97 protein-coding genes and 3 pseudogenes (2 of these 100 cut by a window edge) are annotated in these 115,343 nt (G+C 52.9%); 60 read left to right on the top strand and 40 right to left on the bottom strand.

Features of this window, described 5'->3' with window-relative positions; translation table 11 throughout:
• The 3 genes from ABKW30_RS05290 to ABKW30_RS05280 all read right to left on the bottom strand — a co-directional run.
• Positions 1–970 carry the 5' portion of an S-(hydroxymethyl)glutathione dehydrogenase/class III alcohol dehydrogenase gene (locus tag ABKW30_RS05290; protein ID WP_348597176.1) on the bottom strand. The gene continues 143 nt to the left of window position 1, outside the view, so only the first 970 of its 1,113 coding nucleotides appear in the window; its start codon is at positions 968–970; its stop codon lies beyond the left edge, outside the window.
• Positions 971–1,150: 180 nt separating this feature from the next.
• Complete coding sequence (locus ABKW30_RS05285; protein ID WP_348597174.1) at positions 1,151–1,606, bottom strand: hypothetical protein; 456 nt, start codon at positions 1,604–1,606, stop codon at positions 1,151–1,153.
• Between the two features lie 43 nt (positions 1,607–1,649).
• Positions 1,650–3,374 carry a hypothetical protein gene (locus ABKW30_RS05280; RefSeq protein WP_348597172.1) on the bottom strand — a complete coding sequence of 575 codons (1,725 nt, stop codon included), beginning with the start codon at positions 3,372–3,374 and terminating at the stop codon, positions 1,650–1,652.
• 172 nt (positions 3,375–3,546) lie between these two features.
• Here ABKW30_RS05280 and ABKW30_RS05275 point away from each other — a divergent pair, with 172 nt between their 5' ends.
• From ABKW30_RS05275 to ABKW30_RS05260, 4 genes are all read left to right on the top strand, one after another.
• Entirely contained in the window at positions 3,547–3,924 is a 378-nt protein-coding gene (locus ABKW30_RS05275) for a hypothetical protein (protein ID WP_348597170.1), read from the top strand.
• 382 nt (positions 3,925–4,306) lie between these two features.
• Positions 4,307–6,754 (top strand): ATP-dependent helicase HrpB, encoded by a 2,448-nt coding sequence (gene hrpB / locus ABKW30_RS05270; protein ID WP_348597168.1) that lies wholly within the window; start codon positions 4,307–4,309, stop codon positions 6,752–6,754.
• A gap of 226 nt (positions 6,755–6,980) precedes the next feature.
• Positions 6,981–8,282: an ActS/PrrB/RegB family redox-sensitive histidine kinase gene (locus ABKW30_RS05265; protein ID WP_348597166.1), complete on the top strand. Its 1,302-nt coding sequence runs from the start codon at positions 6,981–6,983 to the stop codon at positions 8,280–8,282.
• Between the two features lie 139 nt (positions 8,283–8,421).
• Positions 8,422–8,985, top strand: coding sequence for an ActR/PrrA/RegA family redox response regulator transcription factor (locus tag ABKW30_RS05260; protein ID WP_348597164.1), 564 nt, complete (start codon positions 8,422–8,424; stop codon positions 8,983–8,985).
• Between the two features lie 3 nt (positions 8,986–8,988).
• Here the strand turns inward: ABKW30_RS05260 and ABKW30_RS05255 are convergent, their stop codons facing one another.
• Both ABKW30_RS05255 and ABKW30_RS05250 read right to left on the bottom strand, forming a co-directional pair.
• Positions 8,989–11,538 carry an autotransporter domain-containing protein gene (locus ABKW30_RS05255; RefSeq protein WP_348597162.1) on the bottom strand — a complete coding sequence of 850 codons (2,550 nt, stop codon included), beginning with the start codon at positions 11,536–11,538 and terminating at the stop codon, positions 8,989–8,991.
• A gap of 120 nt (positions 11,539–11,658) precedes the next feature.
• Positions 11,659–12,153, bottom strand: coding sequence for an MmcB family DNA repair protein (locus ABKW30_RS05250; RefSeq protein WP_348597160.1), 495 nt, complete (start codon positions 12,151–12,153; stop codon positions 11,659–11,661).
• A 174-nt stretch (positions 12,154–12,327) separates the two neighbouring features.
• Here ABKW30_RS05250 and ABKW30_RS05245 point away from each other — a divergent pair, with 174 nt between their 5' ends.
• The 7 genes from ABKW30_RS05245 (at position 12,328) to pip (ending at position 21,134) form a co-directional block, all read left to right on the top strand.
• Positions 12,328–12,945 (top strand): L,D-transpeptidase, encoded by a 618-nt coding sequence (locus ABKW30_RS05245; protein ID WP_348597159.1) that lies wholly within the window; start codon positions 12,328–12,330, stop codon positions 12,943–12,945.
• Positions 12,946–13,047: 102 nt separating this feature from the next.
• Positions 13,048–14,013 carry a glycosyltransferase family 2 protein gene (locus ABKW30_RS05240; protein ID WP_348597629.1) on the top strand — a complete coding sequence of 322 codons (966 nt, stop codon included), beginning with the start codon at positions 13,048–13,050 and terminating at the stop codon, positions 14,011–14,013.
• On the top strand, positions 14,003–15,604 hold the full coding sequence (locus ABKW30_RS05235) for a hypothetical protein (protein ID WP_348597157.1): 1,602 nt from the start codon (positions 14,003–14,005) through the stop codon (positions 15,602–15,604). Before ABKW30_RS05240 ends, ABKW30_RS05235 begins: the two co-directional genes overlap by 11 nt.
• Entirely contained in the window at positions 15,597–16,544 is a 948-nt protein-coding gene (locus ABKW30_RS05230; RefSeq protein WP_348597155.1) for a lysylphosphatidylglycerol synthase transmembrane domain-containing protein, read from the top strand. The genes ABKW30_RS05235 and ABKW30_RS05230 overlap by 8 nt, the downstream gene beginning before the upstream one ends.
• Positions 16,545–16,546: 2 nt before the next feature.
• A complete protein-coding gene (locus ABKW30_RS05225) occupies positions 16,547–18,265 on the top strand; it encodes a hypothetical protein (RefSeq protein ID WP_348597153.1) in 1,719 nt (572 codons plus the stop codon).
• Between the two features lie 147 nt (positions 18,266–18,412).
• Positions 18,413–20,041, top strand: a complete 1,629-nt coding sequence (locus ABKW30_RS05220; RefSeq protein WP_348597151.1) for an alpha-D-glucose phosphate-specific phosphoglucomutase — start codon at positions 18,413–18,415, stop codon at positions 20,039–20,041.
• Positions 20,042–20,180: 139 nt separating this feature from the next.
• The gene (pip, locus tag ABKW30_RS05215) at positions 20,181–21,134 is read left to right on the top strand and encodes a prolyl aminopeptidase (RefSeq protein ID WP_348597149.1); all 954 of its coding nucleotides are present in this window, start codon (positions 20,181–20,183) and stop codon (positions 21,132–21,134) included.
• Positions 21,135–21,204: 70 nt separating this feature from the next.
• On the opposite strand, the pseudogene ABKW30_RS05210 reads toward pip, so the two are convergent.
• Positions 21,205–22,488: pseudogene (locus tag ABKW30_RS05210) on the bottom strand (glycoside hydrolase domain-containing protein); the annotation flags it as partial.
• Positions 22,489–22,556: 68 nt separating this feature from the next.
• Between ABKW30_RS05210 and ABKW30_RS05205 the strand changes: the two are divergent.
• From ABKW30_RS05205 to ABKW30_RS05195, 3 genes are all read left to right on the top strand, one after another.
• Positions 22,557–23,054, top strand: coding sequence for a hypothetical protein (locus ABKW30_RS05205; RefSeq protein WP_348597148.1), 498 nt, complete (start codon positions 22,557–22,559; stop codon positions 23,052–23,054).
• Positions 23,055–23,244: 190 nt separating this feature from the next.
• Complete coding sequence (locus tag ABKW30_RS05200; RefSeq protein ID WP_348597146.1) at positions 23,245–25,218, top strand: hypothetical protein; 1,974 nt, start codon at positions 23,245–23,247, stop codon at positions 25,216–25,218.
• Between the two features lie 11 nt (positions 25,219–25,229).
• Positions 25,230–25,601, top strand: a complete 372-nt coding sequence (locus tag ABKW30_RS05195) for a hypothetical protein (protein ID WP_348597144.1) — start codon at positions 25,230–25,232, stop codon at positions 25,599–25,601.
• A gap of 98 nt (positions 25,602–25,699) precedes the next feature.
• On the opposite strand, the gene ABKW30_RS05190 is transcribed toward ABKW30_RS05195, so the two are convergent.
• Positions 25,700–26,938, bottom strand: coding sequence for an Mrp/NBP35 family ATP-binding protein (locus ABKW30_RS05190; protein ID WP_348597142.1), 1,239 nt, complete (start codon positions 26,936–26,938; stop codon positions 25,700–25,702).
• Positions 26,939–27,065: 127 nt separating this feature from the next.
• Here ABKW30_RS05190 and ABKW30_RS05185 point away from each other — a divergent pair, with 127 nt between their 5' ends.
• From ABKW30_RS05185 to ABKW30_RS05175, 3 genes are all read left to right on the top strand, one after another.
• A complete protein-coding gene (locus tag ABKW30_RS05185) occupies positions 27,066–27,737 on the top strand; it encodes a DUF930 domain-containing protein (RefSeq protein WP_348597141.1) in 672 nt (223 codons plus the stop codon).
• A gap of 204 nt (positions 27,738–27,941) precedes the next feature.
• Positions 27,942–28,211 (top strand): hypothetical protein, encoded by a 270-nt coding sequence (locus ABKW30_RS05180; RefSeq protein ID WP_348597140.1) that lies wholly within the window; start codon positions 27,942–27,944, stop codon positions 28,209–28,211.
• Positions 28,204–28,755 carry a hypothetical protein gene (locus tag ABKW30_RS05175; protein WP_348597138.1) on the top strand — a complete coding sequence of 184 codons (552 nt, stop codon included), beginning with the start codon at positions 28,204–28,206 and terminating at the stop codon, positions 28,753–28,755. The genes ABKW30_RS05180 and ABKW30_RS05175 overlap by 8 nt, the downstream gene beginning before the upstream one ends.
• Positions 28,756–28,810: 55 nt before the next feature.
• Here ABKW30_RS05175 and ABKW30_RS05170 read toward each other — a convergent pair whose 3' ends face one another.
• Complete coding sequence (locus ABKW30_RS05170) at positions 28,811–29,269, bottom strand: cupin domain-containing protein (protein WP_348597136.1); 459 nt, start codon at positions 29,267–29,269, stop codon at positions 28,811–28,813.
• A 205-nt stretch (positions 29,270–29,474) separates the two neighbouring features.
• On the opposite strand from ABKW30_RS05170, the gene ABKW30_RS05165 reads away from it, so the two are divergent.
• Together ABKW30_RS05165 and ABKW30_RS05160 are read left to right on the top strand one after the other, a co-directional pair.
• Entirely contained in the window at positions 29,475–30,692 is a 1,218-nt protein-coding gene (locus ABKW30_RS05165; protein ID WP_348597134.1) for an efflux RND transporter periplasmic adaptor subunit, read from the top strand.
• Entirely contained in the window at positions 30,689–32,641 is a 1,953-nt protein-coding gene (locus tag ABKW30_RS05160) for a MacB family efflux pump subunit (protein WP_348597132.1), read from the top strand. Before ABKW30_RS05165 ends, ABKW30_RS05160 begins: the two co-directional genes overlap by 4 nt.
• A gap of 54 nt (positions 32,642–32,695) precedes the next feature.
• Here the strand turns inward: ABKW30_RS05160 and ABKW30_RS05155 are convergent, their stop codons facing one another.
• Both ABKW30_RS05155 and ABKW30_RS05150 read right to left on the bottom strand, forming a co-directional pair.
• Positions 32,696–33,619 (bottom strand): DMT family transporter, encoded by a 924-nt coding sequence (locus ABKW30_RS05155; RefSeq protein WP_348597130.1) that lies wholly within the window; start codon positions 33,617–33,619, stop codon positions 32,696–32,698.
• A gap of 76 nt (positions 33,620–33,695) precedes the next feature.
• Positions 33,696–34,805 (bottom strand): aromatic ring-hydroxylating dioxygenase subunit alpha, encoded by a 1,110-nt coding sequence (locus ABKW30_RS05150; protein WP_348597128.1) that lies wholly within the window; start codon positions 34,803–34,805, stop codon positions 33,696–33,698.
• A gap of 77 nt (positions 34,806–34,882) precedes the next feature.
• Between ABKW30_RS05150 and ABKW30_RS05145 the strand changes: the two genes are divergently transcribed.
• The 12 genes from ABKW30_RS05145 to ABKW30_RS05090 all read left to right on the top strand — a co-directional run bounded on the left by ABKW30_RS05145 (position 34,883) and on the right by ABKW30_RS05090 (position 52,757).
• Positions 34,883–35,410: a MarR family transcriptional regulator gene (locus tag ABKW30_RS05145; protein ID WP_348597126.1), complete on the top strand. Its 528-nt coding sequence runs from the start codon at positions 34,883–34,885 to the stop codon at positions 35,408–35,410.
• Positions 35,411–35,740: 330 nt separating this feature from the next.
• Entirely contained in the window at positions 35,741–36,124 is a 384-nt protein-coding gene (locus ABKW30_RS05140) for a hypothetical protein (protein WP_348597124.1), read from the top strand.
• Between the two features lie 83 nt (positions 36,125–36,207).
• Positions 36,208–37,572 (top strand): PepSY domain-containing protein, encoded by a 1,365-nt coding sequence (locus ABKW30_RS05135; protein WP_348597123.1) that lies wholly within the window; start codon positions 36,208–36,210, stop codon positions 37,570–37,572.
• Positions 37,573–37,594: 22 nt separating this feature from the next.
• Positions 37,595–38,125 (top strand): copper chaperone PCu(A)C, encoded by a 531-nt coding sequence (locus ABKW30_RS05130; protein ID WP_348597121.1) that lies wholly within the window; start codon positions 37,595–37,597, stop codon positions 38,123–38,125.
• Positions 38,125–38,715 carry an SCO family protein gene (locus ABKW30_RS05125; RefSeq protein ID WP_348597119.1) on the top strand — a complete coding sequence of 197 codons (591 nt, stop codon included), beginning with the start codon at positions 38,125–38,127 and terminating at the stop codon, positions 38,713–38,715. Before ABKW30_RS05130 ends, ABKW30_RS05125 begins: the two co-directional genes overlap by 1 nt.
• A 410-nt stretch (positions 38,716–39,125) precedes the next feature.
• Positions 39,126–39,632 carry a hypothetical protein gene (locus ABKW30_RS05120; RefSeq protein WP_348597117.1) on the top strand — a complete coding sequence of 169 codons (507 nt, stop codon included), beginning with the start codon at positions 39,126–39,128 and terminating at the stop codon, positions 39,630–39,632.
• A gap of 15 nt (positions 39,633–39,647) precedes the next feature.
• Positions 39,648–39,824 carry a hypothetical protein gene (locus tag ABKW30_RS05115; protein ID WP_348597115.1) on the top strand — a complete coding sequence of 59 codons (177 nt, stop codon included), beginning with the start codon at positions 39,648–39,650 and terminating at the stop codon, positions 39,822–39,824.
• A 211-nt stretch (positions 39,825–40,035) separates the two neighbouring features.
• Positions 40,036–41,067 carry a sulfate ABC transporter substrate-binding protein gene (locus ABKW30_RS05110; protein ID WP_348597113.1) on the top strand — a complete coding sequence of 344 codons (1,032 nt, stop codon included), beginning with the start codon at positions 40,036–40,038 and terminating at the stop codon, positions 41,065–41,067.
• A gap of 60 nt (positions 41,068–41,127) precedes the next feature.
• Positions 41,128–41,970, top strand: a complete 843-nt coding sequence (gene cysT, locus ABKW30_RS05105) for a sulfate ABC transporter permease subunit CysT (RefSeq protein WP_348597111.1) — start codon at positions 41,128–41,130, stop codon at positions 41,968–41,970.
• A complete protein-coding gene (cysW, locus tag ABKW30_RS05100) occupies positions 41,960–42,841 on the top strand; it encodes a sulfate ABC transporter permease subunit CysW (protein ID WP_348597109.1) in 882 nt (293 codons plus the stop codon). The genes cysT and cysW overlap by 11 nt, the downstream gene beginning before the upstream one ends.
• A gap of 11 nt (positions 42,842–42,852) precedes the next feature.
• The gene (locus tag ABKW30_RS05095) at positions 42,853–43,893 is read left to right on the top strand and encodes a sulfate/molybdate ABC transporter ATP-binding protein (protein WP_348597107.1); all 1,041 of its coding nucleotides are present in this window, start codon (positions 42,853–42,855) and stop codon (positions 43,891–43,893) included.
• Between the two features lie 275 nt (positions 43,894–44,168).
• Entirely contained in the window at positions 44,169–52,757 is an 8,589-nt protein-coding gene (locus tag ABKW30_RS05090) for a glucoamylase family protein (RefSeq protein WP_348597106.1), read from the top strand.
• A gap of 133 nt (positions 52,758–52,890) precedes the next feature.
• Here the strand turns inward: ABKW30_RS05090 and ABKW30_RS05085 are convergent, their stop codons facing one another.
• Positions 52,891–53,346 (bottom strand): DUF1801 domain-containing protein, encoded by a 456-nt coding sequence (locus ABKW30_RS05085; protein WP_348597105.1) that lies wholly within the window; start codon positions 53,344–53,346, stop codon positions 52,891–52,893.
• Positions 53,347–53,538: 192 nt separating this feature from the next.
• Here ABKW30_RS05085 and ABKW30_RS05080 point away from each other — a divergent pair, with 192 nt between their 5' ends.
• On the top strand, positions 53,539–53,970 hold the full coding sequence (locus ABKW30_RS05080) for a Fur family transcriptional regulator (protein ID WP_348597627.1): 432 nt from the start codon (positions 53,539–53,541) through the stop codon (positions 53,968–53,970).
• 49 nt (positions 53,971–54,019) lie between these two features.
• Here the strand turns inward: ABKW30_RS05080 and ptsN are convergent, their stop codons facing one another.
• The 6 genes and pseudogenes from ptsN to lptC all read right to left on the bottom strand — a co-directional run bounded on the left by ptsN (position 54,020) and on the right by lptC (position 59,420).
• Positions 54,020–54,484 (bottom strand): PTS IIA-like nitrogen regulatory protein PtsN, encoded by a 465-nt coding sequence (gene ptsN, locus ABKW30_RS05075; RefSeq protein ID WP_008127044.1) that lies wholly within the window; start codon positions 54,482–54,484, stop codon positions 54,020–54,022.
• Positions 54,485–54,566: 82 nt separating this feature from the next.
• Positions 54,567–55,157 (bottom strand): ribosome-associated translation inhibitor RaiA, encoded by a 591-nt coding sequence (gene raiA / locus ABKW30_RS05070; protein ID WP_348597103.1) that lies wholly within the window; start codon positions 55,155–55,157, stop codon positions 54,567–54,569.
• Between the two features lie 200 nt (positions 55,158–55,357).
• Complete coding sequence (gene rpoN, locus ABKW30_RS05065) at positions 55,358–56,998, bottom strand: RNA polymerase factor sigma-54 (protein WP_348597101.1); 1,641 nt, start codon at positions 56,996–56,998, stop codon at positions 55,358–55,360.
• 167 nt (positions 56,999–57,165) lie between these two features.
• Positions 57,166–57,894, bottom strand: a pseudogene (lptB, locus tag ABKW30_RS05060) (LPS export ABC transporter ATP-binding protein); the annotation flags it as partial.
• Positions 57,895–58,012: 118 nt separating this feature from the next.
• Positions 58,013–58,627 carry an LptA/OstA family protein gene (locus ABKW30_RS05055; protein ID WP_348597099.1) on the bottom strand — a complete coding sequence of 205 codons (615 nt, stop codon included), beginning with the start codon at positions 58,625–58,627 and terminating at the stop codon, positions 58,013–58,015.
• 55 nt (positions 58,628–58,682) lie between these two features.
• The gene (gene lptC, locus ABKW30_RS05050; protein ID WP_348597097.1) at positions 58,683–59,420 is read right to left on the bottom strand and encodes an LPS export ABC transporter periplasmic protein LptC; all 738 of its coding nucleotides are present in this window, start codon (positions 59,418–59,420) and stop codon (positions 58,683–58,685) included.
• A gap of 250 nt (positions 59,421–59,670) precedes the next feature.
• Here lptC and sppA point away from each other — a divergent pair, with 250 nt between their 5' ends.
• From sppA to ABKW30_RS04975, 15 genes are all read left to right on the top strand, one after another.
• The gene (sppA, locus tag ABKW30_RS05045) at positions 59,671–60,657 is read left to right on the top strand and encodes a signal peptide peptidase SppA (RefSeq protein ID WP_348597095.1); all 987 of its coding nucleotides are present in this window, start codon (positions 59,671–59,673) and stop codon (positions 60,655–60,657) included.
• A 79-nt stretch (positions 60,658–60,736) separates the two neighbouring features.
• Positions 60,737–61,021 carry an integration host factor subunit beta gene (locus ABKW30_RS05040; protein ID WP_008127032.1) on the top strand — a complete coding sequence of 95 codons (285 nt, stop codon included), beginning with the start codon at positions 60,737–60,739 and terminating at the stop codon, positions 61,019–61,021.
• Between the two features lie 37 nt (positions 61,022–61,058).
• Positions 61,059–61,391 carry a LapA family protein gene (locus ABKW30_RS05035; protein WP_348597093.1) on the top strand — a complete coding sequence of 111 codons (333 nt, stop codon included), beginning with the start codon at positions 61,059–61,061 and terminating at the stop codon, positions 61,389–61,391.
• A 25-nt stretch (positions 61,392–61,416) separates the two neighbouring features.
• Positions 61,417–62,382 (top strand): ornithine cyclodeaminase family protein, encoded by a 966-nt coding sequence (locus tag ABKW30_RS05030; protein ID WP_348597091.1) that lies wholly within the window; start codon positions 61,417–61,419, stop codon positions 62,380–62,382.
• A 33-nt stretch (positions 62,383–62,415) separates the two neighbouring features.
• A complete protein-coding gene (locus ABKW30_RS05025; protein WP_348597089.1) occupies positions 62,416–63,519 on the top strand; it encodes a class I SAM-dependent rRNA methyltransferase in 1,104 nt (367 codons plus the stop codon).
• Positions 63,519–64,388: an RNA methyltransferase gene (locus ABKW30_RS05020; protein WP_348597087.1), complete on the top strand. Its 870-nt coding sequence runs from the start codon at positions 63,519–63,521 to the stop codon at positions 64,386–64,388. The genes ABKW30_RS05025 and ABKW30_RS05020 overlap by 1 nt, the downstream gene beginning before the upstream one ends.
• A 13-nt stretch (positions 64,389–64,401) precedes the next feature.
• On the top strand, positions 64,402–64,899 hold the full coding sequence (gene lspA, locus ABKW30_RS05015) for a signal peptidase II (RefSeq protein ID WP_348597085.1): 498 nt from the start codon (positions 64,402–64,404) through the stop codon (positions 64,897–64,899).
• A 164-nt stretch (positions 64,900–65,063) separates the two neighbouring features.
• On the top strand, positions 65,064–65,903 hold the full coding sequence (locus ABKW30_RS05010) for a GNAT family N-acetyltransferase (RefSeq protein ID WP_348597083.1): 840 nt from the start codon (positions 65,064–65,066) through the stop codon (positions 65,901–65,903).
• A gap of 129 nt (positions 65,904–66,032) precedes the next feature.
• Positions 66,033–68,732 carry a DNA mismatch repair protein MutS gene (mutS, locus tag ABKW30_RS05005; protein ID WP_348597625.1) on the top strand — a complete coding sequence of 900 codons (2,700 nt, stop codon included), beginning with the start codon at positions 66,033–66,035 and terminating at the stop codon, positions 68,730–68,732.
• 90 nt (positions 68,733–68,822) lie between these two features.
• Positions 68,823–71,636, top strand: coding sequence for a [protein-PII] uridylyltransferase (locus ABKW30_RS05000; RefSeq protein ID WP_348597081.1), 2,814 nt, complete (start codon positions 68,823–68,825; stop codon positions 71,634–71,636).
• A 1-nt stretch (position 71,637) separates the two neighbouring features.
• A complete protein-coding gene (gene murJ, locus ABKW30_RS04995) occupies positions 71,638–73,236 on the top strand; it encodes a murein biosynthesis integral membrane protein MurJ (protein ID WP_348597079.1) in 1,599 nt (532 codons plus the stop codon).
• The gene (locus ABKW30_RS04990; RefSeq protein WP_348597077.1) at positions 73,233–73,619 is read left to right on the top strand and encodes a VOC family protein; all 387 of its coding nucleotides are present in this window, start codon (positions 73,233–73,235) and stop codon (positions 73,617–73,619) included. Before murJ ends, ABKW30_RS04990 begins: the two co-directional genes overlap by 4 nt.
• Before the next feature lie 87 nt (positions 73,620–73,706).
• Entirely contained in the window at positions 73,707–74,786 is a 1,080-nt protein-coding gene (gene trpS, locus ABKW30_RS04985) for a tryptophan--tRNA ligase (protein WP_348597075.1), read from the top strand.
• Positions 74,787–74,828: 42 nt separating this feature from the next.
• On the top strand, positions 74,829–75,317 hold the full coding sequence (locus ABKW30_RS04980; protein WP_348597074.1) for a universal stress protein: 489 nt from the start codon (positions 74,829–74,831) through the stop codon (positions 75,315–75,317).
• 100 nt (positions 75,318–75,417) lie between these two features.
• Entirely contained in the window at positions 75,418–75,996 is a 579-nt protein-coding gene (locus tag ABKW30_RS04975) for a NifU family protein (protein ID WP_348597072.1), read from the top strand.
• Positions 75,997–76,046: 50 nt separating this feature from the next.
• Here ABKW30_RS04975 and ABKW30_RS04970 read toward each other — a convergent pair whose 3' ends face one another.
• The 3 genes from ABKW30_RS04970 to xylF form a co-directional block, all read right to left on the bottom strand.
• Positions 76,047–76,826, bottom strand: coding sequence for an ATP-binding cassette domain-containing protein (locus ABKW30_RS04970; protein ID WP_348597070.1), 780 nt, complete (start codon positions 76,824–76,826; stop codon positions 76,047–76,049).
• A 14-nt stretch (positions 76,827–76,840) separates the two neighbouring features.
• Positions 76,841–78,148 carry a sugar ABC transporter permease gene (locus ABKW30_RS04965; protein ID WP_348597068.1) on the bottom strand — a complete coding sequence of 436 codons (1,308 nt, stop codon included), beginning with the start codon at positions 78,146–78,148 and terminating at the stop codon, positions 76,841–76,843.
• Positions 78,149–78,230: 82 nt separating this feature from the next.
• Complete coding sequence (xylF, locus tag ABKW30_RS04960; protein ID WP_348597067.1) at positions 78,231–79,274, bottom strand: D-xylose ABC transporter substrate-binding protein; 1,044 nt, start codon at positions 79,272–79,274, stop codon at positions 78,231–78,233.
• 208 nt (positions 79,275–79,482) lie between these two features.
• Between xylF and ABKW30_RS04955 the strand changes: the two genes are divergently transcribed.
• From ABKW30_RS04955 to xylA, 3 genes are read left to right on the top strand one after another with little or no spacing between them, the layout of a single operon-like run.
• Positions 79,483–80,724, top strand: coding sequence for an ROK family transcriptional regulator (locus tag ABKW30_RS04955; RefSeq protein ID WP_348597066.1), 1,242 nt, complete (start codon positions 79,483–79,485; stop codon positions 80,722–80,724).
• 15 nt (positions 80,725–80,739) lie between these two features.
• A complete protein-coding gene (gene xylB / locus ABKW30_RS04950; protein ID WP_348597064.1) occupies positions 80,740–82,194 on the top strand; it encodes a xylulokinase in 1,455 nt (484 codons plus the stop codon).
• Positions 82,191–83,501, top strand: a complete 1,311-nt coding sequence (gene xylA / locus ABKW30_RS04945) for a xylose isomerase (protein ID WP_348597063.1) — start codon at positions 82,191–82,193, stop codon at positions 83,499–83,501. The genes xylB and xylA overlap by 4 nt, the downstream gene beginning before the upstream one ends.
• A gap of 64 nt (positions 83,502–83,565) precedes the next feature.
• On the opposite strand, the gene ABKW30_RS04940 is transcribed toward xylA, so the two are convergent.
• On the bottom strand, positions 83,566–84,315 hold the full coding sequence (locus ABKW30_RS04940; protein ID WP_348597061.1) for an SDR family oxidoreductase: 750 nt from the start codon (positions 84,313–84,315) through the stop codon (positions 83,566–83,568).
• 123 nt (positions 84,316–84,438) lie between these two features.
• On the opposite strand from ABKW30_RS04940, the gene glpK reads away from it, so the two are divergent.
• Complete coding sequence (glpK, locus tag ABKW30_RS04935) at positions 84,439–85,929, top strand: glycerol kinase GlpK (RefSeq protein ID WP_348597059.1); 1,491 nt, start codon at positions 84,439–84,441, stop codon at positions 85,927–85,929.
• Between the two features lie 12 nt (positions 85,930–85,941).
• Here the strand turns inward: glpK and ABKW30_RS04930 are convergent, their stop codons facing one another.
• Positions 85,942–88,113 (bottom strand): transglycosylase domain-containing protein, encoded by a 2,172-nt coding sequence (locus ABKW30_RS04930; RefSeq protein WP_348597057.1) that lies wholly within the window; start codon positions 88,111–88,113, stop codon positions 85,942–85,944.
• 170 nt (positions 88,114–88,283) lie between these two features.
• On the opposite strand from ABKW30_RS04930, the gene ABKW30_RS04925 reads away from it, so the two are divergent.
• On the top strand, positions 88,284–88,697 hold the full coding sequence (locus ABKW30_RS04925) for a DUF2177 family protein (RefSeq protein WP_348597055.1): 414 nt from the start codon (positions 88,284–88,286) through the stop codon (positions 88,695–88,697).
• On the opposite strand, the gene ABKW30_RS04920 is transcribed toward ABKW30_RS04925, so the two are convergent.
• The 4 genes from ABKW30_RS04920 to ABKW30_RS04905 are packed head-to-tail and all read right to left on the bottom strand — an operon-like array spanning position 88,691 to position 91,540.
• Positions 88,691–89,485: a DUF1295 domain-containing protein gene (locus ABKW30_RS04920; protein ID WP_348597054.1), complete on the bottom strand. Its 795-nt coding sequence runs from the start codon at positions 89,483–89,485 to the stop codon at positions 88,691–88,693. The two genes, ABKW30_RS04925 and ABKW30_RS04920, sit on opposite strands and share 7 nt — an antisense overlap.
• Positions 89,478–90,341 (bottom strand): alpha/beta hydrolase, encoded by an 864-nt coding sequence (locus tag ABKW30_RS04915; protein WP_348597052.1) that lies wholly within the window; start codon positions 90,339–90,341, stop codon positions 89,478–89,480. The genes ABKW30_RS04920 and ABKW30_RS04915 overlap by 8 nt, the downstream gene beginning before the upstream one ends.
• A gap of 2 nt (positions 90,342–90,343) precedes the next feature.
• The gene (locus ABKW30_RS04910; RefSeq protein WP_348597051.1) at positions 90,344–90,991 is read right to left on the bottom strand and encodes a ChrR family anti-sigma-E factor; all 648 of its coding nucleotides are present in this window, start codon (positions 90,989–90,991) and stop codon (positions 90,344–90,346) included.
• A gap of 3 nt (positions 90,992–90,994) precedes the next feature.
• A complete protein-coding gene (locus ABKW30_RS04905; protein WP_348597049.1) occupies positions 90,995–91,540 on the bottom strand; it encodes a sigma-70 family RNA polymerase sigma factor in 546 nt (181 codons plus the stop codon).
• A gap of 274 nt (positions 91,541–91,814) precedes the next feature.
• Here ABKW30_RS04905 and ABKW30_RS04900 point away from each other — a divergent pair, with 274 nt between their 5' ends.
• The 5 genes from ABKW30_RS04900 to ABKW30_RS04880 all read left to right on the top strand — a co-directional run bounded on the left by ABKW30_RS04900 (position 91,815) and on the right by ABKW30_RS04880 (position 97,604).
• Positions 91,815–93,143: an NAD(P)/FAD-dependent oxidoreductase gene (locus tag ABKW30_RS04900; RefSeq protein ID WP_348597047.1), complete on the top strand. Its 1,329-nt coding sequence runs from the start codon at positions 91,815–91,817 to the stop codon at positions 93,141–93,143.
• On the top strand, positions 93,071–93,991 hold the full coding sequence (locus ABKW30_RS04895; protein WP_348597045.1) for a DUF1365 family protein: 921 nt from the start codon (positions 93,071–93,073) through the stop codon (positions 93,989–93,991). The genes ABKW30_RS04900 and ABKW30_RS04895 overlap by 73 nt, the downstream gene beginning before the upstream one ends.
• 103 nt (positions 93,992–94,094) lie before the next feature.
• Positions 94,095–94,775 (top strand): hypothetical protein, encoded by a 681-nt coding sequence (locus ABKW30_RS04890; RefSeq protein WP_348597043.1) that lies wholly within the window; start codon positions 94,095–94,097, stop codon positions 94,773–94,775.
• A gap of 90 nt (positions 94,776–94,865) precedes the next feature.
• On the top strand, positions 94,866–95,978 hold the full coding sequence (locus ABKW30_RS04885; protein WP_348597042.1) for a glycosyltransferase: 1,113 nt from the start codon (positions 94,866–94,868) through the stop codon (positions 95,976–95,978).
• A 519-nt stretch (positions 95,979–96,497) separates the two neighbouring features.
• Positions 96,498–97,604: an acyltransferase family protein gene (locus tag ABKW30_RS04880; RefSeq protein ID WP_348597041.1), complete on the top strand. Its 1,107-nt coding sequence runs from the start codon at positions 96,498–96,500 to the stop codon at positions 97,602–97,604.
• 5 nt (positions 97,605–97,609) lie between these two features.
• On the opposite strand, the gene ABKW30_RS04875 is transcribed toward ABKW30_RS04880, so the two are convergent.
• Together ABKW30_RS04875 and ABKW30_RS04870 are read right to left on the bottom strand one after the other, a co-directional pair.
• Positions 97,610–98,227: a ribonuclease D gene (locus ABKW30_RS04875; protein ID WP_348597039.1), complete on the bottom strand. Its 618-nt coding sequence runs from the start codon at positions 98,225–98,227 to the stop codon at positions 97,610–97,612.
• A 12-nt stretch (positions 98,228–98,239) separates the two neighbouring features.
• Complete coding sequence (locus ABKW30_RS04870) at positions 98,240–99,628, bottom strand: M20/M25/M40 family metallo-hydrolase (protein ID WP_348597037.1); 1,389 nt, start codon at positions 99,626–99,628, stop codon at positions 98,240–98,242.
• Positions 99,629–100,043: 415 nt separating this feature from the next.
• Between ABKW30_RS04870 and polA the strand changes: the two genes are divergently transcribed.
• Positions 100,044–102,992 (top strand): DNA polymerase I, encoded by a 2,949-nt coding sequence (gene polA / locus ABKW30_RS04865; RefSeq protein ID WP_348597035.1) that lies wholly within the window; start codon positions 100,044–100,046, stop codon positions 102,990–102,992.
• Positions 102,993–103,005: 13 nt separating this feature from the next.
• On the opposite strand, the gene ABKW30_RS04860 is transcribed toward polA, so the two are convergent.
• From ABKW30_RS04860 to ABKW30_RS04810, 11 genes and pseudogenes are all read right to left on the bottom strand, one after another.
• Positions 103,006–104,586, bottom strand: a complete 1,581-nt coding sequence (locus tag ABKW30_RS04860) for an FGGY-family carbohydrate kinase (RefSeq protein WP_348597033.1) — start codon at positions 104,584–104,586, stop codon at positions 103,006–103,008.
• Positions 104,586–105,272 (bottom strand): HAD family hydrolase, encoded by a 687-nt coding sequence (locus ABKW30_RS04855; protein WP_348597031.1) that lies wholly within the window; start codon positions 105,270–105,272, stop codon positions 104,586–104,588. Before ABKW30_RS04855 ends, ABKW30_RS04860 begins: the two co-directional genes overlap by 1 nt.
• Positions 105,272–106,750 (bottom strand): mannitol dehydrogenase family protein, encoded by a 1,479-nt coding sequence (locus ABKW30_RS04850; protein WP_348597029.1) that lies wholly within the window; start codon positions 106,748–106,750, stop codon positions 105,272–105,274. Before ABKW30_RS04850 ends, ABKW30_RS04855 begins: the two co-directional genes overlap by 1 nt.
• Before the next feature lie 62 nt (positions 106,751–106,812).
• Positions 106,813–107,589 carry an L-iditol 2-dehydrogenase gene (locus tag ABKW30_RS04845; protein WP_348597027.1) on the bottom strand — a complete coding sequence of 259 codons (777 nt, stop codon included), beginning with the start codon at positions 107,587–107,589 and terminating at the stop codon, positions 106,813–106,815.
• Between the two features lie 29 nt (positions 107,590–107,618).
• Positions 107,619–108,617, bottom strand: a complete 999-nt coding sequence (locus tag ABKW30_RS04840; protein ID WP_348597025.1) for an ABC transporter ATP-binding protein — start codon at positions 108,615–108,617, stop codon at positions 107,619–107,621.
• A 42-nt stretch (positions 108,618–108,659) separates the two neighbouring features.
• Complete coding sequence (locus ABKW30_RS04835; protein WP_348597024.1) at positions 108,660–109,490, bottom strand: carbohydrate ABC transporter permease; 831 nt, start codon at positions 109,488–109,490, stop codon at positions 108,660–108,662.
• A 4-nt stretch (positions 109,491–109,494) separates the two neighbouring features.
• A complete protein-coding gene (locus ABKW30_RS04830; protein ID WP_348597022.1) occupies positions 109,495–110,367 on the bottom strand; it encodes a sugar ABC transporter permease in 873 nt (290 codons plus the stop codon).
• A 100-nt stretch (positions 110,368–110,467) separates the two neighbouring features.
• The gene (locus tag ABKW30_RS04825) at positions 110,468–111,733 is read right to left on the bottom strand and encodes a sugar ABC transporter substrate-binding protein (RefSeq protein WP_348597624.1); all 1,266 of its coding nucleotides are present in this window, start codon (positions 111,731–111,733) and stop codon (positions 110,468–110,470) included.
• Positions 111,734–111,886: 153 nt separating this feature from the next.
• The gene (locus ABKW30_RS04820) at positions 111,887–112,843 is read right to left on the bottom strand and encodes a sugar-binding transcriptional regulator (RefSeq protein WP_348597020.1); all 957 of its coding nucleotides are present in this window, start codon (positions 112,841–112,843) and stop codon (positions 111,887–111,889) included.
• Positions 112,844–112,980: 137 nt separating this feature from the next.
• Positions 112,981–113,268 (bottom strand): annotated as a pseudogene (locus ABKW30_RS04815) (SelT/SelW/SelH family protein); the annotation flags it as partial.
• On the bottom strand, positions 113,265–113,717 hold the full coding sequence (locus ABKW30_RS04810; protein WP_348597019.1) for a hypothetical protein: 453 nt from the start codon (positions 113,715–113,717) through the stop codon (positions 113,265–113,267). The gene ABKW30_RS04810 and the pseudogene ABKW30_RS04815, both read right to left, overlap by 4 nt.
• Positions 113,718–114,427: 710 nt before the next feature.
• Here ABKW30_RS04810 and ABKW30_RS04805 point away from each other — a divergent pair.
• Positions 114,428–114,907, top strand: a complete 480-nt coding sequence (locus tag ABKW30_RS04805) for a hypothetical protein (protein ID WP_348597017.1) — start codon at positions 114,428–114,430, stop codon at positions 114,905–114,907.
• 20 nt (positions 114,908–114,927) lie between these two features.
• On the opposite strand, the gene ABKW30_RS04800 is transcribed toward ABKW30_RS04805, so the two are convergent.
• On the bottom strand, positions 114,928–115,212 hold the full coding sequence (locus ABKW30_RS04800) for a hypothetical protein (RefSeq protein ID WP_348597016.1): 285 nt from the start codon (positions 115,210–115,212) through the stop codon (positions 114,928–114,930).
• A gap of 84 nt (positions 115,213–115,296) precedes the next feature.
• Here ABKW30_RS04800 and ABKW30_RS04795 point away from each other — a divergent pair, with 84 nt between their 5' ends.
• Positions 115,297–115,343 carry the 5' portion of a helix-turn-helix transcriptional regulator gene (locus tag ABKW30_RS04795; RefSeq protein WP_348597015.1) on the top strand. The gene runs 289 nt beyond the window's last position, so the window shows 47 of its 336 coding nt (coding positions 1–47); it begins with the start codon at positions 115,297–115,299; its stop codon lies off the right edge, out of view.

Raw genomic sequence — 115,343 nt, 5'->3', positions numbered from 1 at the left:
CGTCGGTACGCCCGCGCGCGCCGCCAAATGCCGTGCCGCGCCAGTTACGCCCGGTGACAAGCTGGAACGGCCGTGTCGAAATTTCCTTGCCTGCTTCCGCGACGCCGATAACGATGCTTGTACCCCAGCCGCGATGGCAGCATTCAAGCGCCTGCCGCATGACATTGGTGTTTCCGGTTGCGTCGAAGGAGAAATCAGCGCCACCATCGGTCAAATCCTGAATGGCGGAAACCACCTTGTCATTGCCTACTTCGGTCGGATTGATGAAATGGGTCATGCCAAACTGCTTCGCCATTGCCACTTTGCCGGGGTTGATATCAACGCCGATGATCTTGTCCGCACCGACCATGCGCGCGCCCTGAATGACATTGAGGCCGATGCCGCCGAGGCCGAACACCACGACATTGGCACCGGGCCAGACTTTACCCGTATAGATCACCGCTCCGATGCCTGTCGTGACGCCGCAGCCGATATAGCAGATTTTGTCAAAGGGAGCGTCCTCACGCACTTTCGCCAAGGCGATTTCCGGCAGGACCGTAAAATTCGAAAAGGTCGAGCATCCCATGTAATGGAAGACTTCACCGCCATCGCAGGAGAAACGGCTCGTCCCGTCCGGCATGACGCCTTGCCCCTGTGTAGCGCGGATGGAAGTGCACAGGTTCGAACGTTGCGACAGGCAGGTTTTACACTGGCGGCACTCCGGCGTGTAGAGCGGAATGACATGATCGCCAACCTTCAGCGATGTTACACCGGCACCGATTTCACGGACAATGCCGGCACCCTCGTGCCCGAGGATAGCCGGAAACTTGCCCTCGGAATCGAGTCCGGAAAGCGTATAGGCGTCCGTGTGGCAGACACCCGTTGCCATGATCTCGACGAGAACTTCGCCGGGCTTGGGTCCACCGATCTCGATTGTTTCGATGGTCAATGGCTTGTTGGCTTCCCATGCGACGGCGGCGCGCGATTTCATAAATGTGTCTCCCAATGCGTCTTTTAGTGATTTGCTAATTGGCACTATCAGGATCGCAGGTGGGATCGTCAATCAAATCGGCGACATTTCCTATTCGAAATGCCGCCGATTATTATCAAATGACGCCAAGGTTAACGTCTCTGCTAACGGCTACTCTTCAAAGGCGTGTTATAATTTTCATTATTCAATAATCTGGATCGGTCCGTGCGGCACAAATACCTTATCCGATTTTTCTGAGGGTGATTGTTGTATGGGTGACCGCGCCTCCATAAACGACGCCACATCATCCAGCCGAACAAAGCCGTCACGATCTTTGTCGATCTGCTCGAAATTATCGGAAATAAAACCCCACCCGGCGGCCTTTGCTTGCTTGGCCGTCAGCAAGTTATTTGAAGGCCCCGCAGCCGCCTTGAACGTTGCTGCAACCTCCTGGTTGACTGCCTCCTGCACATTCTCAGGGGTCAATTTCGGGCGTACCATTCCTGGAGGGTCACTCGGAGGTCTACCCAAAAGTTCTCCACCTTTAATATCGAGTGCATTGGCGCTACTTGTGGCAGTAGTTGCCGCAGTCTCTGCTTTTGCCGGTGCCATTACAGTCATAGCTCCCGCCAGAACAATAAATATTGAATATTTCATATACCTTTTTCCCGCTTGGAAATGTTCGTTTACTAGAGCGAGTTCACTGCGTCATGATTGCAGATGACAATGGCGTCGTGTAAAATTTATCCAACTCTTGTTTCATTGGAGCGCGCGCTTCCTCTGACTCATACGTCATGTGGCCACCCTCATAATTTTTAACCGGGATTCGATTGTCAAGTTTCATGTTGATCAAATCAAGCTCAGTTTGATGAAACGGCGTCACCAGATCGTAATAACCATGGAGTACCAAAATTTTAGCGGACGGTGCATATCCCAGCGTCTCTACGATATCGGGAAGGCTGCTTTTGGCGTAAACTGAAGATGAGTCTCTATATTTCCAAACTTTTCCTATTTCATCGAAATTATTCGGTTTATATGGTGTATTGCTCTGAAAATCAAAAACGTCGGTTAGAACAGTATTCAAACTTTTCTGGAAGCTTTCATCCTCATAAAAAGTTATATCATAAGCACCTTTAGGTATGCTCAGGCGAGCATCATAGGGATTCATGCTTTCCCCAGGCAGCAGTTTTTCCTTAAAATCATATACGTTAATATCAAACTCTCGCGCCCAGTCTAAATTGATACCGGTTATACTTGTCATATCAGCGAGAAACTGGGACCCTTCGAGAGTACTTATAAACGCTGCCCAAGCACCGGAAGGCACCTTAGTGCCAGCTTCCAGATGTTCTGTAACAAGTTTCATCGTTTGATACGGATTTATCATGAACTTATCAACGAAGGCCTTACGCTCGGCGTCAACAGCACCTACCCCTATAAGATTTGGCGTTTTTAGTATGAGATCAGCGAGTTTCGTTCCATAAGATAAAGTATTGGCCGTCGCGGACCAGCCTGCTCGGAACTGCCAATCTAGCTCAGTCCGATTATATTTTAAAAAGTGCGCGTACTGGTGTTTTGCTTCAATATAAGCTGCTTTTACGAAAGAATACGCCTGAGTGTATTTTGCCTGATGTGCGGGAAGGTACTTGTCTCTCGTAAATGCACGCATTGTCTCAACAAATTCTGCAACCGATGCTCCACCACGCAGTGTTCCCTTTTTATAGTAGTCCGCCGTCATACCGTAACTTGGCATAAAGCCCGCACAGCTGAGGAATCTATTCATTTCGCAGTTTGAATTGTAGTCCAGGATTGGCGAATTGAGCACCATTCCCGAATAAGCAATTGCTTTTTCTCCGGATGGATCTGGGGCATAACTGCTCGTTCCAGCTTTCAGCATTAATTTGGCAACAACCGGCGTTCTAATGCCACCATAAGATTCACCATAAAGATATTTTGGCGAGCTTTGACGCTGATTTACATTGATATAACGGGTGATGAAATCCCGAAGAAGGGCGGCATCTTCATCCATTCCCCAAAAATCGATATTCTTATGGGGCTTGATCGCCTGTGACAGACCCGTACCCACCGGATCAACAAAAACGAGATCGGAGTGATCGAGCAGCACTTCTTCATTATCGATCAGAGGAAAATTATCCGGCTTCTTCACCTTGGCTTCTGCTGGCATAATGGGCATGCCTGTTTTGACACGCTTTGGTGCCCAAGACCCCATGTGCAGGAAAATGGACGACGAACCGGGGCCCCCGTTCCAGAAAAACGTAACAGGGCGGTCTTTTCGTGGCAGATCGTCACGCGTGTAAGCCATATAAAACACGGCAGCCTGGTCTGCATTTGGCGTGCCCTCGGGTAGTTTTGCAATAAGGTGGCCGGCCGTCGCTGTGTAATTGACCTCTTTACCATCAATCATCATTTTGTGATGCTTTACGGAGGGAATCTCATCAACGCTCGCACGGTCCAACGCGTCGTTTGGCCCGAAACTATATGCATTGGAGTCTGTGAGAGACTTTTCTGGTGCTGCTACCGATTTATAATTTGGCACTACTGGAACAGCCACTACTGGCATAGCTGTGACAGGTGGCTCAGTGCCTTCAACTGGCGGCGTAACTGCCACCACGGCAGGTGGCGTCAAGGTTCCTTCAACGGGGGGCGCCACGACTACAGGTATAGTAGGTGTGGTGGTCGTTCCCGTGCCTTCGGCTGGTGGGACAATCGCCACGACTGGCGGTGTCACCGTTCCGGCAACGGGAGGATTTGTGATGGCTGGTTCTAAGCCTTCAACAGGCGGAACGACTGTAGCTACTTCAGGCGGCGCCAAGGTCCCGTCAACGGGGGGCGCCACAACCACGATGGGTGGTATCAATGTTCCCTCGGCGGGAGGCGCAACGACGACTGGTGTCGCGGGCGTTCCCGCTACGTCAATCGGCGGTGGAGCGAATGTACTTTCCGATGTACTTTCGTGACCGTCATTACACGCTGCCAGGAAAACCAGCGCTGAAAGTGAGAAAATCCTGTAATTCATTTTTTGAAATTACCCCTCGTTATAATTCGAGGGAGCATTTCCAACAGGTCACATGGCGTCAATTATTCGAAAGTCTAAGATGACATATATTTGTTTCCCGGCGAATTTTTTGAATAAATTTTCTATTTGATTTCAATTAGATAGGACAATACCGATCAAACGACATCCGTCTAAGGTATAAGGCAGAGCAGCAGGGAAAACATGCCACGCCGCCGTCGTTTTTCGAGTTACCCAACAGTAAACAGCGCTTTATCGGCAAACACTGGACTTCTTCTGGCAAACCCTGTCAAAACGCGCTGACCAAAAACCATGCGGATTGAGCTGTGAACACCCTCCCCACCCTTCCCGTAACCGAAATTTTCCCGGCGCTCGACAATGCGCTGGTGGCAGGCAATTCTGCCGTGCTGGTTGCTCCGCCGGGTGCTGGCAAAACCACACTGATCCCTCTGCATCTACTCAATGCGCCTTGGCGCGGCGATGGCATTATAATTCTGCTGGAACCTCGCAGGCTTGCAGCTCGCGCCGCCGCCAGCCGCATGGCGAGCCTCTTGGGCGAAGAGGTAGGCGCAACGGTCGGCTATCGTATGCGCCTTGAAAACAAGGTCTCCGCCAAGACCCGCATTCTCGTCGTCACCGAAGGCGTTTTCGCCCGGATGATCCTGGATGATCCCGACCTGAAGAATGTTGCCGCTGTTCTCTTCGATGAGTTTCACGAGCGCAGCCTCGATGCGGATTTCGGCCTTGCGCTGGCGCTGGATGTTCAGGCCGCCTTGCGCCCCGACCTCAAGTTGCTCGTCATGTCGGCAACGCTGGATGGCGCACGTGTGGCAAAGCTGCTTGGCGATGCGCCTGTATTGGAAAGTAAAGGCCGCTCTTTCCCCATCGATATCCGCTACCGCGAGCGCAAGCCCGACGAGCGTATCGAAGACGCCATGGCCAAGGCCATCCGTGATACGCTTGCCGATGAGACCGGGAGCATTCTTGCTTTTCTCCCCGGCCAGCGTGAAATAGAACGCACGGCGGAAGCGCTGCATGGCCGTATTCCTGCCGACACGCTTGTCGTGCCGCTCTATGGCGCTCTTGAAGGGCGCTATCAGGACGCGGCAATCAAGCCTGCGCCCCAAGGTAAGCGTAAAGTAGTGCTCGCCACTTCTATTGCTGAAACATCAATTACCATTGATGGAGTGCGCGTTGTCATCGATAGCGGACTTGCCCGCTTGCCCAAATTCGAGCCCGCGACCGGGCTCACGCGACTGGAAACTGTTCGCGCTGCCCGCGCTGCTGTCGACCAGCGTGCAGGACGCGCAGGACGGACAGAACCCGGCATTGCCGTGCGGCTTTGGCGGGCGGAACAGACTGCCGCGCTCGACGCCTTTGCTCCGCCGGAAATTCTCGAAGCCGACCTGACCGGCCTTGTGCTGGATTGCGCCGCATGGGGCGTTTCCGACCCTTCCAGCCTTGCATTTCTGGATGCTCCACCAGCGCCCGCCGTCAAAGAGGCCAAGACCTTGTTGGAGACTCTCGGGGCGCTGGACGGGGATCATCGCGTCACGCCAATGGGCAATGAAATGCGGGTACTGGCGCTCCCTGCACGCCTCGCCCATATGGTGCTGACTGCACGCGAACGCGGGCAAGCAATGCGCGCTGCGGAACTCGCTGTTCTTCTCACCGAGCGCGGACTTGGCGGCAATGATACTGATCTTGATGTGCGGCTTTCGCGCTTTCAGCGTGAGCGTGGAGATCGCGCCATGCGTGCCCGCGGGTTGGCAAAACGTCTGGCCGGAAATGGGCGTGCCTCCGCCGAGCCTGACAGCGTCGGACGTTTACTCCTCGGCGCTTATCCGGACCGGATCGCCAAATCACGCGGCAATGGCCAATTCACGCTCGCCAATGGGCGCGGCGGCGAGGTCGATCCTGCCACCTCGTTGGCAAAATCGCCATGGCTTGTTGTTGCCGACCTTTCGGGGCGTGCAGGACGCGCCCGCATTCTCGCCGCTGCGGAGGTGAGCGAGGCGGAAATCCGCGAGGCCATGGCTGATCGTATCGTCAGCGGGCGGCAGGTCACTTACGATGCTTCGCGAAACGCGCTTCAGGCACGCGATGCCACGCGGATCGGCGCAATCGCATTGTCGGAAAAGACCATGCCCGCCCCCACAGGCGAGGAGGCTGACATTGGCGTTATCGCCGCCGTGCGGGCGCATGGGCTGGATATCCTGCCTTGGTCGAAAGAGGCTGCAACGCTACGCCGCCGCCTCGCATGGCTGCATAAGGGGTTGGGCGCGCCATGGCCTTCGATGGACGAGAGTGCACTGCTTGAGTCCCTCGACGATTGGCTGAAGCCTTTCCTCAAGGGCAGCGCACAGCTTAACCAGATACCGGCGCATGTGCTGATCGATGGGCTGCGCTCGGCTGTCCCCTATGATCTGCAACGCAAGATCGAGACGCTTGCGCCAACGCATTTCGAAGTCCCCACCGGATCGAATATCCCTATTCGCTATGATGAGGGTGAGCCTGTTCTTGCCGTGCGGGTACAGGAGCTTTTCGGATTGGCGACCCATCCGGCCATCGCCAATGGCACGATCCCTCTCCTGCTCGAGCTACTTTCTCCGGCGCATCGTCCCATTCAGATAACCCGCGATCTTCCCGGTTTCTGGAAAGGCTCTTGGGCGGATGTTCGCAGCGATATGCGCGGCCGCTATCCCCGGCACGTCTGGCCGGAAAATCCCGCTAATGCAGCCCCGACCGCACGGGCCAAGCCACGGGGAACGTGAGTGCTCCTTAATCAGGTTTGCACAAAAGTAATGCGTGGTTCGACGGGGCTCACCATGAGGAAAGTGATCTGGTTGCATAGATGATACCGACTGTGGTGGACTTGGCTCCCTGCGATCATTCAACCTTCCTCATGGTGAGCCCCGTCGAACCACGCATTACTTGATTGCAACGTGTGTTCCAAACTCTGCAATTCCATTTCCGCCGCGTTTCATCTAAAGCAGCCTCATGGTTCAGGATTTCGGTATACGCTCATCATATCTGTCGCGCCGGCTGCGGTTGACGACACTCATTCGCCTGCGTTGGCTTGCTGTAGCTGGCCAGAGCATTGCGGTTCTTTTCGTCGCGCTCTACCTGAAATTCCCCTTCCCCATCAGCGTCTGTTTTGCGCTGATTGCCTGTTCGGCATGGCTCAACCTGCTGATGTCATTCCGCTATCCGATCAACCACCGGCTTCAACCGCGTGCGGCGATCACGGTCCTTGCCTTCGACATACTGCAAGTCGCGGGCCTGCTTTATATGACCGGCGGTTTGCAGAACCCGTTTGCCGTTCTGATGATTGTTCCAGTCATCATTTCCGCAACCTCCCTGCCCGCATGGTCCACCATCGTCCTCGGGCTTCTGGTTACGATCTGCGCCACTGTGCTCGGCTATGTCTACCTGCCATTACCCTGGCATCCCGGCGAGAGCATGCATCTGCCCTTCGTGCTTATCGCGGGTGTCTGGTGCTCCGTCGTTTCCGCTCTTGCCTTCACGGCCGTCTATGCTTATCGCGTTGCGGAGGAAGCACGTCTGCTGGCCGATGCGTTGACTGCGACCGAGCTTATCCTGCAACGGGAGCAACATCTGTCGGCGCTGGACGGCCTTGCCGCTGCGGCTGCCCATGAGCTTGGCACGCCACTGGCCACCATCGCCCTTGTTGCCAAGGAGATGGAGCGCAGCCTGAAAAAAGATGACCGTTTTGCTGATGATGTCGAACTCCTGCGCTCACAGACCGAGCGTTGCCGCGAAATTCTAAAGCGCCTGACAAGCCTTTCCTCAACCAGTGAAGAGCATATGTCGCGCCTCAAGATTTCCTCGCTGATCGAGGAAGTCATCGAACCGAACCGGAATTTCGGCATCGGCATTGAAGTGATCAAACTGCGCGGCGAAGGCATTGAGCCGTTCATCCGTCGCAATCCCGGCATTATTTACGGCCTCGGAAATCTGGTCGAAAATGCCGTTGATTTTGCCACACAGACGATTCAAGTCAGTTGGGGCTGGAATGACAAGACAGTCGAGATCATTGTCAGCGATGACGGCAAGGGGTTTGCGCCTGAAATTCTCGACCGTATTGGCGAGCCCTATACCACAGGGCGCGACCGCGAAGTGAATGAGCATGGCGGCGGTCTGGGGCTTGGCCTTTTCATCGCCAAGACGCTGCTTGAGCGTTCAGGAGCGACAATCACTTTCCGCAATCGCAATGATCCGGGCCAGGGTGCGGAGGTCGTCGTGATATGGCCGCTAAGCGAATTGACGACCAGCGGTTAGATCTGACGACTGGCTAAGTCTTGTCAGAATGCGGCGTGTTTCCAAAGCCTGTTAAACAATTCTTGTTCTAGCCTTTGACTTTTTGTTCATTGCGAACCATTAACATCAATAACTATTACAAAATGAGCAGGAAACCCTGATGGACAACACGGATCAGGACGATATTGCCGCCATTGGCAACGATCCGACACTACTTCTTGTTGATGATGACAAGCCCTTTTTGCAGCGTCTGGCACGCGCCATGGAAACACGCGGCTTCACTGTAGCGATTGCCGATTCTGTGGAAGCAGGTCTCGCCAGCGTCAAAAGCCATGCCCCGGCATATGCGGTGGTGGATATGCGACTTGGCGATGGTAACGGACTGGATATTATCGAAGCCATTCGCGCCCGCCGTGAAGATACCCGTACGGTAATCCTCACCGGCTACGGCAATATCGCCACAGCGGTGAACGCGGTCAAACTTGGCGCCATTGATTATCTATCCAAACCGGCTGACGCGGACGAAGTATTCGCAGCCTTGACGCGTCGTTCCGGCGAGAAGGTGGCCCCGCCGGAAAACCCGATGTCGGCAGATCGCGTACGCTGGGAACATATCCAGCGCGTCTACGAAATGTGCGATCGCAATGTTTCTGAAACTGCCCGCCGTCTCAATATGCATCGTCGTACCCTGCAACGTATTCTTGCCAAGCGCGCGCCGCGCTGAGTCTCAAAACCTGACGTTGAGATCGGCCTTGATGGCGTTGTCGTGTGACTGGCTGGAGAATTGCCCGGTATAGCTGAGGCCGATGGTTGTGGCCCTGCCGATGCCGATATCAAAGCCGGCCTCGATGATGGCCGCATCTTTTGCAATGCCGGCACCCTCAACCGTAAAGCCTGCGCTGCTGTTCAGGGCAAGGCTTGCCTCAGGTGTCACATCGCCAAAGCCATGGGTCCAGCCAAGCATGCCGCGTGCCGTCAGTGTGGTGCTTTCGCTCAAGGTGAACTGATGCGATGCACGAAGGCCAAGCGTCGTGATCGTCAGGTCGGTGCTTGAACCTTCCCCGCTCAGGTTGCTGACAGCGCCATCCTCGCTGAAGCTGTTTGTCCTGACGTGCACATGGCGTGCTGCGGCAAAGGGTTCGAGCGTGGCATAGGGGGTTACGATCTCATAACCGAGTTCACCGAACACCTGCACCGTCTGTGCATCATAGGAAGCCTCATGCTCGTTGTTGAGACTACCGAAGCGTGCTGTTCTTTTCGTATCGATCTCATGCTGACCGAGATTGACGCCAAGGCGAAGACCGAGTGCATCGAGCTTGGTGCCGCCATAGACACCGACCTGATAGCTGTCGACCGATGCCTTGCCATATCCTGTCTGCAGCGAGGTGCTGCCATATCCGGCAAGCAGGCCAAAGCGCCAATCATCGGCAACAATGCCGTCAAAGCCGGTGACAAGACCGCCGGTATTGCGGCTGTAGCCGGAAGCATTGCCGTTCCCGTCTGCATGTGCCCATGAGCCATAGGCTTCACCCCAGAGGGCTATCGAAGGATTGACTTCAATTGTTGTATTCGCCTGCGCCTTACCGGTTACACCGCCAAAGGCATTGCGCACCCGCGATGTTGCCGCATCGGCGATGAAGTGGCTATCGGCCGCCAGAACATCGGACAGGCTGGCATGAACCTCACCTGACAGCGCATCGAAATCGAGAGTTCTGTCGCTGGTGGAAACTGTTACCTCCGCAAGCAGATCTTCGTTTGCCGCCCCTAATGATTGGATACCTCGCCAAACACTTTTCTGGTTATGAGTCTTTACGCCCACTGCCAGGAAATCCGGCGACAGAAATGCTTCAATCCGTGCCGCCAGCAGTTCTGCTTCGCGCCCGGCCTGCTGCTTTTCCAATTCTACGATCTTTGCGGTTTTCACCTCCGGAGTGAAATCAAAACCAAGGACCACCTTGTTCTTGTCGGAATAATCAAGATTAGGAGTGATGTAGTTGTAACGGGGCCAGACGCCTTCGAACTGACCTGTTACGCCCGCACCGGTGGTTAGAATATCGAAGCTCTTCAGGAACAGGCTCTTGGTGTCATCCTCCGACAAAAGCGCAACATTGCCTGCAAGATGGATATTGACCACACCGCCAAGCAGCGTTGCCTTATCTGCCACCGCCAGCCTGTCAGCGCTGGCATAATCATTGGCGATCTCGATATCGATGACGCTGCCCTGTTCGAACGTGGCATTCCCATTCACGTTGAGCGTACCAACCAAATTGCCTGGCGAGACCACCCCGCCGCTTTTGGCAAGCAGGTTGCCGATAGTGCCAGTGCCGTTCAGCAAGCCATTGACGGTGACGAGAGCGTGCACGGCACCGTCAGCTTGAAACGCGCCATGCCGGTTGATCAAAACAGGTGATGCTATGGAAGGAATTTCGCCCGTGCCGTCCTGCCCGGCTTTTTGCCCGTCCAGCACCAGCAGCCCGGCATCGATGCGGGTTTCGCCCGTATAGGTGCCGATGCCCTGCAATATCAGCGTGCCTAAACCCGTTTTAGTCAGAGCACCTTGGTACGCCATTGGATCAGCCAATTGAACGGTGAGGGAGTTGAAGCGTTCAACTTGTGCTTGAATACCATTCAATACTTCGGCAATGCGTTCGGCGACAATTATCTCCTTGATCGCATTTGGCAGCTCCCCGGCGTTTCTCTCAAAGGCTTCAAATCTTGACAATCCATCGCGGCTTGAAGCCCAAGCGGGATAGTCTTCCGAATACAGGAGCAGAATTCTGAATGCCAGCGGGTCGTCGACAACTGCATTTATTAAAGCGGGCTCGATATCGTCGACATCGACTGCGGTGTCGCTCATCGTCAGCAGCGTCGCGAATAGGTCTCGTGCACGGTCAAATTTTTCCGTGTTGAATTCTGCATCAACGCTATTTCTAAACAGACTGCGCATGGCAGCTGTCTCTGTGCCCTCGCGCCCATCCTTCCAGTCATATGCCTCGCGCATGGCGTCCCAATCAGCCACCTCCTTCATATGGTCCAGCCTGGTTCGTTTGATACCTTCATCGGAGATGTTGTTCGACCATATATCCGTGACTCCTGCGTCCACATCTGCCGTAACCCGGCCCATGAGCTGCGCCGGTCCGGCAACTGATATCCGGTCATCCGCAGGAGCAGTCCCGCCGGTTGCAGTCAGAATAAGTATTGAGAGGCTGCCTATTTTTGAATAATGCGCGCGATGGTTCTGTGCGGGACTGACCGCCGCCTTGAAATGAAATAGCATGAATAATTCTCAACATTTTTAAAGTTGTAGATATTAGCTATTCATAACCATAGGTTGTGCTCTGGTGCCGTCAATTCGCCTTTAGACGCAGCGAAAATCACCAAACTGCGGGCTTGATGCCTATTCCATGTCCGTTTCGGGCAGATCGATACCAGAGAGTTCGGCAAGAGTCATACGCGCGGCGCTCACACGCGCGAAACGCAATGTCATCGCCTTGCGCGTTGCCGGTGCAAGCTTGTGCTCCGGTGCATCGCGGATAATTTCAGCGCCATACCCGTCCGAAAGAATAAAACCGCAATCCTCGGGAAAAATATCGGCCGGAACGCCTGGATGGGTGGCAAAGTACAGCCGGTCGCAATAATCGCGATAGGTCGGCCACTTCCGATCGACCCTCCAGTCTTCGATGGATGACTTTATCTCGACGATCCAGATTTCCCCGCTGCGGGACAGAGCCACAAGATCAGCGCGCCTGCCAGAAGCAAGCGATAGTTCCGGCATCACTGCCAGTCCCATTTCCAGAAAAAGCCGCTGCACGCCGCGGCGCACCAGCATGGCGTTCTCCGATTGCCGTCCATCGATGAGTGGGCTGGTCTGGCCAAGACTGACTATGGGCATGATGGTGATTCTATCGGCAATTTTGCAACCATGTGTTGGAAAATACACCTCTAGGTAGGTGAAAACCATGGTTAATGGAAAACTAAGCTTTACGGTTAATGAAGCTTTAACAATAATGATACTAAAGAGGCAATAATAAGTACCACACAGATTCGTACAACTATCGGGGTGATCATGCGATTTAAAACTATCGTTCTGGCGGTTGGCCTTATCGGCGCAACTGCTCTGGCTGGCTGTTCCACGATTGGGTTTAATTACTCAACAGCCTCTTACAGCTCGGTTACGGATGCAGGCTACGTTCTTCCCGCCATTCCCCGCGCAAAAATCCCTCCACAATTTCTCCGTCAGGAAGTCCGTTATGACGGCGGCGAAGTTCCCGGCACAATCATCGTGGATACACAGGCAAAGTTCCTGTACTTCGTCCTCGGCGGCGGTAAAGCAATGCGTTATGGGATCGGCGTCGGCAAGGAAGGCTTCGAATGGAATGGTGCGGCACGCATAGCGCTGAAACGCGAATGGCCACGCTGGACACCGCCAAGAGAGATGATCAAGCGCCGGCCAGAACTCGCTGAATTCCGCGACGGCATGAACCCCGGCCTGACCAATCCGCTGGGTGCCCGCGCGCTCTACCTCTTCAACAAGGGGGGCGATACAGGCTACCGCCTGCATGGTACTCCTGAATGGTGGTCAATCGGCAAAGCCATGTCTTCCGGCTGCATCCGCCTGATGAACCAGGACATCATTGATCTCTACAATCGCGCCGAGGTTGGTGCCAAGGTCGTTGTTCGATAGTACAATCCGACACAAAGCGGGACTTGCAACCGACGATGGAAAAAGGCTACTCACGAGTGGCCTTTTTCATGTTGGATGTGGAGACTTTCTGTCTTGAAGCTTATGATTCAAATTCCGTGTTTCAACGAGGAGGGAACCCTCGCTGAAACCCTTGCCTGTCTCCCGCGCAAGGTTGAAGGCTTCGACACCGTGGAATGGCTCGTTATCAATGATGGCAGCAAGGACAGGACCGTGGAAGTCGCCAAGGAATGCGGTGTCGATCACATCGTCGACTTTCCGGTCAATCGCGGCCTCGCAAAAGCATTCGTGGCAGGGATAAACCGTGCACTTGAAGAAGGCGCGGATGTTATCGTCAACACGGATGCCGATAACCAGTATAATGCTGACGATATTCCCCTTCTCGTTGCACCGATCCTTGAACGGCGTGCCCAGCTTGTGGTTGGCAGTCGGCCCATCCGCAGCATCGAACATTTCTCGCCGATCAAGAAGCTTCTCCAGCGCCTTGGCAGTTGGGTTGTGCGTTTTACCTCCGGCGCCAGTGTCGTCGATGCGCCCAGTGGTTTTCGCGCCATCTCCCGCGAAGCCTCAATGCGGTTGAACATTTTCGACAGCTATACCTATACCCTTGAATCAATCATCCAGGCGGGACGATCAGGCGTCAGGGTCGTATCCGTACCCATCCGCGTGAATGGCGAAACGCGTCCTTCCCGCCTTGTTCGCAGCATACCGCGCTATGTGATGCGCTCCAGCCTTTCGATTATCCGGTCGATGTTTGTCTACCGTCCGGGCCAGACATTCCTGATGCTTGGCCTTGTCCCCTTGGCCATTGGCCTTTTCTTCAGTGCCCGCTGGTTGGTGTTCTTTTTCCAGGATTCTACCCGCACTCATGTGCCGAGCCTGATTTTTGCAGCCGTCATGCTCATTGCCGCTCTTCTCTGCTGGCTCTGTGCGCTGCTCGGCGAGATCAACGGCATAAATCGTAAACTGCTTGAAGATATCCAGTACCAGATGCGCCGGGAGCGTCTGGGTGATGGCAGTGATGAACAGGCGGAAACCTATGCAGGCTGAATTGCGCTCGGCCATTTCGCGGCTTGTCCTCACCGACATTCCGAAGCTGCTGACCTTACTTGACCGCACGCCGGTCAGCCCCACTTATGGCTGTTTCGATCGCGCCTACTGGCACTATCGCATGATCGATTTTCCCTGCGGCATGAGCCAGGAATTCGTCCTACCGCTGGCGCTTGTCTGGTCAACACCGGACCTTCCGGGAAATGTTTATTATCAGGACCCGCTGATCCGCGAGTTTGTCATTGCGGGTATCCGCTATGCGGCACGCTCGGCCCATCCCGATGGGTCCTGCGACGATTACTATCCTTTCGAGCGCGCTGCCGGAGCAGCAGCCTTTTCGCTTTTCGCCATTCTTGAATCCTTGAATATTCTGGACCTGTCCGGCGATGCGGAAATTGATACCTTCGTGCAGAAGCGCGCAAACTGGCTGGCTACGCATACGGAAAGTGGCCGCCTGTCAAATCATGAGGCACTCATCATTTCCTGCCTTGAGCGTGCACGGGTCCGCTATCCCGATCAGAAATTCGATGCACAGATCGACATGCGCCTGAAAAGGCTTCTGTCATGGCAGAGCAGCGAAGGCTGGTTCGATGAGTATGGTGGAGCTGACCTCGGCTATTTGTCGCTGACTATCGGGCTCCTGTCTGATCTCGACCGGCGGAGACCAGACCTGCAATTGCGAAAGCCCCTGACGGCGGCAATCGGTTTCTTTGCCAATTTCGTTCATCCGGATGGCACTGTCGGCGGCGAATATGCCAATCGGGGAACACTGAATTTCTTCCCCTTCGGCTTTGAGATCGCCGGCGCGTGGCATAAGGATGCCCTGCGCATCAACAACCTTGCGCTCAAGCCTATCATCGAAGCCAAAACTCCATGCTATTCGGATGATCGCATTCTTGCGCATCATCTTTGGGGTTGGCTCTTTACCCTGCGTGAGTTTCAGGAAAAGCGGCCATCCAGCCCCTTGACCCTTCCAGAAAGTGTATCGTTTCCCGGCTGCGGCCTCTTGGTCGAGCGGCAGCGGGGAGATGTGCTGGTTGCCTCGCTTCTCAAGGGCGGTGTCTACAAGTTCTTCTCAGGTGACAAGCTTGTTGCCAGTGACACCGGTGTAACGCTGCGCACGCAAAGCGGGCGTGTAGCCGTGACCCATCTGGGCGGTTCATCCGTCGAGCGCTCTGGCGATGAAATCACCATTTCAGGACAAATGGGCTGGGCGAAGAGTACACGCCTTACGCCGGTCAAGAATGTCATCCTGCGCTGCCTGATGATCAGTCTGGGCAGGTTCTTCCCGGATTTGGTCCGCCGTCTCTTGCAGAAAATACTGGTGACCGGCAAATCACCCGCGCCCTACAATTATAGACGGCAGTTTGTAAAGACCGCCGGGGGCTGGGTGGTCCACGACCAGATCACGGCTGACAAGGACTGGAAGGATGTGGTGCTGGTCGGCATTTCCAGTCACCAGACGTCGACTACCACGGTCATGGCACGGGTTTATCAGCAGAGCCAGCAAGCAGCCTTTATAGAAATCGCCATACCCGGCGACGGGCAGAACGCAAGTTTCGAACGCAAGCTGGAGAGCGTTCATGCGTAAGCTGATCGGTCTTGGCGTAAGCGCGATCATCCTCGGCCTTCTCTATGCTTCGCTGGATGCGGACGGGCTGGCCCGGGCCATTCGCGCTGCCGATACCAACTGGCTTATTGCAGGACTTCTGTTTGTCATTCCGTTGACGTTGCTCACCGCATGGCGGTTTTCCGCTCTTGTCGATAATCGTATCTCATTTCTTGAGTCGAACCGGCTCATACTCGCCGCAAGCACGCTGAACCTTTTCCTGCCTTCCAAGCTTGGCGATCTTGCCAAGGGCCATGTCATGTCCAGACGTCACGGGATGGATACCGGACTGTCCTATGCCACCGTTGTTCTGGAAAAAGCCCTCGATATGATGTCCCTGCTGGTATGGGGCGTATTCGGGCTGATCGTGGTCGGGCTTGACCGCCCAGCGATGCTCTGGTTTCTGCTGCCTGTTGCGGGACTTTGCACAGTGCTGCTGCTTGTCATCCTTCCCTTGCGCATTTTGCCTTTCATTCTTGAAATCTTCGGCAAGGTCATGCCGGGAAAAGTGCGCAGGCTCATTGAAAAGACTGCTACGAGCTGGCAGCTGGTTTCCGAAACTTTCTGGCAACGTCCCGCTCATGCCATCGGTGTCATTGTACTTTCGGTGATCATCTGGGGTGCGCATCTGTTACAGTTCTGGCTGTTTTCACAGGCCTTGCATGGAAATGTCCCCATTCTTGAAAATGCTGCCTTCGCCACCCTTGCAATTCTCGTCGGCCTTCTGCCCTTCACCTTCGCCGGTGTCGGCACGCGCGATGCTGCGATCATCTTTTTCTACGCACCCTATCTCTCCCCGGAATCGGCAGCGCTTCTCGGTATCCTCGCCACATTGCGTTACGTGATTCCCGCTATTGCCGGCGCGCCTTTTGTCGGCGATTTCATCGGGCTCGTGCGCGGCGGCAAGAAGACGACGATATAACCATGTTGAGCATTATGGATTTTGTAAAAGCCAAGCTTGAGCGGCGCGACGAAGACAGCTTCTGGATGCCGGTCACGGTCTTGCTCGGTGTTATTGCCGGCATCGCGCTGCTTATCAAGGCAACCCAGAATCCTCACGGTATTCCGGATGATGCACGGATGTTCCTGTCCTGGATGGGTCGCATTGAAAATCCCGATATCCTCAAAGGTGACCTTATCGCCGATTACTGGTCATCGGTCAGCCCCTGGCTTTATGATGCACTTTACCGGCTTGGCTGGACGGCAGGTATCAAGCCGCTGACTTTTGTGCTGTTTTTTCCGCCTTTCCTGTACCCTCCAATGGCATTCTTTGCCTATCGCCTGCTGCGTTCTTTCGGTGTCGAACCAATTATCACCTTCGTCGTTGTCGCAGTCCTGGTGCACCTTCTCGCGCGGGGCGATCTGGTTCCCAGTGGAACACCGCGCGCGCTTTGGCCACTTCTGACGTTGATGGTGCTTGATGGCCTGTCGCGCCGAATGATCTGGCAAACCGCCATCGGGCAGCTGTTGCTGACGGGCTCCTATCCCCAGATGGCGCTTGTCACATCCGGCATCATTGGCCTCTCGGCAATCACGCCATGGCAAAATCCATGGATGGATCTGAGCAAGCGGCGTATTGCAATCATTCTCGTGGCGGCCGCCGCAACGATTGCCGGCATTTTGCCATTCACTCTTGGGACTAATGAGTTTGCCCCTATCATGAACCTCGCGGAGGCTCGCGATATTCCGACATTTCGGGCGACGGGGCGCGGGGCGGTTTTTTCCCCTGACGGCTCGATTGAGTATTTCTGCTCGCAAAGAACCGGAATTTTCTCCGATCGGTGCGATGGTATAAGCGATCCCAAGATAATCTGGCTGATATTCTGGTATTTCTCCGGTCCACTTTTACTCTTTTTGGGATTGTTCAAAACCAGCCGCCCGGACATGCCGCGTTCAGCCTTGCCTGCCTATCTTGTCATAGTTTCTCTTGGCCTCGCTACTGTTGCTACTGTGATGATGTTCAAGCTGCACATTCCGAGCCGTTACACCTCGTTCTTTCTGATCTTGCCGTATTTTGGGACTTTGCCGCTTTTACTTGCATGGATACGCAACGTCACCTTACCTATCGTCATGCGTAATTGGCCACGCTGGCGGGGGGCCATGACCGTTAGTTTTTTCGGTCTGCTTGCCGGAGCCATAGGTCTGGCTGCCGATGTGAAGCTCCAGATTCGCTACCCGGCAAACCCCTCTCTTATTGCCGCTATTTCCGCCCTGCCGGAAAAAGCGGTGGTCGGTGGTTTCGTCAGGGACCTCGACTTTTCTCCGGTTCTCACCAATCGTTCGACATTGTTCAGCCGTGAACTCACCATTGCCTATCAACGCGGGTACTTCATGCCCACTCTTGAGCGCATGCAGGCTGTTCGCGATATTGTTTTGACGAACGATCCAAAACTGTTGAGCGATCGCATAAGGACCTTGAAACTCGACCACCTCATTATCGAGGAGGATACCCTTGCCAATCAGCGGGTTCCTGCATCCTTTCGCGGTTTCTTCAGCGCCGATCTCACCACCATTGAAGCATCTGCGAAAGCGTCAGGCCCATCGCTCGTAACGCAACTGGCACCACGTTGTACCAGCGGCACGTACGGGCCTGTCCACATGCTCGATACCGCATGTATTCTCCGCCAGATCACACCAAACTGATCGTTTCACGCATTCATCGTTATGCATGATGAAGCTTTATTTCCGCTGCCTGACTTTTGTCGTGTTGACCTGATCGTCTGACGCCTCATAGATTGCGTAAGTCGATCTTGGACGACACCGGATACAGGCTGAAACTGGAAAGTGAATATGTTCAAAACCGTTGCCACCACACCATTCGATGATCAGAAGCCCGGCACATCAGGGCTTCGCAAGAAGGTCCCAGTGTTCCAGCAGCCGAACTATGCGGAGAACTTCATCCAGTCCGTTTTTGATTCCCTTGAAGGATATGAGGGCAAGACACTGGTGATCGGCGGCGACGGCCGTTACTACAATCGGGAAGTTATCCAGATTGCATTGAAGATGGCCGCTGCCAATGGCTTCGGCCGCGTTCTTGTCGGTCAGGGCGGTATCCTTTCCACCCCGGCAGCCTCGCATCTCATTCGCAGGAACAAAGCCTTCGGCGGCCTCATTCTCTCGGCCAGTCATAATCCCGGCGGCCCCAACGAAGATTTCGGTATCAAATACAACATCGGCAATGGCGGCCCAGCGCCCGAGAAGATCACCGAAGCCATTTTCGCAATTTCCAGGACGATCACGGAATACAAGATCGCAGAAAGCGCTGATATCGATATCGACGCGATAGGCACGCAAAAGCTCGGCGACATGGACGTCGAAATCGTTGATTCCGTTGCTGATTACGCGGCCCTGATGGAAACATTGTTCGACTTCGACGCTATCCGCGCTTTGATCAAGTCGGGTTTCACGCTGCGCTTTGATTCCATGCATGCCGTGACGGGGCCTTACGGCAAGGAAATTCTCGAAAAGCGCCTCGGCGCGCCGGAAGGCACCTGCCTCAATTTCGTGCCGTTGACGGACTTTGGCGGACATCATCCCGATCCCAATCTCGTTTATGCCAAAGAACTCTATGATCTCCTCATGTCGGCGGACGGACCGGATTTCGGTGCTGCATCCGATGGTGATGGTGACCGCAATCTGATCATCGGAAAGGGTATTTTCATCACCCCATCCGACTCGCTTGCCATGCTTGCTGCCAATGCTCACCTTGCACCGGGCTACAAGGCTGGCCTTAAAGGCATCGCGCGCTCCATGCCGACCAGCGGAGCCGCTGATCGCGTGGCGGAAAAGCTTAAAATCGGCATGTATGAGACGCCGACCGGCTGGAAATTCTTCGGCAATCTGCTTGATGCAGATATGGCGACGATCTGCGGTGAGGAAAGCTCTGGCACGGGCTCAAACCATGTACGCGAGAAGGACGGGCTTTGGGCTGTTCTGCTCTGGCTCAATATTCTTGCCGCGCGCCGCATCAGCGTACAGGAAATTGCTTCCGAACATTGGGCGGCTTATGGCCGCAATTATTATTCACGCCATGACTATGAAGGTGTCGATACGGACAGCGCAAACAAGGTAATCGATGCTTTAAGGGCCAAGCTTTCCAGCCTCCCCGGCACTTCCGTTCAGGGTTTGAAAATCTCCGCTGCCGATGATTTTGCCTATCACGATCCTGTCGATAAATCCGTCAGCGAGCATCAGGGCATCCGCGTCCTTTTCGAAGGTGGTTCCCGCGTTGTCTTCCGCCTGTCCGGAACCGGGACATCAGGTGCCACGATCCGCGTTTACATTGAACGCTATGAGCCTGATCCATCACGGCATGATCTGGAAACGCAGGCAGCGCTTGCCGATCTGATCATTGCTGCCGAAGAGCTTTCCGGCATCAAGACACAGACAGGACGCAAGGAACCAAGCGTCATTACGTAACTCCAGCTTGCAAGCCGGTAGCAAGTCTACCCTCCTCCCGACAGTGAACATCCTGCTGCGCAATCACGTATCGCAGGATGTTTCTGATCATCGAAACAAGCTTTCCCGGCCATTATATTCAAAGCATCAAGAGGCATTGATGACACAACTGCGCACGCTTTATCCGCCTATAGAACCCTACGAAACCGGTATGCTCGATGTGGGTGACGGACATTCCATCTATTACGAACGCTCTGGCAAAAAGGGTGGCAAACCTGCGGTGTTTCTGCATGGCGGACCCGGAAGTGGCGTATCCCCCGATCACCGCCGCCTTTTCAATCCGGATGTTTATGACGTTACGCTGTTCGATCAGCGCGGCTGCGGTCGGTCGGTCCCGCACGCTGATCTCAACGCGAATACGACATGGCATCTTGTCGAAGATATCGAGCGCTTGCGAAAGCTTGCCGGGGCAGAGAAATGGATGGTGTTCGGAGGTTCGTGGGGTTCGACACTTAGCCTCGCTTATGCGGAAAAGCATCCGGAACGTGTCAGTGAACTGATCTTGCGCGGCATCTATACAGTCACCAAAGCAGAGATAAACTGGTACTATCAATTCGGAGTTTCCGAGATGTTTCCGGACAAATGGGAACTGTTTCAGAAACCAATTCCGGAGGAAGAGCGCGGTGATATGGTTGCGGCCTATCACAAGCGATTGACTGGTGATGATCCTGTCGCTCAACTTGAAGCGGCGAAGGCTTGGACGATATGGGAAGGCGAAACGATTACGCTTCTTCCCAATCCTGACTACTCAGCCCACTTCCGCGATGGCCATTACGCGCTGGCCTTTGCCCGATTGGAAAACCATTACTTTATGAATGGGTCATGGCTGGAAGAAGGGCAGCTTTTACGGAACGCCAACAAGCTTCATGGCATTCCGGGTGTGATCGTCCAAGGTCGCTATGATATGCCTTGCCCTGTCAAATATGCCTATGCACTCCACAAGGCTTGGCCCGATGCGGAGTTCCATCTGATCGAAGGAGCCGGCCATGCCTATCTGGAGCCGGGTATTCTTGATCGGCTGATCCGCGCAACGGACCAATTTGCCGGGCTTTAGTGGCCTAAACCAGAAGTAGAAAACCCGGCGATTTGGCCGGGTTTTCTTATCATTTGCTGCCTATGGAATATTACGGAGTTTCACCCAGCAACTCGAACTCAGCCAGATTAACAGGTGTCGCTCCATCAAATTCAAGCCGGTATCGCTTGTATGCTTTTGTCGTGTTGAGCGCGAAGGGACGTGTTTGCTGGCCCCAGAGGAAAGTCTCATCCTTGCGCTGGTCGAGCACTTCCCACGTTGTACCATCATCATTGGATGCCTTGACCGTCCAGCTTTTCGGGCTGTTCAGATTCGTAGCGCCAGAGGTCAGAGTGTACATTTTGGCCAAGCTGACAGGCTTGGTATCCAACACCCATAGATCAATCCAGCCGTTGGCTGAGCCACTGTTCCAGACACCCGTACCGGAATGCCTATCGAAGAGAACACCAAACTGAGCAGTATTGCTGAAAGCACCATCATAATTGTTTGTATGAACCAAGGAGACCAATGGCTTTGGCTTTGCATCACCCTTGGTAATTGATGTCGGAACGTCATCTACGCCACTCCCCCATTGCGATGGATTGGGGCCCATGACGAAATCAAGGGTGCCACCCTCGGCGATTTCCGAATGAAGGATGTAGTTGCGAAGCACCGGCGTTCCGTTCAATTTGACACTTTGCACGTAACGATTGGCGGAACTAACGCCGGGTGCACGAATAGTCAGTGTTTTCTCGCCGTTCTTTATCGTCTTCAAACGAACTGTCATTCGGGGGAAGTTGGGCGCGCCGATTGCATATTCCGGTCGTCCCATACTCACAGGATAAACGCCCATCGCGCTCAAGATATACCATGAAGACATTTCGCCATTGTCTTCATCGCCGATATAGCCAGTGCCATCTGAGACGCCATTAGCGTCAAACCCGGTGAAGTACAGCTTGTCCATGACGTCACGAAGGTATTTCTGTCCGGTCGCAGGCGAGCCTGCATAATTATACATATAGATGGAGTGATGCACAGTCTGGTTCGAATGCTGATACTCACCAACACCGGCGAGCCTGTTCACTTCATATGCCTCTTTGATTTCGTGAATTACCTCCCAATAATCCCCTCTCTCGAGACGAGGTTGCGTAGTGAAAAACGCGTCAAGTTTGGCTTTCAGCTTGTCGCGACCGCCATAGAGATTGGCCAAGCCCTGCCCGTCTTGCGGCGCAAGGAATGCGTACGACCAGGCATTGCCCTCTTCGTAGCCATATCCCCAATTGTGTGGCTGAGCACTGGTTGAGCCGTTATCCCATGCTCCGTCTTTATTTTTCCCGCGGAACCAGCCTCCGGCCCACGCACCACTCCCAACTGGGTCGAACAAGTTCGTGTAGTTGAGCGAACGGGCGCGAGGGTTCCATTGAAAAAGCTGTCCGCAGAAGCGGCCTTGAGTGGACCATTCTCATGCCGGTCGAGCTGATGTCGAACATGTTTGGCTGGGCTCACTCCATCAAGACGGAAAATGTCGTACGCGGCCCCTCCGGCGATATGGCGAAAACCATGATCCACGAAAGTGATGTTGCATCAGCCGCGGCGCAAATTCTCATGCATGGCGGGCATCGTGAAGAGGTATGTCGTTTGTCTGGACCGGAGGCGCTGACAGCCCGTCAGAAGCTGCGAAAACTGAACCGCGTTCTGGGCAGGAATATCCGCTATCTGGAAGTCGGCGAGCAGCATACGCGCGAGATGATGCAACGGCTCGGCATGCGAAGCGATGTCATTGAGTATGTCATTGAATGGGACAAAAACCCGCCTTCCGAGGCGCGTGAACCCAACCATGTCTTTGAAAATATCGTGCGGCGCAAGCCATCAACTCTCATGGATTGGCTTGATGAAAACAGTCATGCATTCGAAGCTTCGAATATTACGCTGGACGATATCCAACTCGCCGCTTCGGCCTGACCGTCAGGAAACGCGGCGCTGCTCCTGCGCAGGCCAAGCCATTGCTGCATGGCGGCGGCAATAATGGCCGGATATTTTGATAGTTGAAGCCAAAAAATATGCATATTTATTGGCCGATTAAACTTTAGGCGAATTGTCAAGAGTTGGCTTTCTGCTCAGATGGATGCGTTTCCAACCAGGAATTTCATCCATGAATTATCGTTATTTATTACTTTTCGCCGCACTGGCTATTGCTGCGTGTGACGGTTCTGATTCATCCGTGTCATTGAATGAGAATTCGACAAGCAGCTTTCCAAGTGTCGTGGAGACGCAAACCCCACCCAAAGTATCTCCACCCTTACAACCCAACAAAATCGACCAATTAACTGATGCGCAAAAGAAAGATCTGGTGCTTGAAGCTGCCGCCTTGGTGCGCGCGGGCAATCGCGAAAAAGCAATAGGCGATCTAAAGGCTGCTGGCCTGGTCAAATCGGGAGAGAAAGATACAGAATTGCGGCAAACAGAACGCCTGTTCGCTGATGCCAACCTTCTGGAAGAAGCCTACATACTCTTCGCGCCTGATGACTACGTTCTGAATGATACGACGACCTATGATGGCCTGCCAGATGCGTCTCTACCGGTGGCGGTAGATGAGAGACCTTCCGTCAAGCGCCATTCCATGACGCTCAATGGTAAAAAACTCTGGTACACGGCATCTTCGGGCCATCTCACTGCCTTTGACAAGAACCCTGAGAAAGAGGGCCCTGAAGTCTCCGTCTTCTATACATCCTATACACGTGATGATCTGCCGAAAGAAAACCGGCCTGTTACCTTCTTTTTCAATGGTGGCCCCGGCGCTTCCTCAATCTATCTTCACCTGGCATCCTTTGCCCCAAAAAGGGTTTTTACCGACGGCCCCAACGTACCCGCAGAATGGGCAAATGGCAGGCCACAGAGTTTTCCGGTAATCGAAGATAAGGAATCACTGATTGATAAATCCGATCTGGTTTTTGTCGATCCAATTCCTGGCACAGGTTTTTCACAGGCAATTGCACCAAATACCAACAAGTCTTTTTGGGGTGTGTCTGAAGACATCAAGATATCCCGCGATTTCATCACCCGTTATGTCAATGTGAACAATCGCCAGACCTCACCTAAATATCTTTACGGCGAATCCTACGGCGGAGGCATACGTGTGCCAAAACTCGCCCATGCCATGGTCAAAGCCGGGACAAGTGGCTTTGAGAAAACCTCTTCAAACAACAAACCGGTTGTACTAACGGGCGTTGTTTTCCATTCGCCAGCGTTCAATTACGATGATGACGCATCAGCCGATTATCTCCCAACCTTTGCAATGGTGGCCGATCATCTAAAGAAGACCACAGTACGCGGCGGAAAATCGCTTGATGAGTTTGCAGAACTGCTGCGGGACTTCACCGCCAACACGTATGTCCCATCATTATCGCCAAACTGGTGGGAACCACCAACATCAGACATCTCTGCTTATACGGGTGCTTCCGTCGATGATTATCCATCCGTAAATTGGTACCTCCCTGCACTGACAGACATCCTGAAGCCGGGTTATGCGTTCAATGCTTATGATGCCAGAATGCACGTGAAGAAGCCTTTGGACAAAAATGGCAAGCCAACGGACATGAGCTATGATTTCGACTTCTTCGAAGAAGACGCCCTGCACAATGTAATTACGACCTATCTTCCGGATGAGGCGAATTACAAACCGAAATCAAGTTATCTTAATGCGTCCTGGCAAACCACTGATCCCGGTGTCGATCGTGGACCTAAACTGGCATTCGAGCTTTGGAAGACAAGCGAAGAGAAAAATGGCCTTCCAGATATTGTTGCCGCATTGGGTTATGATCCGTCCCTCAAGCTTATAACTGTTCATGGCTATTATGATGCCGTCACGACATTCTACCAGTCGGAACGGCAGCTTAAGGGGGTTGTTTTCGATAAGGGAACCAATAAAACCCTCCTTGATCGCGTTCCGGTCAAAAACTTCGCCGGTGGACATATGATCTACTATTCTGAGGAAGCCCGCGTGCCGCTGAAACAGACACTTGATCAGTTTTATGATGCACCACCCTATGGAACACCCGCTTCCATTACCGCTCCGATGTCCTCGACATTGGCAAGCCGTGCCCTTCCAATTGCAGCCACTCGCTGAAAGGTACCGTCATGAAACACATAAAAATCCCCGCGCTGCTACTTATCCTTGCCGCGATGACCGGAACAGGACTTGCAGGTGATCGCATGGATATACGTAAACGCGCTCCGGGCGAAAAGCCCGTGCAAGAGACCACCGCCACAGTGCAAAAGACAGTCGATGCGGAATTGCGGGCGACGTTCGATGCTGCCAGCGGTGGTGTAAACCAGCTTACTGCCAAACAGGCTATCGACGCCGATTGGGGGTTTATCGCCGACCATTTTGGAGAGATTGATCAGGACCGTGATGGGCATGTGTCATTTGCCGAAGTCCAAGACTTTCTCGATGCCCGCTCACCGATTACCGCAGTAAGGCAAAGGGCAAAACTGCAAATCGTGCAGTAAATTCGGGTCTTACCACACAGGAGGCAGTATGCCGTTTCATATCCTCCCGCTCATATTCTGGACGGGGGGATATTTGCTTAAATCCCGCTTGCAAATCGTCAGTCAAACACGATAGCCGGGGCAGTACGGCCACCCTTTGGGGCTTTTAACTGATCCCAGACCTTGGCTGCGATCTCGCGGTAAACCTTGGTCTGCGGGCCGTCCGGATTGCTGATGACCACCGGCGTTCCGGCATCCGACATCTCACGAATTTCCATGACCAGCGGCACTTCGCCAAGGAAGGGCACGCCAAGGCGCTCCGCCTCTTTGCGAGCACCGCCATGCCCGAAAATGTCGTAACGCGCACCCGTGTCAGGCGCGATGAAGTAACTCATGTTTTCGACAATGCCGAGCAGCGGCACATCCACCTTCTTGAACATGTTGAGCCCCTTGCGCGCATCGATCAACGCCAGATCCTGAGGCGTCGAAACAATCACCGCACCGGCAAGCGGCACCTGCTGCGCCATGGTCAACTGCGCATCGCCGGTGCCGGGTGGCATATCGACGACCAGCACATCGAGATCGCCCCACTGCACCTCACGCAGCATCTGCGTCAGCGCCGACATGACCATTGGGCCGCGCCAGATCATCGGGGTTTCCTCGTCCACGAGAAAGCCAATCGACATCACTTTCAGCCCGTAACCTTCCATGGGTTTCAAAACACGGCCTGAAACGACTTCCGGCTTGCCGGAGATGTGCAGCAGACGCGGCATGGAAGGCCCGTAAATATCCGCATCCAGAATACCGACACGCTGTCCATTGGCCTGCAAAGCCAAAGCCAGATTGACCGCAGTCGTCGACTTGCCAACGCCGCCCTTGCCTGATGCAACGGCAATGATGGCACCAACACCGGGCACCCCGGATTTGACTGGAGCAGCAGCATGGCTGTGGCCTGCATGACCATGACCCGCGCCGGTCGGGGCCTGAGCGGGCACCCGTTGCGGTGGCACAGCGCCAGCCGGTGCCGGGCGTTGCGCCGTTCTTGCCGGTGGGGCAGGTCTTGGTGCTGGTGCCGGTCTTGGCGCATCGTCGCTCGTCGGTCCACCACGCTTTTCTGCTGTCAGTGCAACCACGGCACCCTTCACATCCGGCATGGCCTTCACGACGCGTTCGGCGGCTGCACGAAGCGGCTCCAGCTCTTGCGCTCGCTCGGCAGGTACAGTGATCGAGAAAAACACCTTATTGTCGGCTATGAAAATATCTGAGACCAAGCCCAGTTCGACAATATTGCTGTTGAAATCCGGACCGGTCACTGTCTTCAACCGTTCCAGGACTTCGGTCTTCGTCACGTCTGCCATTGCAATTCCATCCCTGTCGTTCTTATCATCCCAGATAATGCAGTTAGACCGAAACTCCAATGGACATTTGTACGCGCCCACCCGTGCAGCAACAATTGCCGCTAGCATAACGGTTGAACCTTAGACTATGGAAGACGCGGCTCCACAGAGTTCACGCATGTTCTGGTGGAGCATCCTGGCCGCATTTTTTCTGCACGTCGCGCTATGCCTGCTCTTTGCCCGCATGACTACCGAACGCCTGCCGGAGCTGCCGGAAACATCAGTTCCGATCGAGCTTGTCGCCGCACCGCCGCAACAAAGTCCCGCCGCCCCTTCTGAAGTGTCCGCACCGCCGGAGCCGAAACCTGTTGCACCTGTTTCACCCGCGCCGCAAGCCTCTTTGCCCCAGTCTGAGGCGGCACCTATGCACCACGCCGAAAAACTTTTCTCGCAGCAGGTGTTGGCAGACCCGCGCAGCCGCAAGGCGCGTGAAAGTCTCCGGCATCTCGTATCCGAAGAGCGCATTATTCAACTTTGCAATATTGAAGCGATGGAACAGGTCCATCGTTCAGACCCGGCCTCGCGCCCCGAAACCCTTGTGGCCTACGCCATGGCCGAACCCCGATTTTCCGGCGTTTCTTTGCTGGTTACAGGCGGTGCATTCAGAAGCAGAAGGCGCTGGTATAATATCCAGTACAAATGCGAAGTGAGCGCAAACGCCGCTGACATTGTTTCCTTTGAATTTCTTGCAGGTGACGAAATCCCGCTGGCTGAGTGGGAGGAACATAACCTGACAGTCAGCGACGAGCCAGCCGACTAAAGTCAACGTTCAATTCCCCGGTTGTAAAACATCGTACTTCGTCACATTAGAGCAATTTCGATTCGGCACGTAGAGAGCCCTGTACCACTATAGTTCGACAGACATTTCGATACCGGTCGTCTAAATCAAATCCGAACCTGAAAAATTCAATCATGTACACACTTTAAAGTTGTCAGTTGACAACTTTATTAATGGAGATTAAGTTTGTCACGCGATCGGCATCCCAAAAAAGAGGTCGAAAATGTTCTGCGCGAGTTGGAAGCTTTAGGCTGGTCAGTCGAAACACGAGGCGGCGGCCATGCTTGGGGGCTTCTAAAATGTCCAGCGAATAGTGACGATTGCCGCTGTGGAAAGTTTTGTCAGATGACTATCAACTCAACGCCCCAGAATCCCGGAAACCACGCGGCGAAGCTGAAACAGAAGGCACTGGGCTGCGTTAAGAAAAATGAAAAGCAGCAGGATCAAAATGACTGAACAATTTGAGTTCGAACTAGTTTTTGAACTTCCCAACGGGAAACATGACCCATATGAGCTGTCTGATGCCATTTTTGGCGCAGGTTTTGAAGATGCCGTCATCGGGACTGGTAATCCACGACTGTTGGGTATCGAGTTGGAAGCCGACGGCGATGATGCTGAAAGTGTGATTCTCAATGCAGCCCGAACAATAATTAAATCCCTTCCCACAGGAACGCAGCTTCGTGAGATACGTCCCGATCTTGTTAGTCTCGCCGATGTTGCCGAAAAACTGAACATCCGGAGACAGGCCCTGCAAAAGCGGGATGAGATGCCTTTACCAAGCATAGGGGGAATGTATCGTATTGACGAAGTTGCGGATGTTCTCATGAAGGCGTCGCAACCAGCGGATGGAAAACGGAAACCCCGATTTGACTTTCTTGCTGCAAAGAAATGGTTTCTGGCTGGCAAGGCTGCCAGGAAGCTCAATGCACTGCTGACTATTCAGGAAATTGACCCTTTTTCCGTTGAGCTTGTGCGCATTGAAAAGCGGGTTGTTTTATAACCAAGCCCCCGCTCATCCATCAGCGTCGAACGGAACGAATGTGCTGCGCTGCCCATCACTTTGAATAAGGCGTCCCGTCCTTGTGTACGAACTTACCATCCGCATTGGAACTCATCATGTCGATGTCGGAACAAGTGGTCATATCGAGCGGATTACGCGTTCCGACCTCAAGATAGACCGCCGTAACAGACGAACGATTTATCATGTGATGGCCATTGCCGGTTCCTTTGGGAAAGGTCGCACAATCACCAGCCCGCAAAATTGTTTCGCCGTCATCTTCGATCAGCGTCAGCTCGCCTTCAAGCAGATAAACCAACTCATCTTCGTGGCTATGCCAATGGCGTTGGCTGGACCAGCCTCCGGGCGGGAGCGTCATCAGATTAACCCCGTAATCACTCAGCCCGCCCGCATCGCCCAAACGTTTCCGCGTCCGCGAGGCACATGGTGCATCAAAAGGTGGCGGATAGCCTGAACCCTTACGTGCAGGCACCGCGGCAATATCTATCTTCGGCATATACGTCCTCCCGCATCGCCTGTGACTAAAGTAGAGCTGGATTAAAAACAGTTCGTAACCTACACGCAATGTCTATGAGTGATGTATGCCGGGCGATGAGTGAAACCAGTCTCCGTGCGACATCCCAGATGTGAAAAAGCCATAATGTGGCGCTCTAGCCCATCCTTCTATCGAACGCACCCGTATAGCCTGTCAGGTCAGAATCATGTCTCAAGTCCGTTCCCGCTTCCGTAGCCGCGCTCTGAAATTGGCAATCTTTGTCGTCATTGCGATTCTTGTCATCTGGCTGCTGGTTGCGAAAGTGTTTTCCTCCGGCAAGGCACCTGAGCAGAGCGTATTTACTGCGCCGGTCGCTCTTGGTTCCATTGAGGAAACCGTACTTGCAACAGGGACCCTTGAGCCTGTCCAGATGGTCAATGTCGGCGCGCAGGTTTCAGGTCAGGTCAAAACGCTTTTTGTCGAATCCGGGCAGCCGGTGAAGGCTGGCGACCGCATTGCAGAAATAGATTCCGTGCCGCAGGAAAACGCATTGCGCGTGGCAAAGGCGGAGCTGGCGAACAGTCAGGCGTTACGCAAGGTCAAGCAGGTCCAGCTCAAAAAGGCGCAGGCTGCCTATGAACGCCAGACCACCCTGCTGGAACAAAAAGCTGCCTCGCAAATGGCTTTCGACACTGCGGAATCCGACTATTTTGCGCTACAGGCGGAGATTGCCTCGCTTGGCGCGCAGATCGAACAGGCTGAGGTCAATGTCGAAACCGCAACATCGAATCTTGGCTACACCCGTATCGTTTCGCCTATTGATGGCACTGTCATCGCTGTCGTAACCAAACAGGGCCAGACACTCAATTCGTCGCAAACAACCCCGACCGTAGTGATCGTTGCCAAGCTGGATACGATGAACGTGAAGGTCAAGATTTCCGAAGCTGATGTCTGGCGTACCAAGCCCGGTCAAAAGGTCTGGTTCACCATTATGGGTGATGCGCAAACCAAGTATGACGCCGAGTTGGAGCGCATTGATTTCGCGCCGCCATCGATCACCACCGATGCCAAATCCAGTGTCGAAACAGATAGCAGCAAGGGCGCTGCAATCTATTATGACGGATTGCTGACCGTCCCCAATCCGGAATCACGCCTTCGGACGAAAATGACGGCGCAAGTGCATATCATCATCGGTTCGATCAAGGATAAGCCCATCATTCCATGGTCGGCCCTTTCCGCAAGAGAGCCGGATGGCCGCTACAAGGTGACGGTAAAGCTGGCCGATGGAAAAACCGAACAGAAGTTTGTCAAAGTCGGCTTGACCGACATGATAAAGGCGGAAATTCTTGAGGGTCTCAAAGTCGGCGATGAGGTTGTCATCGAAGGCGGCGCTGCAACTCCGGACGCAACGCAGGCAGCCAATAGCGGGGCACCTGCGTCATGAGTCCAGCCCTCCTCGAAGTCAAACAATTATCGCGTATCTTCGCAGCAGGCAGCGAGGAAGTCGTCGCGCTCAACAATGTTGACGTGTCTATAGCAGCCGGAGAATTTGTGGCGATTGTCGGGGCAAGCGGTTCCGGCAAATCGACCCTCATGAACATTCTTGGCTGTCTGGATCAACCGACCAAGGGCAGTTACACAATGGCCGGGCGCGAGACCTCCGGCCTGACGAAGGATGAACTTGCAGAATTGCGGCGCGAGCATTTCGGCTTCATCTTCCAGCGTTATCACCTCATGCCCGATCTTGGTGCCATCGCCAATGTGGAAATTCCCGCGGTCTATTCCGGGGCACCAAAGGGCCAGCGCCGCGACAGGGCTATTGCCATTCTTGAGCGCCTTGGTCTTGGTGATCGCATGGACCACCGCCCCAACCAGCTTTCGGGCGGACAGCAGCAGCGTGTTTCGATTGCGCGAGCACTGATGAATGGCGGCGAAATCATCCTGGCTGACGAACCTACCGGCGCACTGGACAGCAAGAGCGGCGAGAATGTCCTCGACATCCTGAAAGAGCTTCATGCTGCCGGTCATACGATCATCATAGTGACCCACGATATGGATGTCGCCGGTCATGCAGACAGGATTATCGAAATCAAGGACGGCGCCATCGTTGCCGATCAGCGCAAACCCGATAAACCACTCTCTTCATCGGCGAAGCTTACCCAATCTACTGCACCTGTCGGATGGCTGGGCGGCTTCATGCGCCGCCTCATGGAAGCCCTGCCCATGGCGCTGCGTTCCATGATTGCGCATCGTACGCGTACTGCGCTGACCATGCTCGGTATCATCGTCGGCATTGCGGCCGTTGTTGCGGTTGTCGGCCTTGGTGAGGGCGGGCAGCGCATGGTGCTGCAAGAGATCAACGGACTTGGAGCCAGCACAATCAGCATTTTTCCCGGCAAGGATTGGGGCGATGAGAATGCTGCCAAGATCAAGAGCCTTGTGATTGCCGATGCGGAAGCTTTGGCATCGCAACCCTATGTAGACAGCGTAACGCCATCCGTCTCGGCGACCGGCAAAGCCCAATTCGGCAATATTTCCGTCGACGCGACGGTCAACGGCGTGGGGGATAACTATTTCCGTGTTGTCCAGCGCAAGATCGTGCAGGGCGGGTTCTTCGATGCGCGCAGTCAGGCAATGGGCCTGCAACAGGCGGTCATTGATGACAATACAAAACAGGCGCTGTTCAAGAATGTTGCAAACCCCATCGGGCAGGTCATCGTTGTCGCCGAAGTGCCGGTCGTCATTATCGGGGTTGCAGCCAAAACCACCGGCGGCATGGGCGGGGATAAACGGCTGCAAATCTACGTGCCCTATACCAGCCTCTTCACCCGGATAAGCGGGGCGGGAAGCCTCAACGAAATCACTCTGCGCGTGTCGGATAATGTGGATACCCAAGCTGCCGAGAAAGCTATCGTCGCGCTTCTGGAGCGCCGTCATGGCACCAAGGATTTCTTCATCTTCAACAGCGACCAGATGCGCAAGACCATCCAGAACACGACGCAGATTCTTTCACTGCTCATGTCGTCCATTGCCGCAATCGCACTTGTCGTTGGCGGTATCGGCGTGATGAACATCATGCTGGTTTCAGTAACCGAGCGTACCAAGGAGATTGGCCTGCGCATGGCGGTCGGTGCACGCCAGATCGATATCATGCTGCAATTTTTGATTGAGGCGTCAGCTGTCACAGTTACGGGCGCAGTTGTCGGCGTTGGTCTTGCATTGGGATTGGGTGCCATTTTTGCGCCGGTTGGAAGTCAGTTCCCGATGATCATCTCGGTCAACGCCATCATGGTCGCCTGCATCACCGCTGTCATTGTCGGATTGACCTTCGGATTCCTGCCTGCCCGAAAAGCCGCGAGGCTAAATCCAATTGATGCCTTGGCACGGGATTAGAGGACGGCAGCGATGAATCGTAGCTTCCGTTTATCGTTGTTAATGAACGCTACGTCATGTCTCCGTTCGCCCTATCACGACTGCCCCTAGAATTAGGGCTGCGCCAGCAAACATGATCACATGCGGTTGTTCTCCTAACCAAAAATACGCACCGATCAGACCAAATACTGGAGTTAATGTGAGGTACAATCCCGCCGCGCCCGCGCTTAGGACACGAAGGCCAAGAAGGTATAACCAAAAAGGTATGGCGTACTGCACAATGCCGGAAAATCCAGCATATACCACCGTGGGCACCGAAATATCGTGCCAAAATGATGGTACAAGACCTATTGAAAGAGCCATCCAGTAGACGCCAATAGCAAGTATCAGACCAACAGTTTGTTGAGCCGCCGCGATCGTAGCGGATGGGAAATTAGAACTGAAACGAGCGGACAACACCACGTATCCCGCAGCAAACATCGTGGCAATGACAATAAAAAAGTCACCTAATATCTGATTATCTGCCACTTCCGGGATGCGCTCCTGAGAAACAATCAAAAGGCCAACAAAAGCCATGGCAATGCAGCCCATTAAACGGCGGCTGGGCCGCTGTTTAAACATCAACCACCCCAAAAGTAGAATAAAAATGGGCTCGGCCGAACTGATGACGGCAGAGTGACCAGCTGTCGTCCAAGATAAACCAATGAGACCAACGGTGTATGCTAAACCCGGCTCTAGAATGCCTGTTAACGATGCCCGCAAAAGCGGTTTGCCAAAGTATTGCGATGGTCGTTCTGGAATTATCATTAAAAGCAGAAAACTTACGCTGGCCGTTAATTGTATTACCAGAAGTGCGGGAGGCGATATCTGGTTCAGAACGTCGCGGCTCATTACAGTCGCTATCCCCCAACAAGCAGCCGAACCGACCATGGCAAGTACAGCTATCGCGCGTGTAGGTTTCTTGGATATCTTCAGAACAGACACTTCGAGTGCGGTCATTTTATTAGTTCCATTATTTACGGAAAAAATTGCCGCCCCACTGCCGAGGCGGCAGAGAGTCATCGTGATTATGAAATTACTTTTTGAGTCCTGCGCCATCTAAAGTTCGCTGGATGAGCTGATTAAAATGCGCAAGTGGGCCTTCTGAGATGTACTGTCTAACGCCATCAATCACGAAAACTCCATTTCGAATGGCATTAGATTTCATCCCTTTATGAGCTGAAACAATCAGATCATTATCTTCTTTTTCGAGAACGTTTCCCTCCCAGTCCATCAACGCTTCAGCTTCTTCATCGACTTTCCCGTCAATGAAAAAGTAATCACAATAACCAATGGACCGCTCGGAAGATAAGGGGAGCATATGGAATACCAAAAGGTTCTGCTGACCAGGAAAAATGTTGAACGTGGTATTCGGCCACAACCACCAGCCGGAAAACTTCCTCTGCGAACCCTCATTGAGCGTATAGGCATAGGCTTTATTGTCTGGGCGTCCGGCTGGTGCCCAAGTGGAAAGGTAGTACTCCGATTGCTGAAACTGGTAATCTTTGATGCACATGAGATCAGACAGAGCCTCATGGGTCGGAGTACAGTGGTAGCACTCAAGGTAATTCTCGACCATAATTTTCCAATTACCATCCACTTCCGCAACAAATCTTTTGGCAAAACGCAATTGATCCAAGGCAGGCAAACGCTCCCCAAGCTCGCCGAAAAACTTTCCGTAACATTGTTCGAAATCGTCTGCGCCGGGATTCAAGCGAACAAAAACAAATCCGTTTGTTACCCTTGTTTCGATGCCGACTAGCTGCTGATTGCACTCGGGCAAATCTGCAACATGTGGCACGCCAGGTGCACCTCTTAGTCGTCCGTCAAAATGATAAGTCCAAGCGTGGTATGGGCATGTGAAATGTGTGGCCGTGCCGCTCCCTTGGACAAGAATATGGCCCCGGTGAACACATACATTATAGAATGCGCGTATGACATCATCCGCACCGCACGAGATTAGTATAGGTTTGTCGGCGATATTGAACGTTTCATAGCTTCCCTTGTCGGGCAACTGAGAAGCATGTAGCACATAAATCCATTGCTGATTAAAAATCGCATTCAGTTCGTCTGCATACCTTGAACTACAGTGGTAATCGCTGGCTGATAGCGTTGGTACATATTGTGTCTGATTTATTTCGTTCATATGACACCCCTGTCACTTAAAATGGCTATATGATAATATCTTTAATTAAATGTATTCAGAACACACATATATGAGCAATGATGAATTCACAACTGATTAATTTACTTGGGGCCTTATCCTTGGCTCTGGCTGATGCCCAACTTCAAGCGGTGCAGACGTCAAGCGGGATTGGAACTGCTGGTTGCGCAACTCTGGTTGCTTTGGGGCACCACCCCAATCTCACCATTCGAGAAATTGCGACAATCGCCGGTTTGAGTCATTCCGTTATGGTTAGAACAGTAGAAGCGCTTGTTAACGCCGGACTTGTTATCAAGACACCTGGAAAGGATAGACGTGAGGTAACTTCCCGTCTTACACCCGAAGGCAAGCGCTTACGTGACAAGCTCATTGATGCCAGAGAAGTAGTGCTCAAGAACGCGCTTGAGAATCTCTCGCCGCCGGATCAAAAAGTTTTGCACCGCCTTGTATCTGAAATGTTAGAAAATATGACGCTAGATCGCAATCAATCTGACCATCTTTGCAGACTATGCGATGAAACTGGTTGTGGGTTAAATTGCCCCGTTGAAATGAAAGTACTCCAGATAGAAATAGGGAACCAAAGATAACCCATTTTCAATTCCAAGAAAAAAATTGCCGATCTTTTGATGCGGGTCACGCGGGTCTTTGTCGAGACGATAAAAATCATCGAGGAAATGAAATCTGCGAAACGCGATTGAAGCTTGAGACAAAGTTTGCGCGATATAAAACCATATTCGTCAATATCAGTGTTACTTTGCAGAAAAATGGCGGAGCGTCAGAGAAAAATCATCGATTTTTGCAGCAAATTCGCAATTCTAGGGTGAAGTTTGGTTGTGTCCAGTTGCATTCCTCTTTGCCGCATGGCTTTTCGTGAAAAGTCCGGTTATGAAAACGGCGGACGATCTAACGAGGCGATAATGCGCAAGGTTTGGAACGATTGGCGGATGGCGGTGCGCATGCTTTGCGCATTGGCGCTCGTATTCGTCGCCTTTGCCCATCAGCCTGTTTCTGCCGCCCCTGCCCAGCCAGACCTCTCCGCTTACACGCTGCCTGATGGCTCTCTGCCTGTGCTTTGCCTGACTGATACTGGTGGCGCCAAGGATCATCATAGCTCCGCCTGGCATGGCAATGGTTGCGAGGCTTGCCGCCTTGCATCATCGGTAATTTTGCCCGTACCGCCTATGACGGCTGGTCAAAAAGTAGAATCATTACAATCACTTGCCATTAAGCGGGAAGCAGCGCTCATCGCGCGGCATGCTTATCCGCCGTCAGCCCCGCCGCAAGCTCCACCGCTCGTCTGACACCAACTGCGCCCTTTGGCGCGTGAGTATGGCCCTGCCTGTGCAGGTCCGTTTCCGTTGGCCGTCAGACGATTGGAAAAACTATGGCCGTGACTGCCGGGGCTGGCAAAAAGCCTAACAATATCAGTGTATCTCTCTACCGCGCCGTCTGGCGTTGGCATTTCTTTGCGGGCCTTCTGGTCATTCCGTTCATGATCAATCTGGCCGTTACCGGCGGGCTTTATCTGTTCAAGGACGAGATAGACGATACCGTCTTCGCTTATCGTAATATCGTGGAACCCAGAGGCGAAACTCTGGCGCCAACCCTGTTGGCGGAGAATGCCAGAACAGCCGTGCCTGGCTCGAAAGTCGTGCGTTACCGGGTGCCTTCCGACCCCTCGCACTCGGTTCGCGTCACTGTTGGAACTTCCGCCGAGAAAACACTTGTCTTTGTCAATCCGTATAGCGGGGCTGTGCTTGGCACCGTTCCGGAGGAGAATGAGTTTAATCTGGTTGTAAGGCGTATCCACGGCCTGAAGTATTTTGGTATTGTTTTCAACAAGATGGTGGAAGCTGTCGGTGGACTGGCACTCATTCTTGTCGTCACCGGTTTCTACCTATGGTGGCCGCGCAAGCAGACAGGCGGCGTCGTCAGCATACGTGGAACGCCTTCGAAACGGGTGTTCTGGCGCGATCTCCACGCCGTTACCGGCGCATCTGCCGGAGCTCTGATCTTCTTCCTTGCCATATCCGGAATGCCTTGGTCCGGCTACTGGGGTGGGCAGCTGAATTCCACGCTCTCCAGCTCGGGAATGGGTTATCCAACCAAGCTTTGGGATGATGTTCCGGTTTCGACAATACCGACAAAGAATGTTGTCGATCATGCCGGCTGGACCGTGGAAAACGCACCTCTTCCCACGTCCACGCCGAATGTATCGGGCAAGAGCGTAAGCCTTGATGAAATCGTTGCTTCTGCCAATGAAGCGGGTGTTACTCCCGGCTTCGAAGTCTCCTTGCCAACTGGCAAACGGGGCGTTTACACCGCCGCTATTTTCCCGGATGACATAACGAAACAGCGAACGATCCACTATGATCGATATACGGGCAAGCCATTGATTGACATCAGTTTTTCGCAGTACGGCATTGGCGGAAAAGTCATAGAGTTTGGTGTCGGCGTCCATATGGGTCAGTACTGGGGGCTCGCTAATCAGATCCTCATGCTGCTGACCTGTCTTGCCATCGTGCTGACTTCGGTAACGGCCGTCGTCATGTGGTGGAAACGCCGCCCGTCAGGCCGGTTGGGTGTTCCGCCTATGCCATCGCAAACCAGTGTCTTTATCACGCTGACCCTGGTGATCCTTGGCTTCGGAATTGTCTTTCCGCTTACCGGATTGGCCATTCTGGCAATGCTTGCCATCGATCAGTTGGTCACCCGCATCCCTTCTCCCCTGAAACGCGTATTCTCATAAACATTCGAACTGGAGATATACCATGAAAATCCTATTCCGAATTACTGCGCTGGTGTTCTTCGCCGCATCACTTTCTTTTGCTGCACAGGCCCATGATCATTCCAAAATGGGCCAAGGCGATCCCGCAGCCATGTCTGAAGAGATGATGGAGCCAGTAGAAGCTGGCGATCTGACCCTCAGCGATGCCTTCACGCGGGCAACCCTGCCCGGCGCTAAAGTTGGCGGTGGATATCTCAAGATTGCAAATTCCGCCAGCGAGCCAGACCGTCTTATCGGCGGCACCACAGCGGCGGCAGAGCGCGTTGAAGTTCACGAAATGAAAATGGACGGCAATGTGATGCAGATGCGCCAATTGAAGGATGGACTGGAAATACCGGCTGGCGGTTCGGCAGAATTAACCCCGGGCGGGCTTCATCTCATGCTCATGAATATCACCAAGCCATTCAAAGAAGGCGATATGATCCCCGTCACGCTTGAATTTGCCAAGGCAGGTAAGGTCGAGGTCCAGTTCATGGTTGGCGCGGCAAATGCCGCAGGGATGGAGCATAACTGATGAACATACGTTTGCTTCGCTATGGTCTATGGGCCGGCATCGCTGCCCTGTCGATCTTTCTGGTTCTCACTTATATCAGCGGACGCCAGACCACTGCACCGAGGGCCGTAGAACTTGGTACATCATTCAATCTCATTGATCAGAATGGAAATCCCATTACGGAAGCGGCGTTCAAAGGTCATCCGACAGCACTGTTTTTCGGCTTCACACATTGTCCTGAGGTATGCCCGACAACTTTGTTCGAGATGGCTGACTGGCTGAATAAACTTGGCGATGAAGGCAGGGATTTGCGCGTATTCTTCGTCTCGGTCGATCCGGAACGTGATACTCCGGAGGTCATGAAAGGCTATACCGCCGCCTTTACCGATCGCATCACGGGCATTACCGGCAAGCCGGAAGAGATCGACAAACTGGTCAAGAGCTGGCGTATTTATGCGAAGAAGGTGCCTACCGAAAACGGCGACTATACAATGGATCACACGGCATCGGTCATGTTGCTTGACCGTGATTCACGATTGAAGAGCACGATTGATTACAAAGAAAACTCAGACGTTGCCCTGAAAAAGCTCAAGCTGCTGATCGCTGGCTGATTCCCGCCAAAACTGTCCCCTTCGCGTAAATTTGGGAGGGGGGCGGTTTTGCTCGAATCGACACTTTCAGAACATTTGTATACTAAAAAACTCATAATTTCCTAGAATTATTCTAAGCTATTGATATTTTTGGACGTTTTAAACAATTAGTGTTTGACATCTGATTTTTCAGCAGCCTTTATGCACTCGTACAATGAGTACATCCCTTTGATGTCTGGGCCTTGAACCCGTTCGATTGGAGGACCTTATGATTGGTCTTTTTCTGCCACGCCAACGCGTGGTTTCTTTGCTGAAACTTCAGCGCTCGTCTTCTGCCTTGGGTCCCAACAGACCTTTACGGTTATTATCTCATGCGTTCCGCAGTGGCTCGCTCGCTCTTACCCGCAATATTCAGCAGGATGGGGGTCGCGATGTTTCCGCGTCTGTCTGAGAGCCAGAACCATACGGGGTGCTATTTTGATCGGGCTCCTGAGAAACTGGTGCTTGAAGGGTATCGCCGCTGGACTGCCGGATTTGAAACTGGCTCTGTCGTTGCCTGGGAAATGGCATACGGTCTCTATAGCGAGATTCTGGGCGACCGTAATGGCAATCGCGCCCTCTCGGAATTGTCCTATTTCATCCGCACATTGCGTCATTGCGCCCTGTGCCCTCTGAAGACATTTCCCTTTGGTTCCCACCATGTCTGCCGTGAAGAATGCATGACATTGGGGCTAATTGCCGGCCTTCAAAATTGCGACATGGTTGCGGCACGAACATGCCTCAATGCAATGGCATGTCCTTCCCGTCACGAGGAAGTCGAGAACGCTGCAATCGCATTCGCCGAAACGCTCGTAGAACTGGATCAGGTACTTTTGCCCATTCCAAAGTTTGCGATCGACGACATTATTTCCCGCCCTGTGCGTGCGAAATATCATTAAGAAAGGGGAGAGATCATGATCATCAGTTCACGCCGGGAGCGCCAGTTGTCCATCGTAGCGACAGCGCTGTTGACTGCGGCTATCTTCGTTATGCCGATAAAAACACCCAAGGTAGAAACAACACGCGTCGAATTGACAGGCTTTGTCAAAATTGCTGACGCGACACCTGTTAAGCTGACGGTTCGCAAGTAATTGCTTAATGACAGACGAGCCAGGTCTGAACAGAGGCTTGGCTTGCTTTTTTCGCGGCAGAATTAAGTTCTCTAGCGCGATAGTCGACTATTTCTATGGACTATAGGTATCCGGTAGAATTTTCTAATTTTGTCATATAAAAGGAATTCTTTCTAACGCCCCATTTTTGGGCGCTCTGCTACGCTTCAGTTTCAATCACACGGAGGCAGGCATGAAAAATTCCCGATTAACGATAGCCTTCGCAACGGCTCTGCTTATGGCAACAGTTGCGTCCCAGCCAATGTCTGCAGCCTTTGCGGACACAACGCTTTTGAACGTTTCCTACGATCCCACCCGCGAACTCTATAAGGATTTCAATGCGGCTTTCGCCGCGAAGTGGAAAGCTGATACCGGCGAAACGGTGACGATACAAACATCCCATGGTGGCTCTGGCAAGCAGGCCCGTGCGGTCATTGATGGCCTTGATGCAGACGTGGTAACGCTTGCGCTTGAAAGTGATATTTCAGCCATTGTCGACGCGACGAAGAAAATTAATCCAGACTGGCGTACCAAATATCCGCATAATTCCGCACCTTATACGTCGACTATTGTCTTTCTGGTCCGGAAGGGAAATCCCAAAGGGATTAAAGACTGGGGCGACCTGATCAAAGATGATGTCGAGGTGATTACGCCAAATCCGAAGACTTCAGGTGGCGCCCGCTGGAATTATCTTGCGGCCTGGGCATGGGCGAATGGTGAATTCGGGGGTGATGAAGCCAAGGTCAAGGAGTATATCACGACGCTTTTCCAGCACGTTCCCGTGCTTGATACCGGTGCTCGTGGTTCCACAACGACTTTCGCGCAGCGTGAACTCGGTGATGTGCTCCTTGCATGGGAAAATGAAGCCTATCTCTCGCTTGACGAATTTGGCGCTGACAAGTTTGACATCGTTGTGCCGCCTCAATCCATCCTCGCTGAGCCGCCCGTTGCTATCGTCGACGCGAATGTCGATGCCAAAGGGACAAGAAAAGCGGCGGAAGCCTATCTACAGTATCTTTATTCTGAAGAAGGCCAAACCCTTGCTGCAAAGCATTTCTATCGCCCGAGCGAGCCGAAACTTGTGCCGGCAGACCTTCTGAAAAAACTGCCGGAGTTGAAACTGGTAACGATCGATGATCCAATCTTCGGTGGCTGGGCCAAAGCACAGCCCTACCACTTCGGAGATGGCGGAACATTTGACCAGATTTACAAGCCGAAACAGTAACAACATGAAATCCAACCTCGCAGAAGCGGGTTGGCAGCCAAATCGGGATGGAGTTGCCCTATGACTCCATCCCGATTCAAGAGGCCAAGTATCATTCCGGGTTTCGGAATGACACTTGGCTTCACGCTTGCCTACCTTGCACTTATTGTTCTCATTCCTTTAGCGGGTCTGGTATGGCGCTCAGCTACATTGGGCTGGGGCGGCTTCTTCAGCGTTGCCATTGATCCGCGTACCATCAATGCGCTCAAGATCAGCTTTGGCACTTCGCTTGTTGCTGCGCTGGTCAACGTCGTTTTTGGCGTCATCGTTGCCTGGGTTTTGGTCCGTTATCGCTTCCCCGGACGCCGCATCATCGATGCCATTGTAGATCTTCCGTTTGCCTTGCCGACCGCCGTGGCGGGTATCGCTTTGACCGCGCTTTATGCCAAAAACGGATGGATCGGAAAATGGCTTGATCCTCTCGGCATCAAAGTCGCATTTACCCCACTGGGTATTATCATTGCACTGATTTTCATTGGCCTTCCATTCGTTGTTCGGACGGTACAGCCGGTGATGGAAGAAATCCGCAAAGAGGTGGAAGAGGCCGCTGCAACCCTGGGCGCAACCCGGTTTCAGACCATAACCCGCGTGCTTTTACCGGGCTTGCAACCAGCTATTCTCACAGGCTTCGCACTGGCCTTCGCCCGAGCTGTCGGCGAGTATGGCTCTGTCATCTTCATCGCAGGCAACTTGCCCTATGTGTCGGAGATTGCGCCATTGCTGATCGTCATCCGGCTTGAAGAGTTTGACTATGCGGGTGCTACAGCCATTGCAACGATCATGCTTTCCATATCCTTTTTAATGCTGCTGGTAATCAACCTTATTCAGGCGTGGAGCCGGAGGAGGTATGGCTATGGCACATGATCAACCTGCAACCAATGAAACTGCCAAGGCATGGCATCCGGCAACTACGGAGAGTCGTACGGCGCGGTTCGTTTTTATCGCTATTGCACTAGCCTTTCTTGGCCTCTTCCTGCTGCTGCCACTTGTCGCGGTTTTCATCGAAGCATTCCGAAAAGGCCCGGAAGCTTATTTTGCAGCCTTTTCTGAGCCCGACGCGCTTGCAGCAATACGTTTGACCTTTCTGGTTGCTGCAATCGCAGTGCCTTTGAATGTTGTCTTCGGGGTTGTTGCCGCTTGGGCGATCGCCAAGTTTGAGTTCAAGGGAAAGGCATTCCTGACGACCCTTATCGATCTGCCTTTCTCCGTGTCGCCGGTCATTTCCGGTCTGGTCTATGTTCTGCTCTTCTCATCGCAAAGTGCGCTTGGACCGTGGCTGAAGTCGCACGGAATAGAAATCCTCTTTGCTGTGCCAGGCATCGTGCTTGCAACTGTGTTTGTCACCTTTCCGTTTGTGGCACGGGAGTTGATCCCTCTCATGCAGGATCAGGGGACGACAGATGAAGAAGCTGCCCTTTCCCTTGGCGCAAATGGTTGGCAGACCTTCTGGCATGTCACCCTGCCCAATATCAAATGGGGCTTGCTCTACGGCGTTCTTTTATGCAACGCCCGGGCAATGGGAGAATTCGGCGCAGTTTCCGTCGTATCGGGCCACATTCGCGGCCTGACAAATACGATGCCGCTGCATGTCGAAATTCTTTACAACGAATATAATTTTGTCGCTGCTTTCGCGGTGGCTTCGCTACTTGCGCTGCTCGCGTTGGTAACGCTCGTTCTCAAGACTCTGCTGGAGTTGCGGTATGGAGCGGAACTTCGCGCTGCCGGCGGACACTAAGGGGAATATTTATGGAAGTTCGCGTAAGTGGTGTGCGTAAGGAGTTTGACCGGTTCCCGGCGCTGCACGACGTATCATTGGATATCAATTCAGGTGAGCTTATCGCGCTTCTCGGTCCATCAGGATCGGGTAAGACGACGCTCCTTCGCTTGATTGCAGGGCTTGAAACCCCGACAGATGGCAAAGTTTTCTTCGGCGATGAGGATGCTTCCCTGAAATCGGTGCAGGAACGTAATGTCGGATTTGTTTTCCAGCATTATGCTCTGTTCCGTCATATGACTGTGATCGACAATGTCGGTTTTGGCTTGAAGGTACGCCCGGGGGCCAATCGTCCGACCAAGGAAGAAATCCGCAGGCGTTCATCCGAACTATTGGATTTCGTCCAACTTTCCGGCCTTGAAAAACGCTATCCCGCGCAGCTCTCCGGTGGCCAACGGCAGCGTGTCGCTCTGGCCCGTGCCATGGCCATCGAGCCACGCGTACTGCTTCTGGACGAACCCTTCGGTGCGCTTGACGCCAAGGTTCGCAAGGAACTGCGCCGCTGGCTGCGTGAGATTCACGATAAGACCAAGCACACGACGGTTTTCGTGACACATGATCAGGACGAAGCTCTCGAGCTTGCAGACCGTGTTGTTGTGATGAGCCAAGGCAAAATCGAACAGGTCGGCACGCCTGATGAAGTCTATGACCGGCCAAACTCACCGTTTGTCTATAGTTTCATCGGCGAGTCGAGTTCGCTGGAAGTTATCGTGAAAGGAGGCACACCTTATCTTGGTGATGAGGCACTGAACCTCCAAAGTGATCAAGCCGATGGAAATGGTGTTCTGTATTTCCGCCCGCATGATGTAACGCTGGCCGAAAATGCACAATCAAGCATCAGTGGAACGGTGATAGCCAGCCGCCGTGTGGGCGCAACACGCCGCGTCGAGCTTGAAATTGGTGGTACGGAAAGCCGTGTAGAGATCGAAATATCCGCCGATCATCCTGCGAAAGTCGGCTCTCCCTTGGCGTTTTTGCCAAAACATTGGCGTGTATTTGGAAAAGCCGATTAAAAGGTCGTAGCAAAAGCCGGGATTTTCGAATTCCGGCTTTTTTGTCCGGTAAACAGTTTGAAACCTTCGGCTATTTCAGAGTCATTTTATTTATAATTCCCCGCTATCCCAGCGACCGCACATAATTCCTTATGGCAATCTGACTCATTTTCATCAAAACTGATCGGTAACAATCAAAGTGGTGATAGCGTCATTGCTCTGAACCGATTAGATCGTAAAATGCCGTCTTATATTGCAATCCCGAAGATTTTTTTCTTCCAACCGAAACGAAGCAAATGCCCTCATTAAGCTTTTTTCCAGCGTTCGCATCTCAGAAGAAAACCGTCGGCCAGATTTTTTCTGTCCAGCCGAACCCTATCCGGGCACACTATAAGTCGATTGATGATATCCGGGATCTCGGCGCAAGCGTAGCAAAGGGCGAAAATGTCCGGCTGCCCGATTATGAGCCAATGGTTTTCGAGCAGAGAACCATTGAGAATGCGCGGTTGATATTACATTCCTACCGGTCTTCCGATGCCGCCGCTCGCAAAGGCGAAACAATTACTCCCGCAGCGCAATGGCTGCTCGACAACTACTATCTGGTTGACCAGAATATCCAGCAGGTTGAGCGTGATCTGCCCAAAAAATTCATTCGCCAGCTGCCCTCGCTTGTCAGTCAGCAGGAAATACCACGCGTTATGGCTCTCGCATGGCTTTACGTTGCCCATACGGATAGCCAGTTCTCGCTGAACAGCCTCAGCGCCATTGTTGAAGGTTTTCAAACGGTAGAGCCGCTGTATATCGGTGAATTGTGGGCGCTTCCCTCCGCCGTGCGCTTCATCCTTATCGAAAATGCGCGGCGTCTGTCGTTGCGTGTCGAACGTGCCCGGCGTATGCGCGCCTATGCGAACAGTGTTGCCGATGAGATCACGCTGAACGCTGATAAGGACACCCTGCCCCAACTTCTGGAACAATATACGACCGCTGCACGCGACAGCACCTTCGCAACGCATCTGCTCTATCGTCTGCGTGGTGGAGCAATGCATTCCGGTGCCGCAGTTGCATGGCTGGAAGAGGTACTGGAAAACAACGGCAGCGATGCCGAAGACGCAATTATTCAGGAACATACACGCCAATCCACCGGCGGCGTGACAATGGGAAATCTCATTCGCAGTTTGAAGGCGATTGATGACGTAGACTGGATCACTTGGTTTGAAACAGTCAGTGGCGTTGACGCGGTTCTGCGTGAGAACTCTAACTTCGATGCCCTCGACTTCCATTCTCGCAATGCCTATCGCGTGGCCATTGAGAAGATCGCGCGCCGTTCGGGCAAGAGCGAAAACGACATCACTCAAGTCGCGCTCGAACTCGCACACAAGAGCGCTGAACAGACCGGCGGCGAAGGCGGTGTTCCCGAACAGCGTAAACGCGATGTCGGCTACTATCTGGCAGGCGATGGCCGTCCTGAACTGGAAGCAAACTGTGGCTACACGCCAACCGTCATGCTGCGCTGGGTACGGTTTTATCGAAACCTTGGCCTAGCCGGCTTGTGGGCTCCTGCCTCCATTTTCTCGATCGCCATATTGCTCGTGGTTCACTATTGGCTGACCCGTGCCGGCCTGTCTGGAGATCTGGTTCTGCTGTTTACGATACTCGCCGTTTTTCCGACTATGGAAACGGCAAATGGCTTTGTGAACTGGATCATTCCAATGTTCATGCCGCCAACGCGGCTGATCGGGTTTGAATACAAGAACGGTCTTCCTCCAGAAGCGAAAACACTCGTGGCAGTGCCCACATTGATCACTTCGCGGGATTCCGTCGATGAACACATCCGTAATCTCGAGGTCCACTATCTGACCAACCCGCGCGGCGAAGTTTATTTTGCGCTGCTGACGGACTGGGCCGACAGCAAGGTCGAACAGACCAATGACGATCTCGACATACTTGATTACGCCCGGGAAAAGATCACCGCCCTCAACGATCATTACACGCAGAGCAACCCCCGCTTTTTTCTGCTCCATCGCAAACGCCTCTTCAACGCCCAGGAAAACCGTTGGATGGGTTGGGAGCGCAAGCGCGGTAAGTTGCATGAGCTAAACCTTCTCCTGCGCGGCGACAAGGACACGACCTACTTCCCCTCAAATGAGGAACTACCGACAGACATCAAATTCGTGATGACGCTGGACTCGGATACGCGCCTCACTCCTGACTCGGTAAACCGCCTTGCCGGCAAGCTCATACATCCGCTAAACCGCCCGATTTACAGCGAGAAGGCTGGCCGTATCGTAAGCGGCTATGCAATTCTCCAACCGCGTGTAACGCCATCGTTGACCACGGGTGATGACGCTTCGTTCCTGCAGCGCGTCTTCTCCGTCAATCGCGGTATCGACCCATATGTTTTTGCGGTTTCTGATGTTTATCAGGACGTTGTCGGCGAAGGCACATTCACCGGCAAGGGCCTGTACGACATTGATTTCTTCGAGCTTGCGCTTGATGGCAAGATTGCTGAAAACACAATTCTGAGCCACGATCTGCTGGAAGGCGGTTATGCTCGCGCAGCGTTGGTCAGCGATGTGGAAGTCGTCGAAGATTACCCCACCGGCTACAATGTCGATATCTCGCGTCACCACCGCTGGACGCGTGGCGATTGGCAGTTGCTGCCTTATCTTTTCAGCACAAAGCCGGGAATTACATCGGTCACACGCTGGAAAATGGTCGATAACCTGCGCCGTTCGCTAACGCCGGTTTTCTGGATTTTGGCCTCTATCGCTGCATGGACCTTGTTGCCTCCGGGCATTGCGGCCTTGTGGCAGTTCTTCATGATCTTCAGCATGTTCATCGTACCGACGATGATCCTGTTCACGAACCTTGTGCCGACGGACATGAACCTTTCATTGAAAGGCCATTTCCAAGCCATTCTGACAGACATATTTGCAGGTGCCGCAGATATCGCTTTGCGCATCACCTTTATCGCCAACATGGCTTGTCTCATGGTCGATGCGATTGCGCGGACTTTGTACCGGCTGTTTGTCTCGCGCAAAAACCTTCTCGAGTGGCGCGCGGCTGCACAGGCCAAGACAAGTTCTCCGGATACGTTGCAATACTACACACGGCTGATGTGGCCTGCAGTTATCGTTGCTCTGGTCGCAATTATTTTGCCACTCGCAGGCCATAGCCGCGCCTGGATGCTGGCGGTACCCTTTGCAGCAATATGGTTTTTCTCACCGGTTATCGCCTGGCTCGTAAGCCGATCGGCCAAGCCCTTGGACGACCTGATCGTCCGTTCGTCCGACAAGGGTGAATTGCGCCGCTTCGCACGCCGTACCTGGCATTATTACGATGCTTTCGTAACCAAGGAACAGAACTTCATTCCTCCGGACAATTTCCAGGAGGACCCTCATCCGGTTATCGCGACACGCACATCGCCAACCAATATCGGCATGTATCTGCTCTCGACTGTTGCTGCCAGAGATTTCGGTTGGATCAGCTTCAACGAGACGTTGACGCGCATTGGTGACACCATCGATACGCTCGAAAAGATGGAAAAGTATCGGGGGCACCTTTATAATTGGTACGAAACAACGACCCTTCGTCCATTGCTGCCGCTTTATGTCTCTGCTGTAGACAGTGGTAATCTTGCGGGTCATCTTGTGGCTTTGTCTTCGGCTCTCGAAAAGTGGGCTGAAGCACCATCGGTCTATCTTCAGAGCGAACTCGACGGAATTCTCGATGTCAGTGATATCCTCGAGGAAACAATAGCTGAAATTCCAGATGACCGCCGTGTTCTGCGGCCATTGCGTCGGCGCCTCGAGGAACGTGTGGCAAACTTCCGCCGGGCGATTACAACAATCAAGGAAGAGCCGGAGACGGCATCGCTTCGAACCATCAATCTTTCGCTCTTCGCCAGCGATATTCAACGCCTTACTGAAGAGCTGCATGGTGAGCTTGAGACACCGATCAGCCAAACGGCAAATGAATGGGCATTGCTCCTGGTCAAGACCTGTCAAGGTCATACGGACGATGCAATGGGTGGTCACGAAAGCACCGATGTTTTGCGTGAGAGGTTGGTTTCTCTCGCCACGCGGGCCCGTCAATTGGCATTCGATACTGACTTTACCTTCCTTGAGCGGAAGGAGCGACGCTTGCTGTCCATCGGTTTCCGGGTTGAAACCAATGAACTTGATGCAAGCTGCTACGACCTGCTTGCATCCGAAGCACGGCTGGCAAGCCTTTTCGCCATCGCCAAGGGCGACATTCCCGTTGACCATTGGTTCAAGCTGGGCCGTCTGCTGGTTCCGGTTGGCTGGCGAGGTGCCCTGATCTCCTGGTCAGGCTCGATGTTCGAATATCTGATGCCACCGCTGGTAATGATAGAGCCGCTCGGCTCTATGCTTGATCAGACCAATAAGCTGATCGTCCAGCGCCAGATCGAATACGGCGAATCCAAAGGATTGCCATGGGGCATTTCGGAAGCCGCATACAATGCGCGCGACCCGGAAATGAACTACCAGTACACCAATTTTGGTGTGCCAACGCTTGGCCTCAAGCGCGGGCTGTCCAAGAATTACGTGGTTGCGCCTTATGCAAGCATCATGGCCAGCCAGTATCAGCCGGCAGCAGCCGTACAAAACCTGAACCGTCTGCGTGAGATGGGAGCACTGGGTAAATACGGCTTCTACGATGCCGTTGACTTCACGAAATCCCGCGTTCGCGAAGGCGAGGAGTATGCGATCGTGCGCAACTATATGGCGCACCATCACGGCATGTCGATTGTTGCTGTCAACAACGTGGTCTTCGAAGGCCGCATGCGCGAGCGCTTCCATGCCGATCCCGTTATCGAAGCTGCCGAACTCCTGTTGCAGGAAAAGGCACCTCGCGAAATACCGGTATTGCAGGCGAAGGCTGACAATCCCATGCGCAAAGCGGTTGAAAGCTCGGAGGAGCCCGCATCGATCCGCTATATCCCGAACCCGATGACCGCACCCCGCGCGACACAGATCATGTCGAATGGGCATTATTCTGTGATGGTTACGGCGAATGGTGGTGGTTACAGCCGCTGGAATGGTCTGGCGATAACACGATTCCAGCCTGATCCCATCGAGAGCGGTTATGGAACATTCCTCTTCCTGCGCGACATGGAAAACGGCGAATGGTGGTCAGCGACCAGTGATCCAGTTCGTCTGGCCGGAGATAAAAGCACCACAATCTTCACCGACTACAAAGCGGAATTCATCAAGGAAACCGGCACGATCCACTCCACTGTGGAAACGATCGTTGCCTCCGATTCCGATGGGGAAGGACGCCGTATCGTCATTACCAATACAGGTACCAAAGATCGTATTATTGAAGTTACGTCCTATGCCGAACTGGTCTTGACCAATGATGATACTGATACTGCTCATCCCGCCTTTGCGAAAATGTTTGTTGAGACGGAGATCGATGAGCGCGGCGATGCCATTTATGCGACACGCCGCAAACGCGGCGCGGACGATCCCGATATCCACGTCGCTCACGTTGTCAGTGACGGTTCCGGCGCGATGCGTGAAGTACAGGTAGAAACTGATCGCCGCGCATTTATCGGACGAGGACGTTCCCTTCATAATCCAGTAGCATTCGACGAGGGTGTCACCTTGAGCGGAAGCCACGGATTTGTTTTGGACCCGATTGCCTCGCTTCGTTGCCGCGTCCGGGTTCCGGCACACAAGAAAGTTACGCTGGTATTCTGGACACTCGTCAGGCCAGATCGTCAAGAGTTGGAGGAGGTAGTAGCCCGCTTCCGCCATCCGGATTGTTTTGCCCGCGAGTTCTCCCTGTCGTGGACGAGTTCTCAGGTCCGCCTGCATCATATCGGGATCAACCCCGACGAAGCAGCGGTCTTCCAGCGCGTAGCGACAAATCTGATCTATCCGGAGAAATCCTTACGACTGCCATCGAGCAGCATCGCGAGCGGGTTGGGTAGCCAATCCGAACTCTGGCCAATGTCTATTTCGGGCGATTTCCCGATACTTGCGCTTCGTATCGACGATGAAGCCGATATGGAAACGCTGAGAAATATTCTGAAGGCGCATGAGTACTGGCGTGCAAAAGGACTGGTCGTTGATGTTGTTGTCATCAATGAACGCTCCTTCTCTTATGCCCAGGACTTCCAGCGCGGTTTGGAAGCCATGTGCGAAAACAGCCGTGCACGCGGTGGACAGTATGGCCCTCGCGTGCACATCTTTACAGTCCGAAAGGATCAGATGAGCGATGCCAGCTACAATACCCTGCTGGCCTCAGCGCGCATCGTTCTACATGCGCAGAATGGCTCTCTGTCAGAGCAGTTGAACCGTGTGACGGAACTGGCTGCCGACGCACTGCCAGCGCCTGATGCCAAGGGGAAAGCTCTGATCGAAGCTGAGACCGATGATCTGCGTGGAATCGCTTCAGCACCCAGCCAACTTTTAAACAAAGCCCGACCCAAGATTTCGGGCGACGGTCTGCAATTCTGGAATGGCTTCGGCGGCTTTGACATGGCGAGCGGCGAGTACGTCGTACGTCTGGGTGGTCTCACCTGCACACCTCAGCCATGGATCAACGTGATCTCCAATTCCGGCTTCGGCTTTCACGTATCGGCTGAGGGAGCAGGCTTTACATGGTCAGGCAACAGCCGCGACTATCAGTTGACCCAGTGGTCGAATGATCCTGTCATCAACCGCTCCGGCGAAGCAATCTATGTCGTAGACCTTGATAAAAATACGGCATTTGCACCTACCGCATCGGTATTGCGCGATCCATCGGTGCAGTACGAAACCCACCACGGACAGGGCTATTCAACCTTCCTTTCCAAGCATGGCAATGTCGGGCTTGAATTGACCCACACGGTTGATCCTGTCCTGCCAGTGCGGGTATCCAGCCTGAAAATCACCAATCATGGCGGATCACCGAAAAAGCTCCGCGTGTATGGGTTCATTGAGTGGATGCTGGGTAGTGTTCGCGCAAAGACAGCGCCGTTCATTGTACCGTCTTATGATGCTGATAAAGGAGTTCTCTTTGCCCGGAATCCATATGGTGTCGAACGGCGTAACCAGATGGCTTTCTTTGCAAGCAGCGTGAAGCCGCAATCTGTCACGGCCGACCGAACCGAATTCTTCGGCAACATAGGCTCCGTGGAGCGGCCGGCAGCTGTTCTTCAGGCAAAGTCTCTGTCTAACCTCGTCGAGGCTGGCGGCGACCCCTGCGCGGCGCTTGCTGTAGATATCGAACTCGCGCCCGGCGAAACCAAGGAAGTCTTGTTCTATATGGGTGATACGGCAACCGCCGAAGACGCCGACAAGGTTCTGGCTGAGCATGCGGACCGTACATTCGAGGATACGCTATCAGCTTCCAAGGCTATCTGGGCTGATTTTCTCGATGGCCTGCAGGTTGATACCCCGGATGACGCTTTCGATGTCATGGTCAATCGCTGGCTGCCTTATCAAAGCCTGGCTTGCCGTATCTGGGCGCGCTCGGCTTTCTATCAGGCCAGTGGCGCCTTCGGTTTCCGTGATCAGCTACAAGACACATTATCGATGCTGGTTCTTAATCCTGACCTTGCCCGCAAGCAGATTCTAAATGTCTCTGCCCGGCAATTCAAGGAAGGTGACGTTCAGCATTGGTGGCTTCCAACAACCGGAGCCGGTGTAAGGACAAAAATTTCCGACGATGTGGTCTGGCTTGGCTATGCAATTGCTCATTACACCTCAGTGACAGGTGATATGAGCATTCTTGATGAGAAGGTCGCCTTTATCGAAGGACGGGCTCTGGAAGAGGCTGAACACGATGCGTTTTATCAGCCGACAATCTCCAGCGAGATCGTCAGCGTTTGGGAGCACGCCGCCAGAGCGCTTGATCTTGCGGTAGCCCGAACTGGTACCAACGGGTTGCCGCTGATGCTGACCGGCGATTGGAACGACGGAATGAACCGTGTCGGCGAGGACGGCAAAGGTGAAAGCATCTGGCTTGGCTGGTTCCTCATCAGCACGTTGCGCGATGTCCTGCCTATTGCTGAAAGATACAAGGATGCAGATCGGGTAAAACGTTGGCAGGCCCACATAGAAAGCCTGAAAACTTCTCTCGAAAAGAACGGCTGGGACGGTGAATGGTATCGTCGCGGCTATTTCGATGATGGCTCGCCTTTGGGTTCCAAGACAAGTGAAGAGTGCAAAATCGACTCTATTGCACAGTCATGGAGCGTGCTTTCCGGCTACGGCGATCCGGATCGTGCCAGGCAGGCAATGAATTCCGTCGCCACACATCTGATCGATGATGAAGCGCAGGTCATCAAGCTGTTTACGCCTCCGTTCAATAAATCGCGTCATGATCCGGGCTACATTAAGAGTTACCCGGTCGGTGTTCGTGAGAATGGTGGGCAGTACACACACGCTGCAACGTGGGCTGTTCTTGCGATGGCAAAACTCGGCAATGCTGATGAAGCCTATCGCTGGTTCAGCATGCTCAATCCTGTCAATCACTCGCTTGATGCTGACAAGGCCGAGTCTTACCGTGTCGAACCTTATGTCGTAGCTGCGGATGTTTACTCCGTCGATCCCATGCGCGGGCGTGGCGGCTGGACCTGGTATACGGGCTCTGCGGGCTGGCTGTATCGCGTTGCAACAGAAGGCATCCTGGGCATTACACGCAAGGCCGACCGTTTGTTCGTCGACCCTGCTCTCCCTTCAAAGTGGAATGGCTTCAGCTTCGTACTGCGCAATGGTGATGCCCGGTATACAGTTGAGGTCAAACCGCTTGCGAAGGGTGCCAGGAAGGTTACCGTCAATGGCAAGAAATTGACAAAACCCGAGGCCGGTATCCCGATGGAAAAGTCTGGAGACCATAAAGTCATAGTGGAAGTTCCGACGGGAGGCTGACCTCTCGCTTTCGGAACACTCGGCACTAAACGCCGCCAAGGATTTTTCTAAGTATCCTTGGCGGCGAATTGCATTAACAAGAGCGATTATGGCAAGGCGAATATCCGCCAATGTCTGCATTTAGAATGCAACTTTACAATTTTTCCCCCGGCAGTTGGCTGGCTTGACCTACCCAATCAATGAATTGCGCTTCGTCCAATTGATCATTCTCATAAATATTCAAATAGCGTGTGTGCTGAGTTTTGGACGCTCCCGGAGGAACGGGTGTGAGTGACATACCGCGAAGGAAGGCTACGTTGACATACTTCCTGTAGCAATAAAGGCTAAGGAACCAACCTTGCCCCTCTATTCCGTACAGTGGCGTATTCCATTTGACTGCCTTGCATACGTCCGGAACTGTTTTCACAATGAGTGCGTCGAGGCAGCGCCCGACATCGCTTTTCCAGCCCGGCATGGCGGTTATATAAGCCTCGACTGGAGCCTCGCCATAGCCCTTCGGAATCTGCGGGTTGCCACTTGAGAGAAGGACTGGCTTGGCCATAGCCGTCTGTTCTTCGGCCGTTTTCGGCTTGGTGAATTTATTTGTCATCAAGTTGCCTCCCCGTCGTCCACCGCCCAATGATAGTTGATCTTGGCTGATGATCTCAACCGCCGATGCACAGGCTAGAAATGGGCTGGCCATATCATTCAATACTATTTTTCTTGTTTATGTTTTGCCTCAGGCGGCCTTTCTCAGTTGAGAAAATTTGCAACTGAATGCGATCTGACGCATATTCCGGTTATGAAGAATGCTTTGAACCAGAAACCGGAATACGAGAAGGAATTGCGCAAGGCGGGCGTGCGCATTACACGACCACGACGCATCATTCTCGATATTCTGACTTCGACAGAAGACCACCCGGATGCAATGAAAATCTTTCATCGCGCCATTGAGATCGACGACAGCATCTCTCTATCCACTGTCTATCGAACAATGAATCTGCTGGAAGATATGGGCGCAATCCATCGTCATGCGTTCAATGGCGGTCCATCGCGCTTTGAGCAAGCTCACGGCGATCACCACGATCACCTGATCGACATTGATACGGGTGCAGTCATCGAGTTCAAGTCAGACAAAATCGAAAAACTGCAGGAAGAAATCGCCAAATCTCTCGGATACGACATTGTTCACCATCGGCTCGAGCTGTACGGGCGGAAAACTGCAGACAAATAAGCAAAAGGCCTCCCGAAGGAGGCCTTTCTAGAGCTCATTTTATCAGTTATCAGGCCGCATTCGAAGCTGGCTGCGACGTCAGCAGCTCATAGAGCAAGCTGGCATCATGAGCGGTGCGCAGCTTGGCTATCCGCTCAGGATCGCGCAACATGCGAGCAATGCGAGACAATGCCTTCAAATGATCGGCGCCAGCATTCTCCGGCGCCAGTAGAAGAAATACTATATCAACGGGTTGATCGTCCAACGCCTCGAAATCGACGGGTGTATCGAGTTGGGCGAAAACCCCGGCAATGCGCTTCACGCTATTGATTTTGCCGTGAGGGATGGCAATGCCATTTCCAACGCCGGTTGATCCAAGACGCTCGCGTTGCAAAACCGTGTCGAAAACCTCGCGCTCGCTCAATCCGGTCAAGGCAGCTGCCTTTTCCGACATGATCTGCAAGAGTTGCTTCTTGGAATTGACTTTCAATGCGGGCAGGACAGCGTCGGGCTGAATGAGATCACCCAGATCCATTATCTCTCTTCCTTCCAGTTACCGTCCGCACCATATTTGGGGCGCGAACGGTAGTTCATTTCGCCATGAACTTGCTTTTTGTTTATCGGGAAGCGACTTGATCGCCCACAGTTGAGGGGTCGATCCAGCCAATATTCCCGTCTGCGCGGCGATATACGATATTAACCTGCGTACTACCAGCGTTGCGGAACACAACCACTGGACTATCTTTCAGATCCAGCTCGACGACCGCAGAGGCAACGCTCATGCTTCTCAAGGCCATCGATGTCTCAGCGACAATAGTTGGGGCGTAATCCTCTGGAATATCCTCATCCTCATCGGGTACAGGGGCCATAACGCGATACGAGACATCATCGAAAACGCCATTTGAACCAGGAGCTTGATGTGACTTCAGTCGACGCTTGTAGCGGCGCAGCCGTTTGTCGACACGCTCACCGGCGGCGTCAAAAGCGAGCTGTGGATCCTGAGCTTCACCAGCGGCCTGCAATACTGTTCCGGTATCAAGGCGAACAAGGCAATCTGCGATAAATCGGGAGCCTTGTTTCTCTACGGTGACATGGCCGGAATATCCGCCATCGAAATATTTGGTGACCATTTCAGCCATCCGCTCTTCGATTTTAACGCGGAAAGCGTCGCCGATATCCATATGTTTTCCAGATACACGCAGACTCATGATACCTCACCTTCATTGTGATTTTCATTGCCCGATTCAATCTACACTGTTGTTTCGAATCGAGCAAAGACATCCCGCAAAATCCTACGGGTGATCAATCACATTCACTTTCCCGATGTTCCATCCAAAGGCGCGCTTCAGCTCCATTGTCGCAAATTATCAGCGCTTCGTTCTCCCTGACCGGACTTCTTTGGCCCAGTTCATTTGCCCACTGCCAGCAATCCTACACGTGGTGGAGCAATGAATCCAGACCTTACATTGCTCTTGACTGCGGAAGCCTCCGCTTTTTTTTCACGACGCCTCTGAACTGACGAAGCTATGTTCATAGCCTCGCGATATTTAGCAACAGTCCGGCGGGCAATATCAATATTCTGTGTCTTCAACATTTCGACGATTGTATCGTCCGAGAGGATTGAATCCGGCAATTCCGCATCAATGAGAACTTTGATTTGATGTCTTACCGATTGCGAAGAGTGCTGCCCGACACCCTCACTGGCAGCAATGGCCGCATTGAAAAAGTAGCGCAGCTCGAAAACTCCTCGCTTGGTGAGCATATATTTGTTGGCGGTAACGCGGCTGACCGTGGATTCGTGCATGCCAATAGCATCTGCCACATTGCGCAGATTAAGCGGCTTCAGATGCGCAACTCCCTGCAACAGGAACTGTTCCTGCTGGCGAACAATCTCACTTGCAACCTTGAGAATGGTTTGCGCGCGTTGATCGAGGCTCCGGATAAGCCAATTGGCATTCTGCATGCATTCCCCGAGAAATGTCTTTTCGTCTGGAGATGTTTTCGCCTTCATTATCGTTGCGTAGTAGGTATTATTGACGAGTACGCGTGGCAATGTTTCGGAGTTGAGTTCTATCCGCCAACTACCGTCAGGCTCCTGATCGACTTCTACATCCGGGACAATGCTGTCTGCGATGCCTGAGGAAAACACGGTACCGGGCTTGGGATCAAGCAACTGGATTTCCCTAAGCATATCGATGATTTCCGTATCGCCAACGCGACAGAGCTTTTTCAAACTGTGAAAATCGCGCTTGGCAAGCAGTGCAAGATTTTGAAGCAGAATATCCATCGCTGCCGAGAGGCGATTTCTGGCACGAAGTTGCAACCGCAGGCATTCTGCAAGGTCGCGTGCAAACAACCCCGCTGGTTCAAACCCCTGCAGAACAACGAGCAACTTCTCCACGTACTCAACAGATGAGCCAACTCGAGTAGCAATTTCGATCACATCACCACGAAAGTAACCGATCTCGTCAACTTGGTCGGCAAGTTCGGCAGCTATTAATCGATCTTCCGCTTTGTTGAACGCAAAAATGATCTGTTCGCGGATATGGTCCTGCATACTAAGCGGGGCCGCCGTTACCTGTTCAAGATTATAATTTTCTCCCCCCGGCGAGACGTAGCCATCGCCGGCAGATGACTTCCACTGAGATGCAAGGTTCCCTGCAATGAAATCGTGGGTGCCGGGATCATCGGGAAAAATGTTGTCGAGCGAACTGTCAAACGTATCAGACATTGAACTTGAGCTTGTCGACTCGCCGCTATTTAACCAGGAGCTTTCCGGCTCGTCAGATGAGAGTTCGCCGTCCTTGTTCCCTTCATGCAGGTCGTCATAGTTTGAAGTGTGATGCGTATCAGTATGCGTATTGCCAAATGAAATGTCGTCATCGGAGGTGTCCACACGTTCCAGCAGTGGATTCTTTTCGATCTCCTGTTCAATGAACTGTTCAAGCTCGATATGAGTCAATTGCAGCAATCGTATAGACTGCATCAGCAATGGCGTCATCACCAGAGATTGAGTTTGCCTGAGATCGAGTTTTGGCGACAGAGCCATAATGTACGCAGCTACTCCTGACGGAATTTATTTCCTGTCGTACAGAAGTGGCCCAATCCTTGCTTGTCAATTGGAAAGCTGCAAAATCTCGCGAACGAACGCTACTTTCAACCTAAACGGGCAAAGAAAATGAGATTTTCATGCCTGAGATTACTAAATCATCAAAATTAGAGCTTGAACTCGTCACCAAGATAAAGCCGCCGGACATCCGGGTTTGCTATTATTTCGTCTGGACGACCATGAGTCAAAACCTGACCCGCGTGAATAATATAGGCCCGGTCGATGAGTTTCAGAGTTTCGCGGACGTTGTGGTCTGTAATCAACACGCCGATACCTCGGCCGGTCAGATGCCGGACCAATTGCTGAATATCTGCAACTGCAATTGGATCGACGCCGGCAAACGGCTCGTCAAGCAACATGAAATTTGGCCGCGAAGCCAAGGCGCGCGCAATTTCAAGCCGTCTGCGTTCACCACCGGAAAGGGAAATCGCTGGCGCTTTGCGCAGGTGAGCGATGTGAAACTCTTCCAGCAGTGAGTCCAGTTCCTGCGCCCGCGCATGCTTGTCTTTTTCAACAACCTCAAGAACAGCCTTGATATTGTTTTCTACAGACAAGCCACGGAAAATCGATGCTTCTTGCGGCAAATAACCGATACCAAGACGCGAACGCCGATACATCGGCATCGTGGTAACATCGAAACCGTCGATTTCGATTGTGCCCTTATCGACCGGGACCAGTCCTGTCACCATATAAAAACAGGTCGTCTTGCCGGCACCATTCGGGCCAAGAATGCCAACTGCTTCGCCGGAACGCACGCCGAATGATACGCCATTGACAACTTGGCGGCCGTTATAACTTTTTGTAATTCCCCGGGCGACAAGCGTGCCTTTCATGCGGTCAATTGCAGCTGGGTCAGCCGGGCGCATCTCCTGTGAAACACTGGAGTTTGGCCGTGCGGCAGTCTTGCTGGGTGAGCGGCGTGAAAATAAGGACACTTACGATTCTTCCGGCGACTTAGTTCTTTTGGGCGTTTTTAGGCGCAACGACAATCGAAACACGCCCGGTCTGGCCGCTCTTGCAGCTCTCAAGCTGGGCTTCACCGGTTTTCAACTGAGCAGTGAGTTTGCAGCCAACCGCAACGTTATCGCCTTGAGAAAGAACAACCTTGCTGCCGGTTAACACCAGTACCTCTGTCTTCATATCAAAAGTACCACGATCACCCGTCGCAACCTGATCTTCGGACTTCACATAGACCTTGTCGCTTACTTCAAGGTGGTCAATGTCCTGTGCACCGGCACCGGCCACGCCTGCCGAAACTTTGGAGGGCTCTGCGTTAGCGGCTGCAGCATCTTTATTGCCGCCCTTGACGTAATATACGACCATGGTACCCGCTTTTAAAAGCGTCGCGCCCTGAACAACCGTCACATTTCCGGTAAAGGTCGCTGTACCTGCATCATTGTGCAGCACAACCTTGTCGGAGTCGATTTGAATGGGCTGGTCACCTGATAGCTTAATGCCACCGGGCGCTGCATCTGGAGTCTGCTGCGCCATGGCAGGGATAACCAATGAGGACGCCAACAAACTCACAGCAACAGACGATACCCTGATCAGTTTTGCCCCGAACGACATTGTTTTCTCTCCTAATCCGAGAAATTTCTTCAAAGTAACAATCGCCAACTGTAAATCAGTTCGATGATTTTACCTCATTGCCACCTTCTTGCAGCTTTGTCGGTTGAATGACAAGCCTTACACGCTTTTCAAACGTCACTACCTTACCACCGTCAGTAATCTGCATACTATCGGCAACAATACTGCCATTGCGATTTTTGACGCTGACCGGGTCATTGGTCGACATGGTATTCCCGGCAATATCAATATCAGCCGATTTCAACTGAGCAGTAATACCGTCGGACGTCACCAAAGTTATTTCACTGTCGAGCTTCAACTGCCTGTTGGCATTGTCGAACACCCCTGACTTTGCTTTCACCTCGGCGCGTATCTCTTTGCCGATTGGAATTTCTGCGTCAATACCTTCCAATGATATAACCGAACTGTTTCCAATTTGCTGCAGAGCCCTTACAGCGCTCATTTTGTAGGGAAGTTTGTCTTTGGTAAAGCCATCGAGCTTTGGATTAGTCATAACAAGCTTGCCGTCTTCCATGCCCGCGCCATCCAATGCAATATTGTTAGGCACGCCAGAGGCTGAGAAGAATGTGAACCATGAGAACACCGCTGCACCAATAAGCGCAATGGCAGGCAACGAGAACTTCAGTAGCCGTACACGACGTGAGTGGCGTTCGGCCGCTTTGAAAACAGTCGAATCCTTGTCGGATGCAGCAAACTGCCGTGCAACCGTCGCATGATGCTCGGCGTCCGCGGCGGCATTGCGCGCACCATTGGTATGGTTTTTTTCAATAGACATAGGTTTGGCTGCAGTTACCGTTTTAATATTTATAGCTAGTTCAACGCCAATATGGTTATTTTTCGATGAAATAGACGCGATTTAGGGCACACGCTAAGCGTGTACGAATTAAGTATGCAGTTGGATTGCCAGTTACAAGATCAATTTGCCAACACACTTATTCTCACTAGTCGTTGACCATGTAGTCTGGACTTCCACCGGATGATATCGCAGAAGAGTATCACAAACATCGGCAAAATGGACGAAAATCATGGCCAATACAGCGGACGCAATTATTGACCGGCGCAAACTACGACGGAAGGTCACTTTCTGGCGTATCGCGGCATTGCTGCTGGCGGCCCTGGCCCTGATTGCAATTTATCTCTTCACAACTGGCCCGGAAGCTTATAGCAGCAAAACCACACCACATATTGCGAAAATACGCGTCGAGGGTACAATTCTCGAGGATGAAGAACTTCTCAAACGCTTGAAAGACATCGGAGAGTCCGATGCGGTCAAAGGTGTGATTGTCTCCATCGATTCACCCGGCGGCACCACTGCCGGCGGTGAAGCCATTTACGAAGCTGTTCGCAAAATTGCAGAAAAGAAACCTGTGGTTGCACAGGTCGGGACGCTTGCTGCTTCAGCCGGCTATATGATTGCGGTCGCAACAGACCACATCGTTGCGAGACAATCGTCTATCGTCGGGTCAATCGGTGTACTGTTTCAATATCCGGACATCTCAGAACTTCTCACAAAGGTAGGCGTGAGGGTCGAAACAATTAAATCCAGCCCGCTGAAAGCAGAGCCAAACTTCTTCAATCCCGCAAGCGATGAGGCAAAGGCCATGATCCACCGTATGATCATGGATTCTTATAATTGGTTTGTTGGCCTGGTTGAGGACCGCCGCAAGTTCAGCCATGAACAGGCTCTGGCTCTTGCCGATGGCTCTGTCTTTAATGGGCGCCAAGCATTAGAGAACAAGCTGATCGATACCCTCGGTGGTGAGGAAAAGGCCCTTGAGTGGCTGGTGAGCAAGGGCCTAGACGCTAAACTCAAAGTGGTTGAATGGAAGCCGGTCGAGAAATCGACTTTTGGTTCACTGTTCTCGCAGTCAGCAATGAAAATGGTCGCTAAACTTCTGGGCCTGCCCGAGACAAGCGCTGGAATGCTTCATGAAATAACCGGAGATAGGATGTTCCTTGACGGACTCGTTTCGGTTTGGCACGTTGACGGCAAGCCTGTGGGGGCGCAATAAGCTATTCGCATATTAAGATCAGTGGCATAGTCCCGGTTGACTGTGTATCCTGGTCTCAAAACCAGAAGGGAATTTTGCTGTGATCAAATCAGAGCTCGTGCAAATTATTGCTAATCGCAACCCGCATTTGTTCCAGCGCGATGTGGAAAATATTGTCGGCGCCATCTTTGACGAAATCACCGATGCCCTTGCCGAGGGCAATCGTGTCGAACTGCGCGGCTTCGGCGCATTTTCCGTAAAGAACCGCCCTGCCCGCAGCGGACGCAACCCACGGACAGGTGAAAGCGTTGACGTGGAAGAAAAATGGGTGCCGTTTTTCAAAACCGGCAAGGAATTACGCGACAGGCTGAATGCAAACGGCTGAACCCGTAATTTAGCAAGCAAGCAAAAGAGGCTCCAAGATGATCAATCGCGTGGTCGCCGTACTTATTCTCGTACCGATCGCGATTATTCTGATCGCGCTATCGGTTGCCAATCGTGGTCACGCGTTGTTCACTATTGACCCGTTCAATCCCGGCAACCCGGCGCTCTCTTACTCAGCTCCCTTATTTGTCTGGTTATTCGCTGCCTTGATTATCGGGCTTGTGATCGGCAGTCTTGTTACCTGGTCCAATCAGGGCAAGCACCGCAAACTGGCCCGTCAACGCAAGCTGGAAACCGAGATGTTACGCAAGGAAGCGCGCAAGGCGGCCCCAGAAAACATCTCGACACCAAATCTTCCCTCGCTGCATTAATCTTATATCCCACCAAAGGCCCGCAATGAAACTTGTCTCCCCCGCTGAGGTCGATTCCCTGCTGAACTGGCCAGACATGATCAATGCGATCGAATTGGCCTTCCGCCAGGGTATGATCCAGCCAGTTCGTCACCATCATACGGTTGACCGCCCGGATGGTGCCGCCTCCACATTGCTTCTCATGCCTGCCTGGTCAGACTTTGACGCGCTGGGCGACTCGTCCAAGGGCTATATGGGCGTCAAAATTGTTACTGTATCGCCTGACAATGGAGCCGTTTCGAAACCCGCTGTAATGGGCGTGTATTTGTTGCTTGATGGCAAGACGGGTGAGCCGAAAGCACTAATTGACGGCCAACGTCTTACATTATGGCGTACTGCCGGTGCCTCGGCCCTCGCGGCGCGTTACCTTGCCCGGGAGGATGCTTCCCGGCTCGTCATTCTGGGTGCAGGTGCACTTTCAGGGTTTCTGGCGCGCGCTCACAGCGCAGTCCGGCCCATCGAACAAATTTCGATTTGGAACAGAAATTTTGCTGGTGCAGAGAAAGTTGCCGCTGAACTTACCGCTGACGGGTTCAATGCCAAGGCGGTCAAGGACAAGGACGCTGCGATAGCCGAGGCTGATATTATCACGGCTGGGACCCTTTCCACCGAGCCACTTATTCTCGGTAAACACCTCAAAGCCGGTGCTCATGTCGACCTGATTGGCGCATTTACCCCAACCATGCGGGAAAGCGATGATGAATGCATCAAACGAGCGCGTGTTTTCGTTGACACCAAAGATGGCGCATTAAAAGAAGGCGGTGACATCGTCCAGCCTATCAAGGCAGGGGTGGTCGATTCCAGTCACGTCATCGGTGATTTATTCGATCTCACACGAGGAACAATCAAAGGCCGCCAGTCGGCTGCCGAAATTACACTGTTCAAATCTGTTGGTGCAGCACTTGAAGACCTTGCCGCCGGTATCCTTGTCTATGAAAAGGCAATGGCGTAGTAACCTTGAAAAAGGTTGCAAGGAAAATACGGTTTGAAATCGTCTGGCGGTAAAATCAGAAAAGCAAAAAGTGGTAGCGGCCGACAGGGCGACGTTTCAAAGAATGTCGTGCAGCGGCAAAGCGCGACAAAGCCTCGTCCGCAATTTGCTAAAGTGCAGCGCTCGACAGAAGTTGATTCCGAGCGTGTAGCCCCACGTCAAGAGCAAACGCCCAAGCGTATCCTCGCTCGCCGTACCGGCGCACGTCCGCAGGAAAAAACCGGACTTATTCTCGAGACACTTCCATCCGACGACTATGCGCTTCTCGACAGTGGCAATGGTCTGAAACTGGAACAGTACGGCCCTTATCGAATTGTGCGACCCGAAGGCCAGGCAATCTGGCTCCCGGCCTGGAGCAAGTCGGAGTGGGACAAAGCCGATGCAATCTTCACAGGGAATACGGACGAAGAAGGTGTTGGGCGCTGGCATTTCCCCAAAGTGCCACTCGGCGAAACCTGGCCCCTTGCCTATGACGGCATCCCATTTTTTGGACGCTTTACCTCTTTCCGGCATGTAGGCGTATTTCCAGAGCAAGGCACGCACTGGTCGCATATGGACAGCTTGGTCCGCAATGCAAAGCGCCCCGTGAAAGTGCTCAATCTTTTCGGTTACACGGGAGTCGCCTCTCTTGTAGCCGCCAAGGCAGGTGCGGAAGTCACACATGTCGATGCATCGAAAAAAGCCATTCTTTGGGCACGTGAAAATCAGGAGATGGCTGGCCTGTCCAGCAAGCCCATTCGCTGGATATGCGAAGACGCAATGAAATTTGTTGCGCGGGAAGAGCGCCGTGGCAATGGTTATGACATTATTTTGCTCGATCCGCCTGCCTACGGACGCGGCCCTAACGGCGAAGTCTGGCAGCTCTTCGATAATCTGCCGGATATGATTGATCTTTGCCGTTCTATCCTTACTCCCAAACCTTTAGCGGTGGTTCTGACTGCCTATTCCATCCGCGCATCTTTCTTCGCCATTCATGAACTGATGCGGGATACATTTACGGGCCTTGGAGGCGAAGTGCAGTCCGGCGAACTCATTCTTCGCGAGCGCTCTTCAAATCGCGCCCTTTCGACATCTCTTTTCAGCCGCTGGGGCGCATAATGAGCAAACAGGACGATCACCATCGCGGCAGCGGTATAGCCAAACCCGGCAAAGTCAAGGAAGTAACCAGCCTTACAAATCCGATCGTCAAAGATTTGCGCTCACTGGCATTAAAGAAGTTTCGCGATCAGCAAGGCGTATTTCTCGCAGAAGGGCTGAAACTGGTCATTGATGCGCTCGACCTCGGCTGGACCATTAAAACACTCGTCTACTCCAAGGCTGGCAAGGGGAATTCTCTTGTCGAGCAAGTTGCCGCCCGAACCGTCGCCAAGGGCGGCGATGTGCTTGAAGTCAATGAGAAAATCATATCCGCAATAACCCGGCGTGATAATCCGCAAATGGTCGTCGGAGTGTTTCAGCAAAACCTCCAGACGCTGACCAATATTCGCCCCCAAGGAAATGATGTTTTCGTGGCGCTGGACCGGGTTCGTGATCCTGGCAATCTCGGCACGATCATCCGTACCGCCGATGCCGCTGGCGCTAAAGGCATTATCCTGATTGGAGATACCACCGACCCGTTCTCACTGGAGACGGTTCGGGCAACGATGGGATCGGTTTTCGCAGTTCCCCTTGTTCGGGCAACGGAATCCGAGTTTCTTTCATGGAGAAAGGGCTTTTCAGGTTTGATCGTTGGAACGCACCTCAAGGGCTCAGTCGACTATCGAACCATCCCGTATGCCAATAAGCCGGTTGTCCTGTTGATGGGCAACGAACAGCAGGGCTTACCCGAACAGCTGGCGTCCACATGTGATCGGCTTGCAAGAATTCCTCAACAGGGGCGTGCCGATTCTCTTAATCTCGCCATCGCTACCGGTGTAATGCTGTTTGAAATCCGGCGCGATGCGCTGAAACTTGACACAATCAATTGAGAAACATTCCTTTATGAGCAGTAAGCGTTTTTTCAGTCTTTTTGCAATTATAGTCGTTGCAGTCCTGACCGACCAGATCATCAAGTATCTCGTCGAGGCAGGTATGGATTATCAGCAGCAGATCGACCTTTTGCCCTTTCTGGCACTGTTTCGCGTTCACAATGATGGTATAGCCTTCTCGATGTTGAGTGGAATGCACGACGTCGCGCTGATAGCGTTGACAGTCGTCGTTATAGGCTTCGTGAGTTATCTTTGGTGGAGCACCAGTCCCGATCGCTGGGTTTCCCGTGCTGGCTTTGCCCTGATCATTGGCGGTGCAGTAGGCAATCTCATTGATCGCAGCGTCCATGGCTATGTAATCGACTATATTCTTTTCCACCTGCCATCATGGTCGTTTGCTGTCTTCAATCTCGCTGATGCCTACATCTCCGTAGGTGCCGCACTGGTGGTAATCGAAGAAATTATTGCTTGGATCAAAGAGCGAAAAAAGCAGCCTGATCAAGCAGAATAGCTCGTACAATACCATATTCTTAGCCGATATTTTACGTCATGTTGCCGTCATCCAATCGTAGTAATGAGAGCGAGAACGATTAGCGGTCAACCTATGACGAGGGTTAAATCGATATGGACATCTCCTTGCTTGAATCCGCTTCAATCACTAAAGATCAAAGCATTATGTCGCAGGTTGATTCAACATCCTTGCCGTTTACGGCTCCTCAGATCGTTTCAGTGCTTGGCCGCATTGGAACCATGGAGGTTTGCCTTGCTCAGACCGAGGACGAAATTGCGTCGTCCCAGCAGCTCCGGTTCAAAGTATTCTTCGATGAATTGGGTGCGAAGGGTTCCGCGACTTTGGAGCAACGCGACGCCGACCGATTCGATCCGTTCTGTGATCACCTTTTGGTCTACGACACCGCAATTCCAGGACCGAAGCACAAGCAGATAGTCGGAACATACCGGCTTCTGCGCTCGGAAAAAGCCTTCGAGACCGGCGGATTTTATACTGCAAGCGAGTTTTCCATCGAGCGCCTTGTAGCCGCTAAACCGGAACTGCGTTTTCTTGAACTTGGCCGCTCTTGCGTACTGCCCGAATATCGCTCCAAGCGTACTGTTGAACTGCTGTGGCAAGGTATCTGGACCTATTGCCGGTTCCATTCAATTGGCGTGATGTTTGGTTGCGCCTCCTTTCAAGGCACCGTCCCCGCTGCTCATGCTTTGCCGTTGTCATTTCTGCATCATAATTGCCGGGCGACTGCTGACTGGGATGTACGGGCTTTGCCTTCCCTATATCAGGCAATGGATCTTGTACCCGTCGAAGCTATCAACGCCCGTGTAGCCCTCTTTGCAATGCCACCATTGATCAAAGGCTATCTGCGTCTCGGTGCAATGATCGGTGACGGCGCAGTTATCGATCATGATTTCGGCACCACGGACGTCTGCATCATTCTCCCGGTCAGCCGTATCTCAGAGCGCTATGTGAGCCATTACGCCGCCGAGTCAAAACGTTTCACGTAATTACGTTTTATCATCTGTGGAGAAAATCACAGTTGAGCACTGCAGAGGTGTGTAAATCGGACGATAACGCATAGATTGCTCCTGCTATAGCTCAGGAGACAAGTTTTGGCCGAATTGGCATCGTCTGTAATGGAACAATCCCCCTATGAGGCTGATCAATTGGCGCGTCCCACGCCGATGATGGAGCAGTATATCGAGATCAAGGCGACCAATCCTGACAGCCTGCTTTTCTATCGAATGGGCGATTTCTACGAGTTGTTTTTTAATGACGCTGTGGAGGCATCCCGCGCCCTTGGAATTACTCTTACAAAGCGTGGAAAACACCTTGGTGAAGACATTCCCATGTGCGGCGTGCCTGTCCATGCAGCCGACGACTATTTGCAGAAGCTGATAGCGCGAGGATTTCGTGTTGCCGTTTGCGAACAGGTTGAAGACCCTGCCGAGGCGAGAAAACGTGGATCGAAGTCCGTTGTAAAGCGTGACGTCGTTCGCTTGGTCACACCGGGCACCATCACCGAAGAAAAGCTGCTCGACCCATCCGAAGCAAACTATCTGATGACTTTAGGTCGGGTTAAAGGGACTGACAAAGCCCAATTCGCTCTCGCTTGGATCGATATCTCGACTGGCACCTTCCGGGTCAGTGAATCGGACGCCTCGCGATTACTTGCCGATATCCTGCGTGTCGACCCTCGTGAATTGATCGTTGCCGATACGGTGTTTCACGACCCGGAATTGCGCGGTGTTTTTGATGTAATCGGCCGTGCGGTCAGCCCACAGCCACCCAGCCTTTTCGACAGTGCTACAGCTGAGAACCGCATACAACGCTACTTTGATGTCAGCACATTGGATGGCTTCGGTCAGTTCTCACGTGCGGAACTTGCCGCCATATCCGGCGCAATCGCTTATGTTGAAAAAACGCAACTTGCCGAGCGCCCGCCTCTGATGCGTCCCGAGCGGGAATCGGAAGGTTCCTCGCTGTTCATCGATCCGGCAACACGCGGCAACCTTGAACTTTTACGTACTCTTTCCGGTAAGCGGGAAGGCAGTCTTTTGCGTGCAATCGACCGCACAACCACCGGTGGCGGGGCTCGCCTGCTGGCCGAGCGTTTGACATCGCCATTGACCGACCCGGCGGCTATTGCAGAGCGGCTGGATTCCATTTCATTTTTTCTGGCGAGGCAGTCTCTAGCCGATCTCATGCATAGTGCGCTGAAAGGCGTGCCAGACATGCCTCGTGCATTGTCACGATTGGCAGTTGGCCGTGGCGGGCCCCGTGATCTTGGCGCTCTCGCGCGAGGTCTCGAGGCGGCATCCGAGATTTCCCAGCTATTCCTGAATGAGGCATTGCCGCCGGAACTGGCGCGTGTCCGCGAGTGTCTAGCCGGATTGCCGTTGGAGTTTGCTGCCCATCTCGACCGGTCTCTTGCTGATGAACTGCCGCTACTAAAGCGTGATGGCGGTTTCGTCCGGGCGGAATATCACGCTGAGCTTGATGAAATGCGCGCGCTACGGGATCACTCGCGCCGGATCATTGCAGGCTTGCAAGCAGATTACATGGAATCAACCGGCATTCGGTCTTTGAAAATCAAACACAATAATGTGCTTGGCTACTTCATTGAGGTGACTGCCAACAATGCTTCGGTCATGAGCGACAGCGATGAGGCGAAGGGCAAATTCATCCATCGTCAGACAATTGCCAATGCAATGCGGTTTACCACCACTGAGCTGGCCGAGCTTGAAACCAAAATTGCAAATGCAGCAGAACGGGCTCTTTCTATCGAACTTGGTATCTTCGATGCCTTGACGAATGAAACAATTCTCAATGCAGATTTCATCCGCGCTGGAGCACTGGCCTTAGCAGCACTTGATGTTTCCGTTGCACTGGCAACGCTCGCCGACGAACAGGGATATTGCCGTCCAGCCGTTGATGACAGTGTGGCTTTTGAAATTATCGCCGGACGCCATCCGGTGGTCGAGCAATCCTTGAGACGACAGGCCGCAAATCCGTTTGTCGCAAATGATTGCAACCTCTCACCGCTTACCAGCGGTAAAGGAGCAATCTGGCTGCTTACAGGCCCCAATATGGGTGGTAAATCGACATTCCTGCGCCAGAACGCGCTGATCGCTATCCTTGCTCAAATGGGTTCATTTGTTCCCGCAGGGTCAGCACATATCGGCATTGTCGACCGGCTGTTCTCCCGCGTTGGCGCATCTGATGACCTGGCACGCGGGCGTTCCACCTTCATGGTGGAAATGGTTGAAACGGCAGCAATCCTGAACCAGGCAACAGAGCACTCACTTGTCATTCTTGATGAAATCGGCCGTGGCACCGCCACCTTCGATGGTCTTTCCATCGCATGGGCTGCTGTGGAATATCTGCACGAGAAAAATCAGTGCCGGGCGATCTTTGCAACGCACTTCCATGAAATGACCTCGCTTTCGGAAAAGCTCGAACGCTTGAGCAATGTGACTATGCGAGTGAAGGAATGGGACGGCGAAGTCGTGTTTTTGCATGAAGTTGCAAAGGGCGCGGCTGATCGTTCTTATGGTGTACAGGTGGCTCGGCTCGCCGGTTTACCAGAGGCTGTCGTCAACCGGGCGCGTGATGTTCTGCATCAACTGGAAGCTGGAGAAACTTCAGGTAAAGCCGACAAGCTGATTGATGATTTGCCACTGTTTTCAGTCGAGGTGAAGCGTCAGGTTCCGAAACCTGTTCAAGGAAAGGATAGCGCCCTGCTCTTGGCGCTTTCATCAATCAATCCCGACGAATTGACCCCACGTGATGCGCTTGAGGTGCTTTATCGCTTGAAGGGCCTGACTACAGGCTAGAGCGCATTGTATGCCGCATCACAATGTAATCATTTCGTTTGGCGCAAATTCGCGCTATAGCGTGCGGCCATCATTTGTAAAGTCGTGTTCATGAGCTCTTCAGACCTGAAACTGGAACAGATTGTCAGCCCGGACAGGCTTCATCAACAATTTGAAGACCTCGTTAAAGCGGCCAATAAGCAGGGTAAGGCTTCCGTCGAACGAGCTGACGTGCTGCAGCTTGTAAAACGCACGCTGGAACTTGGCCGCAAGAGTGCTGAGGCCATGCTGATGCAGGACGCGCGCGGAACGCGATGCTCTGTGCGTCTATCATGGCTGATGGATCAAATTATAACAGCGCTCTATAATTTCGCGACAACGCATGTCTATCCCGCAGTCAATCCTTCCACTTCGGAGCGAATGACGATCATAGCGGTCGGCGGCTATGGCCGCGGTGGCCTCGCTCCCGGTTCCGACATCGATCTTCTGTTTCTTCTGCCCTATAAGCAAACACCTTGGGGCGAGCAGGTTGTTGAATATATCCTGTACATGCTGTGGGATATTGGCCTGAAGATCGGCCATGCTACCCGCAATCTGGATGAATCGGTCCGCCTGTCACTTTCGGACATGACCATCCGCACCAGTATTCTGGAAGCGCGGTACATCTGCGGAAATCAGGAGCTGTTCGACAAGCTGGTTGAACGATTCGACAAGGAAGTTGTCGAAGGCACTGGCCCGGCGTTCATTGAAGCCAAGCTAGCCGAAAGAGATGTGCGCCATAAGAAATCCGGCGCAACCCGCTATCTCGTTGAGCCAAATGTCAAGGAAGGCAAAGGTGGCCAGCGCGACCTGCATACGCTTTTCTGGATCGCCAAATATTATTACCGTGTCAAAACAAGCGATGAACTGGTCAAGCTGGGCGTGCTGTCTCGCGCTGAGCATAACATATTCCGTAAGGCAGAAGACCTTTTATGGGCGGTTCGCTGCCATATGCACTTTCTTACGGGTAAAGCCGAAGAACGGCTTTCCTTCGATATCCAAAGTGAGATCGCACGTCGCCTTGGCTATACTGCACACCCCGGCCAACGGGACGTGGAACGCTTCATGAAACACTACTTTCTAGTGGCAAAGGAAGTCGGAGACCTGACGCGTATTATTTGTGCTGCACTGGAAGAAGAACAGGCGAAGCATGTTCCCGGCTTCAACCGGATTTTCCTTACATTTTCCCGGCGTAAGCGCAAACTCGCAGGAACTACCGATTTCGTAGTCGACAACCATCGCATTACGATTGCCAATGATGAGGTATTTCACAAAGACCCGGTCAATCTTATTCGCCTTTTCCACCTTGCCGACAAGCATGGGCTGGAATTCCACCCGGATGCGATGCAACTGGTTACGCGCTCGCTGTCCCTCATCAAGGCCGAGCTGCGGGAAAACCCGGAAGCAAACAAACTCTTTTTGGAAATTCTGACTTCGGAACGCAATCCGGAACTTATCCTGCGCCGCATGAACGAATCTGGAGTCCTTGGCAAATTCATTCCGGACTTCGGCAAAGTCGTGGCGATGATGCAGTTCAATATGTATCACCACTATACGGTTGATGAGCACCTGTTGCGGTGCATTGCAGTTATGTCGGAGATCGAACGTGGCGATCTTGAGCAGGAGCACCCGCTCGCCAATCAGATCATGCCGGGCCTCAAAAAAGATCGTAATCTTATTTATGTGGCGCTATTGCTGCACGATATCGCGAAAGGCCGACCGGAAGATCACTCCATTGCCGGTGCCCGGATAGCTAAGCGAATTTGCCCGCGTCTCGGATTGTCCAAGGCAGATACCCAAACAGTTTCCTGGCTGGTTGAGCAACATCTAACCATGAGCATGGTTGCACAGTCGCGCGACTTGAATGATCGCAAAACAATCGAAGACTTTGCCGAGATCGTGCAAACACTCGAACGTATGAAGCTGCTGCTGATCCTTACAATCTGCGATATCAAAGCCGTTGGTCCCGGTGTGTGGAATGGCTGGAAGGGACAGTTACTGCGTAATCTGTTCTACGAAACGGAATTGATGCTCACAGGTGGTTTCTCGGAAGTCTCCCGCAAAGAACGCACAGACCATGCCAGAGCACAGCTTGAACACGCGCTATCATCTTGGCCGCAAATCGAGCGTCAGTCCTATCTCGCGCTTCACTATCAGAATTATCTGCTGACAGTGAGCATCGCCGATCAGTTACGTCATGCCAGCTTCATTCGGGAATCCGATGCAAGCGACAAAACTCTCGCAACAATGGTGAAAACCCATGATTTTGAGGGTGTGACGGAAATCACAGTACTGTCGCCGGATCATCCCCGCCTTCTCTCGGTCATTGCAGGCGCTTGCGCAGCGGCTGGCGCCAACATCGTTGATGCGCAGATTTTCACGACAAGCGACGGTCGCGCACTTGATACGATCTTGATCAGCCGCGAGTTTCCTACCGACGACGATGAGCGCCGGCGTGCCACGCGCGTTGGACGTTTGATCGAGGATGTCCTGTCAGGCAAGACCTATTTGCCGGAAATGCTTGCCGCAAGAACGAAGCCCAAGCGTGCTGCAAAAGCTTTCAAGATCACGCCACGTGTAGAAATCAACAACACGCTGTCAAACAAGTTTACCGTCATTGAAGTCGAGGGTTTGGATCGCCCGGGTGTTCTGTCTGAAATCACTGGTGTAATATCCGATCTTTCGCTCGATATTGCTTCCGCACACGTGACTACATTTGGTGAAAAGGTGATCGACGTATTCTACGTCACGGATCTTGTTGGCCATCAGATAACCAACATGACGCGGCAAAGCCGTATTCGCAAAAAGCTTCTGGCGCTTTTTGGGGAGGGCGACATCATCACAGCACAGCCTCAACGGCAAAATGTCCTCATGACGGCAGAATGATATGAGCCTCGTCAAGAAATTCGCGACCGTCGCATCCGGCACATTAATGAGCCGCGTTTTCGGCCTGACCCGCGAAATGTTGATGGCGGCAGCACTGGGGACCGGTCCCGTCGCCGATGCATTCAATGCGGCTTTCCGGTTTCCCAATACCTTCCGGCGCCTGTTTGCCGAAGGCGCATTTAATGCAGCCTTTGTTCCGCTTTTTGCCAAAGAGATCGAAGCCAATGGCATGGATGGTGCCAAGCGGTTTTCGGAAGAAGTCTTCGGCGTTCTATTCAGCGTTTTGATGGCTCTGACCATCATCATGGAACTATCCATGCCGTTGATTGTACGTACCGTAATTGCCCCTGGCTTCGTTGATGACCCGCAAAAGTTCAGCAACACGGTGTCGATGGCGATCATCATGTTTCCCTATCTGGCCTGCATGTCACTTGCGGCCATGATGGGTGGAATGTTGAATTCGCTGCATCGCTATTTTGCAGCCGCAGTGGCTCCTGTTTTCTTGAATGTCATCCTGATCGGTGTGCTTGCCTATGCCTGGTATGCCGGTCATGATGGCATCACCATTGGCTATGGCCTCTCCTGGGGCGTGATGGCGGCAGGGTTGGTACAGCTGGCAATTGTCTGGTTTGCAGTGCGCAATGCCGGAATATCGATTGGTTTCCGGCGTCCGCGCATGACCGCCAATGTCAAACGCCTGCTGGTATTGGCTCTGCCTGCAGCAATCACCGGCGGTATTACGCAGATCAATCTCCTGATAAACACCAATATCGCTTCGGGAAAAGAAGGTGCCATCACCTCGCTCGCAAATGCGGACAGGGTCTATCAACTTCCTCTCGGCGTAGTCGGTATAGCCGTCGCTACCGTGCTTTTGCCGGAACTGGCTCGTGCCCTGCGGTCCGGTAACCTCAAGGAAGCTGGCAACCTTCAGAACCGCTCGGTCGAGTTCATCTTGTTTCTCACTTTGCCTGCAGCCGCAGCACTGCTGGTCATGTCCGAACCGATTATCCGTCTTCTGCTTGAGCGCGGCGAGTTTACTGCTGAATCAACCAGCCGCGTTGCGAGCATTCTGGCAATATATGGCTTGGGACTTCCTGCATTCGTCCTGATCAAAGCTTTCATTCCCGGCTTTTTCGCCCGGGAGGATACGAAAACGCCGATGATCTTTGCCGCAATATCGGTAGTGATCAATATCACAATGGCACTGACACTATTTCCCATTTTGGCAGAAACCGGCATTGCAACGGCCGAAGTAACGGCCGGATGGGTCAACGCCATCCTGCTGTTTGCCACCCTCATCTGGAGGGGGCACTGGGGACGGGACATACCACTTTTGACCCGCATCCCGAGATTGATCATCGCTGCAGCGATTATGGCATTTGCGCTGTCTTACGCGATTGAGTGGGCTGCTCCATATCTTGCGGCAGAGGCGCCCGTACATGTTCAGGCAACCGGCGTGTTCGGGCTGATCCTCATGTCGATGGTTGTATACTTTGCGCTTGCCTTCGGCAGTGGGGGCGCGAGCCTTGGGATGATCCGCCGCAATGTAAAGCGTCGGGCCAAAACTCCAGAACCACCAACGGAGAGCCCATCACAATGAGCCGCAGCATTGGTATGATCACCCTCGTTGTAAGCGATTATGACGAGGCAATTGCTTGGTACACGAATGTACTTGGCTTCTCGCTTGTCAGTGACACAAAACTCTCGGACACAAAGCGTTGGGTAGTCGTCGCACCGGAGAAGGATGGTGCGAGGCTGCTCTTGGCAAAGGCCGACGAGGCTTCGCAACAAGCGGCTGTGGGTAATCAGACAGGCGGCCGCGTTGCCCTGTTTCTATACACCGATGACTTTACTAACGATCACGCGAAAATGCTGGATGCTGGTGTGAAATTTCTCGAAAATCCCCGGCATGAGAAATATGGCAGCGTTGCCGTCTTTGAAGACCTTTACGGCAATAAATGGGATCTGCTGCAACTCAAATGAAGGTAAAGCTTGAATCCCGTGCTTCGCTCTGCGAGAACCGCACGTCACGGCTACCAGACTTGGCCCAAGAAGAATTAAGGACGACTTATGAGCACGTTTGAACCGCTCGTTTTTTCCGGTGTTCAACCAACCGGCAATCTGCATTTGGGCAATTATCTCGGCGCTATCCGCCGTTGGGTAGCCTTGCAGGAAAACAATAACTGTATCTATTGCGTGGTCGATCAGCACGCCATAACGCAGGCTGTTTCCGTTTGGGGCGGCCCTTCCGAATTGTTGCGCAATACACGCGAAGTGACTGCCGCATTTCTTGCTGCCGGTGTCGATCCCAAAAAACATATCGTGTTCAATCAGAGCCGTGTGCGTCAACATTCTGAACTTGCATGGGTGTTTAACTGTATCGCCCGAATGGGCTGGTTGAACCGCATGACACAGTTCAAGGATAAAGCCGGCAAGGATCGCGAAAACGCGTCTGTCGGCCTCTATGTCTATCCCAATCTGATGGCTGCCGACATTCTCGTTTACCGCGCCACGCATGTGCCAGTTGGCGAAGACCAAAAACAGCATCTCGAACTGACCCGTGATATTGCGCAGAAGTTCAATACTGATTTTTCGGATCAGATTTCGGAACTCGGGCTTGGTGTTGAAACACAGTCAGGCGATGAAACCATATCAAGTTTCTTTCCGCTTACAGAGCCGGTTATTGGCGGTCCTGCCGCCCGGCTCATGAGTTTGCGCGATGGCACCAAGAAGATGTCGAAGTCCGACCCGTCTGACCTTTCGCGGATCAACCTCATCGACGATGCCGATACGATCTCGAAGAAAATCCGCAAAGCGAAGACTGATTCCGATCCGCTGCCATCGGAGATTGACGGCCTGAAAGATCGGCCAGAAGCGGACAATTTGGTTGGTATCTATGCTGCCTTGACTGACAGCGACAAGGAAACCGTGCTTCGCAACTTTGGAGGACAGCAATTTTCGGTTTTCAAACCCGCATTGGCCGAGCTTGCCGTTGAAAAACTTTCGCCGATCGCTGCTGAGATGCGCCGCATTTCCGCCGATCCGGGATTTGTAGATGCAGTCCTGAAAGACGGCGGAGAGCGTGCGAGTGTTCTTGCAGAAAAGACGATGCGGAATGTTCGCGATATTGTCGGATTTCTTCAGGACTAGACAGGACTTGCGGACAGTCAATGCTTAAGGCAGGTTGCACAAATGGTATCAAAACGTCTTAGTCGCGAAGCTGGCCATCGCCGTAAATTCCTGGCCATTATCGATGAAACGCCCGAATGCGAGCGGGCCGTAGCCTATGCTGCACGCCGTGCCAAGACAACGGGCGGCGTGTTGCTCCTTTTGTTCGTTATAGATTCAGCAGATTTTCAGGCATTCCTCGGGGTTGAGCAGATCATGAGGGCCGAGGCGGAGGAAACCGCCAATTCCACGCTCAGCAAATTTGCTGCAAGGGTCCGGGAAAGCATAGGTATCGAATCTGAACTCTCCATACGTGAGGGCATAACCTCGGAAGAGATTCAAAAGCTCATCGAAGAGGATCAGGATATTGCCATTCTGGTATTGGCTGCCGGTTCAGGCAAGGATGGCCCGGGCCCGCTGGTACAGTCATTGGCTGGGCGTGAAACGTTCTCCATACCGGTTACTGTGGTCCCTTATAATCTTTCCGACGAGGACCTCGACGCAATTACATGATCGCGTCTCCAAAACGTGATATAATCTTGACTTGAAGAGAATGGTTTAAAGGCCTATATGCCTCTTTGAATAGTTCTAAACTAGGGACGCGAGATCCACCATGTTTATCCAGACCGAAGCTACTCCCAATCCAGCAACATTGAAATTCCTGCCCGGAAAGGTGGTGCTTGAGGAAGGCACAGCCGATTTTCGTGATGCTGCAACGGCAGGTGACGCCTCCCCGCTCGCTGCCAAGATTTTTGCTGTGCCTGGCGTTTCCGGTGTCTTCTTCGGATATGACTTTGTGACCGTTACAAAGACAGATGCGCCAGAGTGGCAGCATTTGAAGCCAGCAATTCTCGGCGCTATCATGGAGCACTTCATGTCCGGCGCGCCGATCATGGCGAATGTGACGGATGTTGCCGACAATGCTCAGCGCGAAACCGAAGGTGAATTCTTCGATAGCGCTGACACCGAGATTGTCGACACAATCAAGGAATTGCTTGAAACGCGCGTTCGCCCTGCTGTTGCTCAGGACGGCGGTGACATCACATTCCGCGGCTTCGAAAACGGCACCGTGTTCCTGCATATGAAGGGTGCTTGCTCGGGTTGCCCTTCATCCACTGCAACGCTGAAGCATGGTATTCAGAACCTTCTGAAGCACTTCGTTCCGGAAGTACAGCAGGTCGAGGCCATCTGACCTTATAGAAATAAATAAAAAAGCCCGCTTAAAGCGGGCTTTTTTATTGTTCAGTTTACGGCCCCCGGCCCGGGAATTGCTCCGGGCGGACATTTTCCAAGAATGATCATGCCAAGCACTTCATCCTCGTTCACATCGCCAACTTTTGCAGTTCCAACAACCTGACCGTTCTTCATCACTGCGACGCGATCTGCCAGATGAAAAACATCATGGATATCATGGCTGATGAGGAAAATGCCAATTCCTTCGCTCTTGAGTTGCTTGATCAACTCTCCAACCTGTGCCGTTTCCTGTGGACCAAGCGCAGCTGTAGGCTCATCCATGATCAGGATACGGGCATTGAACAATATTGCTCTGGCAATAGCCACAGACTGGCGCTGACCACCCGACAAGGCCTTTACCGGGTCTTTAAAACGCTGAAAGCGTGGATTTAGACGGCCCATGACCTCGCGGGCGCTATGTTCCATGGCCACATCGTCAAGCGTACCCCAAGGCGTCATCAGTTCGCGCCCAAGATAGAGATTGGCTGCCGTATCTACATTGTCCGCCAATGCAAGAGTTTGGTAGATCGTCTCGATGCCATAGGCTTTCGCATCGCGCGGATTGCTTATCGAAGCCTCTTCGCCGTTGACCTTGATGGTGCCGCTGTCACGCTTGTAAGCACCTGACAGAATTTTGATGAGAGTCGATTTCCCAGCGCCATTATGACCAAGCAGGGCAACGACTTCACCCGGGAAAAGATCAATCGATGCGCCGTCAACCGCACGGATACCGCCAAATGCGATCGAGATATTTTCCATATCGATGAGAGCAGTTTGTGTATTTGTCATGATTTTCTCCTCCCTCAAGCAGTCCGGCGGCGATAAATCGTGTCCAGCCAAACAGCTATGACAAGAACAACGCCAACAACAATGTTTTGCAACGGAGTATCGAGGCCCAACAGGACCATCCCGGAACTCAAAGACTGCATCAAAAGCGCTCCGATCATTGCACCGGCAATCGTTCCCACACCGCCGGCCAACGAAGTACCCCCGATAACGGCAGCAGCAATCGTCAGAAGCTCATCCAGCGTGCCTTGCGCGTTGGTCGCAGCGTTCAGGCGGGCTGTCGAAATAGCGCCGGCTATCGCGCACAAAATGCCCATGATGATGAAGATTTTCATCGTTACCCAGCGCGTATTGATACCGGCCAGATCCGCCGCTTCGGGATTGCCACCCATCGCAAATACATAACGGCCAAACCGCGTACGGGTTGTCACGAAAGTCATGATGATGCCTGTGGCCACTGCGATAAGAACCGGCAGTGCAATGCCATGGGATATGAACAATCCACCCTCGGGAATGGTTATGCTATTCGCCTCGGCATATCTGCGCACAATACCGATAGGCCAGTAATAGGCATTTGCAACGGCAACGGCGCCGAGAACCAGACCACAGCCAACCGCACCCATGAAAACTTCGGCCCAAACCGGGCGGCGTGGGAAATTGAACCGTTTACGCTGGCGACGGCTGTTGATGATCATGACCACGAGGGCAACGCAGGCAACGAGCCCCACAATCCAGCTCCACATCGCGCCAATCGAACCATCCGGGCCACCACCCATAAGGCGAAAAGTTGAGTCCATGGGTGCTACGGTTCTACCCGAAGTAACCCACCATGCCGCGCCACGCCAAACAAGAAGCCCACCAAGTGTAACGATAAATGCAGGCACCCCCAGAAATGCGATCACGAAGCCCTGAAACCCGCCAATGACCGCTCCAGTGACGATGCCGATGGCGAGCGCAATAAGCCAGGTTGCTGAATGTTCAAATCCAATGAGCTTTGGCAGAAACTCCGCCTGAGTCACACCCATGATCATACCAACGAAGCCCAGAACCGACCCTACAGAAAGATCGATGTTTCGCGTAACGATAATCAAAACCATACCTGTAGCCATGACAGCAACCGAGGATGTTTGGACCGAAAGATTCCAAAGATTTCTCGGTGTCAGAAACTGACCGCCCGACAGAAACTGAAAGGCCAACCAGATGACGACCAGTGCACCGATCATGCCAAGCAGACGTGTATCGAGTTCCGTCGCCTTAAAGAAACGGGCAACAACGCCCAGTTCGGAAGCGCGAGCTTGGTCGAGGCTAACAGCCGGATCACTCATGAGTTTTCTCCCAGTTTATGTTGTTTGAACGCCGCTGACCCGAAGGATCAGCGGCGTCAAATTTCATTATGTTCCGGTCAGATTATTTGCAGGCTGCGACTGCGTCGGCTTTTACGCCTTGGCAGACAACTTCCTTCTTGACCCATCCGGCATCGATAACAACGCCGAGATTGTCCTTGGTAACCGGCACTGGTGTCAGGAACACTGCGTTGACTTCAACCTTGTTGACACCACCAGCAAACTTTTGGACATTTGGAATTTCTTCCATCGTCTTGCCATCAGCCAAAGCGGCCGCAATACCAGCAGCTTCCTTGCCGAGTTCACGGGAGTCTTTCCAGATCGTCACGGTTTGGGTGCCAAGTGCAACACGGTTAAGCGCAGCAAAATCAGCATCCTGACCGGAAACCGGAACCGTCCCAGCAAGACCCTGAGCCTGCAGCGCTGCAATTGCACCACCGGCCGTTCCGTCATTGGCGGCGACAACAGCGTCGATCTTGTTGTCGTTGGCAGTCAGGAACTGTTCCATGTTCTTCTGCGCGTTGGCTGGCAGCCAGCCGTCGGTATAAGCCTCACCGACATTCTTGATCTTGCCGGAATCGATGGCGTCTTTCAGCACTTCCTGCGCACCCGCAAAAAGGAAGTCCGCATTCGGATCAGCCGAGCTGCCTTTGATGAAGGCATAGTTGCCTTCCGGCTTCACGGCAAGAACGCCACGAGCCTGCATGCGTCCAACTTCCTTGTTGTCGAAAGTGATGTAGAACGCGTCCTTGTTTTCAATCAGACGGTCATAACCTACGACTGGAATACCTTCAGCAACAGCTTTTTCAACTGCCGGGCCAATGGCACTGGAATCCTGCGCCAGAATGATCAGAGCATTGGCACCCTGCGAAATCAGGCTTTCAACATCGGTCAACTGCTTCGAAGCGGACGATTGTGCATCGGCGGAAATGTACTTATCGCCATTCGCTTCCAATGCCTTTTTGATTGCAGCTTCGTCGGTCTTCCAACGCTCTTCCTGGAAGTTGGACCACGACACGCCGATGATTTTGTCTTTTGCCAGAACAGGTCCTGCATACGAGATAGCCAGAACTGCTGCCCCCGCTAATGCGGCCGCATATTTCTTCATGATAACCCTCCCAGTGCACTTGGCACATTGACTGTTCAATGCTGACTTTCACCTCCGGTCAGCAATAAAACCTCTTTATTTCGAGGCTCGAAAAAAATAGTGACTTAAAACCATTTCCGTGTCAACTTGGTTTTTGACGGCGTAAGTTATTGCACTGCAACAGTTTTCTTGCGCCGCACAAAAAAAGATTTCGGGAGGAAGTCATTTGTTGCTGGATGAGATTGCGCGACCGGACGATGTTCGTCGCCAGAATCGGCGGCTCATATTGGGTGCCATGCGGCAGCATGGACTCCTGTCGCGAACTGATATCGTTGCGCATACCGGCCTAAGCCCGTCGACAGTTTCCGCGATCACTACGGCATTGATTGCAGAGGGTATAATTGGTGAGAATCGCGATAATGATCCCGGATCAAACAGGCGTGGCCGACCTCAGATCGCCCTTGCGCTGAACCCCGAAGTTGCAACCGTAGCGACAGTTGAACTCGCGCTGAACCTTATCCATGCCGTGTTGTTCGACTATACCGGTGACGTCATCACTGAACAGTTTCGTCATGTGGCCACTCTCGATGCAACGGCTGATCAGCTTGTTGATGCAATTTCATCCATGCTTGATGAGTTGATCGAAAACAGCCCTGCCAATGTGGGCCCTCTTCTTCACATTTCCATGGGCGTTCAGGGCGTTACAGATGCTGCAAGCTCGATGATGCTCTGGTCACCCATCACACCTGATAGAAACATTGGTTTCGGTGTAGCCTTGTCCGAGCGTTATCAAGTTGGCGTTGCTGTCGCCAACGACTGCAACATGATAGCCGAGGCACTCCGGTGGATTGATCCGAAAAACTATACCGAAGATTTCGCGGCGGTTTTGCTGTCACACGGCATCGGCATGGGGCTTTATCTGAAAGGCAAACCATTCCTCGGCGCTTACTCGTCCGCTTCCGAATTTGGCCATATGCTGCACGTCCCAAATGGTGCACTTTGCCGCTGCGGTCGACATGGATGCATAGAGGCCTATGCCAGTGATTATGCGATATTACGGGATATTGCGGGAGAGGATGAGAATGCTCAACCGGCTCAAGATGTTAACACCGCAGATTTCAACAAGGTCGCAAATATTGCCCGGGCACGAGAAGGCAAGGAACGGGATGCCTTTCGCAAAGCGGGTCAGGCAATCGGTTCGGGCCTGCGAAGTCTCTTTTCGTTGATTGACCCTGTTCCTGTTGCGCTCGTTGGTCCGGGAGCCGGAGTTTTCGATCTTCTCGAAAAAGACCTCCGTGCAATTGTTTCCGGGACATCCGGCTGGGGTGCTACCCAGGACCTGAACATTCGCTGCTATCCCGATGAACACCCGCTTATTCTGCAAGGCTGCATGATGACATCCCTGCTCCATCTCGACACACAAATCTTTGCTCCCGGCGACACTCCGGTCAAAAGGGCAATCCCGGCATAATTCAGGAGAATTTTTATGTATCTCGGACTTGATCTCGGCACATCAGGTGTCAAGGCATTATTGATTGACGAAAACCAGAAGATCGTAGGCTCCGGCAACGGATCGCTGGAAGTCTCACGGCCTCATTCAGGCTGGTCGGAACAGGACCCTGCACATTGGATCAGGGCCACTGAAGATGCTGTACAGGAACTCCGCGTCAGCCATGGCAAGGAGCTTGCCGCCGTCAAAGGTATTGGTCTTTCCGGTCAAATGCATGGTGCAACGCTGCTTGATGGTAATGATAAGGTGCTTCGTCCGTGCATGCTGTGGAACGATACCAGAAGCCATAAGGAAGCAAGTGAACTTGATGCAAACCCGCTGTTCCGCTCCCTGACCGGCAATATTGTTTTCCCGGGATTTACGGCGCCTAAAGTTGCATGGGTTCGAAACAACGAGCCAGATATTTTCAACCAAACCCGGCATATCCTCCTGCCAAAAGACTATCTGCGGCTTTGGCTGACGGGAGAGTATGTTTCCGAAATGTCCGACGCAGCAGGTACGTCATGGCTTGATGTTGGCAAGCGGGACTGGTCATCCGAACTACTGGCAGCGACGAGCCTGAGCCTCGATCACATGCCATCGCTCGTAGAAGGCACAGAAGTATCCGGTACATTGAAACCTGATATCGCCTCACGCTGGGGTATGGGAAGCAACGTTGTTGTTGCTGGTGGAGCCGGTGACAATGCGGCATCAGCATGTGGCATGGGCACGGTGGGCGAAGGTCATGCGTTCGTTTCACTTGGTACATCCGGCGTACTTTTTGCAGCTAACAGTGCCTACCTGCCCAACCCGGAAAGTGCGGTCCATACATTCTGTCATGCCTTGCCAGATACATGGCACCAGATGGGTGTCATCCTCTCTGCTACGGATGCTCTGAACTGGTATGCAGGTATCGCCTCACGCAAACCATCTGAACTCACTACGGAACTTGGACAGGAATTACGCGAACCATCCAGTGTAACTTTCCTGCCTTATCTCTCGGGTGAGAGAACCCCACTCAATGATTCTTCCATTCGCGGATCATTTTACGGACTGGAACACGCAAGTGACCGGGCTGCATTGACTCAGGCCGTTCTGGAGGGCGTGGCCTTTGCGTTTCGCGACTGCCTCAATGCCTTGGCTGCTGCCGGCACCAAGCTCGAACGCGTGACAGCAGTTGGCGGTGGCTCGCGCTCGACCTATTGGTTAAAAACAATAGCGACTGCGTTGAATATACCAGTCGATGTCCCCGCGGATGGTGATTTTGGCGCGGCTTTCGGCGCGGCGCGTCTTGGCCTGATTGCTGCCGAGCAAGCCAATCCACGCGAAATCTGCATTGCCCCGTCGACCGAGTCAACGATCGAGCCCGAGACAAAACTGACCGCTCAATTCGATGCGGCTTACCAGCGATATCACAACCTCTATCCAGCACTAAAAGGAGTTCAATCATGAGCAGCGGATTTTTCGGTGATGTAAAACCAGTTAGATATGAGGGGCCGGACAGCACCAATCCGCTAGCCTATCGCTTCTATAATCCGGATGAAGTCGTTTTGGGCAAGCGCCTTGAGGATCATCTGCGCTTCGCAGTCGCTTACTGGCATTCTTTCGTCTGGCCGGGCGGCGATCCTTTCGGTGGCCAGACGTTCGAACGCCCCTGGTTCAATGAAACCATGGATGGTGCCAAGCTCAAGGCGGATGTCGCCTTTGAAATGTTCTCAATCCTCGGTGCACCTTATTTCTGCTTCCACGATGCGGATGTTCGCCCGGAAGGTGACACGCTGGCGGAGAGCAACAAGCGCCTGCACGAAATCGCCGACTACTTTGCCGGGAAGATGGAAAAGTCCGGAACCAAGCTGCTTTGGGGCACGGCCAATCTCTTCTCCAATCGCCGCTATATGTCAGGCGCAGCAACCAATCCTGACCCCGATGTCTTTGCTTATGCAGCGGCTACCGTCAAAACCTGCATTGACGTTACTCAGAAGCTGAAGGGTGAAAATTACGTTCTCTGGGGCGGCCGTGAAGGCTACGAAACCTTGCTGAATACCGACATGAAACGGGAACTCGATCAGATGGGGCGCTTCCTGAGCCTTGTTGTCGATTACAAACACAAGATTGGCTTCAAGGGCGCGATTCTTATTGAGCCGAAGCCGCAGGAACCGACGAAGCACCAGTACGATTATGATGCGGCAACGGTTTATGGCTTCCTCAAGCGGTTTGGTCTGGAAAACGAAGTTAAGGTCAATCTTGAGCAGGGGCATGCCATTCTTGCAGGGCATTCCTTTGAGCACGAGCTTGCCACTGCAGCGGCTTTGGGCATTTTCGGTTCCATCGATATGAACCGTAACGACTATCAGTCCGGCTGGGATACAGACCAGTTTCCGAACAATGTTCCGGAGGTTGCGCTCGCCTATTACGAGGTACTGAAAGCTGGTGGATTCACGTCTGGCGGCACGAATTTCGACTCCAAATTGCGTCGTCAGTCACTTGATCCACAAGATCTTCTGATTGCCCATATTGGCGGCATGGATACATGTGCCCGTGGACTCAAGGCCGCAGCGAAGATGATCGAAGACAAGGTACTCACCGGATTTGTCGACGAGCGTTATGCGGGATGGTCGAAGCCGGACGCACAGGAAATGTTGTCCGGTAAGCTATCGCTGGAAGATATTGCGAAAACTGTTGAGAGCGCAGGATTGCAGCCGCAACCACGTTCCGGTCGTCAGGAATATCTGGAAAACGTCGTCAACCGTTACGTCTGAGGCTTTTTCTACAAATCAAGTATAGGAATAAGTTCTCAGATGAGAACTTATTCCAGCCGGATGGCTAAACGTGCTGGCCGCCGTTGATATGAACTTCCGAGCCCGTAACGTAGGACGACGCTTCCGAGCAAAGGAAGAAAATCGTTTCGGCAACCTCGGCAGTCTTGCCCAGCCTGCGTAGCGGCAACTGTTCCACCAACTTGTCGGTGCCCGGTGAGAGGATAGCGGTGTCAATCTCGCCCGGAGCAATTGCATTGACGCGAATGCCATGTGGACCAAAATCCGAAGCCATTTCGCGGGTTAAAGAAGCCAGTGCAGCCTTGGACGTTGCGTAGGCTGTTCCAGCAAAAGGATGCACCCGGCTGCCCGCAATCGAAGTCACATTGACCACCGAACCTTTTGCCGCTTCAAGTTCGTTGAACAATCCACGCGCAAGCATGATAGGCGCGAAGAAATTCACCTGAAAAACGCTCATCCATGTCTGCATCGGCGTTTCAATGGAATCGAGACGATTACCTGATCCATTTTTCGGTGAAATACCCGCATTATTCACCAGCGCGTTCAGCATACCGCCCTCAACCTTGAGCCGTTGCCTGATTTCGGAAACTGCGTGGTCGACATCCGCAGGATCGGCCAAATCAACCTTGATATGATCATCCGGACCAGCCGGCCAAGGACAATTGTCATCAAAACTTTGGCGCGAACACGTAATCACGCGCCAACCGGCGCGCGAAAAACGCTTAACAGTTGCATGGCCAATGCCGCGGCTCGCGCCGGTCAGTACAAGCACCTTGCGAGGTTCTTTATCACTCATGAGAAATTCTCCGTTGGAGAAGCCATAGCCGATCGGCAGTTGAATATCGAGGCATAACATTCGCTCCCTGATTGATCCCGTGTGTCGAAATCAATAACGTCAAACAAAACTGCGGGAGGAAGCATGACCGAGTATATTCTGGCCATCGATCAAGGCACTACATCGAGCCGCGCCATCATTTTCGACAAGAACCGCAAGGTTGTCGGCAAGAGCCAGCAAGAATTCACGCAAATCTATCCGCAATCCGGCTGGGTAGAGCATGATCCCGATGAAATCTGGCAATCTGTTCTAGCAACTTGTGAAGTAGCAATAGAAAACGCCAAGATCCAAGCGGGCGACGTTGCCGCCATTGGCATTACCAACCAGCGCGAAACGGTAATCGTCTGGGACAAGGTGACCGGCAAACCGATCCATAATGCCATCGTCTGGCAAGATCGCAGAACCGCAGCCCTTTGCCAGAAACTGAAAAAACAGGGACTGGAAAAGAAATTCACCCGCAAAACCGGATTGCTGCTTGATCCTTATTTTTCCGGCACCAAGCTTTCCTGGATTTTGGACAAAGTGCCAGGTGCCCGCAGGCGTGCCGCCAATGGTGAATTGCTATTCGGCACAATCGACAGCTTTCTGATTTGGCGCCTTACAGGTGGCAAGGTTCACGCCACCGATGCAACCAATGCCTCCCGCACATTGCTTTTTAACATTGCGACGAATGAGTGGGACGATGAACTGCTGAAAATACTCCGCATTCCACGCGCTATGCTACCCGAGGTAAAGGACTGCGCCGCAAATTTTGGTTCTGCAGAAGCATCTCTGTTTGGAGCAACTATCCCCATCCTCGGCGTGGCAGGCGACCAGCATGCAGCAACCATTGGACAGGCTTGCTTTGAACCCGGCATGTTCAAATCTACCTACGGCACCGGCTGCTTTGCTCTGCTCAACACCGGCAGCGATATGGTGCTCTCCAAGAACCGACTTCTGACAACCATTGCGTACCGGCTGAATGGCAAGACAACCTACGCCCTTGAGGGATCAATCTTTATCGCTGGGGCGGCGGTCCAATGGTTGCGGGATGGACTGAAAATTATCGGGTCCGCACCGGAAACCGGCAAACTGGCCGATCAGGCTGATCCTAGTCAAAATGTATATCTTGTCCCCGCGTTTGTCGGCTTGGGCGCTCCACATTGGGATGCCGAAGCGCGCGGTGCGATATATGGACTGACCCGCAATTCCGGCCCAGCCGAATTTGCAAGGGCAGCGCTCGAATCCGTAGCTTATCAGACACGTGATCTGCTCGACGCCATGCGCAAAGACTGGAAGACATCCGATACCAAAACCGTGCTTCGCGTTGATGGCGGGATGGTTGCTTCAGACTGGACGATGCAACGTCTTGCCGACATTCTCGACGCACCCGTAGATCGACCTACTATCCTTGAAACAACAGCACTAGGCGCCGCGTGGCTTGCCGGTTCCAAGGCGGGCATCTGGCCCAATCGTCGCGAGTTTTCCAAGACATGGGAGCGGGATACGCGCTTTACGCCAAAAATGGATGAAAAGACCCGCAAGGCAAAGATTGCAGGATGGAAAATTGCTGTGAAACGCACGCTCACAAGCTGATTACCAGCGCGGTCAATTACCCATGATCAAATCAAACAGCGTCGTCTTGCGGCCTGTCTGACCATTGCCACCTACATCTCCGGGTGGAACAGGCCTTGTAGAACCAGTCTGGTCGCCAAGGCCAACCTGCGTGCCCGGATCAAGTTGGGCTGATGGTGCCGATGGGTCGACGCCTGATTCCGGCAGAATGTCATTGCCTTCTTCAATCAGCTTATCAAGACGATAATCTCCAGGAAGCGGTGCAACAGGAACACCCTTATGGGCAGCTACCATGAAATCTTTCCAGGCAATGGCCGGTAGCGAACCACCCGTGATCTTTTTCGTGGGTTTGCCATTGTCATTACCGAACCAGACGCCCGTGGTCAGGTTGGATGTATAGCCAATAAACCAGGCATCGCGGAAATTCTGACTGGTACCGGTCTTGCCTGCTGCCGGCCAGCCAAATCTTGCCTTGGTGGCAGTGCCCGTCTCGATTGTCTGGCTAAGCATGGCATTCATCATGCTGAGATTGCGCGGGCTGACAACACGGTTCGGTGCCGGCCCCTTATACTCATAGAGCAGCTTACCACTATTTGTAGTAACACGGCGAATGATGTGAACCGGCGCCTTGTAACCACCATTGGCAAAGGGAACGAAAGAGTCTGTCAATTCAAGCAGGGTTACTTCTGACGTACCAAGTGCCAAAGACGCATTGGCCGTAAGGCTGGAATCAATGCCCAGTCGGTGAGCGATCGATACGACTGTTGCAGGCCCAACCTCCATGACCAATTGGGCCGATACAGAGTTCAGGGATCGGGCCAGCGCTTCCGCCAACGTTACCCTGCCGAAATATTTGCCATTGTAGTTTCCAGGCGTCCATTTGCCGATGCGGATCGGTGCATCATTGCGGATGGTTTCGGGCGTAAGCCCCTTTTCCAAGGCGGAAAGATAAACGAATGCTTTGAAGGCGGAGCCCGGCTGGCGCTTTGCTTCGCTGGCACGGTCAAACTGGCTATTGGCATAGTCGTAGCCACCAACAAGAGCACGCACTGCACCGGTTCCATCTACAGAGACAAGTGCACCCTGCGAAACATCCAGCTTGTCACCGTTTTTTGCAATCAGATCGCGAATAGAAGCTTCACCAAGCTTCTGCAATCCAAGATCGACGGTACTTTCAACAATCATATCGCTGGTTACCTCGCCTATCAACTCCGGCAATTCTTCCATGACACGATCGGCAACATATTGCTCCGATCCGGTCCAATATGATGCGGCGCGTGTTGCTGGTTCGCCCAAGGCTGCATTCAGTTCCTTTGAGCCAATTTTTCCCTGATCACGCATCGCCGCAAGAACCAGTTCCGCCCGTGCACGGGCAGCCTTTGGATCACGTGCAGGCGACAGTCGTGACGGCGCTTTGAGCAGGCCTGCAAGTAAGGCCGCTTCCGGCAAGCTTACTTCCTTAGCAGTCTTGTTGAAGTATCGCCGCGATGCAGCTGCCACACCATAAGAGCCCGACCCCAGATAGACGCGATTGAGATACATCTCCAGAATCTGTGTTTTGGTGTACTTCTGCTCCAGCCAAAGTGCGAGCAGTACTTCCTGCACTTTACGTTCGATCGTGCGATCCGGTGTGAGGAAGAGGTTTTTTGCGAGCTGCTGCGTGATTGTGGAGCCACCCTGCACCAAGCGGCCAGAGATAATATTGGTTGCCATTGCACGGGCAAAACCGATGGGATCGACACCAAAATGCGAATAGAACCGCCGGTCCTCAATGGCGATAACGGCCTCGGGTATATAGGGCGACATATCATGAAGGCCGATAGCTTCGCCCCCGGATGCGCCTCGATTGGCGATCAATTCGCCTTCTGCAGAAATAATCTTGACGTTGGGTGCGCGGTCCGGAATTGACCAAGTGGTGGTTTGGGGCATCTTTGCTGCGAAGTATAGGACGGTACCAGCCAGAGCAATTCCGCCCCATATGCACAAAACAAACGACCAGTACAAAGCTCTGCGGACTAATCCAATAAGGCCGCCGCTATTCCTGTTTCGCCTTGAGCTGCCACGTTTGGATTTTGGGGATTTACGCACAGTCTTGCGTTTCGCCACGGGCCTGTCCTCTGGATCTGCGCGCATATCATCACTGGAACTACGGCCGGAGCCGAAACCCGGTTCGATGCGCTGCCTGCCTTTATCGCGTGGTGCCATGGATTATAAATTCCGCCCCGATGTGCCTGCCAGAAATGGAAGTCACGCGTTGCAGAGTAAATGCGGCGATTTAAGGTGCGGTTAAAGGGGACGATGGTTAATTCCGCTTAATGTCCATACGGCTGATCCAATCAATATCGATTTGCGTAAAGAAGGGAAAGGAAACGCAAATGCTCAAACACGTCCTCGCCTATATTTCAACAGCGATTGTGTTCTTCGTTCTGGACTTTGTCTGGTTGAGCACAGTGGCTACGAGCTTCTATCGCAACCGCCTGCCAGACGTCATGGGTGCCGACGTAAACTATCCTGCCGCAGTTCTGTTCTATCTTATCTTTGTCGCAGGTATTGTCATCTTTGCTGTCAGCCCGGCACTGGAAACCGGTCGCTGGACCACTGCACTTGTCTATGGTGCATTGTTCGGGTTCATGGCCTATGCGACCTACGATCTTACCAATCAAGCGACATTGAAGCAGTGGTCTACCACGGTTACGATTGTGGACATGGCTTGGGGAACAGTCGCTTCTGCCATCTCCGCAAGCCTCAGTTTTGTTGTAACAGGCTGGGCACTCTCAAAGCTTCAGTGAGAGCTTGGCGGCAGTGGGAAGAAGATACTGGTGCGGCGCTGATAATCCCGGAACGCCTCACCACGCGATTTCATCATGTGTTCTTCAAGTGGCGGCACGCCGGATACATGACGTAACAGCACGTACATGATAATTGGTGCAGCGAGGGCGATCCAGCCATGGGGCAGGAAACCACCTGCAGCAATTAGGGCGTATGACACCCAGCCAAGCCATTCGAAGAAATAGTTTGGGTGCCGGGACCAACGCCATAGTCCCACATCACAGACTTTGCCCCGATTAACGGGGGCAGCCGAAAACTGTTTCAGCTGGGCGTCGGCAACAGCCTCACCGACAATTGCAATCATGATGACAACAACACCCGCGTAATCAAAGATGTCGAGCGCTTCGCCTTGCCTGCCCGCAGCCATATAGACGCACAATACAAGCAGCGAACCTGCAATTGCCTGACTTTGCAAGAACAGGAACATCCGCCATGGAGCGGCTTTGCCCCAGCCCTTTCGCAGATTCGCATAGCGTGGGTCATCATGGCTTTTGAGCGTACGCAACAAAATGTGAGTACCAAGGCGAAGCGACCAAACCGCCAGCATCGCGATGACCAGCCAGCGGCGAATAGGCGATGCAATATCATGCGATGCGAACAGGGCACCAATGCCGGTAATGCCAACGCCGTAAGACCAGAATACGTCCGCCCAACCATCATTTCCGGTTATGCGCTGCATTTGCCATGCAACAGCCATGATCAAGCAAAAAGCCAAAGCCGAGACGAGCAGTAGCTCCACCTCATTCATTGGAAGGCTTGCCAAGTATGAAATCTGTGGTGTCTTTCAACGTTGGCGCGACAAACCGCATGGGTGAGCCCATCGCTCCAATGATACCAAGATGACCGACACCGGAATAAAGCTTCACTTCAACGGAACTGCCTGCTTTACGCAATTTGTCGCCAAGACCCGTACTGTTCCGCGGATAGACAATCTTGTCGCCAGTGCCATGCAGCAGCAATCCGCGAGGGTTACGTCCACCCGCATAGTTGATTGGTTGTGATGCGCCGGGAGCTTTCTCGGTGACGAAAATGTCGGCGATCTTTTTGTCGTCAGATGGCAGGAAATCATAAGGGCCCGAGATTCCTACGAATCCTTTGATATCACGAGCCGGATTGAGGTCCTGTATACCAAGCCACTCATCGTCGAGAGCCAGCATTACCGCAATATAGGCTCCGGCGGAGTGTCCCGCCAAAAACAGCTTGGAGGGATCGCCGCCATATTGTTTCGCATGGGTTTTAGCCCATTTGACAGACATCGCACCATCACTCAAAAAGCCTTGATAATGAACTTCCGGAGAGAGCCGATAATTCGGAACGATTGTCACAATGCCTTTCGCTGCCAGCGCAGACGCAACGAACTGGTAGGTCTGCTTTTCCCCGCTCTGCCAGCTGCCACCGTAAAAGAATACAGCGACAGGTGCATTTCTGGCACCGCTAGGCGCGTAGACATCAAGGGTTCGGCGTGGGCCATCACCATAGCGGATGTCTTTCTCGATGCCCGCGCCATTGGCCGAGGTGGCGATACTGAGTACACGACCGGGTGAACATGCTGCCAAGGCAAACGCTGCTGCAACAACGACAGTAGCTGCGGCGAGGCTTCTCAATGTCAAAACCCCAGAATTGGTTGGACGATACGCCCAATAAGGCTCTTCATACGTAGCCTTCCGTCGACCACGGCCAGACATATGCATTCCTCGTCAGGGCCCGCTCGTGGCTCATGTTCAAGACTGGCATCGGCTATGATCAAATCACCGACTTTATAATCACCAAGCTCATCGTGAAGCGATCCTTTGAGTACCAGCGTATATTCCGTACCCGCGTGTGTATGTTCGGGCAAAACCATACCCGGCTTGGAACGAAGCAGCATCGGCCGTGTTCGTGCTGGCCCACCCTTACCGATGGAACTCCAATGAACGCCGGGGGCGAGGAACTTCCATTTGCCAATATCGTAATACTCAAGCGGTTCAGGCAAGATCATGCCATCCGGCATTTCCGCGAGCCATGTCCCTTTTTCAACGGCAGGTTTACTTGATGGAGCATCCAACCGGCCAAGTACCTTTTCCAAGGCATCGGCCGACATATCCACGGCGGGCACATCATCAAGCATCATACCTCCGATCACTTCAAACCGGCGGACGCGCGCACGGCTTTCGGGGCACAGCGCCAGATGTGCAGACACGACCAGCGCCGGACCTTGCGGCAATGTACCTGCCGCAAACGCCATAAGAATTTCATCGGAAGGGCGATTGTTCATGGTTTAGTCCTCGCCCATCAAGTTGCGCAAACGTTGCACCGCCAGACGCAGGCGGGATTTCACCGTTCCAAGCGGCAAATTCAGTGTCTTGGCAATTTCACTGTGGGCTATGTCATCAAAATAGTGCAGGTGGATAACACGCACCTGCTCGGGTGAAAGTGCCTTTATGGCAATGCGTATCCGCTCTTCACTTTCAGCTTTCAACAGCCCGTCTGAAGGAGATGGCTCCTGTTCCGGATCGGGTTCTTCCAGAAGGTGCTGCGCCGGATAGCGCTCGCGCCTGATAAGATCGATACGCAAATTACGGGCAATGGTGAATATCCATGTCGAGGCCGATGCTTTATCAGGATCGAAAAGCTGAGCCTTTCGCCAGACCGTCAGCATGGTTTCCTGCGCCAGTTCTTCTGCCTGCCCTGCCGCCATTCCGCCACGCATGAAAAAGCCCTTTATGCGCGGGCCATAGAAACCAAACAGCGCGGCAAAAGCCTTCTTGTCTGCATGCTGTGCGATACGCACTATGCGGTCCGAATTTTCGTCGATTTTTTTCATTCTGCGTACGTAACGTCCGGCATCAGCTTTTGGTTCGCCGCGATAGAACTCACAGCGAAACAGGATTCGCTGTGGGGAATATCTATCGATGAAGCTAAGTGGGCTGACGTCATTCATACCGCTCAATACGAGGAGATAACAAAACTGGATCAGCGCCGAAACTTATCCTGATCCATTTTCGTATCTCCAACGTATTGATTGAAACCACAAGAGACAACGGCTGAACAAGCACAACGCGTTTGTTTCTTTGGACAAATGCGCGGGAGAATGTTCGTTGAAAGTTGCTGTAATAGGAACAGGAATATCTGGAATGTCAGCCGCCTGGCTGCTGTCACAGAATAATGATGTTACCGTTTACGAGCGGGAAAACCGCATTGGTGGTCACAGCAATACTTTTCTTATCGAAAAGGACAATGAGCCTCCGGTACCGGTCGATACGGGCTTTATTGTTTTCAACGAGCATACCTACCCAAACCTGACCGCCCTTTTTGCTTATCTTGGTGTGGAGACCATCGCTTCGGAAATGTCTTTCGCCGTATCGCTCGACAAGGGAAAACTTGAGTATTCGGGCACGGGTTTCAGTGGACTGTTTGCCCAGCAGCGTAATTTGTTCAATCCGCGCTTCTGGATGATGCTGCGGGACCTGCTCCGCTTTTATCGCGACACACCATCCCATGCGGGAAAGCTTGGTCTCATCGGCCTTGGTGAGTTCCTTGAGCGCGAAGGCTACGGCGCAGCATTCCGCGATGACCATCTTCTCCCAATGGCAGCAGCCATATGGTCCGCACCTGCGTCGACTTTACTCGAATATCCAGCTGAAGCATTTATCCGTTTCTGCGACAACCATGGTCTTTTGAAATTGTCCAACCGGCCCTTATGGCGGACGGTCAAGGGAGGCAGTTGTTCTTATGTCGAACGCCTGACTGCCAGCTACAAGGACCGTGTGCGAATTGGTTGTGGAGCTGCATCCGTACGGCGTGATGGCAGCCAAGTCACAATCACCGACATGCATGAGGAAACTAGAGTCTTCGATCATATCGTCATGGCCGGCCATGCGGATGAAACCTTGGGCCTGTTGGATGACCCTTCACCAATGGAGCAAAGTCTTCTGAGCGCTTTTCGTTATTCGGTAAATCACGCTGTCCTGCACGAAGACGAGTCCTTGATGCCTAACCGGCGTTCAGTTTGGTCAAGCTGGAACTATCTCGGTCACAGGCAAGAGGCCGATGCAGGCAGTCAGCTTTGCGTTACATACTGGATGAACCGGCTGCAATCATTGGCAACGGACCGGCAGTACTTTGTTACGCTAAACCCGCGCCATCAACCCGATCCCCGCAAAGTCCTGCACACACAGACCTATGCGCACCCTGTGTTTGATGGTCGTGCAATGCAGGCGCAAAAACAGCTATGGCAAATGCAGGGCGAACGTAACACCTGGTATTGCGGTGCCTATTTTGGATCAGGTTTTCATGAGGATGGTTTGCAGGCGGGCCTTGCAGTTGCCGAAGATCTTGGCGGGGTTCGCCGTCCATGGAAGGTCGAAAACGAATCGTCACGTATTGTCCGCTCGCCGCTGGCTTATGGCTTGGAGATCGCAGCATGAATCTATGGAATTCCGCAATTTATGCCGGGAAAGTGACCCATAAGCGGTTTAAACCGAAGACGCATTTCTTGCGGTATCGTATGTTCTATCTGCTTTTTGACATCGACGAAATTGCTGCGCTGTCTAAAAAGCACTGGTTGTTTTCCTGCAATCGGTTCAACTTTTTCAGCTTCTTTAACAAGGATCACGGCTACAAATCGGACGCGTATATCGCAGACAGATCGCTGCGAAACTATGTAGAAAATCGCATGAAGGAAGCCGGGATGACACCGGATGGCGGCCGGATAATGCTGATGACCATGCCGAGAATTCTGGGTTACGCATTCAACCCCCTCAGCGTGTATTACTGCCATGATCGAGCCGGCACATTAAGCGCCTTGATTTATGAGGTGAACAACACATTCGGCCAACGTCACAGCTATATTTTTCCACTAGAACAAGGCTCAAATCCAGACGCCCCCCTGCACCAGGAATGCAGTAAGGAGTTTTATGTTTCGCCATTTCTTGAAATGGAGTTGGGCTATGATTTTACCATTACCCCACCTCGCTGTGATGCATCTATCGTCATCAATGCCAGTGACAAAGATGGACTGATTATCGCGACTGCCTTTACCGGCAAGCGCCGTGAGTTTAGCGACCGTGCTTTGTTGAAGCTTGCACTTGCCTATCCACTTCTCACATTGAAAGTGATCCTGGGCATTCATTGGGAGGCTCTTCGGCTCTGGCTGAAGGGAGTACGCCTGACAGCCCGCCCTCCAGCTCCACAGCAGACAAAATCGGTCATCCTGCCGATGGATACTGATGCAACGAGGCACACTCCTGTCTCAACGAAGCGACAACTGGCATAGCAGCGCGTCTTCCAACTTTTAGTTACCCGTCACACTAAAAGGTTGCGATAATGACCGGGTTCCGTTAGGTCTCGGCGCTTAGCTGTCTTATAGGGTCCGCGATATGGAACAGGCAAAGTTCACAACGGGTTTCGCACTGCTTTTGCTCGCTGCACTCGTCCTCAATATTGGTTATTTCGCTTTTTCGATCGATCCACGCGACGTTTCCGTTTCGCTGGATGAATCCGGCGCGATCGAGACATTTCAGCTGGCCTATATTGCCGGTGCAACAGCTCTATTCCTAGTGGCTGGCCTGCTGCAGCACAAAGCCGGAAGAATGTTCTGCATGGGCATGGCGGTGCTTTGCATCGTCTTTTTCCTGCGGGAACTTGAAGTTGATCGCGTGGGCCCGATAACGACCTATATGAACAGCAAAGTGTTCCGCGTTCACGAAGCAATCGTTGTTATTGCCGTAGCCTGCGTCTATCTCGCCTTTCGCTGGCGCACAGTCGGCGACATCGCACAGTTTGTTTTCAGCAAATCCGCGTGGCCGTTCTATGTAGCGGCAATATTTCTGCTTATTGGTGCCTATTGCGATTCGCAGCACGGCACAGTTTCGATGCAGATCAAGGAAGAGATTGCTGAAAGCGCAAGCTATCTTGCACTGATGGTCACGGCTGCAGGTCTTTGCTACCAGTATTCTCGCAGCAGCGAGCACAAGAATGGTATCAATGCTCTAATCATCAGTGTCTTTGTGTTGGTATTGGTCGGCGCATATGTGCATGGTCTCTACGTGCTGGCATAAGCCTGTACGAACCGGATTTGATCCTTAAACGCGGGCAGTTAGCGGCGCTGTTTTATCTTGTGCCCAGAATCCTGAGAGGCGAGACAAGCGATGCGCTTCCTGTTCATCATTGCAGATCTCGGACCAAATGGAGTGACGTATTCAAGACTGCGCTATGCAGGAGAACTGACGCGTCGGGGTCATTCTGTCACTATTCTGGCATTAGTGAACGGTGAAACGAGAAGTATTCCTGATGGAGTTGCATTTGAAGTTCTGGACCGGTCGGCAACGCGGCTAAGCGGCTTGATCCAGCAGATCAAATCTGCGCTGCGATTGCGGCAGTGGTTTAAGCAAGCTTCAAGACAGCAGCCATTCGACTTTGTCTCGTCCTCGTTGACCCCAGCTGACCGCGTTGTTGCCCGCGCTGGGCTTACAAACGTTTATCATTGGATACACATTGCCACTTCCGAGCTTGTTGCCGGTATAGCCGACTCGCGAAAACGCCAACGGCGTGGACGACTTTTGCGCCGCATCTATCATGGGAAACCGGTCATAGGTGTCTCGCAAGGGGTCATTGACGACCTTACCAAACTCAATGCAGTTCCATCCAGGGCTACTCTTGTTCACAATGGCTACGATGTTGAACACATACGCAAGCTGTCTGCCGAAAGGCCTGCCGATCTACCTGCAGAGCAATATTACATTCACGTCGGCCGGTTTGCTGCAGCCAAGCGCCATGATGTACTCTTTCATGTGTTGAGGCAGAGCGGAACAGCACGCAAGCTTTTGCTTTTGACCGACAAACCCAATGAAGCAATGGATCTTGCGCGACAGTACAAGCTGAATACGCAAGTGACGGCACTTAGCTTTCGTGACAACCCGTACGCCTACATGGCTGGTGCAGAAGCACTGCTTCTTTCGTCTGATCTTGAAGGCTTTCCGAATGTTCTGGTAGAAAGCCTGATTTCGGGAACCCCCATTATATCCACCGATTGTCCTTATGGCCCGGGGGAAATTCTGACAGGCCCTTATGCACAATGGCTCGTACCGACTGGTGATACGCAAGCTCTGTCGAACAAAATTCATGCGTTCGAAGCCGCGCCTTATGAAATCGAGCCTTGGCTTTACCAGCGCTTTACCCTTGCCGGCGCTATGGACCAGCTTGAAAAACTCGCTCGCTTTCCGGAAAAACCTTCTTTGGGACAATTTCGCCCCTTACTTTGATGTGATAAGCGGCGGATTGAGAAATCTGTTGGGTGGCGTTAGTCTTACCGCATCAAATCGGAAATTGGTCGATGCGTTATCTCATACTTGCAGGGCTTGTTATTAGCATCAGCGGCTGTGGCGGCGGTGCAATAAAGCGTTTAAGTCCCTCCCCTGATTCTGAGGCGCAATACCGGCTTGGTGGTTGCCAACTGCGGGGGCATGGTGCGTGTAAGGATTTGCCGGAGTCCGACGCGGAATCAGCCCCTTCAGAATAGCAAAAGATTATTATTTACAGGCCCTTGAAAATTCCCTTTATCAGCTATACTTTAATCCTTGCGTAACGAGCGGTTCTCCTCCCATTTTTTCGCTCGTTGCGTGTTCCCCTCTGGACGCATTAGCGTTCACAATTCGCCGGGCTCTTTGCCCGGCTTTTTTGTTTTTGTGCTGGTAGCACTTTTAAAATGCATCACCCGAATTTTACTTCCTATTCTCACTCTTAATGTATCAAAGACGAATGGGATGAGGGGAGCGCCGGAAATGGAAACCGTGGAGAAGATGCGTGTCGACTGGGTCGATGTTGCCAAAGGCATCTGCATTATCTTCGTGGTGATGATGCATTCCGTACTTGGCGTTGAGAACGAAGCTGGCTCACAAGGGTGGATGCATCCTGTTGTTGCATTTGCTCAGCCATTTCGGATGCCGGATTTTTTTCTGATTTCAGGCCTTTTTCTTAGCGTCGTCATCAACCGCTCGTGGACGCGGTATATTGATCGCAAAGTTGTGCATTTCGCTTACTTCTACGTACTCTGGCTGACTATCCAGTTTATGTTCAAGGCACCGGGGATTGTAGCGGAATCAGGAGTGTCTGGAGCCCTATCGGCCTATTTGCTGGCATTCGTGCAGCCATTTGGCACGTTGTGGTTCATATATCTTTTGCCGGTGTTCTTTGTTGTAACCCGGCTCCTCAAAGGAGCTAATGTCTGGCTGGTCTTTGCGGCAGCAGGATTGCTGGAAACATTGCCGATCCATACGGGATGGCTCGTGATCGATGAATTCTGCAGTCGGTATGTCTATTTCTTTGCGGGTTATGCATTCGCGCCCTCCATTTTCAGATTGGCTGAGCAATTACGCAGTAGACCCGTGGTGGCTGCCGGTATTCTCGGCGTCTGGGCAATTATCAATGGTTGGCTGGTTTTCAATTCCGCCACTGCGCCGTTCAGCGCATGGATACCAGAGGAGAGCTATACTTCCGGCGGCCTCGGAGGGTGGGCAAATGTACCGGTTATCTCCCTGATTTCAGGGTTTGCGGGAGCACTGGCAATTGTTTCAAGCTCAGCGTTAATTACTGTCTTACCGTGGCGGTGGATCACCCGGCCACTACGCTGGCTTGGGGCGCATTCAATCGTGGTCTATCTTGCATTCTTCCTGCCCATGGCCGTTGCCCGCTCGATACTTCTCAACACGGGAATCGTTCCAGATATCGGCACGATTTCGCTGCTTACCGTGATGAGTGGTGTTATTGGGCCGGTCATTCTTTATGGCCTTATCCAATTAACCGGATATGGCCATTTCCTGTTCAAACGACCGGCGTGGGCGCATATTGACCGCGCTCATAATGAGAATGCTCTGCCTTCAAATGCTTGATCGGCCTAGCTATGGGCGAAGATGTCCTGCTCGTCCCATCCCATCAAATCCAGCTTGGAGCGAGTGGGCAAAAACTCAAAACAGGCCGCCGCTTCTTCTGCACGTCCATCCCGCTCCAGACGTTGCTGGAGAATGATACGCAGGCGATGCAGATAAAGCACATCCGATGCGGCGTACTCAAGCTGTGCCTGACTGAGCTGTGGCGCGCCCCAATCCGAAGATTGTTGCTGCTTCGATAGATTGACTTCAAGCAACTCGCTACAAATCTCTTTGAGACCATGCCGATCCGTATACGTCCGTACCAGCCGCGATGCGATCTTTGTACAGAACACCGGCTTCGGCATTATCCCGAAGGTGTGAAACAGTACGGCAAGATCGAAGCGGCCGAAGTGAAAAATCTTGGTGACTGTGTTGTCACCAAGTAACTTCACCAGATTAGGGGCAAGAGTTTGTCCCTTGTCTATCTGTATGACGTCCGCCGTACCATCGCCCGGCGAAATCTGTACAACACAAAGCCTGTCACGATGCGGATTGAGACCCAGCGTCTCGGTATCGATGGCAACTGCGTCAACCTGATAATTATTCAGATCCGGCAGATCGTTGCGATGAAAGCGGATGGTCATATTATTTTCCTGTTATTTAGCGAGGGCATCGAGAATACGCGCCCAGGACCGCTGGCCCTTGTGGAATGAATTCAGCTCATATTTTTCGTTGGGAGAATGAATCCGATCATCTTCGAGGCCATAGCCAACGAGCAGCGATTCCATGCCAAGCATGTGCTGGAAATCGCCAACAATCGGAATTGAACCACCCATTGCAATAAGTACTGCGGGGTTTGGCCATTCATCGCTCAGGGCATTCTTTGCCTTGGAGAGCAATGGCGACTCATAAGAGAGCTGGATTGCCGGAGAACCACCATGTTCGTGGAATTCGACCGTGCAATCAGCAGGAATACGTGCCTGAACAAACGCACGAAACGCTTCACGGATTTTTGCAGGGTTTTGTTTGTGCACCAAGCGGAACGATACTTTCGCCGAGGCCTGCGCGGCGATTACCGTCTTGAAACCCTGTCCGGTATAGCCACCCGTAATGCCGTTGAACTCAGCTGTCGGACGCGCCCATATCAATTCCAGAACCGAACGGCCTTTTTCGCCAGATGGAATCGCAAGACCGACGGGCCCGAGGAAGTTTTCCGGCGTCGCATCCAGACCTTCCCACATCTGCAGTATCTGCGTCGGCGTTTCTTCAACACCATCATAGAAACCAGGAATGGTGACAGCACCATTCTCGTCATGAATATCAGCGAGAATTTTCGATAGGATGCGGATCGGATTGGCTGCGGCGCCACCGAACATACCTGAATGGAGATCACGATCAGCAGCTTTGATAATGATTTCTTCACCGACAAGTCCGCGAAGCCCTACTGAAATGGCCGGAGTTTCCGCATCCCACATACCGGTGTCGCATACCAAGGCAAAATCGGCTTTTAGCTCATCCTTGTGCGCTTCGAGAAAAGGCTTCAAAGAAGGCGAACCCGATTCTTCCTCACCTTCAAAAAGTATCGAGATTTTGACAGGAAGCTTACCGTGTACTTCCTTGTAGGCACGGCAGGCCTCAACGAAGGTCATCAACTGCCCCTTGTCATCCGACGTTCCGCGCCCAGTCAGAACTTTGCGACCATTGCCGACATCCTTGATGGCGGGATCAAAAGGATCATTCTCCCACAATTCAAGAGGATCAACCGGCTGAACGTCGTAATGACCGTAGAATAATACATGCGGGACGTCTTCGCTTGGACCAGCATGATGACCTACAACCATCGGGTGCCCCGGCGTATCCCGGACACTTGCTTCGAAACCAATCGACTTCAGATCCGCAACCAGCCATTCAGCAGCTTGGCGGCAGTCAGCCTTAAAAGCCGGGTCGGTTGAAATGGATTTTATTCTCAACAGATCAAAGAGGCGCTCCAGACTCTTATCGAGGTTGTTATCTAGCGCATTCAAGACAGGTTCGAGAGCTGACATGATGTTTCCTGAGTTCATTGACCGGGATTCGTGAAGGGAGCTCTTCTTAACGCATTTTCAGAGGAGGGGCACAAAAAAGTGCCATGAAAGCTGCCATAAAAGAAATGGCCGCCTTGGCGGGGGGACCAGAGGCGACCAGATCACTACTACACTCATTTTGCAGCCGCCCTGGAGAGGGGGACGGGAGGCTGCGACACTGGTATCAGGCGGGGGACGAGCCTTAAAAGACCAGTGATCGATCTAATGTCGATGAACTGGATTTGGGGGGTAAACCGTGGCAATTCAAGGGCACTGAAGATTACATCTTTGTAACAAAGGCGTGAACCGGATTTAACGTCAGGATGCCCACAGGAGTCACTGGAAACAACGCAACTCGTCATTTCCTTTTCTGCCGTGTTCATTTATTTCTGTTGCCATGAAAAAAGGTGACCATCTCTTCCTCGTCGACGGCTCCGGCTATATTTTCCGTGCCTATCATGCTCTTCCGCCGCTGACGCGAAAGTCGGATGGCCTGCCTGTCGGTGCGGTCTCGGGTTTTTGCAACATGTTGTGGAAGCTGTTGCGGGAAGCACGCGACACTTCGGTTCGGGACACACCCACGCACTTTGCAGTTATCTTTGATTACTCCTCAACGACATTCCGAAAAGAAATTTATCCGGAATACAAGGCAAACCGTTCAGCCCCACCGGAAGATTTGATTCCTCAATTCGGTTTGATCCGGCAGGCCACAAAGGCATTCAACCTGCCTTGCATCGAGAAAGAAGGCTACGAGGCGGACGACCTCATCGCCACTTATGCTCGCATGGCGGAAGCTGTCGGCGCTGAAGTAACGATCATCTCCTCCGATAAAGACCTGATGCAGCTCGTTACGCCGCTGGTGTCGATGTATGACAGCATGAAGGACAAGCAGATCGGCATTCCTGAAGTTATCGAGAAATGGGGCGTGCCACCTGAAAAAATGATCGACCTGCAGGCAATGACGGGCGACTCTACCGACAACGTGCCTGGCATTCCGGGGATCGGGCCCAAAACCGCGGCGCAATTGCTGGAGGAATTTGGCGATCTGGATACGCTGCTTACACGTGCAGGTGAAATCAAGCAGCAGAAACGACGTGAGAATATAATCCAGTATACCGAACAGGCATTGATTTCACGCCAGCTTGTTACGCTGAAAACAGACACGCCAATTGACGTTGGTCTTGAAGACTTTGTTTTGGAGCCACAGAACGGGCCCAAGCTTGTTGCATTTCTGAAATCAATGGAATTCAATTCCCTAACCCGCAGAGCTGCGGAAGCAACCGGTGTGGATGCCAGCGAAATCGAAGCTGCCAACCTTAAGATAGAAGCCGTTGCCGAGGCCCATGGTCCCGATTTGGATATGGCTGAGTCCAATACCGATCCTAAAGTCGAACCCTCAGATCCGACTATTGTTTCAAACAAACCCACCTCTACCAATGTTGCTGCCACACCAGCCGATCTTGTAAAATCACGCACCGACGAAGCGCTTTCCGCCAAAATTGATCGCAGTGCTTATACGACCATTCGCGATGCTGCTTCACTGCAAATCTGGATCGACGAAGCCATGACATCAGGCGTCGTAGCGTTCGATACGGAAACAACATCCTCCGATCCGATGCAGACCGAGATTGTTGGCCTATCTCTGGCCACGCTGCCCGGCCGTGCTGCCTATATTCCGATCAATCATAAAACACGAGACGGCGACCTTTTGGGTGGTGGGCTGCTTGAGCACCAGATTCCTGAAGCTGAGGTTTTCCGACTATTGAAACCAATGCTCGAGGACGCTTCCGTTCTCAAAATCGCTCACGCCATGAAGTACGAGTGGCTTGTCATGCACAGGCATGGCATTGACCTTCATCCGGTCGATGACACGATGCTTATATCCTACGTACTTGATGCCGGTGAAGGCCACCATAATATGGATAGCCTTTGCGACCGATGGCTGGGCCATAAACCTTTGGCCTACAAAGATTTGATCGGCTCTGGTAAGTCGGCAGTTACATTTGACAAGGTTGATATTGAACGCGCAACTGAATATGCCGCAGAAGACGCTGATGTCACGCTGAGGCTTTGGCGATTGCTTAAACCACGGCTTGTTGCGGATGGGCTGAGTTCCGTTTACGAGCGGCTCGAACGGCCGCTTATTCCTGTACTTGCGCGCATGGAAGAACGCGGCATTTCCGTCGATCGGCAAATCTTGTCACGCCTGTCAGGCGATCTTGCGCAATCGGCCGCCGCTATCGAAGAAGAGATCTACAAGCTTGCCGGCGAGAAGATCAATATCGGCTCACCTAAGCAGATGGGCGATATATTGTTCGGGAAAATGGGATTGCCGGGGGGGTCCAAGACCAAGACGGGGCAATGGTCCACGTCTGCGCAACTTCTCGAAGACCTAGCTGCCGAAGGACATGAACTGCCGCGCAAAATCGTCGATTGGCGGCAGCTGACAAAGCTGAAGTCCACTTATACTGACGCGCTTCCCGGATATATTCATCCCGATACCAAGCGGGTGCATACTTCCTATGCGATGGCTGCCACTTCGACCGGCCGCCTCTCATCGTCGGAGCCCAACCTGCAGAACATTCCTGTCCGAACCAGCGAAGGTCGCAAGATTCGTACTGCATTCATCGCAACGCCCGGCAACAAGTTGATTTCCGCCGACTATAGCCAGATCGAACTGCGTGTACTGGCACATGTGGCAGAAATCCCGCAGCTCACCCAAGCCTTTGCCGACAGTATCGATATTCACGCGATGACGGCTTCGGAAATGTTTGGCGTTCCAGTTGAAGGCATGCCTTCTGAAGTCCGACGGCGGGCGAAGGCCATCAACTTCGGCATTATCTACGGCATTTCTGCCTTTGGTCTTGCAAACCAGCTATCAATTCCACGTGAAGAAGCCAGTCAATACATCCGTACCTATTTCGAGCGTTTCCCAGGCATCAAGGATTATATGGAAGCGACGAAAGCCTTTGCTCGTCAGCATGGCTATGTCGAAACGATTTTCGGGCGCCGCGCGCATTATCCTGAAATCCGTTCGTCAAATCCGCAACTGCGTGCGTTCAACGAACGTGCCGCCATCAATGCACCTATCCAAGGGTCCGCAGCAGATATTATTCGCCGCGCCATGGTGCGCATGGATGCCGCTCTGAAAGACGCAAACCTTTCTGCCCGTATGTTGCTTCAGGTACACGACGAACTTGTTTTTGAAACAAGTGACGATGAAGTGGATGCAACACTTCCAGTCATTCGCGAAGTGATGGAGAACGCCGCCATGCCTGCGATTTCCCTCTCGGTTCCACTGCAGGTTGACGCTCGCGCCGCTTCAAACTGGGAGGCTGCGCACTAGTCAGCTGACATTACTATTGCATTGCGTCCAGCGCTTTGCGCTGGGCGTGCATCTCAAGGAAGATGCGATAATCGCGATCAAGGCGCTGACGCGCTGCCGGGTCAGGCTGACGTACCCGGCCTCCTTGCTTCATTGCAGCGCATGCCGAAGGCAAGTCAGGAAATATGCCCGCTGCTGTTGCCGCAACCATTGCTGTGCCGAGGAGCACTGCGTCCTCCGCTGCGGAGGTTATTACAGTACAGCCTGTAGCATCCGCATAAAGCTCCATAAGTAGCGGGCTCTTGATGTGCCCACCGGTGACATGCATCGTGTCGATTGCATAACCTTTGTCATTGAACGCATCGAGAATATGGCGCACACCAAGCGATATGCCCACAGCTGTACGCCAATAAAGTCGGCAAAGACTATCAAATGATGAGTCCAGCGTCAGGCCGCTGATGACACCAACCGCATGGGGGTCCGCCAGCGGTGAACGATTCCCGTGAAAGTCTGGCAGAACGTGCAATCGATGTGCAAGATCTGGCTCCGTTTCTCGAAGCTCCATGATACGCGCAGTGATCTTCTTATGAACGTCACCGCTCGGCTCACCACCGGCCCCGTGCCAACGGATAATATGATCGAGTAAGGCGCCGGTTACGGATTGGCCGCCCTCGCTGAGCCAAACATTGGGTAGCGCAACGCCGTGATATGGTCCCCAACCACCACGAAATGAAATCGGTTCTTGCGACAATGCCATGAGGCAGCTTGACGTTCCCGCAATCAATGCAAGATGGCGATCAATCTGCGAAAGGTCTCCGGCAAAGCCGCCAAGAACTCCGAGAGAACCCGCAAACGCGTCGATCAAGCCAGCACCTACATGACAATTTGTCGTGAGACCTAATGCTTTTGCTGCTTCGCTGGTCAGCGCTCCAATATCTGTTGCCACCGGACTTGCAACTTCAGGCAGATGCCCACGTTCAATCAAATCTTCCAAGCCGATAGCCGCCAGATAATCCGTCTGCCAGCCTTGCTCTTCATGCGCCAGATAGGTCCATTTACATGTCAGCGTGCATTGCGAACGCGCCAGTGAACCGGTGGCTTTCCAGCTGAGATAATCTGCAAGATCAAAGAAATAGCCTGCTTTATTCCATGTATCGGGCAGATGACGCTTCAACCACATCAGTTTTGGCGTCTGCATTTCCGGCGACATGACGCCGCCCAGAAAATCGAGGACCTTGTGACCAGTCGCTGTACACTCGTCAGCTTCATTCAGGGCGCGATGATCCAACCAGACAATCGTATCCCATCGCTGCTCGCCGGATGTTGAGACCGTAAGTTGCTTTGTCGCTGTATCGCGAACCACCAATGAACAGGTTGCATCGAAACTGAGACCGGCAATGTCCGCAGGATCAACTTTGGCTGCCGCGACAGCACCTTGCACGGCGATGCATACGGATTTCCAGATATCTTCCGAATCATGCTCGGCGTGATCACCTTTTGGGCGATTCATCAGAATTGGGTGTTCGACACGACCAAGAAGATTGCCATCTGCATCAAGAATGCCCGCACGGGCGCTTCCTGTGCCAACATCTACAGCGCAGACAAATTGCGGCATCAACGAACTTTCAATACGGCTTCCTGTGGGGAGAGTAAGCCAGGTAATTGCGACATGTCGTTGAATATAAGGTCTGGGCCAAGAGACGCAAGCGCTGACTCAAGCCTGCCACCGCGTGAATGCGTCCCACCGGTAAAGGCGAAGACACGCATACCCGCTGCCTTTGCGGCTTGAATACCTGCAGGACTGTCTTCGATGACTAAACAGTTATGGGGATCGACACCCATCGTCTTCGCAGCAAACAGAAAAAGGTCGGGGGCTGGCTTACCATTCTTGACCATGGTTGCACTGAAAATATGTGGATCAAGCAGATCGATGAGCCCGGTCAAATTTAATGAGAGGCGAATGCGCTCCGGTTGGCTCGATGAAGCAACACAGCGCGGCAAATGCAAGCGTTTCAGTGTTTCGGCAATACCGGGGATTGGTTTGAGATCTGATTCAAAGCGGCTATAGAGGCTGTTCCGCATTTCATCCAGATCGGCTTCACTGGCAGCAAAGCCATACCCTTCGTGCAAAACCTTACTGATCGTCGCCATGCTGCGACCGAGGAAACGATCATAAGCGTCATCCTCGGACATGGTAACGCCGCTCTTGCCGATCATTTCCAGCAATACGGCAATTGAAATCGGCTCGCTATCGACAAGCACTCCATCGCAATCGAAAATGACGAGTGAAGGGGCCGACATCACAGTTTGTCTTCGAGATAGAGCTTCAAGGTTTCGCGCGCGCCTTTGTCCCAGAGTGTCCGGAGAATACGCGAAAATGATTCGACGAAAACCGGTGTTGTTCCTACATCGCCAAAAATATCGGTCATGGCAAGGAATGCCTTAGGATCATCCTTGGCTTTCAGGGCCTCAATCTTTAAACGCTCAGCACTGGCATCCAGATAGTCTGTCGGCTTACCACTGTCAGTTGTGCCAGCACAGAACCGGCACCAAAGCGCTGACACCAGAGAAAGCCCAGTAATACTCTTACCAGCCTTCAACCTGTCGGCAGTCGTGGGAAGGATAAATTTGGGTTGGCGATTCGAGCCGTCCTGACAGAGCCGCTGGATGGTATCGCCAATCTTTGGATTGGAAAAGCGCCGGACAATAAGGTCGAAATATTCATCGAATGGCATATCGGGAACAGGAGGAAGGACGGGAATTATTTCTTCGCGTTCCAGTTTCGTCAGAAAATCGCGTATCAGCGGTTCTTCCATGGCTTCATGGACAAAGTGAATATCCATCAAAGATGCTGGATAGGCAATCGCCGCATGTCCACCATTCAGAATACGGATTTTCATCAGTTCATAGGGTGCCACGTCCTGAACGAACGTCACACCAACCTTCTCAAGCGCCGGCCGACCTGTAGGGAAGTGGTCCTCCAACACCCATTGTTTGAAGGGCTCGCAGAATACCGGCCAGTTATCCTCAACGCCGAAATCTGTCGCAAGAAGATTGCGCTCACGATCCGTCGTTGCCGGCGTAATGCGATCCACCATTCCATTTGGAAAAGCGACATTCTGCTTGACCCAATCCGCAAGCAAAGGATCAATCAATGCCGCAAGTCCGCTAATGGCATCGCTGGTCACATGGCCATTACCCGGAATATTATCGCAAGACATAACAGTAAACGCAGGTGTGCCCTCGTTACGGCGGCGAACAAGACCAGCAAGTATCAAGCCGAAAACGGTCTTGGGAGATTCCAAATTGGCCGCATCGGCTACAATCGCCGGATGCTGAGGATTGAACTTTCCGGAAGCGGGGTCGATGAAATAACCACCTTCCGTAATCGTCATTGAGACAATGCGGATTTGCGGATCAGCAAGTCGTGCGATTGTATTCGCGGCATCACCCGGTTGCAGATAGTCAATCATGGCAGAAGTGACGTGCGCAGTGCGATGTCCGCTATCCTGTTCCACTACTGTTGTCAGCCAGTCCTGCTCCTTCAATTTCTGACGCATCGTTTCATCAGACGGGAGAACCCCGGCGCCGACTAATCCCCATTCGTGGTCCGTCCCGGCATTGAAAAGTTCGTCCAGATATACCGCCTGATGGGCACGGTGAAAATTTCCGATGCCGAAGTGAATGATACCGGCTTTCAGATCCGATTGCTTGTAGCTGGGGACGCCAACATTGCCAGGCAGTTCCTGTAAAGCTTGTTTTGAAAGTTTAACGGTCATCGGGATCAACCCTTCTTTTCATTCATGCAAGGAGGCGCGGTTGGCGACGCAAACCTCCAACCTCAGCTCATCCAATTTCCGCCATCGACATTATATGTCTGTGCCACCACGTAGTCGCTGTCGCTGGAGGCAAGGAACACGGCCATGCCGGTCAAATCGTCCGCCGTCCCCATTCTGCCAAAAGGCACAGCTTCGCCAACGAGGCGTTTCTTTTCGCCTAGTGGCCTGTTTTCATACTTGGCAAAGAGTGCATCCACCCCTTCCCAATGCTCGCCATCGACTACGCCGGGTGCAATCGCATTCACGTTGATGCCATGCTCGATAAGGTTTAGACCTGCAGATTGGGTAAGGCTGATAATGGCAGCTTTCGTAGCGCAGTAAATTGCAACAAGTGCTTCACCGCGGCGCCCCGCCTGACTGGCCATATTGATGATTTTGCCGCCTTTACCACGCTTGATCATGGTTTTGGCTACAGCCTGCAATGTGAAAAGAGTGCCCGCAAAGTTCACGGCAAACAGCTTGTCGTAGCTTTCTCGGCTGATTTCGACGATGGGAGCAAGATCAAAAAGAGCGGCATTGTTTATCAGAATGTCGATACCACCAAACTTCTCGACGGTCTCCGAAACAGCGCCATCTATCGAACTCTGGTTGCTCACATCAAGCTGAACAGCATAAGCTTGGCTACCCAGTTCGGCAGCCGTCTGTTGCGCACGTTCCAGATTGATATCGGCTATTATCACATGATCTACGCCTTCGCGTATGTAGGCCTCGGCGAACGTACGGCCGATGCCTCGTGCCGAACCAGTGATAAATGCGATCTTGCCTGCAAGCCTGCTCATTTCGTATGCCTGTCTTTCCCGTGTATGTTTTATATGGCTTGGCCGTTTGCGTCGAAGCGATGCAGGCGTGCCGAATCCGGCGTCAGATAGACCGACTGACCATGCTCCGTTGCAAAGTCGCCATCTGTGCGCACTGTGATCTTGCCAACTCCATCTGCATCAACATGGATGAATGTGTCAGAGCCCAGATGTTCCGTAACGCCGACGGTGCCTTTCCAGGCACCTTCAGTCTTGGAAATCTGGACATGCTCCGGTCGCACACCCAAGGTTGCGGCGTTATGTTTTTCAGCTGCTGCACCACTGACGAGATTCATGCGGGGCGAGCCGATGAAGCCCGCCACGAAAACATTCGTTGGGCTTTTATAAAGTTCAAGCGGGGAACCAACCTGCTCAATTCTGCCAGCATTTAGCACGACAATTTTGTCGGCCATGGTCATCGCTTCCACCTGATCATGCGTAACATAAATCATCGTGGTCTTGAGCTGATGATGAAGATCACTGATCTCCAGACGCATGTTACCACGCAGAGCTGCATCGAGGTTGGATAGCGGCTCGTCGAACAGGAATGCCTTTGGCTGACGCACAATTGCACGACCGATAGCAACACGCTGGCGTTGACCACCCGAAAGTTGGCCGGGCCTGCGATCCAGATAGTTTGTCAGGTTGAGAATATGTGCCGCGTCCTTGACCTTCTTGTCGATAGCGGACTTTTCCTGGCCATCCATCTTCAGCGGAAAAGCTATATTCTGATAGACGCTCATATGCGGATAAAGCGCATAGGACTGAAACACCATTGACAGGCCACGCTTGGCCGGTGCTTCGCTTGACATGTCCTTGCCATCGATAATGATGCGCCCGCCACTCAAATCTTCAAGTCCGGCGATCATACGCAACAATGTCGACTTTCCGCAGCCGGAGGGTCCAACGAAGACAACGAATTCGCCATCATTGATTTCAAGATCGATTTCCGGAATGACCGAAGTGGTGCCGAACGACTTCGATACTTTTTCGAGTGTTATGCTTCCCATAATATTTTTCCCATCTCTTTTGGCCGCGCCAAATGTCAGAAATTATTTGACGGCACCGAAGGTCAAGCCGCGAACCAGTTGCTTCTGGCTGAACCAACCCATGATAAGGATCGGGGCAATAGCCATGGTGGATGCGGCTGACAGCTTTGCCCAGAACAAGCCCTCCGGGCTGGAATATGAGGCAATGAAAGCGGTTAGCGGTGCAGCATTTGCGGCCGTAAGGTTTAGCGTCCAAAATGCTTCGTTCCATGCAAGGATGATGTTCAGGAGCATTGTTGAAGCAATACCGGGGATCGCCATCGGGGTCAGCACATAGACAATCTCTTTCATTAGAGACGCGCCATCCATACGTGCTGCCTCAAGAATTTCACCCGGAATTTCCTTGAAGTAGGTGTAAAGCATCCAGACAATGATCGGCAGATTGATCATTGTGAGAACTGCGACAAGACCCAAACGAGAGTCGAGCAGCCCCCAATCACGAAATATCAGGTAGAGCGGAACAAGCACACCAACCGAAGGCATCATCTTTGTGGAAAGCATCCACATCAGAATGTCCTTGGTTCGTTTGGTTGGCGAGAAAGCCATAGCCCAAGCTGCCGGTATCGCAAGCGCGAGACCGAGCAGTGTCGAGCCGACCGAAATGACAATGGAGTTCATCACATGCTTGCCATAGTCGGAACGGCTTTGCACTTCGTGATAATTCTCCAGCGTCCAGTCAAAAAACAGGAACTGCGGCGGCGTTGCGACCGCTGTTCCCTCCGTCTTGAAGCTGGTGAGGAAAGTCCACAAGATCGGAAAGAAGATCAGGAACCCGATGCTCCAGCCGATAATTGTAAAGATAAGCTTGCGTTGTGTTGTAACTGAGCGGGCCATGATTCTACCTCTCCAGGTTCTTGCCGATGAGGCGAATGAGGAAGAAGGCAACGATGTTTGCGAGAATAACCGCAACAATACCGCCAGCTGAAGCTCCACCTACATCAAACTGTAGAAGCGCTTGCGAATAGATCAGGTAAGCAATGTTTGTCGTTTGCAGACCCGGACCACCATTGGTCGTCACCAAAATTTCGGCGAAAACACTCAACAGGAAGATCGTCTGGATCAGAACGACAACGGTAATCGCGCGTGAAAGATGCGGCAGCACCAGATAAATGAAACGTGAGAGCGGTCCAGCGCCATCCATTTCTGCTGCTTCAATCTGCTCGCCATCAAGCGATTGCAGGGCAGTGAGAAGGATTAGTGTTGCGAAAGGTAGCCATTGCCACGCCACAATCAGGATAATGGAAAACAGTGGAACTTGCGCAAACCAATCCACTGGCTGAAATCCAAAGGACCGCGCAATCCATGCGAACAACCCGTTGACCGGGTGCATCAGCATGTTCTTCCAAACAAGGGCCGACACAGTCGGCATAACGAAAAACGGTGCAATGACCAGAAGGCGGACAATACCCTGCCCCCAGAATGGCTGGTCCAGGACGATGGCCAGCAGGATGCCGCCAATGACCGTGATCAGCAGCGTTCCCCCGACGAGAAGTAGCGTATTGCCTAGAGCCGTGAAAAAGGCCGGATCAGTCAGGAAGTACTGGTAATTGAGAAAACCGACATATTCCTCTGTTCCCGGCATCAGGAGATTGTAGCGCAGGAACGAGAAGTACAGCGTCATGACAAGCGGCACGATCATCCACAAAAACAAGAGGATGACGGCGGGCGACATCATGAGACGGGCGGTAGCGCGTGTCTGAAGTGTAGCCATGGTCAGGATCCAATACAGCGATCATTGAAAATGCGGATGAACAAAGGAGGCCCGGACGGCCCCGGCATTCGCGCCAGAACCGTCCGGAGCCAGGAGGATTCTACTTGATGTAACCGCCCTTGGTCATTTCGCGGGTGGTCAGTGCCTGCGCACTCTGCAAGGCCTGATCGACGGTTACAGAACCGGCAAGTGCTGCCGAGAACTGCTGGCCAACTGCCGTGCCAAGACCCTGAAATTCAGGAATGGCAACAAACTGGCCACCCGTATAAGGAACCGGCTTGATTGTCGGCTTGCTGGTATTGGCAGCGGTCATCGCATCCAGCGTAATCTTGGCGAAAGGTGCGGCCTTCTGGTATTCCGGATTGGCATAGAGCGATGTACGTGTGCCCGGAGGAACGTTAGCCCAGCCTTCCTTGCTGGCGACCAGTTCGGTATAGGCCTTGTCTGTTGCCCAGGACACGAACTTCTGCGCGGCTTCTGCCTTCTTCGTACCGGCTGGAATGCCGAGGTTCCATGCCCAGAGCCAGTTGCCGTGGTTTTCCACGCCGCCAGTCGGGAACAGCGCATAGCCGACCTGATCTGCTACCTTCGATTCCTTCGGGTTGGTCACGAAGGAAGCAGCAACCGTAGCATCGATCCATATGCCGCATTTACCGGTCTGAAACAGAGCGAGATTTTCGTTGAAGCCATTCGATGAAGCACCGGCAGGTCCAGCTTCCTTCATCAGGTCGACATAGAATGTCAGCGCCTTCTTCCATTCTGGCTGGTCGAACTGCGGTGCCCACTTCTCATCGAACCAGCGCGCGCCGAAGGAGTTGGCTGTCGCTGTCAACAGCGCCATGTTTTCGCCCCAACCGGCCTTACCGCGCAGGCAGATGCCGTAAGTCTCTGTGGACTTGTCCGTCATCTTTTTCGCCGCATCGGCAATCTGGTCCCAGGTTGGCTTTTCCGGGATGGTCACGCCAGCCTTTTCAGCCAAATCCTTGCGATACATCACCATTGCGCTTTCGCCGTAGAATGGCGAGGCATAGAGCTTGCCATCAACGGAAACGGCATCACTGATCGAAGGCAGGAGATCGGCTTTGTCATAATCAGCACCCAGACCGTCGAGCGGCAGAAGCCAGCCCTGCTTGGCCCAGATTGGCACTTCGTAGGTGCCAATGGTCATCACGTCATACTGGCCACCCTTGGTAGCGATGTCAGTGGTTACGCGCTGGCGCAGGACGTTTTCTTCGAGTGTTACCCATTCCAGCTTGATGTCCGGATTTTTCTTGGTGAAATCATCTGTCAGTTTCTGCATGCGAACCATGTCGCCATTGTTGACCGTTGCAATGGTCAATGTCTCGGCATGGGCAAAGCTGACCATGGCCGCGACGGAAACCGCGCCGAGCAGAAGCGTTCTCTTAAGCATTTCATTCCTCCCGAATGTTATGAGCAATTGCTTGTAGTGTGGGCAAATACTCACATATAGGCGAAATGAGTCAAGGGTAATTCGTCGCTGCAGTGCACAATAGAAGTTCTATCCGTCGGCTAAAAGCGCCTCCGCGGTGCGCTCATCGGTGATCAAGCCGTTGATAAGATTGCCCTTGAGAGCCGCCGCAATGCCGGGCATCTTCTTTTGTCCCTTGGCAATCGCAATGACTGTCGCAGTCTCGCGCGAAGGAATAAGCGCGCTGGCAACACGCTCATTGGTCAACCCTTCAATGGCAACACCATTGCGATCAAAGGCGTGACCGACAATTTCGCACACGGCACCAGCCTGTCTCAAGGCCAGCAATTCGGCCCGCGAGATGAAACCATCGACAAAGAGCGGCGCGTCATCTTCCAGATCACCAATGCCGATAAAGGCGACGTCCGCCTTGGCTGACAAACCCAGCACGGAGCGAATCATCGGTTGGGCGTGCAGGAGTTCGCGTTCTTCCGGCGAGGACGCGATAACCGGCAGCGGCATCGGGAAACTGCGCGCCTTGATCTTTTCGGCAATGTTGAAAATGACGTTATAGAAAGCAGCCGAACCATCCGGCGCGATATTGCCGGTCAGCGATACCACCTTGTGTTGTGCACAATCAATGGGTGACAATATTTCGATGGCTGCTTTCAGCGTACGCCCTGTACCAATGCCGACAATCACCGGCGCTTCGGTCTTCAGCCAGCGGGTCATTTCCGCGGCTGCCGCATCGGCAACACCAAGGGTCGTCGAAGTGGAGCCGGGATCGGTCGGCACGACTTCCGCCATCTTCAAGCCGAAACGCTGTTTCAGCCGCGCCGCCAGATCGAGACAATTTGCAATCGGATGATCGAGCCGAACCTTAACCAGCCCTTCGGAAACTGCAAGCGAGACCATCCGCTGCGCCGACTGGCGCGACACGCCGAGCTTTGCAGCAATCTCGTCCTGGGTATTGCCGGCAACATAATAAAGCCAGCCGGCCCGCGCCGCATCATCCAGTCTGGTTGTGGTAACTTCCGGCTTACTCACTTGTCTGCCTCATCTCGGGAAGCTGGGATTCCCGTTATGCGTGGTTCGACAAGCTCACCATGAGGAATGATGGCAGTCTCCCTCTCATCTTTGGCAGGCTCTTCCTCCCTCATCCTGAGCTTGTCGAAGGATGCACCGCTCGCCTTGTGCCCGTCGGAATGGCCGAGATCGCGCTCCGGCCAGACAATATCGCGGACTCTCTGTTTCAGCACCTTGGCTTCGGGAAACCCGCCATCGCGCTTGCGCTCCCATATGAGATCGCCATTGACGTGGATTTCAAAAATGCCGCCTGTGCCGGGGATAAGCGCCACTTCGCCGAGATCAGCGCCAAAGGTGGAAAGCAGTTCCTGCCCCAGCCAGGCTGAGCGCAGCATCCAGCTGCATTGGGTGCAATAGGTAATGGTAATGCGCGGTTTCGTTGTCATGTCTCCTCTACTACCATTTTCTCGCTGGGATGTAAGGTGCCGTCCGGCGCAACGAGCGGGTTGTAACCGGATATCAGAATTGCCAGCATCTCGCGCACGCCTGCTCGCGCCCGCTCAGCCATTTCAATAGTTCCGCATAGCGGCAAAAGCGGGACATCATAACCGTCGCCCGGGTTGCGCGCGCGCCATCCCGTGCAGCATTGCTTGCGACGGCATACGGCCTTGTTGCAAGTCTTGTGATAACCGTACGCCGTTGCCATGCCCTGAAACAGCGCCAGCATAACCACATGGCGCCGGTGAGTCCGCTTGTTCATTTCCCACTGGGCCTCGTACTGCTCATCCGTCTGCACCGGATGCCTTGGCCAACGTTTAATCGGCAATTCCGGCAGCGGGTCGGGTATGAATTTGCAGAATGGAATGAGTTCGTTCGGCCGTGATTGTTTGCGCATGCTGATTTTCTCCGAGGTTTATCGTTGCCACGCCCGCTTTTGCGTCTGGCTGTTGATGGGTGGGGAAAGACGGGCGGTCATCGAAGCGCGTCTTGGTAGATAAATTATGCGATCCGAGGACCGCCCGTCCGGCGATTTTGTCATCTGCCCGTTCCGCTTGGGGGGCTCCGGCTGCATCAGGCACGCCATTGGCGGCATGCCCTTGGTCGCCGACGCCCCTTAAAGTGCTCGTCCAGCACGCGCCGCTCCTAGTAACGGCAGGGGAACCCTTGGACAGAACTTCCCCGGACAACGGGTCCGTAACCCGCCATCGGAGGCGCCCATCCTTCCCCAACTTCGAACGGCTCCGGAAGCAGTTCCCCGTGGGAAGGACACGCAAAGAATAAATCAGCTCCAAAGCTGTTGGATAAGTTTTCCGAGATTATTTTTTGGAGTGGTTGCAAATTCATTCAAAAAGAACCCCTCCCTGCTGCTACGCAGCTTCCCTCCCCACAAGGGGGAGGGTAAGGCGGCAGCACCTGTTACATCTCTCATGAAGTCTGGAAATTGTTTCCGGATGAAGCTCTGTGACCCTCCCCCTTGTGGGGAGGGAAGCTGCGTAGCAGCAGGGAGGGGAGCAGAATGGCCAAACTACTCCCAACCTGCCATCCTCCTGACAGAAGGTTGTCAGGAGCCCTGCGCTATAACCCACCCAACACAGGGGGATGGCCATGGACGGATCACCACATATTACCGGCAGTGCAGCGGATTTCGATTTTCTCGTCGGCGATTGGAAAATCCGCAACCTTCGGCTGAAAGAACGATTTGTCGGCTGCCATATCTGGGATGAGTTTCACGCCACTTCCACCGTGCGCAAGCTTTTGGACGATACCGCCAATCTTGAAGAAATGGACATGCCCTCCCAAGGCTTTTCCGGCATAACCCTGCGCCTGTTCAACCCGCGCGATGGATCATGGTCGCTGCATTGGGCTGACAGCCGCAGCAACTATCTGTTTCCGCCGGTCATCGGCCATTTTGAAGGTGGCAAGGGCGTGTTCTACGGCAACGACACCGATAATGGCACGCCGGTGCGCGTGCGTTTCCTATGGACACCCTCGCCCAGAGCCCCACTCTGGGAGCAGGCCTTTTCCAAGGATGGCGGCGAAACATGGGAAACCAATTGGGTGATGGAATTCAGCCGCATCGCATAGCTGAGAGTAACAATCAGAGCTCATGATTGTCGGAAAACATCCCGGCGGCTCAACTCACCCCGCACACGCTGCAAAATGCCTTGTTGGACCATGTCGCCATCCATCCATGCTTCAATCTGAAGCATATAGGCCTGACTATCCGCTTCAAGCCCGTGCTTCGACACCAAGTGATCAGCCATATCGGCAATTTCCCCATCGGGAATGAGCCGTGGCTTCACACGCAATTCCCACACATGCTGCACCAATGTTGCCCAAATGGGCGCAGTGCAAATGACAATAGCAATCCACTTTGAATAAAATAGCATAGCAGTATCTCATAACGAAATGTGGTATGTAATTCTGTCGAATTGTACATCGACCGGTGGGAATTGCCAGAACATTTTGTTCCGATGGATCTATTTGCATCAAATCTAAAAAAGCGGGCTGCAGAGCTTGG

Origin of the sequence: Phyllobacterium sp. SB3 (genome assembly GCF_040009165.1) — a bacterium.
Lineage (GTDB): Bacteria > Pseudomonadota > Alphaproteobacteria > Rhizobiales > Rhizobiaceae > Phyllobacterium.
This window is presented reverse-complemented; position numbering and strand designations above follow the sequence as displayed.

Coding starts and splice junctions, on each gene's coding strand:
- xylB (WP_348597064.1), top strand. CDS start 80,740: ATGTATCTCGGACTTGATCTCGGCACATCAGGTGTCAAGGCATTATTG.
- ABKW30_RS05170 (WP_348597136.1), bottom strand. CDS start 29,269: ATGCCGAAGATAGATATTGCCGCGGTGCCTGCACGTAAGGGTTCAGGC.
- ABKW30_RS04925 (WP_348597055.1), top strand. CDS start 88,284: ATGCTCAAACACGTCCTCGCCTATATTTCAACAGCGATTGTGTTCTTC.
- ABKW30_RS05160 (WP_348597132.1), top strand. CDS start 30,689: ATGAGTCCAGCCCTCCTCGAAGTCAAACAATTATCGCGTATCTTCGCA.
- cysW (WP_348597109.1), top strand. CDS start 41,960: ATGGCACATGATCAACCTGCAACCAATGAAACTGCCAAGGCATGGCAT.
- ABKW30_RS05260 (WP_348597164.1), top strand. CDS start 8,422: ATGGACAACACGGATCAGGACGATATTGCCGCCATTGGCAACGATCCG.
- cysT (WP_348597111.1), top strand. CDS start 41,128: ATGACTCCATCCCGATTCAAGAGGCCAAGTATCATTCCGGGTTTCGGA.
- ABKW30_RS04850 (WP_348597029.1), bottom strand. CDS start 106,750: ATGACCGTTAAACTTTCAAAACAAGCTTTACAGGAACTGCCTGGCAAT.
- pip (WP_348597149.1), top strand. CDS start 20,181: ATGACACAACTGCGCACGCTTTATCCGCCTATAGAACCCTACGAAACC.
- ABKW30_RS05250 (WP_348597160.1), bottom strand. CDS start 12,153: ATGCCCATAGTCAGTCTTGGCCAGACCAGCCCACTCATCGATGGACGG.
- ABKW30_RS05285 (WP_348597174.1), bottom strand. CDS start 1,606: ATGAAATATTCAATATTTATTGTTCTGGCGGGAGCTATGACTGTAATG.
- ABKW30_RS05010 (WP_348597083.1), top strand. CDS start 65,064: ATGTCGCAGGTTGATTCAACATCCTTGCCGTTTACGGCTCCTCAGATC.
- ABKW30_RS05155 (WP_348597130.1), bottom strand. CDS start 33,619: ATGACCGCACTCGAAGTGTCTGTTCTGAAGATATCCAAGAAACCTACA.
- ABKW30_RS04830 (WP_348597022.1), bottom strand. CDS start 110,367: ATGGCTACACTTCAGACACGCGCTACCGCCCGTCTCATGATGTCGCCC.
- ABKW30_RS05110 (WP_348597113.1), top strand. CDS start 40,036: ATGAAAAATTCCCGATTAACGATAGCCTTCGCAACGGCTCTGCTTATG.
- mutS (WP_348597625.1), top strand. CDS start 66,033: ATGGAACAATCCCCCTATGAGGCTGATCAATTGGCGCGTCCCACGCCG.
- xylA (WP_348597063.1), top strand. CDS start 82,191: ATGAGCAGCGGATTTTTCGGTGATGTAAAACCAGTTAGATATGAGGGG.
- ABKW30_RS04910 (WP_348597051.1), bottom strand. CDS start 90,991: ATGAACAATCGCCCTTCCGATGAAATTCTTATGGCGTTTGCGGCAGGT.
- ABKW30_RS05085 (WP_348597105.1), bottom strand. CDS start 53,346: ATGACAAATAAATTCACCAAGCCGAAAACGGCCGAAGAACAGACGGCT.
- sppA (WP_348597095.1), top strand. CDS start 59,671: ATGGCCAATACAGCGGACGCAATTATTGACCGGCGCAAACTACGACGG.
- ABKW30_RS04885 (WP_348597042.1), top strand. CDS start 94,866: ATGCGCTTCCTGTTCATCATTGCAGATCTCGGACCAAATGGAGTGACG.
- ABKW30_RS05265 (WP_348597166.1), top strand. CDS start 6,981: ATGGTTCAGGATTTCGGTATACGCTCATCATATCTGTCGCGCCGGCTG.
- trpS (WP_348597075.1), top strand. CDS start 73,707: ATGAGCACGTTTGAACCGCTCGTTTTTTCCGGTGTTCAACCAACCGGC.
- ABKW30_RS04870 (WP_348597037.1), bottom strand. CDS start 99,628: ATGTCAGCTCTCGAACCTGTCTTGAATGCGCTAGATAACAACCTCGAT.
- ABKW30_RS04930 (WP_348597057.1), bottom strand. CDS start 88,113: ATGGCACCACGCGATAAAGGCAGGCAGCGCATCGAACCGGGTTTCGGC.
- ABKW30_RS04905 (WP_348597049.1), bottom strand. CDS start 91,540: ATGAAAAAAATCGACGAAAATTCGGACCGCATAGTGCGTATCGCACAG.
- ABKW30_RS05130 (WP_348597121.1), top strand. CDS start 37,595: ATGAAAATCCTATTCCGAATTACTGCGCTGGTGTTCTTCGCCGCATCA.
- ABKW30_RS05240 (WP_348597629.1), top strand. CDS start 13,048: ATGATTCAAATTCCGTGTTTCAACGAGGAGGGAACCCTCGCTGAAACC.
- ABKW30_RS04880 (WP_348597041.1), top strand. CDS start 96,498: ATGGAAACCGTGGAGAAGATGCGTGTCGACTGGGTCGATGTTGCCAAA.
- ABKW30_RS04940 (WP_348597061.1), bottom strand. CDS start 84,315: ATGAGTGATAAAGAACCTCGCAAGGTGCTTGTACTGACCGGCGCGAGC.
- ABKW30_RS05165 (WP_348597134.1), top strand. CDS start 29,475: ATGTCTCAAGTCCGTTCCCGCTTCCGTAGCCGCGCTCTGAAATTGGCA.
- ABKW30_RS04810 (WP_348597019.1), bottom strand. CDS start 113,717: ATGCGCAAACAATCACGGCCGAACGAACTCATTCCATTCTGCAAATTC.
- ABKW30_RS05055 (WP_348597099.1), bottom strand. CDS start 58,627: ATGTCGTTCGGGGCAAAACTGATCAGGGTATCGTCTGTTGCTGTGAGT.
- ABKW30_RS04890 (WP_348597043.1), top strand. CDS start 94,095: ATGGAACAGGCAAAGTTCACAACGGGTTTCGCACTGCTTTTGCTCGCT.
- ABKW30_RS04855 (WP_348597031.1), bottom strand. CDS start 105,272: ATGTCGGCCCCTTCACTCGTCATTTTCGATTGCGATGGAGTGCTTGTC.
- lptC (WP_348597097.1), bottom strand. CDS start 59,420: ATGTCTATTGAAAAAAACCATACCAATGGTGCGCGCAATGCCGCCGCG.
- ABKW30_RS05255 (WP_348597162.1), bottom strand. CDS start 11,538: ATGCTATTTCATTTCAAGGCGGCGGTCAGTCCCGCACAGAACCATCGC.
- ABKW30_RS05035 (WP_348597093.1), top strand. CDS start 61,059: ATGATCAATCGCGTGGTCGCCGTACTTATTCTCGTACCGATCGCGATT.
- lspA (WP_348597085.1), top strand. CDS start 64,402: ATGAGCAGTAAGCGTTTTTTCAGTCTTTTTGCAATTATAGTCGTTGCA.
- ABKW30_RS05205 (WP_348597148.1), top strand. CDS start 22,557: ATGCCGGTCGAGCTGATGTCGAACATGTTTGGCTGGGCTCACTCCATC.
- ABKW30_RS05140 (WP_348597124.1), top strand. CDS start 35,741: ATGCGCAAGGTTTGGAACGATTGGCGGATGGCGGTGCGCATGCTTTGC.
- glpK (WP_348597059.1), top strand. CDS start 84,439: ATGACCGAGTATATTCTGGCCATCGATCAAGGCACTACATCGAGCCGC.
- ABKW30_RS04965 (WP_348597068.1), bottom strand. CDS start 78,148: ATGAGTGATCCGGCTGTTAGCCTCGACCAAGCTCGCGCTTCCGAACTG.
- ABKW30_RS05190 (WP_348597142.1), bottom strand. CDS start 26,938: ATGGCAGACGTGACGAAGACCGAAGTCCTGGAACGGTTGAAGACAGTG.
- ABKW30_RS05230 (WP_348597155.1), top strand. CDS start 15,597: ATGCGTAAGCTGATCGGTCTTGGCGTAAGCGCGATCATCCTCGGCCTT.
- ABKW30_RS05175 (WP_348597138.1), top strand. CDS start 28,204: ATGACTGAACAATTTGAGTTCGAACTAGTTTTTGAACTTCCCAACGGG.
- polA (WP_348597035.1), top strand. CDS start 100,044: ATGAAAAAAGGTGACCATCTCTTCCTCGTCGACGGCTCCGGCTATATT.
- raiA (WP_348597103.1), bottom strand. CDS start 55,157: ATGAGTCTGCGTGTATCTGGAAAACATATGGATATCGGCGACGCTTTC.
- ABKW30_RS04970 (WP_348597070.1), bottom strand. CDS start 76,826: ATGACAAATACACAAACTGCTCTCATCGATATGGAAAATATCTCGATC.
- ptsN (WP_008127044.1), bottom strand. CDS start 54,484: ATGGATCTGGGTGATCTCATTCAGCCCGACGCTGTCCTGCCCGCATTG.
- ABKW30_RS04845 (WP_348597027.1), bottom strand. CDS start 107,589: ATGAGCAGGCTTGCAGGCAAGATCGCATTTATCACTGGTTCGGCACGA.
- ABKW30_RS04800 (WP_348597016.1), bottom strand. CDS start 115,212: ATGCTATTTTATTCAAAGTGGATTGCTATTGTCATTTGCACTGCGCCC.
- ABKW30_RS05090 (WP_348597106.1), top strand. CDS start 44,169: ATGCCCTCATTAAGCTTTTTTCCAGCGTTCGCATCTCAGAAGAAAACC.
- ABKW30_RS05030 (WP_348597091.1), top strand. CDS start 61,417: ATGAAACTTGTCTCCCCCGCTGAGGTCGATTCCCTGCTGAACTGGCCA.
- ABKW30_RS05245 (WP_348597159.1), top strand. CDS start 12,328: ATGCGATTTAAAACTATCGTTCTGGCGGTTGGCCTTATCGGCGCAACT.
- ABKW30_RS04990 (WP_348597077.1), top strand. CDS start 73,233: ATGAGCCGCAGCATTGGTATGATCACCCTCGTTGTAAGCGATTATGAC.
- ABKW30_RS05080 (WP_348597627.1), top strand. CDS start 53,539: ATGAAGAATGCTTTGAACCAGAAACCGGAATACGAGAAGGAATTGCGC.
- ABKW30_RS05185 (WP_348597141.1), top strand. CDS start 27,066: ATGGAAGACGCGGCTCCACAGAGTTCACGCATGTTCTGGTGGAGCATC.
- rpoN (WP_348597101.1), bottom strand. CDS start 56,998: ATGGCTCTGTCGCCAAAACTCGATCTCAGGCAAACTCAATCTCTGGTG.
- ABKW30_RS04825 (WP_348597624.1), bottom strand. CDS start 111,733: ATGGTCAGCTTTGCCCATGCCGAGACATTGACCATTGCAACGGTCAAC.
- ABKW30_RS05195 (WP_348597144.1), top strand. CDS start 25,230: ATGAAACACATAAAAATCCCCGCGCTGCTACTTATCCTTGCCGCGATG.
- ABKW30_RS05200 (WP_348597146.1), top strand. CDS start 23,245: ATGAATTATCGTTATTTATTACTTTTCGCCGCACTGGCTATTGCTGCG.
- ABKW30_RS05135 (WP_348597123.1), top strand. CDS start 36,208: ATGGCCGTGACTGCCGGGGCTGGCAAAAAGCCTAACAATATCAGTGTA.
- murJ (WP_348597079.1), top strand. CDS start 71,638: ATGAGCCTCGTCAAGAAATTCGCGACCGTCGCATCCGGCACATTAATG.
- ABKW30_RS05020 (WP_348597087.1), top strand. CDS start 63,519: ATGAGCAAACAGGACGATCACCATCGCGGCAGCGGTATAGCCAAACCC.
- ABKW30_RS04860 (WP_348597033.1), bottom strand. CDS start 104,586: ATGCCGCAATTTGTCTGCGCTGTAGATGTTGGCACAGGAAGCGCCCGT.
- ABKW30_RS05220 (WP_348597151.1), top strand. CDS start 18,413: ATGTTCAAAACCGTTGCCACCACACCATTCGATGATCAGAAGCCCGGC.
- ABKW30_RS04975 (WP_348597072.1), top strand. CDS start 75,418: ATGTTTATCCAGACCGAAGCTACTCCCAATCCAGCAACATTGAAATTC.
- ABKW30_RS05125 (WP_348597119.1), top strand. CDS start 38,125: ATGAACATACGTTTGCTTCGCTATGGTCTATGGGCCGGCATCGCTGCC.
- ABKW30_RS05120 (WP_348597117.1), top strand. CDS start 39,126: ATGTTTCCGCGTCTGTCTGAGAGCCAGAACCATACGGGGTGCTATTTT.
- ABKW30_RS05095 (WP_348597107.1), top strand. CDS start 42,853: ATGGAAGTTCGCGTAAGTGGTGTGCGTAAGGAGTTTGACCGGTTCCCG.
- ABKW30_RS04980 (WP_348597074.1), top strand. CDS start 74,829: ATGGTATCAAAACGTCTTAGTCGCGAAGCTGGCCATCGCCGTAAATTC.
- ABKW30_RS04840 (WP_348597025.1), bottom strand. CDS start 108,617: ATGGGAAGCATAACACTCGAAAAAGTATCGAAGTCGTTCGGCACCACT.
- ABKW30_RS04920 (WP_348597054.1), bottom strand. CDS start 89,485: ATGAATGAGGTGGAGCTACTGCTCGTCTCGGCTTTGGCTTTTTGCTTG.
- ABKW30_RS04835 (WP_348597024.1), bottom strand. CDS start 109,490: ATGGCCCGCTCAGTTACAACACAACGCAAGCTTATCTTTACAATTATC.
- ABKW30_RS05150 (WP_348597128.1), bottom strand. CDS start 34,805: ATGAACGAAATAAATCAGACACAATATGTACCAACGCTATCAGCCAGC.
- ABKW30_RS04805 (WP_348597017.1), top strand. CDS start 114,428: ATGGACGGATCACCACATATTACCGGCAGTGCAGCGGATTTCGATTTT.
- xylF (WP_348597067.1), bottom strand. CDS start 79,274: ATGAAGAAATATGCGGCCGCATTAGCGGGGGCAGCAGTTCTGGCTATC.
- ABKW30_RS05000 (WP_348597081.1), top strand. CDS start 68,823: ATGAGCTCTTCAGACCTGAAACTGGAACAGATTGTCAGCCCGGACAGG.
- ABKW30_RS05225 (WP_348597153.1), top strand. CDS start 16,547: ATGTTGAGCATTATGGATTTTGTAAAAGCCAAGCTTGAGCGGCGCGAC.
- ABKW30_RS05115 (WP_348597115.1), top strand. CDS start 39,648: ATGATCATCAGTTCACGCCGGGAGCGCCAGTTGTCCATCGTAGCGACA.
- ABKW30_RS04895 (WP_348597045.1), top strand. CDS start 93,071: ATGGAAGGTCGAAAACGAATCGTCACGTATTGTCCGCTCGCCGCTGGC.
- ABKW30_RS05145 (WP_348597126.1), top strand. CDS start 34,883: ATGATGAATTCACAACTGATTAATTTACTTGGGGCCTTATCCTTGGCT.
- ABKW30_RS05280 (WP_348597172.1), bottom strand. CDS start 3,374: ATGATGATTGATGGTAAAGAGGTCAATTACACAGCGACGGCCGGCCAC.
- ABKW30_RS05235 (WP_348597157.1), top strand. CDS start 14,003: ATGCAGGCTGAATTGCGCTCGGCCATTTCGCGGCTTGTCCTCACCGAC.
- ABKW30_RS04875 (WP_348597039.1), bottom strand. CDS start 98,227: ATGACCATCCGCTTTCATCGCAACGATCTGCCGGATCTGAATAATTAT.